This is a genomic window from Tenacibaculum sp. AWR4_210, assembly GCF_056160945.1.
Genome location: NZ_JBSWYF010000003.1, coordinates 230,687 through 345,365 on the forward strand (window position 1 = coordinate 230,687; position 114,679 = coordinate 345,365).

Consider the following 114,679-nt stretch of genomic DNA (forward strand, 5'->3'; position numbering starts at 1 on the left):
ATTAACACTCGTCAAATTGGCGTTATTACCATTTGCTATATTTAAGGAAATCAAATTATTATCTTCCACCTGAACCTGTTGTAAATTGGGATGCGCTGATAAATCCAATCGAGCTAGTTGATTATTTCCTAGCAGTAAGGACCTCAACACTGTATTTTTACTGAGATCGAGGCTGGTTAAACTATTTTCACGACACTCCAAGGTTTCCAACTTAGAAAGTGCTGAAAGATCAAGAGAACCCAAAGGGTTTTCGGCTGTTATCAATCGTATCAATCCGGTATTTTTACTCAAATCCAATGCATTGAGTTCATTATCCTGTAAACTGAGAATGGTTAATTTTAAATTCTCACTCAAATCAACCGTTTGCAATTTGGATCTTCTACAAATCAAAAATTCCAAATTTTTAAAATCTTCAATTCCCGTAAGATCAGCAATTTCTGTATCTTGAATTATTAAAGTGGTTTCGGCAGCAATCAATTCTGTATATACCTTTTGATCGTTAGCTATGCCATTTCCAAAACCTCTACTTTCCAACAAGCTTTCAAAGTGTGTATCGGGAATGTGAGTTGTTTTACAGTAATTGGCAAAACTGGCCGTGACATCTTTGTCCCAACTACTGAGGTAACTCGCAGTGCTATCATCTACTTGAATACAAGACAAGTTCGGGTTCCCTGTAAGGTATACCTCCATGTCTCTCGAATTGTTTCCATTTTTTAAGTTAACAAACTCAAACTTGGCATCCTTCCCTTCAAAATATTCAAGCAAGTTAAGTTTTGATAAATCCAATTCGGTGATTGCCGTATTATTCAAATACAATTCATCAATTTTAGTCGAATTGCTTAAATCAATGGTAGTCAACGCAGTATTGTCTGCCCCAAATTCCTCTAAATTACTATTGGTCACTAGGCTGATACTCGCTATTTGTGTTCCATTAATAAACAAAGAGGTAAGGTTGCTGAGTGCGCTAACATCGAGAGACTCCAGCGGATTGCGCTCACAACTCAAGGTAAGCAGGGCTGTATTTTTCGAAACATCCAACGTCGTTAACATGTTATCCGTAGCATACAATCGCATTAACTTGATATTTGCACTAATATCAATACTCGATAACTTATTTTGGGTAAATCGCAAATCCGTCAATTCAGTATTCTCAGAAACATCTAAAGAGGTCAATTCATTGTAATGTAATGAAGCATGTGCTAGCTTTTTATTGGTACTCAAATTGAGATTTTTCAAGGCATTATTGGTGGCAACCAATCGTGTCACTTGTTGTAGACCTTGAATATTGAGTTGTTCTAAGCCCATATCTGAACAATAAATTTCCTCCAATTTCTTGTTTGAAGAAAGATCCAAGCTCGTGACTAGATTACGAGAGCAGGTCAACCTTTGTAAGTTTTCGAATCCCTCAATTCCAGTAAAATCCGTGATTCCTTGATTGGAAATATTTAGAATCGCAATGTTTTGAATACGCTCCGTCCCGACTAAATTATCATTAGCGATACCATTTCCCATACTGGTTTTATCGCCAAAGGCAACTGGAGCTCCTCCTTCAGTATGGGTTTCTAAATACGCTTCAAAATTATCGTCCGGTACACTCGTGGTACTACAGAATGTACTGAAGCTCGTTTGCCCATCAACTTGCGTCCATCGGGCAATAGCATCCGTCGCATCATTAACAGCGATACAGGTAAGTCCTGGATTATTTCTGGCATCGAAATCCGTTAGGTTTGCCGCTTGTCCATTTCTTAAATTAAGGCTTGTTAATGCGTTGTTTTGACAGCGTACAACTTCTAGATTAGGAAAGCTGCTCAAGTCCAGTTCCGTAAACGCATTCCCATCTAAATACAACTCATAAAGGTCCGTATTACTAGTTAAATCTATGGTGGTCAACCTACAGTTGGACGCATATAAATACCACATTTCTGGATTTTGACTCAGATTTACACTCGTTATCGGAGTATCCGAGATATCCAAGTCATACAACTTAGGGTTCTTACTCACATCAATACCTGTGATAGCCGTGTTTCCGGCAAGTGATAAGGTATGAAGCTCTGGATTGTTTTGCGTATCAATACTCGACAACTGATTGCGCTGACAGGTCAACATTTTTAATTTTGATAATTGGCTAATATCTATAGCAGTTAACTCATTGTCACGAAGAATTAACTTGACAAGCGCAGTATTGGCTGACAAATCAAGGGTTGTAAGCTTATTTTCATAGGCAAAGATCTCGGTTAGCTTGGTAAGCGTCGTAAGCTCCATACTCGCGATGTTATTTCTATGAACAAATAATTTTTCGACATCGGTAAAAATCTCCAACCCGGTAACATTCACAATGGATTGGGCCGCAATGTTTAACTGACTTACTCCTGCAGCCGCCGCAGTTCGAATAAACGCGTCATTGGCAATTCCATTCCCCAAACTATTCAAGGCTCCTACAGCTACAACATTACCTGCCGCATCATGCGTTTCTAAGTAGTTTTCAAAATTAGCATCGGGCACTGTAGTTTCTCCACAGTGCAGGCAAAAAGTAGCTCTATCTACACGCCATAACACCAAACTAGACATAGTAATATCATCGACTAAAACTTCTGTCAAATCGTAATTGGCACGTGCGTCAAAAGTTCCTATTAGCTCATTTTTCCCATTGCGAACATCTAACAACTGCAGTTGATTGTCTGCAACTTGTACTTGAAACAAGTTTGTGTTCTGTTTTAAATCCAAGCGCGTTATCTTATTGGTCGTCAAATACAAATTCTTAAGGGAAGTGCTGGTCGTTAGGTCAATACTTGTCAATTGATTATTGGCCAAGCTCAACGTTTCTAAGGCATTGGTTCCTTCTAAATTTACCTCAGTAAGGGTACAATTTGAGGCATACAGCGTTTTTAGTAAGGGATTATTGCTCAGATCCAGACTCGTTAATCCGGTATCTTGAACTGTCAATTCTGTCAATTTGGTATTCTTTGAGACATCCAACGTAGTCAATGCCATATCATAGGCATAAAGGCTCTTTAGTTCGGTATTCGTTCGTACATCCAAACTCGTCAATCCCGAATTGAACACCCATAATTTCTCAAGGCTTACCAGACTCGTCAAATTCAAATTTTGCAAATTCGTCGTATTCTCAACCTGTAAGTGCTTTAACGAAGCATTGTTTAATACCAAACTCGTTAAGCTCGAATTGTCATGACAGGTTAACTTCACCAAAGATGTATTGGAACTAACATCTAAACTCGAAAAGGAATTATCTCTACAAAACAGGTTTTGCAACGCGCTAAAATCAGCGATTCCTGTCATATCTGAAATTCCTTGACTTGAAACGTCCAAACTCGTTATAGCTGCAATACTTGCTGTAGTTACATAATTGTCATTTGCAATGCCATTTCCTAAACCATTGGCTTCTAAATACGCTTCAAACTGATCATCTGGAACATAGGTTTGCTGCCCAACAACCGACAAGAAACTGAGTGACATAAGCACTGTCACAAGAATTCGTTTTTTCATCTAGTCAAAATATTATTGAAGATTCCCCTCATTTTGGGGCAAAAATATTTTTCCTAGTAGATTAGCCTTATTTTTAATGGTGGCAAAAAGTGGCAACACACACAAACACCTAACCATCAACAAATTAAAAACAACACTCTAAACTCAAATAAAAATTGATTATCGCAAATTCTGAATGAATTTCTCTAACTCTTCTCCTGTTTTGAGTCCCATTTTTTTTCGTATTCGATACCTGGTCGACTTTACAGCATCCAAGCTTGCGTTCCTCACCGTCATAATTTCCTTAATTGATAAGTTGAGACGAAGTAGTGCACAAATTTCTCTTTCGGTCTTACTCAACTTCGGATATTTTTCACGCAGTAACTTATCAAATCCCTTGTTAGCTTCCGTAATTTTATTTTGTAGCGAGGAGTGTTTTATTTCTGTGCTTATCTGTAGCTGTAATTCTGTAAGTACAGAATTCAAACTCTTTTTTAACCCTTCAACAGTATCTTGGTTTAGTTTACTTTTTAACTGCTCTACCAATTCTTGTTTGAATACCAATCGCATGGTATTATCAGCGATTAACCGATTTGCTTCTTCTTCCGTATTTCTTACTTTGGCATCGAGTAACTCCTTTTGCAATTGCTCCTGCGCCAATTTTGCTTTGTAGGCTTTGGTTTTGATTTTGTTATTCACGTATACCAAAAAGCCGATGACAATACCTCCTCCAGAAATTACCAATAGTAACACAAAATACAGCCATTTTTGTGAGGCCTCAGCAGCTGCTATAAGCTCCATTTCACGTTTTTCTTGTTCAAACTTATAATTGAGTTCCAACTCCTGCACCTTTTTCACATTTTCGATATTAAAAATAGAATCAGAATGTCGGTTAAATATACGGTACTCGTAATACGCCTTTTTGTAATTATTCAGCTTGGCGAAGAGATAGCTTCGCCTGAGATATCCCTTAGCAATCAAATCTCTAAACTGCTGATTTTTTGCAACTATTAGTGAGGAATCTATGTACTGTAAAGATTGTAAGTAGTCTTTTTTTCCTTTGTAAACGTTCGAGGCATTTCTGTAAGCAACACAGAGAGAATACAGCTTTCCATGCTGTTTGGCATGCTGCAAGTTTTCGAGGGCAATACGTTCCGCTTCATCGTAATTTTTTAGATTCAAAAACAAGGCTACTAAATTGTTATTAACCCTTCTTACATCATCATAACTCGATAGCTTCTGAAAAAGCGTTCTGGCCTTATCGTAGTATATTTTCGCGGAATCCAATTCTTTAGATTGTCGGAAAGATACTCCCATCATATTGTAACCGGCGGCAACACCGTGAAAATCCTCTAAGGGTAATTTGATAGCGATTGCCTTTCGATAGTGTTCTAAAGCTTTGACATGGTTATTTTGATAGCGGTACACCATCCCGATATTGTGCAATACATCAGAACTATTCCACGCATCGCCATTACTATCGTATATACTTTTAGCTTGCAAATAACTAGCTACTGCCTCAGGAAATTTGGCTTCTCTACGCAATACAACACCCTGAATAACTAATGCCTTGGCCAACTGCTGTTGTCCGATACTGTCTGTTGGCGTTTGTAGAAGTTGAAAAACCTTTGACAGTTGTGCTTTTGCTTTGCTAAAATTACGTTCGTATTCTATTTCTGCGGATTCCAACAACCGATGTACCTCATCAGTTATTGGCTCTGTACTAGGTAATGTTTGGTTTAAATTATCTTGAATTGGCTGTTGCCCAAAAGTACTCAGACTACAGCACACAAAAAAGGTGGCAAGTATCACTCGAATCATCACCACAAATGTAAGTATTAATTTCTGAAGTTATTAACCTAGGTTAAGAATGCGGTTTATGACTAGTCAAAACTATACGTCAACCCATTAGTAATTCGATACTGTTCTTTGGGGATACCAATAGCAGGAAAGGCGTCGTACAAATACTTAACACCGATGCTCAATCCTAAGTTCTTTACGATTCCTATAACGACCTTGCTATCATTACTAATTCTAAAATCACTCCATTTATTCAGGCGAGGTTGAAAATAGGTAGTACTTACGATGGAAATATTTTCCTTCGGAAACAAACTAAACGATAGGTAACTACTATTTCTGAAGTCTCTGTTACGCACATTTTCAAGTGCATTTTCGATTTTCTCATACTCAAACATCAATGCAGTTCCCAAAAAGAAATTATACATTTCTGATTTAGACACTTTAAACCGCGGTCCCGTTCCGATGAGCCCTCTAAAATCAATTGCTGATATTTCATCGAACTGACTTTGAACGAATCCCTCCCAAGCGAATGACTTTGAAAATCGATAATTATAACGAAAATGCTGAATTCCCTTGTCTACTAAATTCTTAGCGTTTACTTCCTTAAAATTAATCTCATTGATGAACAAGACCAAATGTTGTTTATACAAGTATTGTACTTGAAGGGTATTGCGTAAGTTGAATAAGGTATTCTTATTTTTAATCAAGTTGAAAGAGAGGCTCGCATTTCCACTCCACCTCGATGTATCACTCACACGTCGCAGTGATTCTACATTTACAATCTGTGCCTGCGCACTCAAAGTTCCCAAAAACAAACATCCTACTACTAGGTAAATCCAACGTGATTTTTGTGCTATTTTCATGTCTAATTTTTCCATCTTTCTCTGAATGACAACTCGGTACTCAGAGGCTATTATTCGAGGGTAAAATTAACGAGAATCCTAAGAAATCACTAACAATTTAACGTTAATGAGGCCGGGTTTAAAAGTACAAAACCAACCTGTTGATTTCAAGCAAGTTTGAAGCTAAAAGCCTGAAACAAGTAGGCGTCGAGCACCTCGAATTCCACATTTTTGGTATTTGTGATAGGCTTGTGCTGCCTGTTCTCGGAGTTCATCGTTCGACTTGTTGTTTAACCAGGCATCGATTGCGGCGACGAGCGTGTAGGCCTCAGGAGCCATTAAATTCGTTGTCCATAATACAGGAGTCACCGCCAGTTTTTGAAGATACGGTTTAAAATAACGCTTGCTAAAACAAGCCAAAATTATAGCCTCTTTTTTTGTAGCTGTCCCCTTCCTAACTGGTGGACTCACTGTAAACTCCATAAGCCCATCGTGTCCTATATAGGCTAAGAGCTGGGCAGCACCTCCAAACGACAGCTTCTTCCCATCGTTATGTATAGTTACTACATCCTCTGAATTTAGTGCTTTTAAATAAGCTTCTGTGCAGTTTTTTATAGCCGCACCTTTATAAGCATCCGCCAACAAATACGCATTTTTTGAACGATGCTTAAACAGCAATCGTTCCAAAACGATCTCGGAAGGTCTATGTATTTTCTTTACCAAAATCCACTGTTTAGCTTTGTATTTTAAAAAGGATTTCACACCATAAGCTGCTCCCCAATAGAGGTTTGTTTGAGGTTTTTCACCATTGCCCAAAGTTGCTGGAACGGGAACAATGCCCTGATTTACATTATCACATAGGGCCACAAAAACATGTATCGTTTTTACTTCTTGCGCATTTATGGTTAATGAGTAAAAAACCAAGAACGCTATATACCACTTTTTCATAGACTTCTTAATTGAGATTTTCTCGTAAATAACGAAAATAGCCTTGTATTATTTTGTTTTTGCCTAGTGAATGCATTTAAAAACAATATTTTACCAACACAGCACAGCAAATTTCATAGACAGCGCCTCCTATCTAAGTAATTCATATTTTGGGCACCTTGGAAGGCGCCCAAAAATCAAACATAAAAAATTCTTCCTCCTAGCAGCTATTTCTTTAGGATACCTCAACTTACTTTTCTCGCTCAAATACTACTTCAAGCTTATCCGAATTTGCTGTACTCTGGCAAGAAAGTATCCAACCTGCATTGAGCTCTTCTTCGGTAAGTACTGAATTGTTCGCCATCAACACCGCTCCTTTGACTAACTTACAGGCACAGGCCCCACAAACCCCACCTTCGCAGGAATACGGGGGGGTTGCTCCACTATTGAGCAAAGCCTTCAATATCGTATTTCCCTGTTTAAGCTTTAATTCATACACCTGCTCATCGATATACACCTTAGCTGTCGCAGCCATACCTCCTTTTGATTGTACCTCAGCACCAAGATTTCCAAAACGTTCTATGGCAATTCGATTTTCTGGTACATCCATACCTAATAATCGCGCTTTGGTATTCGCGATCATACTTCCCGGTCCACAAATAAAATACAAGGCATTTTGTGCATAAGGTGGGTATTCTTTTATAAACCAAGCTATGTTTATGGCGTCAACACGTCCCTTGCGATAAACAAAATCGGTTTTCGTTGACCATAGTTCACTCCAACTGCGAATGGGTTGACTAAGTAGGTATATAATTGTAAATCGATCCGCAAAACGTTCACTCAAAATTTCCAAATCACCTTTAAACATGATTTGTTCTTGATTTCGATTGCCGTACAGCACATAAACTCGACTGTAAGGTTCGACACTCAAAACACTTTTTACCATCGATAAAATGGGAGTAATTCCGCTACCGGCAGCAAAAAAATAATAGGATTTGTATTGGGTTGAATCGAGTTCAGCAGTGAATCTTCCCATGGGAACTTCCACTGCTAAATAATCTCCAACTTTCACTTCCTCATTGAGAAAACGGGACATCCTCCCGTTCTTCACCTTCTTTACTCCTATTTGCACATAGGAATTGTCAGTTATATCATTACAAATAGAATAGGAACGGCGCAGAGATTCTCCCTCCAAAGTATGAATAATTGTGAGAAATTGCCCTGGCTTAAAATGAAAGGCTTTTTTTTCAGCCAATGGAATTTTAAAGAAGAGGGATACTGCCTCTGCGCTTACTTGTTCCTTTTTCAGAACTTCTAATTTGAAGACTTTCTTTTTCATAAAATCATATTTCCGCTCCGTGAGCTACCATCCATTTTTTCACTTCTTCCTGAAATCGAACTATTGCATACTCACCGCGTACAGCTCTTGCTCCCACACTAAACCTAGGAGAGTACAAAGACTTTTGTTGCTGCTCACATGCAAAAACATCTTCTGCCATAAAATCACCAGAAGCCATAGGGTCATTGCTATCCCCTTCGTATTTCCCCTGCCCTCCGTAACGTTGCCATAGCTTATTTGCTGAGGACTTTGCATACTGTTTGGTAAACTCCCATTCTGACTTATTGGCTACTTTCGTTCTTATAACTACCAATGTTCGATCAGCAGCGAGTGGAATTGCATGAAACGTATTCCATTGAGCTTCCCCTTCTGTGATTCCTATATTTGGGAATAACCAAGGTACATAAGCCCCTATTCGCTCTCTGGGCACACTCTCTATCAAAGGAAATTGTGCCGCATTATCCACGTCTGCCAAATAATCTGGCATCAAGGGTTCGTAAAACCAATAATGAGGACCTTTCCATCCGAATTCAGCCTTTTCGTGATCGTACATATTGAGGGTTCCTGCATGCAAATGGGCCAAGTGATAATGATCGATGTAATTTTCGACCACAATTTTCCAATTGGCTTTTATTTCTTTGGTATAGAAAGGTTCAGGTCCTTTTTCTCTATACTCTACTAGTTCTTCAACTTTGTGAGGACCTAAACAAGGGGCTACTTCCCCAAAAAAATCCATGATATTCGGAGCGTCCTTATCGGGGTGGACAAAGAGCATTCCTTTAAAAATATCTACCGAAGCTTTGTGTAAATTAAGCCCGCAATCTTTTAATTTACCCTCGCACAATTCAGGGAATTCACGCTCTTTTTTGGGAACGCTTAGCAGCTCTCCTTCTAGGCTATACGTCCAGTCGTGATAAGGACAAGTAATTGCCTTCTGCCCTTTCCCTACTGCTCTGAGTAGCTGAGTCCCTCGATGCCTGCACATGTTGTGAAATGCCCGCAATCGATAATCACGACCTTTAATAATAAAAATATTATTTAAACCGGCCTGCACGGAGATATAATCTCCCGGCTCTTGAATATCTTCAACGAGCCCTGCAAATTGCCAAGTTGTACTAAACAACGTTCTCATTTCTAAATCAAACCACTGTTTACTGGTATAAGCCTCTACCGGCAAGACATGCATCTTATTTCCCATTGCTTTTCTCTTCTTCTTTTACACGGTTCCAAATTTCTGTATATGGTTTTCCTTGATAGGTCATTTTAACTTCCAACAAATCTTCTTGTTTTAGCACTGCATTAATTTCGTAATACTTCCCATCAATGCCATACAACTTTCCTTTGCTGTACCCATTCTTACCAGGAACTAAATCGGTCAACACATAACTCGGTTTTTTCTTTTGTTCCCTGAGTTCCTGTTCGCCATCGTTATAATACTTAAGCTTTCCAAAGATTTTTCCTTTAAATGAGATCAACTCATAGGTGGCCTGGTAAAATTCACTTTTCACCTTCCACGTGCCTTCAATAGGATCTTGTCCTTTTGCACAGGAAACTGTTAACACAAGGCAGGCCAGTATTGCTATAAAATTTTTCATCTATTTCTTATTTATCTTTTACTACAGGTAGCCAATCTGGGGGTTTTACAAACACCAGTAATTTATTTTTCATTCCCTTGACTTCACTTACTTTTTTAGCCAATCGAGTCAGTCCATGGAAAAACACTTTAAAAGGATTTACACTTTCTAAAGGTTCTGATATACCATAAACTACAGTTTCTTTTTCCGGTTCGAAAGTCCCAAACAAGCGATCCCAAATAATTAAAATCCCTCCATAATTCTTATCCCAATACTGCCTATTTGAACCGTGGTGTACCCGGTGATGGGAAGGAGTATTAAAAATAAACTCCAAAGGTTTTGGTAATTTCCCTATAATTTCCGTGTGCAAAATGGCCTGAAATGTTTGCACAAACAGCTCGGAAGCCAACAACAGAAACGGATTAAAGCCCAATAAAACAGTAGGAAGTGAAAACAATAATGGAAAAACACTATCCAGAGGACCAAATCGATACGCCACCGACATATTGAAATAAGGAGAACTGTGATGTACGGTATGAGTGGCCCAACCAATTCCGATGCGATGCATTAAACGATGTTCCCAGTAATACAAAAAATCAGCCATTAGTATACAACACCCCACAGTAATCCAATTCAATGGCAATTCAGGAAGTATACTGTAATACGAAGCGTACATGTACAATTTTGTCACTAACAGCAGTCCTAATCCATATTCTATTAGCATAAACGCACCGAGGGTTATACCGTTTGTTAAGGCATCGAGCACAATATTCAACTTCAGGCGTTTTAACACCAAATACCTAAGCAGTTCTACGACAAAAAATGGAATAATCACATAGACTATGCTAAGGTCATTTACCAAGTAAAAAAGATATTCCACATACTCACTATTGAGTTCGGTAATCTGCCAATTCAGGTTTGCCCAATGTGCTCCTCCAACAATGGATACTATGCAAATCAAAGCGTAAACCAGTAATCTAACTACATTCATAATTTGACTATTTTAGTTACTACAAAAATCTATCAATTCCTCAACATTTTCTTTGACCTAGGTCAAAATCGAAAGGTGTTGCGCTATGGTGTATACACCGATCGTCATCCAAATAACTAACAAGCTCCAGTAGAGTTTTGGGTGTTCTTTTTTGGTTACTGTTTCTACAAAGTGAATTTCCTCGGCACTCAACATGTGCCATAGGGTCATTCCTACAATGAACCCCCAAAACCAATTCCATTCAAAAATTACGGCTCCTATTAGCATTCCTACGGCCAAGACCGTTTTCCATTTATCCATAGTAGTAATCTTTAGCAGTGAATACCGTTGCTATAGACAGTCCTGCAAAGAATAACCAAGTGCATACAATAATCCAAAACAACCAGGGGTGTTCACGTTTCGTGATAGGTTCAATAAAGTAGGTTACACCTGTGAAAATATCGGGGATTACCCAAAACAAAAACAAGCAACCCCATGCCCACTCCCAATTCATGAGGACTGATAGGTACATTACAATTAATGCTATAACCGTTCTCCAAGGTTTCTTAGCCATGCTTCTTAAAGATACTAAATTTTAAGACCAAATCGACGTAACATCTTCTTTTCCATCGTCCAAAAAAATGCAAATTGACCAAACAACCAACCGTAGGTTACTAATAATAACTGGTAACACACAAAGCTGGTGATGACAAACACGGGATAGTACAACCAAGGACTCATGATTTCATTATTGATCCCTATCCACTTCAAAAACGGACGTCCCACTGCAATAGATGAAGATCCTGTGATGGAGAATACAAAAAGTATGATCAACACTTGTCTTGGGCTCTCTAACTGCCACTTATTCATTAATTTTTTCATGTAAATGTAGGTTTGCTACAAAAGTAAATTCCTTTCATCACACAGACTTTGACCTATATCAAAATACACGCAGCGGAAGGATTTTGATATAAGTCAAAATTTATTTTCATCAAGCTTAGCAACTTTGCCACGTAACAAAGAAACTCTCAGATGAACAAAACGTACTTAATTCTTATCACAGTATTTTTCTCATCCTGTCAAAAATCACCTGATGAACGCATTTTTGGTGACTGGAAAGTAGCTAATAACTACTATACAGCTGATTACAAAATTGAACGTACCGAGCGCGGAATCACCGCCAAAGTCATGTATTACGACGATGGCACTACGATTTTAAAAGCCACCCATAGTGATCAAGACATCTACATTCCGTCACTGCACTATAAAGATGGCGAATACGTCGATGCTGTATCAGGTGCAACGCAACAAACACCGAGTATTCGTATTAAAATACGCAATACGGATAGTTTAGACGTCACCAAATACGTGATGCACAAACCCATCAAAGAATATTGGACCAGAAAAATAGATTAATATGAAACTTTTAAAACACACCCTAATTATTGCTTTACTCACCTTAACGAGTTGCGATAATACTGTTAGGGATATTACGGGAGGAGCGAACAATCAATCTCCTACACCAACACCAGAAGTGAAACCTTTTAATATCAATACTGATGGATTTGATTTTTTAGCAAAAATGCAAGGACATTGGGTAGGTACCAATCGCGTTATCGCCGATGACTACGCTTGGTTTGGTTGGGACTATCGCGCAATTTCACCATCTCATCTACACGGCATTCACGAGGGAGGAAGTTTGGGGAACTTATTGACCTCATTTTTTGTAACCAACTACAAAAACACGAGAACATTAATGGCTCGAAATGGCGGTTTATTAAACGGCATTTACCGTACCAGCTATTTCGTACTCGACAAAGTAGAAGACAGAAATCAAGATGGTAAATACTATCGTTTTGTCGATGCTGTGGGGGGTACTGGTATTATGTATTTTGAGTTACGATTTAAAGATAACGAACTGTTTTTTAACTCGTATACCAGTAACTTAGGAAATAGGGTTCCTACGCGTCACATGACCTTTAAAGGTACCAAGAAACACCCTGAATTAGCAGCCGCTGCTGCACAAGCCACAGGTTTTCCTAAAAATGAAATTGATACTGGTTTAGATTTTGCCAATGGTTTTAATGAAAACAATCTGTATGTAGAAAAAACAGGAGACAAACCAAAATCTGCGACGTTCTTGTCACAAAATTCGGCAAACGACGTGTATGAACTAGCTCCTTTATCAGGTGATCCGTACACTATTATCAACCACCCCTACCTCGGAACCTTAACCGTTCAACTTACTCGCGGAACTGCTATCAAAGACAGCAATCTATTAGTTTACCTGTCGAGAGATCCTTTAACAGATAACTCTGGATACTTTTCAAGTGTCGCTGGAGCCTTTGATACCTTGTTACACTTTCCGGAATTGGAAAATAAAGAAAATTCCCTGTTATTCACCTACCTGCATCCCGGTACTTACTATGTAACGGTCATTGCGGATATGAATAAAGATGGATCGCCCAACACCGGTGATATTTCGAGTATTTCACAACGCATAACCATTGGAGCAGAAGAAAACAAAACCGTAACTGTCAACACCATTAATGTACAAAACTAACATGAAAAAATACCACACCATCGTTGCATTGGTACTGCTATCCTATAGCTGTACTACTGCAGAAATTCCAGAAGCAGCAAGCATTACTATCGACAGGAAAGTGACCTACGAGCGAGATATTAAACCCATAATGTATACCAATTGCCTCACCTGTCACAGTGCTGTCAACCCCAGAAATGGACTTATTTTGGAAACCTACCAACAGGTAAAAGCATCAGCAAGTACCGGTACTTTAATTCAACGCATGAATGATGCTGCGAACCCTATGCCTCAAGGAGGCTTATTAACGCCAGACAAGAGGGCTTTGGTAGACAAATGGAAATCGGATGGTTATTTAGAAAACTAACACCTACATGAAAAAATATATTTTACTTTTCGCTTTAGGGCTTATCGGACAATTGATGTACGCCCAAAAATACTACACGCGAACAGGGAGTACACATTTTAACTCATCTGTTGCAACTTTTGAACCCGTCGAGGCAATCAACAACAGCACAACTGTAATTCTCGACAGTAACTCGGGAAAAATGGCGGCTCAGCTTTTTGTCAACGCCTTTCAATTTAAAGTGGCTCTTATGCAAGAACATTTTAATGAAAATTATATGGACAGTGATCAATACCCAAAAGCGAGTTTTACTGGCCAACTCGATAACTTTGATACTACAGTGCAAGCGACTCCTAAAAGCTATACACTTTCTGGAGTATTAAAAATTCGAGGCGTTGCAAAAAACATCGCGACTATCGCCAAAATCCAACGAGAAGGTGATACCCTCATCCTAAGGGCTAATTTCTCAGTTAAACCTGAAGATTTCAAGATTAAAATCCCAAGTATCGTTCGAAAAAAAATAGCCAAAGAAATCAAAATCACTCTGAAGTATGAACTGGTCAAAAAGAACTAGAAGTTATGGTCTGATACTAAGTATTACCCTTCTTATTGGGGTATACTGTAGCTATGTATTCCTGTTTAGTCCTCCGCAAGCTATCGAAAATGCAGCTGTAGACTACAGCGGACCTAGTGAAGCCCTCCTACAAAAAGTATCGAACAACCATAGTAATTGGAAGACTCAAGTTGTAGCTATAAGCGGTACTATTAGCAGTATCGAGCAACAAGGAATCATATTAGATCACAGTATTTTTTGTCAATTCAAAAACAGTGATGACCTAAGAACTATTAAAACAAATCAACGGATCCAAGTAAAAGGTCAAATTGTGGGCTACGATGACCTCCTCGGAGAATTAAAAATTAAACAATGCATAGTATTATAAAAAATATCACCATCGCAGCTGGGCTATTCATGAGCTTTCCGCTGTGTGCTCAAGAAGATTTACTTTCTGAAATTGATCGTGAATCGAGTAGCACTCCCCTATTTAGTTCACCAGCATTCAAAGCGCAACAAATAGGAAATTTACAATCTACAAAACTAGCGGACAAAGGAGACCTATACTTAATTGTTTCGCATAGGTTTGGCTCTTTTAAAGATGGTATCGATGAATTTTTCGGTTTGGATCAGGCCAATACGAAAATACAATTGACCTATAGCTTTTGGGAAGGAATCCAAACGAGTTTAAGTAGGGATAGTTTTGAAAAAACCTATTCGGGAAGTTTAAAAGTTCGCCTTTTTCAACAATCTACACAAATGCCAGTAAATCTCGTTGGATATGCCAGTGTGGATATCAATTCTGAATTAAAAAAGGCCAACTATCCTTTGTTAAAATTTGCTGACCGTATGAGTTTTACGTATCAACTACTCGCTTCGCGAAGATTTAGTAAAAAACTATCGGTACAAGTCGCACCAATTTTTATGCGACACAACCTACAGGATTTAAATGCGACAAAGGCGCGTACCCACAATCAATTTTTATTAGGACTTGGGGGCCGTTTAAAAATTAGCAAGCGCATGAGTCTCAATCTGGATTACGCTTATAATTTTAATAAGTCGCGTAGTTCCATTTATAACAATCCATTGACTTTGGGGCTAGATATCGAAACTGGAGGTCATGTATTCCAGTTGTTGTTTAGTAATGCTAGGGGTAGCAATGACAGTGCTTTTTTAACCAAAGCACAGGGAGATTGGGCCAAGGGAGACATTTCTTTTGGGTTTAATGTTGTACGTGTTTTTTAACCCGATTTCCTTTTCATTTGAATGTCAAGACTTTCTCTTCACAGAGAAAGTCTTTTTTTATTTTCCTCGAATTCGACTTAGTGTCTCTTGACTAATACCCAACATAGAGGCAATATGTCCTAGGTTCGCAATCTGAAGGATTTTAGGATAGAATTCTACAAGTAGTTCGTACTTTTCTTTAGCTGTTAAAAAATAATAGCCTTTGTAAAAGTCATCAATCGTTGCAATTTGTTCTTCGATCATCAATCTTCCAAAACGTTCTAGTTCTGGATATTTTTCATATAGCTCTTGCCAATCGTCATAAGAAATAGCAATAACAACAGTATCACTAGTGGTCTCAATATATTCGTTTGCCGGCTTTCTAAAAATATAACTGTGCCAAGATGTTACCACCGACATTTCAGGATAGATCCAATGCGTAATATCTTTTCCTTTTTGAAAAAAATACGTCCTCACCGTTCCTTCCTTTAAAAAGTACAAATGTCTACAGGTTCTCCCTTCCTCTACCAGCAATTCATTTTTAGCATAACTAATTTGCACGGCAACTTCTTCTAACGCTCTTTTTAATTCTTCATTTAATGGGATGTATCCCTCTATATAGGCTATAAACTCTTGCATAGTGCTAAATTACAAATTTCATTGATTTGCATAAAAAAAACAGCAATGAGAATTGCTGCTTTTCCATACTAACTCCTTTTGTTTATCAGCTATTAATGGCTGTGTATCTTTTTGATTTTCGCATTCCGTCATTGACCGCTAACTCCACATTTTCTGGTAAATCAACAACATCTGCATTTTTAGTTCCTTTATTGGTTAATTTATAAGTAAAAGCTATTTGCCCCAATTGAAATACAATTTTTATAGAATCTTTCATTGACAATTTGGAACCATCCATATGTACCCAGCGTTTTAGTGGCTGTTCACAAACCAATTCCTTGGCTCTTTGCAAACCAAATTTCTTTTGCATACGCATAAAAATTTCCACGTCGAACAACCATTTTGTAATGAACTTTTGTCCAAACAAGATTTCAACAACATCTCTCTCAAATATTTTAGCACCGCATTGAGTGTCTTTAAAATTCATAGAAAGTATTTTCCTGATGATAAAGTTAATCGTCATACTGATAATGGCACGCGCCGAGTCTTTGGCAATCTTAGCCCCCATTCTTTGAATTCTTGAACCGCTAACAATTTTAAAATCTTCGCTTTCTATGGTGGCAACCAAATCTTCAAAATCAGCAAAATCTGTTGACAAATCTGCATCTAAAAACCCAATATAATCCAGCTTTTTATGAGTGGCCATGTAGAGCATTCCCTGACGAACGGCCTCCGCCTTTCCTCCATTTTGGGCACAATTATACACCGTGATATATTCCTCTCTTCCTTCTCTCAAACTGTTTAGTACTTCAAGCGTCTTGTCTTTACTTCCGTCGTTAACAAAACACAAATTGTATCCGGAATACTCATCAATAAAGCTTAAAAATTGACTTCCCGACAAGCGTTCTTCTTCGTTGTAACACGGAATAACTACGCCAACGCTACGCTTCTGGATAAGTACACGGTCTGTTAGTTTCGCCGACTTCGCAGTAGCCTCATTACCCTGTGGCACACCTATTAAGCGTTTTGTTCGTGCACATATCTCATTCAGACTGATGGGTTTTTTCATATAATCATCAATCCCCAAATCAAATCCTCGTAAAATGGTTTCATCATCAACACTTCCTGACAACACCATTATTCTGGCATCTGACTTTTGTTCTTCTCGAATGAACTTTACAATTTCCAAACCGGATATGGTAGGCATGTGTACATCCACTATGACCAAATCGGGCTGAAAAGAAACAAACAAATTTTTACCAATTACCGGACTCGTCTCTATCTTTACAGTATAGCCGAGTGCCGTTAATCGTTTTTCAATGGGTAGTAGCACTAATTGCTCGTCATCTATGACTAATATTTTCATTGTATGTTAAATTTCGGGGTTAGCTCTTTAAATATAGTTTTTTCCAACTGAATTACCAAACCCACACAATTGATTTTCAAGCTTTTTTAGTTCAACAACCCTATTGTATAGATGAATGGTATCACGCTTTTTTAATCCCATTAAAAACGCATAGCAAATTGAAAAGCATTATTTTTGCCTCCTTAATAGAAAATAAACTATGACCGCAGAAGATATTGTCGGAAGCTACCACATAATTGGGACCAATCAAAATGATAGTCCCGAAGAATATCGAGGTACGCTATCACTAACGCTTGATCAACATAAGCGCATTGTAGCTGAATGGTGCATTCACGACAATCAATTACAATTCGGTTATGGATTTTTTAAAGACAACATTCTGGTGATAAATTTTTATTACTACGGTAGTGAAAACGACAAATACAAAGGTGTTGTCGTATACCGTTGCTTAACCTCTAACATTTTAGATGGTTTTTGGTCAGAAAAACACGGCGATTTGGACTTTCTTGGAGAGGAACGCTGCTTTAAAATTGATACCACTAACCAACAAAACCCTACCTGCTAATGAAGTGTCCTTGCTCACCAAACAAAACCTACGAATCCTGCTGTGCCCCTATCCATCGCGATGTACACAATGCTACCACTGCAGAGTTACTTATGCGTTCGCGTTACAGCGCATTTGTTTTAGCAAATGGTCATTACCTATCCTTGAGTCATCATCACACAGAGCGTTTATCTAAACGCGAAATGAAAGAATTAATTCATTGGACCACTTCTGTACAATGGTTAGGCTTGCAAGTAATGAACACCCAATCCGGAGGCCCCAATGACGACACAGGTATCGTAGAATTCAAGGCCCACTTTATTGAACACGGGAAAATGAATTTCATTCACGAGCGCTCAAAATTTGTTCGAGAAAATGGACATTGGGTCTATTTAAACGGTGCGCATCAATAATTTGATAACCACACCTTTTTCCTATAAAATAAAATAGTATCTTGCGCACCTTAAAAATTTGCTATTATGTTCAAAAACATTTTTTCATTTGAAGGTCGCATTCGTCGATCAGAACACAATTTCACCTTATTAATTTATTTGGTTTTAGTTCAAATCATTGAATTCTTAATGGAGTCGTTGAATATGCCGTTGCTTGCCATTTTGATATTCCCTTTGCTCTATATTTTGATAGCGCAGAGCGCTAAACGTTGCCATGATTTAGGCAACTCAGGTTGGTATCAACTCATTCCATTTTATGTATTGGTTCTTATCTTTTCAGATAGTAAGTTTGGGCCTAACAAATACGGTGACAATCCAAAAGGAGAAGGTAATGGAGCTGAAATCAATCAAATAGGAACAGAATAATTTCTTTTTTTTGAAATACGAAGGCTCGTTACTTTAGTCGCTTTTGTGGTATAACTTTATCATTTTTCCTTACTTAAAGTAAGGGAATTACACGCAATTTTGGGTAATTTATAACTAAGTTTCCAGTACTAAATTACCAATCAATGTTAAACTATATTACCACTTTAGGAAAAAAATTAAATTCAGAACAACAGCGTAACATCCAAGGAGGAATTTCGGTTATTTGCCCAAGTGTAGGCATGCAATGTAATGCCCAATATCCAAGCCTCATAAATTGTATCAGTGATGTGGACTACTGTTGTGTTGATGGAAAGTTCAAAGTATGTTAAAAAAAGCGAGTTTTCTCGCTTTTTTTATTTTACCATCTTATTAACAAGTCCTCACTAGCAGCTAAGACTTCAAAATATCCGGGACTCTTACATAAGTAGCGAAAACAATTGCCACTACTATTAAAGCTACTACTTCATGAGGTTTTCCTTTATACATATGAATACCTGTAATTAATACGTAATAGCCTATTAAAAAGCTCGCCCCGTAGTAAACTGTTTTCTGATATAAAAATAAACCGGTTGCTACCAGCAAGAATATTCCGGTTCCTACAATTACCACTGGATTACTTACAACCTTGTTCAATTGTTCTGCTGAACTTATTTTTTCCAGGGCATTGGGTATAAAAATTAAACTCAACATCAATGAAGGGAGCCATATCAAGAATGGCTTTAATAATTTTTTCATAACTCTTTTTTCTTAGTCATCTGCGATTTGATTTATACAGCGTATTAATAGTCCTAAAGTTAGTATTTTTTCTCTAACTTTCAGCATTACTCACGTTCAGTGCGTACGCGTTCATCAATCCACTGCATGAGCGCTAGTTTATCAACTGAAATCCACGTTCCCTCCACGTTTTTCTTTTCCGATTTGCTATCTTTTGGATAAATAATGGTTAGACTAGCGTCTTTATTTCCTGCCATTTGTAATTCAGCTACCAATCCCACCATATCAGGGCCGTTATTATCGAAGGGAGTTTTCTTTTTTTCCTTTAACCAATATTGAATGGCTTCTTGCATGTACGTGCGAAAAGGAATATTTTTAAAAACAGCAATATTTCTACTGCTAGTATCTGAATAACTATAGATTGAAAAATTCAAATAATTTTCCATGACCTCTGCTGGTGTTCCTCCAAGATTACTCGCTAGTAAATAGGTTGTTAATTTCCCTTCCCATACGGCACCCTTATTCTGGTTAATACGTACATCCCGAGCTCCTTCATTGTACTGGCGTACCCAGTCTAATGCAGAATCGCAAACAACGACCCCTCGAATATTCAATCGTGGCTTAGGTTTCTCTTCCGCAATGTATTTTAGGTAACTCAATGCTCGATGACCGGATAGTCCTACACCTAAAAAAAACACATTATTCGTTGGTAGCTCATACTTCGTAACTGCCTTTTTCAGCTGTTCCTGCGCCTGGTGTAACGATGACTTTTTAAAGAAAAAGTCCAGAGGAATTTCGGTGGAAATAGAAAGGACCGCAAACCCTTTTTGATTGGCTTGATCATATAACAAACGAGCCATTTTGTTCTTTTTCTCAAAGCCAGCATCTTCAAAAAACACGAGTGTTCCGCGAATATTTTTTGCTGCTGGTAGGTACAAAGTATAGCCTTTTGAAATATACGGTAGTACCGACTTAGTCTCTTTGCCTATGCGCTGTACTTTGTTCAGTGGTGCAGGTTGATACTCTTGCACCAAACGTTGACTGTAAAGCAACTGCCCACCTACCAATAGGACAAGCGTGATTCCTGTAACAATAGCTTTCATCTCATTCTTAATTTCTATTCTACCGACGAAAGATACACCAACGTTGTTTTGGCGATTGTTAAGAGACTGCCAAAAATACATGAACAGCCCCTTATAATAGTAAAATTCTAAATAGAAGTATATGTTAAATACATCCAATAGGATTTCCATTTCTTTTTTTGACTACGTTCCTCAAACACTTGCTGAGACGCCTTTGGGCTCTTTCGGATCTGTAGACTAAAAAGATCTCTAAATCCATACGGGGCCAGAAATTCCAAATCATCACTCTCGGTTACCCTTACCGCTATCGCTGTCGCCGTTTCAGGCCAAAACGAAATAGCATCAATGCAATTTTCATAAGGAGAGTGCCCATTTCTGACATGCATACGTGCTTGGTTTTTAACAGACCACTTACCTTCGGGCATCCTGTTTTTTAAACGTGCTATTTGCTCGTGCTCCTCTACTTCACTCCCACCTTCTTCGAAATAAATCACATCAATATCGAACAAAGAGCGATACTGAGAATTATGTAATTCGTCCCAAACTTTATTTCTCAAAAAACCCGCTCCTATCCAACAATCTGGTAATTCTAAATCCCGCACCGCTCGTAATACACCCATCATCGAATCGTCAGCAAAAAGCCACTCTTTTATTTGTAATTCATAATTCATACTATCAGTAGCATTACTAATTTCTACTTACTTTTTATAGCGTTTTCATTTTTTGTTTCTATTCAAAAAAGTCTCGAATCCATTGACTTCTTTGAACAGCTAAACTACCGAATTGAAAATCAAACTTCTTTGAACAGTATTGAAATCGAATACTAAATTCAGCAAATTTTAACAGTACACCTCTTTGATATTAATCCTATCTTTGCGCCAAAAAAGTTGTGAATAATATTCTTACCTACCTCATTCGAGGTTTATTGATTGTAGGTATTATGTTGTGTATTGACCGCATTATTGACCTATTAAAATCCGACAAAAAACAAAACCAATGGCAACAATTGAGCTCGAAAGGAATTCGTATTCTACTATTGTTGATCATCTTGATATCTCTGTTGTACTTGCTCTTCGTGAGCTATACTTCATAAACTAATGGTGTACCTAATAGGTACAAAAAAAGGTCGTCTGTACAGACGACCTTTAGTAACTTTTATAATTGAGATTAGATTACCTCAACATTAACGGCGTTAATACCTTTTTTTCCTTGTTCAGTATTGTAACGAACGCGGTCATTTTCTCTAATTTCGTCGATTAATCCAGAAACGTGTACAAATACATCTTTACCTGTATCCGCATCTGTGATAAATCCAAAACCTTTTGATTCGTTAAAAAACTTTACTGTGCCTTCTTGCATTTTAATTAATTTTAAATGATTATTTATACTTCGCTCCCTCAGATGCCTTTGATTATCTTTTAACTCATTTTTTGAACTAAATAGAAAAGCTAACCATTTTAAAAGTACTGATAAAATAAATAAAGGCAAGAAGAGTTGTTACTCAAAAAACTAATTACTAAATAAGACCTTATAAATGAAAAGCATTCCTTAGGAACGTCCCAAAGGTACATTAATTTAGGTTAGTATTTCACTACCTAATCATTATTTTTTCCACGATTTTATAAACAAAATTCTCAAGTCAAGAGTACCCCGAGCATATCTTTAGTAAAAAGTATAGTTTATCCTTACTTTTTTTATGGTTTTTTTTCTTCACAACAGATTGCAAGTTGCTAATTTTAAGAAATTTAAATAACCAAACCATGCTAAAAAACATTTCAAACTTAGGTACAGCGCTAAACAAAAAGGAACAAAAATCTATTAACGGAGGAAATCGTTGGAGACAATGTGGGACTCGTTGGTGTTGTTTAACCTTACCAAACGGACACGAATTAAGAGAGCCTTGCTTTTGTAACCGTTGGGGAAGCTGTATCCTATTATAAGAAAATTACAAACTACCGCATTGGAATGCGGTAGTTTTTTTTAAACTTCCGTCGATCTACGGGATAAAAAAAGCGGTAGTATTAACCACCGCTCGTATTTTATTTTTCATTCATTTTCTTTTCCAATTGTTGCACTCTTATGAGCAACGATTTTAGAAGTTTATTTTCTTCCTCTAAGGTTTTGATTTTTTTCTGCTGAGCTCTTAGCGTTTCTATTTCCTTTTGTTGCTTGATGGTATACAAGGTTAGTTGTTCGATCTTCTCCAATAATCTCGCGTCCATATCGGCCAAGTAAAAACCTTCTTTTGCCACTATTTCAGCACTAGGAATGTTTGCCAGATGTCCTTTTTGACGTATGTGCTCTTCTACCTCCGTTAAACTTGGTAAATCATAAGTTGGTTGAAAAACGTAGTCCGGCCAGTTGCTCTTTGCTGCTACTTTAACTTCTAAAGCAGCTACCTTTCCATTAACTCCCAATTTAAATCCACTTGTATCAACAGTACCAACACCTATATTCCCGGTATTTAAGTCTACCGCGAATACCTCACTTTCCGTCATTTTTTGTCCAGACTTCTTACCGATAAAGAATTTGCCGTTATTGGCAAAAGCCACCGCTGAACTCGAACTAGGAGTCGCATCTGAAAACTCGATACTAGGCACAAACTCTTTAATCGTTAAAGATGACTTTCCGTTTACATCTAGTTGATTTTCGGGATTTAACAAAACCGTTCTATTCGTGTCTTGAAAAACTTCAAACTTGGCATTTGGTGTTGTAGTACCGACTCCTACACTACCGTTTGAGTTGATGTAAAACTTTGCGTACTGTAATTGTCCAATAGCATCAGGACTACTCGTCTTTGGTGCTACACCAATCATATAGGAATTCGCGTGATCTCTGTATGGATTTCCTGCATACCAATAGTTCGTTTGCCCCATACTTACTATTCCTGCACCTCTGTAGTCATTATGACTTTCTAAATACAATCGAGATGACAAATACCCAGTACCATTATCAGGATTAAGATACATGTGCCCCTGCCCAATGATATTTCCATTTACCGTAAGCTTTCCCTTAGGATTGTCGGTTCCAATCCCCACGTTATTATTACTCCCTAGGATGACCATTGCATTCCCAGTTCGCGTATCCCAACGATGACCATAATAACCAAAATTTAGATACCGGGCCTCCGAAAGTGAACTGTTATACGCAGAATAGGCATGCGTGTAATTGTTAGGGTCAAAAGTAAGTTTAGCACCACTTGCTAAAGTTATCCCCCCATTCACCTGTAATTTTTTATTAGTATCCGGACTTGCGAAAGACCCCAAACTCGTTTGACCAATCGCCACAATTCCACTTTGATAAATAAAGTCGGACTTCCCTCCTGACTCGGTAGTTACTTTTTCCTGACCATACGCACTTGTAAACGCAGTCAACATAGCAATAGATGCAATTTTTAATGTAGTTTTCATAAAAAAATAATATTTCAGTGAATTACAACAAGACAACACCGAAGGCTCACCTTTAGTCAGTTTAATATCGATAGTGTTGTTGTAAATGCAATTTATTCGGGGCAAAAATAAAAAAACTAGCCAATTCAAGCTAGTTTTTTTTATAATATCCTATTAAAACCTCTTCCAAGTCAGTTTTCTGAATTTTAATTACATTCCTTTATAATCCCGATTCAAAAATTACGGCTTCGCTAGTACTCACTCCTTGCCTCCATTTTTTTAAAGGTTGGTATGCTGGATCGTTATAAAACCCTAAGGCCTTCTGCTTCGAGTCAAATTCAATAAGTACCAATCGACCTGCAGGTAGTACTCCCTCAATGTACTCTGGAGTATCATCTACAGCAAGGGTGATCCCTCCATACCGTTTTACAATTGGTACCGCTTTACTTAGGTAAGAATGTGCGAACTCCTCGTAGTTATTGACACTAACAAATGCTAACATATATGCTTTCATATTTAAAAATTTTAATTGAAATCAAAATTAGCTGCTGGCAATACCCCCTGCATTAATATATATTAAGAGTTGGAACGCAATGCATCGTGCTTTGCCTTGCTAAGAGCCTCGGGGGTCATTCCTAAATAGGAAGCGATCATTTTTTGTGATACTCGTTGCACTAATGACGGATAAGTTTGTAAAAAATGTTCGTAACGTTCTAATCCCGTATAACTCATTAACATGATTACTCGTTGTTGTAATACCCACATACGTTTCGATATGGCTTGCAATTGTGATTCAGTACCTATCAATTCCTTTTTTCTAATACGAACTTCGGTGTCTTCTAACGCCTCAATATACAATTCCGCTGGTAGTACACTCGGTGTTGCATCTGCAACAATCCACCCTTCAGGAGCGAACATAAAAGTGTACTCTTTTCCTTTTTTATCAATGGTATAACAGCGTAATAAGCCTGAAACGACTTCATAAACACAGGTATTATACACTCCACTACGTTGTAAACACGTTCCTTTCTTTATTTTCATTACTTCCATAAACATCAATTTAAATCATGTAAAGGATACATCTTTCTTTCAATACTTGATCAACAATACCATCCAATGATATACAACACCCAATACCTGCGACAATTGCTGATTGTTGTCTACTTTTTCATGTGCCCCTTCCATCAACCCAATTGTGATTTGAATGCCCGTGTCGCACCGTAATTATTTCACTAATAATGAGTGTATAAGCCTAAAAAACGCAAGAATTAACAAGCAACGAATTTCCCTATTCCCGAGTCTCCCAAATAGTTGTTGAACTACCTATAGGATATTGTTCCGCTAACTCTTTCCTACCTTGTTCAAAATTATGGATGAGTGCTGGTTCAGTTAGTACCCCTTTCTGAAACTCTTCTTCTAAAGAAAACAATAACGAAAGTTCCTTTAAAGTCCTTTTGTATATGGGCAGTGATCCATAGCTCGATATCTTTTGTAAATTGATCAGTTCTGTAAATATCCTATTGTGTGTATAGTCCGATAAATTCTTAGCAATGATTTCATTGGACACAATCTTCTCCATCAATTGAGGATATGGAACGGGATTGTTTTTTTTAATCTCAATTAGACGTTCCTCGGATATTTTAAGACTATCTTTTTCCAACGACTGTATGTACGTTTCCAAACCAATGACATATACGTGCGTTCTATCCAGTATATTCGATGCCGATTTTAAAAGTTTAATGGTATCAGAAACTTCTTTAGTTTTATTTGACCTGTCAGACAACGTTATAGCCAATAATACCCCAAACAATGTCGCAATCATCGTTGACAAAAAAGACAAGGCCTCTGCCTTATTGCCCTTTCTTCTGATGATCCATAAAAACACAAGACTAGCGATACTCAATACTATCAGGACAATCAAATTACTCATAAAAACAAGGTTTCAAGTTAGGTTTAGAGTCAAATGTAATTTCTTTTTTTCAAATGCGATGGGGTCCCAGTATTTTTATGACGTAAAAAGCGGAATTCGACATCTATATCCCGTAAAACAACTGGCCTTTTCGAGCCAAATACAAGCACATTAAGAATTTTAAGTTCTTTAGATGTTATAGTAAGTAAACATCATTACTTAGCCTAGTACTATAATGCGCTTCTATTAGTCAATTTTCTTTAAGCCTTGCAATACCGATAAGGCACGATGGCCATCTTTTTCAGCAACAAACACATGATCGTGATAGTAAGCTGCCACAACATTACAGCTAATCCCTTCGGCTGCCAGTGCATTTGAAAATGCTGCCGTCAAACCAACAGCTTCTAATGATGAGTGTATTTGTAGTGTAATCCAGGCCGCCGTATACTCATAGGTATATCCCAAAGAATCAGCTAGTGATTTTTCAAGAATAATTGTTGTCGCTTCTTCTTCTTTAAACACTCCTATGAGTTCATCCCAAGGAAGACCTTGCAATGAACTGACTTTACAAAACACGTACACTCCTTCTTGTAGTTTAGGAGTCATATTTTCCAAAAGCTTTACCAATTTTGTTTCTCCCGACAATTCCTCTTGTTTATGTTATTATACAAATATTGAATTCTTTACTACAGGGCTCGGCTCTTGGTCTGCTTACTTAGCAAGTCTTTATAAGCACTTCGTTGAACACTACAGCAAAGCTCCATAGCCATCAATGTCTTAGCTTCTCGAGCCAACTCGTTAATTAATACCCTGAATTTTAAAAATACAACTAAAGTTCGAAGAAATAAATTTATAGTGAAATCTTTATGATAGCAATTTGCTCCTCAGCTCCGTTATTGACTAAAACGCTTCGCGTAACAACTTTATACAGTATAAAAACAAAAAAACCTCAGTATTTCTACTGAGGTTTAACTTTGGGTGGAAGATCGGTCTCGAACCGACGACCTCCGGAACCACAATCCGGCGCTCTAACCAACTGAGCTACAACCACCATTTGTTTTGCGAGTGCAAATATACAAAATAATTGAGAATTACACTCAAGTTTAAACTATAAATCAGGGTTAATTTCCACAAAAAAATGCTATTAGCTGTCTTCCAGAATGATACGTTAAAACGATCCCTACGCTAGCCTATATACGCATACGAGGAGGCCTGTTGGTTAAAATAAAAGTTATAAAAAAGCCTTAGTATTTCTACTAAGGCTTTACTATTGGGTGGAAGATCGGTCTCGAACCGACGACCTCCGGAACCACAATCCGGCGCTCTAACCAACTGAGCTACAACCACCAGGTATTTTGCGGGTGCAAACATACAAAATAATCAGAAATTACAACAAAAATATTTAGATAAAATATAAGTTTCCACAACTATAAAGTTGATTTAGGAACAGTCCCCATTTAGGCCTACTCATAAAATAATCAGAGCGCGGTGTTGGGAGTGAATTTTACAACAATTTCAAGAGATGACTACTCTACCGTTGGTCTGACTAAAAATTTTGAACAACAAAAAAGCCTTAGTATTTCTACTAAGGCTTGGCATTTGGGTGGAAGATCGGTCTCGAACCGACGACCTCCGGAACCACAATCCGGCGCTCTAACCAACTGAGCTACAACCACCATTTGTCTTGCGGGTGCAAATATACAAGCTTTTCGCAATTCCGCCAAACTTTTATCTAAAAAATTTCGCTTAAACTTTTAACTCCTACGTAACGTTCTGAATTAAAACCCTCTGCAAAATCAACTCCTACAAGCCTTCCTAAATCTTTTGCCCGATATTCAATACTATCAGTAAAATTCTTACTCGTTATTGGAGTTTCCGGTTCCTCACTATTGGGATCGTAGAACTGAGAGGCATAGGCCATCACAGAGGCTATTTTCTTGTCCATATACCCAGTCACATCGACAACGAAATCAGGTTCAATATTTTTCCATTGAATATAGTGATATACTTGTTTCGGGCGCCATTTCTCTTGAGCTACCCCATCAATGCTCGTTGCTATCTTTAGTAGTCCACTCAAAAAGCAGGCATCGGAAACGAGTTTACTCCCCTTGGGGTGATCGATATGACGATCATCAACAGCATTACAAAGCACGATATCGGGTTGGTACTTTCGAATCATTCTAATTACTGCTAGTTGATGTTCTTTGTCATTTTTAAAGAACCCATCTGAGAAACCGAGATTTTCACGTACTGATACTCCCAATATTTCGGCCGCTTTCGCCGCTTCTTGATCTCTTAATTCCGCCGAACCTCTCGTTCCTAATTCTCCTCTCGTAAGATCAACTATTCCCACCTTTTTTCCAAGGGCTATTTCTTTCGCAATTGTTGCACTGCAACCTAATTCTACGTCGTCCGGATGTGCTCCGAAAGCAAGTATGTCTAATTTCATAAATTACTCTTCTGTACTTCTTTTTTTGTACTTTTTTTAATTTTGCTCCGCTCTATGGCTTGGTTAATATCTTCAATTAAATCACTCGTATCTTCAATTCCAACAGAAAATCGGAGAAGTCTATCGGAGATTCCTTGTCGCGCTCGTTCTTCTTCGGAAAGCAAGGCGTGCGAAGTCTGTGACGGACTTAACACTGTACTCTCTACTCCGGCCAAACTCATAGATGATTTTATCAATTCTAAATTACGTTGGAATTCCATCGCTCCATACCCTTCCTTTAATTCGAAAGACAACATACCTCCAAAAGCACTCATTTGCTTTTGTGCTACCTGATACTGAGGGTGTGAAAGTAACCCAGGGTAATGTACTTTATCCACTGCCTTGTGCTGTTCCAAATACATGGCCAATTCCATCGCATTTTCACATTGTTTTTGAACCCGCAAATTAAGTGTTTTTAAACTTCGTTCCAACATCCAAACCGTAAATTCACTAAGGCTTCCTCCTAAATTTTTGGCGAGATCCCAAATTCGATGAATGTCTCTTGCCGTACCAACCACTGCTCCAGCCAAAATATCGGAATGTCCTCCTAGATATTTTGTTGCTGAATGCACTACTACATCAATTCCAAGTGCAATCGGATTTTGATTGATCGGTGTTGCAAACGTATTGTCGATCATCGAACGAATTTCATAGCTCTTTGCCAATGCTGCAACTGCTTCAATATCGACTAATTTCAAGAGTGGATTCGAGGGTGTTTCAATAAAAATAAGTCTCGTATTTGCCTGAATGGCTTCTTCAAAATCAGCCACATCCATTCCTTTAGTTAGCGTATAGGTAATTCCGAACTTCTCTAATTCTTCTTTTACGAAATTGTAGGTACCGCCATAGAGGGTTTCTTGGAGTACAACATGATCTCCTCGCTCCAAAAAGGCCAACATGCTCGTGCTAATTGCCGCCATTCCTGAGGCCAATAGCAAGGCTGCCTCTGCCCCTTCGAGGGCTGCAATTTTTTCACTTACTCCCAATTGATTTGGCGTATTAAAGTACCTCGGATATCGCTTCACATCAACTCCATCAAAAGCATAAGAAGTAGCCATATACAAAGGAGATATAGATCCTTTAAACTGTTCATCTTTTAGTTCGCCTACATGTGTACATATGGTATTTTTACCAAAATTTGTGTTTTTTTTCATTTTAAAAGCTGGTTAAACGTTTCGTAATATGTAAGTTACGAAAAACATTTTAAACTTTCACCTGCTTCCAATTCCCTTTCCTAAACCACAAAACACCAATAATAGCAATGAGTACCTCTGCCAAGGTTATAGACCAAAATACTCCTTTTGGACCGTAATCGAAATAAATGGCAACGGCATAGGCAAAAGGTAATTGAAACAACCAAAAACAAACAAAATTGATAATGGTTGGTGTTATGGTATCCCCCGCTCCGTTAAACGATTGAATTGTTACCATACCATAAGCATAGGCGATATAACCTATAGCCATAACTCGCAAACACAGCGCTCCGTTTTCAATTACCGTTGCATTTGAAGAAAACAGGGCTAAAAATTCCGTAGCTCCTACCAAATAAACTAATGATACCAACCCCATAAACCACGCGCAATACTTACTTGTAATCCATACCGATTGTTCCGCACGCTCAGGTTGTTTAGCTCCTAAATTTTGTCCTACTAAAGTAGCAGCGGCATTGCTCATTCCCCAAGCGGGCATTAAAGTAAACAGCATAATACGAATGGCAATCGTGTATCCCGCCAATACTTCGCTTCCAAATTCAGATATCATGCGCATTAAAAATACCCAACTAGAAGTCCCTATTAAAAATTGTCCGATTCCTCCAATAGAAACGCGCAGTAATTGAAGCATTAGAGCGAGTTGCAATTGCAGTGCTCTTAGACTCAGTTTTATTTTACCTGATCCAAAAAACAAAATCCCTAATTGGAGTACTACCGCAACCCCTCTACCGGTGGTTGTGGCAATAGCAGCCCCTTCAAGGCCGTAAGCTGGAATGGGGCCCCAACCAAAAATCAACAGGGGATCCAAAATCATGTTGAGCACGTTAGATACTATAAGCGTCCACATGGCTATGGAGGCATTTCCTGCCCCTCGGAACACGGCATTTATTAAGAATAACAACATTACGGTAATGTTTCCTCCTAGTACTATTTGCGTGTAACCGTATCCTTCTGCAATCAATTCGGGAGATCCTCCCATCAGTTCCAATAACTCTTTGGGATAAACGATCCCCACAGCACTGATGAGTGCTGCCAATACGACGCCCAAGAAAATTACCTGTACCGCAGTTTCATTGGCTTTTTCGGGCTCATTTTCACCGATACGACGGGCCACCATTGCCGTGGCTGACATACTCAATCCAATGGCTACAGCGTACACCAAGGTCAGTACTGACTCGGTTAATCCCACGGTTGCAATAGCATTAACGCTTACCCTCGATACAAAAAACGCATCGACCAAAGCAAATACCGATTCAAAAAGCATTTCCAAAATCATTGGAATTGACAGCATAAAAACTGCTCTTTTCAAATTTCCTTGGGTAAAGTCGTGCTCTTTCCCTAAGATAGCTTGTTTAAATAAAGAAAAAATAGAATATATATAAGTTGAAGTATGATTGTATTTTGTCATTTTAAAAAGTTTTCACATAAACAATGAACCTTTAACACAAAGGTTTTTAAATAATTATATGTCGATGGGTAAACTTAAACAATCATAATGATACAAATATGCAAAAAAAATCGCAAATCCTCTTAAATAAAATCAATATCTTCGCTTATATGATTCGAATAGCTATTATAGGAGGAGGCAATATCGCCCATCATTTGATTCGTGCTTTTTTACCCGTTCCAGAAGTTGAAATTGTGGAACTTTATGCGAGGAAACCCGAGCAATTAAGCGAATTCAATACCCTTCCTATCGCCCATTCACTTAATGAAATGAAAGCAGTAGACGTGGCAATTGTCGCAGTCTCTGACGACGCCATCTCAATTGTTTCACAGCAACTTAACAATGCCCGATTGGTAGTCCACACCTCGGGAAGCGCTGATCTACAAAGCTTGGAGAATTCACAGAGAAAAGGAGTATTTTACCTATTACAGAGTTTTAGCAAGGCAAAAGAAGTCGACTTCTCTGATGTTCCTTTTTGTTTAGAAGCCCCAAACCCAGATGATTTTGCGCTGTTGAAAACATTGGCTGAATGTATCGGCTCTAAAATTTATGCAATAAATTCTGAGCAACGTCGCTATTTACATGTGGCAGCTGTCTTCGTCAACAATTTCACCAATCACCTATATAAAATTGGGTATGATATTTGTAATCGCTATGCTGTACCTTTTGAAGTATTGCATCCGCTAATCGGTGAAACAGCAGCTAAAATTCAAAACTTAGCTCCTGAATCGGCACAAACCGGACCAGCCAAGCGCAACGACGAAAAGACCATACAAAAACACCTGAATCTTTTGACTCAGGAACAACAAGAAATTTATCAATTATTAACCGATTCAATACGAAATGGAAAAAAGTTATAAAGAGTTACTTCCACAAATTGACACTCTAATCTTTGATGTTGATGGGGTATTAACTAACGGAATGGTAACCATCATGCCTAGTGGTGAACTCATACGACATATGAATATCAAGGATGGCTACGCGCTCAAAGCTGCGGTAAAAGCTGGATATCGCGTGTGTATCATCTCGGGGGGTAAAAACGAAGGTGTGCGAACGCGTCTTGCCAACCTCGGTATTCAAGACATCTACTTGGGTGCACACAATAAAATGGAACAGTACACTGAACTCGTTGAAAAGTATCAATTAAACCCAGCCAACGTGATGTATATGGGCGATGATATTCCGGACTACCCAGTAATGGCCAAAGTAGGAATGCCTTGTAGCCCTAATGACGGTGTACGAGAAATAAAACAGGTATCGAAGTACATCTCAGATAAAAAAGGAGGCGAAGGCTGTGTCCGTGACATCATTGAGCAGGTACTCCGTGTACAAGGTAAGTGGGACGACAATTTTGACGCCCAATACGACTAACAATTTTAACTAGTAAATTCATTAAATCAAAACAGGATACTATGAAGCAATTATTTTTTACATTCATGCTATTAGCTACTTTAGGTATGCAGGCGCAAACGATTTTTGGAAAATGGGAAAACCGAGATGAGAAAACAAATCGCGTAGACAGCGTTATCGAAGTGTACGAAAAAGACGGTAAAGCCTATGCTAAAATTATTGAAATCACTGATAAAAACAGACAAAATGCTGTTTGTGATAAGTGTAGCGGTAAAAATAAAAACAAGCCTATTTTAGGAATGAATATTTTAACTGGACTAAAAAAAGACGGTGACGAATGGAGTGGTGGAAAAATCTTAGACCCTAAAAAAGGAAAAGAATACAAGTGTTTCATCAAACTAGAAAATGCAAATAAATTAAAAATTCGCGGATATATCGGATTCTCTCTTTTAGGAAGAACCGCATATTGGTATCGAAAAGACAGTTAACAAAAAAGGCACTTTACAGTGCCTTTTTTTATTACTTTAAAAGTTGTGGAAACTTTCTTTTAAACTTGTTTAACCTCGGTATCGATACATTTTTCACATAAGGATTGTCTGGATGCAAGCGTTCGTAATTTTGATGATACTCCTCCGCTTTATAAAATTTCTTAAAAGGTAGGACCTCTGTGGCTATTTTCCTTTTATACACCTTTGACAAGCCTGCTATATACTTCTCTAATACCTGCTTTTCTCGCTTGTTTTGATAAAAAGCTATAGAGCGGTATTGTGTCCCGTAATCCGGATGCTGTCCGTTTACGGTAGTTGGGTCATGAGAACCAAAAAATACGGTCACTAAGGTTTTATAACTTACCTTTTGAGGATCGTAATACACAGCAACGGTTTCAGCATGTCCCGTTCGCCCTGTACCTATGCGCTGATACGTCGGGTTAGTCGTATGTCCTCCGGCATATCCTGATACCGCCTCCTCTACGCCGCGTACGCTTTCAAAAACAGCTTCGACACACCAAAAACATCCACTGGCAAAATAAGCCACCTTGGTATCCTTTTGATGCCCCATAGGTCTTACTTCTGAGTTTCTCTTTTCAGGGCCTTTTGCAAAGCTCCAAACTACTAAACTTACAATAACTAAACTTACAATTCTAACTACTCTCATAAATGATTAAATTATTCTAATAATTTAGCCATAGCAGTTTTGATAATTTCGATATTTTTATGCTTGTTTGACGGATTCGCATTTTTTTGCTTTTGAACCATTTGGCGCAATAAATTAATACCTACCTTGTCAAAATTATACTGCTTGTATTGAATACCCTTGGCAACAATATCATTGGCTAAATTTCTAATGGCTTCCGAATTGTTACTCTCGGCAATCTTATCGTAGGCCTTTTTATACAATGATTGAATTTGTTTATTTGGACTCAAAAACATGCCCGACATTACATTACTTGCAATAAAATTTAATTCTTCCGCATCATTTTCTTCTAAATAGATACGTGTTAAAGGGGTGGCAATGATCTTTTTCACCTCTACTGGTAAGGTTTTCGACTTCTTGATAGCCAAGTCTTTGTCTACGTAATACATGGCTACAAGAGCTTTCCCCAATACAGCGTAGGATTTACTTTCAAGCGCCTTTTCAAAAACCGGTTTTAATTCCGGATCTGTCAACTTTCCTAAGGTTTCGATAGCCGCTGCCTGTACCAAGGTTTTCGGATCGTTCATCGCCAATTGCTTGATTTTTTCAATAACAGCCTTCTTTGAATTCTTATAAATTAAGTTGATATTATTCAAGGCTAATATTCGAACTTTAAAAAACGGATCGTTCATGGCCTGACTAATTGCCTTAAAAACTCGTTTTTCATCCTGTTTGTTGCGCAATGCCAGCAAGGCTTCCCTTTTGTGAATAAAACTCACGGCATTTTTTAATTGGAATATATAATCATCCGTCAGCTTATTTTCGATAACATCACACAACAAGACAGCATCAGCATTTATTTGAATATACTCCGGTTGCTTCGTAAATGGGAAAGAAAACGAGCGTTCACGTCCATCGACAAAAACTGTATGTCTCGTTCGCTTACCTCCTTCGAAAATATCGATTGCTAGTGGAAATTGAAATACCTTATCTTGAGTTTGATTGATATTTACCGCAACGGTTTTTAATAGCTTATTGTAGTCATAGCTTATATCTAAAGTAGGGTGTCCATTGCTAAAATACCATTGGTTAAAAAACCAATTTAAATCTTTCCCGCTGACCTTTTCAAAAGCCAAACGCAATTGATGTGCTTCACCCGTACCGTACTTATGAGCCTCTAAATAGGTTTTCATTCCTGCAAAAAAGGCCTCATCTCCTAAGTAATTGCGAAGCATATGTAAAATTGCCCCTCCTTTATTATAACTAACCGCATCAAACATATCTTCCTTATCCGCGTAATTAAAACGAACAAGGTGCTTGTTAAAATTCTGACCTTCCTTGTAGGCTTTGATTTCCTCAAACATATGTGCATCGGCAAAATCTTTTCCGTATTTGTGTTCAAACCACAAATATTCGCTGTAATTAGCAAAACTCTCGTTAACCGTTAAATTACTCCAGCTTTCTGCCGTTACTAAATCACCAAACCAATGGTGAAAAGCCTCGTGCGCAATCGTTTTTTCATGACTGTTTTGATCGATGAGCTGACCCGGAACTTGATAGGCGTGTTCACCGTGGATTACTGCAGTTGTATTTTCCATTGCACCGCTAACATAATCGCGACCAACTAACTGCGCATACTTGTTCCACGGGTATTCAACTCCCGTTATCTTAGAGAAAAAAGCGAGCATTGCAGGTGTATCTCCAAATATCTCCTTTGCATAAGGTGCGTATTTCTTTTCGACGTAATAATCAACGGGAATCTCTTTGTATTTGTCACGAATGATCTCGAACTCCCCTACTCCCATAAAAAACAAATAAGGTGCGTGCTTTTGGTTAAAATTCCAATAATCCGTGCGCGTCCCGTCTGGATTATTAGTTTGTTTTTCGAGCTTCCCATTAGATAAAGTCACATATTTACTAGGTACGGTGATGTAAATTTCTTGTGATGTCTTTTGGTTGGGAGCATCGATGGTAGGAAACCAACAACTACTAGCTTCCGTTTCTCCTTGAGTCCACACCTGAGTTGGTTTATCAGGATCGAGACCATTTGGATTGATAAAATACAACCCTTTGGCACTGGTGATCGCGGCACTCCCTTGCTGCTTGACTCTTTCAGGTCTTGCTGTATATTTGATATACAGTTCAAAGGCTTCGTCTTTTTTATAGACCCTTGGAAGATCAATTCTCAATTTAAAATCATCGTAATTATACGGTAGCGTTTTCCCGTTTAACTTCAGCTCGTGAATGAGCATGGCTTTGGCATCCAGTACTACTTTATCAGTTGCGTAAAAATGGGGACGGAGACGAACCCATTCTTCTCCTTTTAATTCTTTTGCTTTAAAATCAAAAGCGACTTTTAATTTGGTGTGAATTAAATCGTGTGTTTTTTCTCGTTCCGGGTGGTACACATCTTGGGCCTGAACCCAAGAAAAATTAACTACTAAAATTACGAGGATGATCCTATTAAATAACTTCATACGTTGTATCTAACTCTTTAAATTAAGGTTTTTTAGCTCAGTATTTACAAGCTTTGGCTTCAAAAATACTAAAATTAGTTGGCCTCTCTGTTAATGGGCAGTTAAAAGGAGCAGTGTGTTGACTATCAAGACTGCGCTAAATTTCTCACAACTACCCTCTTAATTCTTTTTAGAGAATCTGTGATTAAATGGGTGCAGAATGCTATTTTTGCAAGCATGAAAAGTATCACAAGCCCACAAAATTCATTTATAAAAGATTTGTTAAAACTACAAGACAAAGCACGAGAGAGAAAAAAGAAAGGTGTTTTTATTGTAGAAGGACAACGTGAGCTAAAACTAGCTCTCGCGGGAAGCTATGAAATTACCCACCTGCTGTTTGACCCTAGTTTGTGCGATACTACTACACTTACTTCTTTTGATACTGACACGAATAAATACGTAGAAATTTCAAGAGAAGTCTATAAAAAATTGGCTTATCGAGAATCTACTGAAGGGATTATCGCAGTTCTAAAATCAAAAGATTTCTCTTTGGATGCTGTTAAATTCAATACTGAAACACCTTTAGTGCTAGTAATGGAAAGTATTGAAAAACCAGGCAACGTCGGAGCCATGCTTCGCACAGCTGATGCGGCAAATGTCGATGCTGTTTTTATTGCCGATCCGAAAGCTGACTTGTACAATCCAAATATTATTCGATCGAGTGTCGGGTGTTTATTCACCAATCAAATCGCTATTGGAAGCTCAGAAGAAATTTGTGAATACCTCGAAGCACAACAGATAAACATATACAGCGCAACATTGCAAAACTCTAATGCTTACCACCTCAACGATTACACACAGCCCTCGGCATTAGTTGTCGGTACAGAAGCCACAGGCTTAACAGAAATTTGGAGAGAACGCGCCACTCAAAATATCAACATCCCCATGCAAGGTACCATCGATTCAATGAATGTATCCGTGGCCGCTGCTATTTTGACTTTTGAAGCGAAAAGACAGCGAGATTTCCAGTAAGTCATGCGCTCATTAATTCACTATTTTCTGCATTTTGGAGCCCCTTTGCTCATTGCTGTATTTCTGTTTAAAGAGCAATGGAAAAAGGTGTATCTCATCTTTTTGGCCAGCATGCTCATCGATTTAGATCATTTGTTGGCAACCCCTATATTTCAATCGGACCGGTGTAGTATTAATTTCCATCCTCTCCACAGCTACCTAGCCATAGGTGTATATCTATTGGGACTGTTTTTGAAGCGCCCCATTCGTCTGTTCGCAGCAGCCTGTCTTTTTCATATCTTTACAGACAGTATCGATTGTTGGTTACAACAGGTACTCCCATAATAACAGATGAATAACAAGATATATCCAGCCACTGAAAACCTATACGACGAATTTCTAGACATTTGGGAAGCGTCGGTACGAGCAACCCATCATTTTTTAAAAGAAGAAGACCTTCGTTATTACAAACCGCGTATTCGAAATGAGTATTTCTATGCGGTAGCATTGTTTTATACCAAAGATACAGAAGGAAAGCCCAACGGATTTCTCGGCATTCATAAAAATAGTATTGAAATGCTTTTCATTCATCCTGATGTCCGAAGAGCTGGACTGGGGAGTTCCTTGGTAAACTTCGCAATTACTCAAAAAAACTGTGCTCTCGTCGAAGTAAATGAGGCGAATGAACAGGCTTTGAATTTTTATACAAAAATGGGATTTAAAGTCATCGGAAGATCGCCGCTAGACGGCAGTGGTAAACCCTATCCTATTGTAAGCATGTCATTGTAATTCCGCATTATGATAAAGGACTTCGCACACATAAAATTCAATAATCAACAGTTACCTGGAGCCGAATTTGACATCATAACATTGGAAAACTTATTTCAAATGACAGGTCTTGAGCACGAGCTCAATGAACTCCAAGTAGTAGATTTTTTCATGTTGGTTATTATTAGAGAAGGAAAAGGAAAGCACCGCATAGACTTTACGGACTATCCTTATCAAGCCGGAAGTGTACTGAGCATACGAAAACAACAATTGCACAAGTTTTATCTAAACCCTGAGGCTAAGGGAGATTTACTATTATTTACAGACAACTTTCTGGTTAGTTACCTCGAAGCTTCTGCTAATGAAATAGCCATGCAGCTCTTTAACGAACTCCTAGGCCCTCCTGTATTTCAACTCGAGGAGCAGCAAGCCGAAGCAAGCCTGAGTATCATTGCGCAAATAAAGCGCGAATATTTCGAACAACGCGATCAATTTTCTCTAGGAATTATTCGCAGTCAGCTTCACATACTCTTAACCACCTTGTATCGAATTAAATCAAAGCAGGGTCTCACCATCAGCAATATAAAATACTTGAAAGAATTTTTAGAGTTTCAAGCCTTGGTAGAAAAACACATTTGCTCCTCTTCAAAAGTAAGTTACTATGCAGCTCGCCTAAACATCTCTTCAAAAACCCTGAATACGATTACCCAAAGTATCATACACCAATCGGCTAAAGTATTTATCGACGCTACCTACATCAAAGTCATCAAACGCCATTTACTTAATACCAACCTCCCCATAAAAGAAATTGCTTTTGAAACTGGTTTCGAAGAAACGAGTAACTTTTATAAGTACTTTAAGAAAAACACCGGACTAACGCCTGAAGAATTTAGGAGCACAACCAGGTAATTTCCCATTTTTACACTAGATAGTACCATTAGGATACTCGAATAACTGGTAGCTTTCTTGAACTTTGCACAGAGATTTAACTCGTTAATTTATGAAGCTAAACAAATCAATTGCTCTTGGCATGGCTATAGCCCTACTAGGGACTTCTTACAAGAGCTCACAGCAAAACAATCAACAAAACACCATGAAAACGACCACACATTCAACCGATTTAAAGTCATTAGCGACACGTGCTCAAGATGCTTTTTTTAACCGCTACAATGCAGAAGAGGTACAACAGTACTTTTCCGAAAATTACATTCAACACAATCCCCATGTACCAACGGGAATTGCTCCCGTATTGGGTTTTTTACCGGTACTCGAGAAAGCCCAAACAAAAAGTACCACACATCGTATGTTACAAGACGGTAACTTTATAGTTATGCATAATAGCTACATCAATGCCGATGCTTTTGGCGCTCCAGAAGTAGTAACTTTTGATGTTTGGCGTATGGAAAACGGGCGCGTCGCGGAGCATTGGGATGCCATCACGCCTAAAGTACAAACCACCAAAAGCGGCCGCTCGCAAGTTGATGGACCAACCGCAATTACAGACTTGGACAAAACGGAAGAAAACAAAACACTGGTTAGCAATTTTGTCAAAGATGTTTTATTTGGCAAACACCCTGAACGCATTACTCAATACCTGAGCACTACCCAATACGATCAACACAACCCTATGGTAGCTGATGGATTACAAGGATTGTCCGAAGCAATAGACTACCTCACAGCGCAAGGAGATATGTTTGTTTACAAAAAAACTCACAAAATTTTGGGAGAAGGTAACTTCGTTTTGACGATCAGCGAAGGGAGTTGGCACCAGCGCCCTCATGCCTTTTATGATTTATTTCGAGTTGCTGATGGAAAAATTGTAGAACACTGGGATGTTATCCAAGAAATCCCATCCGAAATGGCACATACTAACGGTATGTTCTAAATGCTAATAGCTATCGTTCGCGATAGCTATTTGTTTTTTGCAAAGGTTGAAAAAACCACTTAAAACCCGTTGTTACTCGGATGCCAGTTATTCAAAAAAACCGCTAAGACTTTGGTCATTTTAATGTAAGTTTGTCTCGTACTAATACGAACAACACATGACAACTTTATTTACTAACATTAAAGAGTTATTACAGATACGTGACGCAGCTACTACCAAAGTAAGTGGTAAAGACATGGCGACACTCCCGAGCATTAAAAACGCTTTTTTATTCATAAAAGACGATCGCATAGAAGACTTTGGTCCTATGGATCAAGCTCCACAAACTGCAGATACTACTGTAGATTGCACGGGCCAGATTGTTTTACCTACCTGGTGTGATTCTCATACCCATATCGTTTATGCTGGTAATAGAGAACAAGAATTTGTAGACCGTATCAACGGACTTTCGTACGAAGAAATAGCCAACAATGGTGGAGGAATACTCAACTCTGCAAAAAAACTCCAAGAAACCTCTGAAGAGGCCCTTTATGAACAAGCCTCAAAACGCTTGGACGAAGTTATTTCTTTAGGTACCGGAGCTATCGAAATTAAATCGGGATACGGTTTAACCGTTGAAGCAGAACTCAAGATGCTTCGCGTGATAAAAAAACTGAAAGAAAACTACGCGCTGCCCATAAAGGCTACCTTTTTAGGAGCCCATGCATTTCCTACAGAGTTTAAAAATAACAAAGAAGCCTATATTCAGCAAATCATTGAAGAAATGCTACCCAAAGTTGCCTCTGAAAAACTCGCTGAGTTTGTAGATGCTTTTTGTGAAACAGGATATTTTTCTGTGGAAGATACAGATAGAATTTTGATCGCTGCTCAAAAATACGGACTTACACCTAAAGTACACGTCAACCAGTTTACCACGATCGGTGGCGTTGCTATGAGTGTCAAAAACAATGCTTTGTCAGTAGATCATTTAGAGGTGATGAATGCAGACGATATTACTGCCTTACAAGGTAGTACTACCATGCCAGTAGCACTCCCCTCTTGTTCTTACTTTTTAAGCATTCCTTATACGCCTGCAAGAGACTTAATGAATGCAGGTTTACCTGTAGCCCTTGCTACCGACTACAACCCAGGGTCAACACCTTCAGGAAATATGAATTTCGTAGTGGCTACCGCCTGTATAAAAATGAAAATGACTCCGGAAGAAGCGATTAACGCGGCAACACTTAACGGAGCTTATGCCATGAATCTCGCCGAAGAAGTAGGAAGTATCACCAAAGGAAAAAAGGCGAATATTATAGTGACAAAGGAAATCCCTTCTTATGGGTTTTTACCGTACAGTTTCGGATCTAACCACATCGATAGTGTTTATATCGACGGTAAGAAAATTTAATTCACCCTATAACACATTGCTTTTATGCTTACTTTTTTTACTAGAGAACACATAGATCAATTCGTTAACAAACGACCTGGTGAAACCAAACTCGGAGAAACCGTAGCGGTATTCAACCAACGGGTATCCTTTGAAGAGGCTCTGCAAGAACTCGATGCTCAGTATATTTTATTAGGAGTCCCTGAAGATATTGGCGTAAAAATGAACGGAGGTAATGGCGGTGCACATACCGGATTCATTCCCGGTTTAAAAGCCTTCCTCAACACCCAACAAAATCAGTTTATCCAAGGTAGTGACATCGCTGTTCTGGGCTATCTCGACTGTTTGGATGATGTCTTAAAATTCGATCCTAAAGACCGCGCATTAGGCGATCGTTTGGTGAAAAAAATTGACGATGCCTTAGCTGATATTATCCGTCAAATTATTGAAGCCGATAAAACTCCTATTATTATTGGAGGTGGACACAATAACGCATTTGGAAATATCAAAGGACTCGCATCGGCAAAAGGAAATGCTGTGAATGTGATTAACATGGATGCTCATACCGATTTAAGACGCCTGGAAGAGCGCCATAGTGGCAACGGGTTTTCTTATGCCTTAGACCAGGGATATTTGCAAAAGTACTTTATGTTTGGGCTTCATGAAAACTACACGCCTCAGTATATATTTGAAGAAATACACAACAATCCTAATTTAGAATACAACACCTATGAAGAATTGGCGATTACACAGCTAGCCTCCTTTACAAATGAACTGCAACGAGCTGTGGATTTTATCACCAATACGCATTACGGTATAGAGTTAGATCTGGATTGCATTGAACACTTCCCGAGTAGTGCTATGACGCCTAGTGGCTTTTCTGCTCGTGAAGCACGACAGTTTGTTTACAACTTAGGAAAACACGCTAATGCGAGCTACTTACACATTTGCGAAGGAGCACCGGCCGTAAAAAACGAACCTACCACAGCTGGACAAGTTGGAAAATTCATCAGTTATTTAGTGTCTGATTTTATCAAAGCAAGGACGCGAATGAATTAAATAACACAGTATTCAACATAATAAAAACCTGCATAATTTGCAGGTTTTTTTATGCCCACCAACTTAAATATTTGTCGTAAATTCCGACGCAATTATTGACTATAACTCATGATGAAGAAATTACTATTCGCTCTTTTATTTAGCGCTTCTTTTATGCTCGTTGCTCAAGAGTCCGTTTTTTATACCAAGGATACACTAAGCAATACTCCGATTGACAAGTTTGGACTGCACGTGTACAATCACAACTTTATAAAGAACAACGAATATTTTAATTTCATCGCTGACGGTTATACCTTACTCGCTACACAACTCCACCCACAGTTTGTTTATCAAAACAGTACTGAACTACAATTTAAAGCGGGAGTTTTTGTACAGAAAAACTTCGGTGAGTCAACCATTGCACATGTCTTGCCAACATTTAGTGTACACTACAGAAATAAAGCACATCAGCTAACATTTGGAAACACTGTTGCAAGTAACAACCACGGAATGATTGAACCCTTGCTAGCCAGTGAAAAAATACTTAGCCGAGAACTCATCGAAACGGGTATTCGCTACCAATACACTAAATCAAAATGGCAGTTAGACCTCTGGCTCGACTGGGAGCACTATATACGCCCCAACGATGATTTCAAAGAGGTATTCACATTGGGATTTCAGACAGCATTGCCCCTACTCCCCAACTTAAGCTTACCGGTACAATGGTTAACCAGACATAGAGGTGGCCAAATCAATAAAAAGTTCAGGGACCCGAGAAACATCACAGACATCTACGACCTGCACAACGCGGCTATCGGATTGCAGTACAAATTCCACACCTCAGACTACGACATTTGGAATCTGAGTAGTTTTTGGCTGTGGCACGGCACGGATGCCCCGAATGCGGTGTATCCTTTTAAACGAGGAAATGCCTTTTACGCTACTTTAGCATATCGCAATCGAAACTTTAATGCTGTCTTGGCCTATTTTAGAGGAAGTAACTTTATCCCCGCTCGTGGAAATGAGATGTTTTATTCCTATTCACTTAAAGCGAATGTCAATTACTGGAACGGCGCTTTAGACAATCGATACGTAGCACATCAAGAAGCTGATAGAAGTCTGCTTTTCACCAAAATTTACTACCAAAAGACACTCAGTAAAAATGTAGTCTTAGGTGCACAATTAGAAGGCTTTTTACAACTCAATCCAGCAATTGATTCTGTGGTTACCCAAGAGAATAAAGAATTTAACTTTGACTATTCGTACGGTGTGTATTTACGCTTTAACGAGGTCTTTAATTTTTAGGCGAATTCCTCTAGGTCTAACCAATTTTTAAACGCTTTAACACGATCACGACTGACGATAATCTCAAATTCTGAAAAACCCCTCAGCTTGATTAACAACCTCGTCACCGAGTACTTATCAACGCTTATAAGAGCATGGCGGGCTATGATTACTTTTCTATTTACACGAAAAAAATCGTGAGGATCGAGCTGATTTGACAAATGAGTCAAAGAAGTATTCAACAGCGCATTTCGTCCTGATGCATTTAAATACGTAGCATTGTCTGCACTGAAAAAACAACAGACAGCTGTCGCTTCAAAAATTCTTATGCTAGCGCCAATTTTAGTTGTAAACCTGTGTTTGTACGCGCCTTGTATTCGTCGGGCTGTCCCAAGAGTATTTCGGAACTCCTGAAAACTTACTACTTGTAGACTCTCAATTTTCTCAAGTGCTTTTACGAGTTTGTCTTCATTAATAGGTTTTAGCAAATATGCGACACTGTTGTAATCAAAAGCCTGAATACTGTATTCTGGGTAGGCCGTGGTGCATACAATTTTTGTTCGTAGTTGTGGAAGCTGATCTAGCAAATAAAATCCCAATCCATCCGACAACTTCATATCTAAAAACAACACCTCAGGACTTTCGTGCTTACCAAACCACTGAAGTGCATCAGCAATAGAACTCAGTTGCGCCATCACCTCAACCCCTTGCTTATGCAATAAACGCTGTAGCTTTCGGCTAGCCGCCAATTCGTCTTCTATAATAACTGCTTTAATCATCGATTTCTAATAATGGAATTGCAACTTCAAAAGTGGTTTCCGTATCCGTTATCTTCACTGCTTTATCGGTAAAGAATCGATAGCGTTCTTCAATATTTTTGAGTCCTGTACCGTTTTGATGCTTTTCATCGTAGGCCTTCTCTTGTTTTGAATTCCTCACCACCAAGTACCCCTCCGCAATCTCAAGAGTTACCTGTATCGGAAGAGTTCTGTTCAAGCTGTTGTGTTTACAAATATTTTCAGTAATCTGCTGTAAAGCCAAACTTACCACATAATAGTTATCGAAAGATGCATCCAGTTTATTATCCAATACAAAACAAGCTTCAAACCGCTGTTCTAACAATGAAAAATACTGGTAAAAAAAAGCTACTTCTTCCTTTACAGTCATCAAATCGTTGTTTTCTAAAAGAAGGTAATAGCGGTACACAGCTGCCAACTGATCTGAAAACGCCACCGCTTTCCCTGGATCCTCCTCAATGAGCCCTGTCAATACATTTAAATTATTAAATAAAAAGTGAGGACTCAACTGTTGTTTTAACTCGTCATACCCCTCTTTGTAGTCGGCTCGGTCTTTGGCTAATAATACTTGTTGCCTCGATCGAACCAATAAAACAAAATAACCATGTGTCCCTAAAAACACCAAGGTGAGATACACTGCGTAATACAAGGTGGTAGGCAAAATAAAAGCCTTTGCCAAAGCTCCTCCGAGACCTCCTTTCACTATTGCAAAACTACTTCGGGTGATGATCAGCATCGTCACAATGGCAAAAGTAACAACCAAGTAGTAGCCGCCCAGAACTAAGGGACGCTTCCAGCCAGAAAATCGCACATAACTATAGGTCAATACGTGAATGGTAGCGAAGCTCAATGTGAACCCTAAAGGAAACAGCTCGTACCAGATTGGTAGTAGTAACACACTGCTCTCAGCAAATACTAAAGTAAACAAAGAATAGAGTCCACTCACAGCAATGGCAATTGCCAATACGTATTTTACTCGATATTTCACCGCTCCTATCTCTCGCAATTCAATACTATCAGAACCCTGCGAAATCCACTGACTAGCGTACACCATCAATGCTAATAACAGCGCTCCAAGCCCCGTTCCTAGATGCACCGATTCAAAGACAAATGAATCGGCATCGATACCGTTGAAAAGAACACTGAGCAACAGTCCAAACGCAAAACTTCCAATCCCGATTTTCAATCCTAAAAGCTGACTAAAAGGATGCTTAAAACTCAGGTATAACACGACAAATGGTATGCCTACAAACATTAAAATACTCGCTGGAAGAAGCGCGAGTACCTCGCGATAATCAAAATCAGCAATACTTCCTACAGAATAAACTAAAATATGGAGAAATACTCCCAAAGTAATGGCGCGTTTAAACGCCGCAACAAATAACTTCATACTTATAAATTTTAGTCCAATATGAGCTTGTTATCTTTCAGCAACAAAAAAATAGTAGTGAACGGTAGTACTTCGAACAGTGAACTGCTATTGAATCCACATTTTGAAATCCTTTACACGCTCTCTACTGACAATAATTTCTGTGTCATCGTAGTTGTGAAGTTTTAATTGCAATCGAGAGTTGGTATACGACACGATGTCTTTAATAGCATTGATATGAACTATATAAGTACGGTTTACTCTGTAAAATTGTTCCGGATCCAATTGCTCTTGCCAATGTTCCAAGGAATGATCAATCAAATAATTTCTATTGCCATTGGTATGAATATAACTCGCTTTGTTTTCAGAATACAAGCATTCAATTTCATCAGTATGCACGATTTTTATGTGCTGACCTACCTTGATGGTAAAACGCTTTTTATATTTTCTGTCGATAGGATTGATGAGTAATTTTCTGATATCGTCAATATTCACCTGTAAGTCGGTTTGTTTGGGCTGCTGTTCCTGAAATTTTTGAACAGCTGCTTCCAGCTCTTCGTCATCAATAGGCTTTAACAAGTAATCAATAGAATTCAACTTAAACGCTTTCAGGGCGTATTCATCATAAGCTGTGGTAAATATAATCGCCGATTTCACTGTAACTTCTTCAAAAATCTCAAAAGACAATCCATCAGACAATTGAATATCTAAAAAAATCAAATCGGGATGTGTATTCGTTTGAAACCAATTAATGGCCTCTTCAACGGAGTGCAGCAGTTGGTTTACTTCTAATCCTAAGGCGTTTAACATACGCTGCAATCGACGTGCTGCAGGTTTTTCATCTTCAATAATTACTATGTTCATAAGTGCGAACTTTCTAAGATTAACATGGTGGTTCTAGTTGACAAGATAAGGAGTCTTGCCTAATCCTCATCGGAAATTTACTCTTTCATATACTCTTTGATCTTCTTCTCTTCCCATTCCTTGCCCAACAACCACTGTGTTCCGAACATTTTAAACGTATGCCCTAGCATCCCTATTCCCCAAAAAAACCATAGGTAGTAGGTTGAAAAGCTCGTCAATACCTCTTCTAAATTGCCTCCTGCTTCCCAAACTCGGTAAATTTTTCTTCCAGACAAAAAGCAATTCACTGCCAGGAAAACAACTAAATGAGTGTAGTATTCTTTTAATTTTTTTACGCGTTCCTTCGCTCTTAAGTAATCGTGTTCTCGTTGGTTATTTACTGAAGTCATGTTATTCTTTATTACGTTCGTCTAAATACTCTTTTATCTTTCGTTCCTCCCAGTCTTTACTAAAAAACCATTGTGAACCATATACTCCCAGCCAGTGAAAAAATAAGCCGATTCCCCAAAACAACCAAGTTGCCCATACTCCAAAATTGCCAAAGGCCGCCTTCAAACTAGCTCCTTCTGAGGTCATTCCTACAATGATAATTGCTGAAATAAATATATTTACAATCACATAGGAAACGGCATGCCAGAAAAACCCTTTAATATTATCCACCCGCTTTTTTGCATAAATGTATCGCGGGTTATTTTTGTAATCACCTTCTAAATTATTTCTCATTTTCTAAAAATTCTTTAATTTTTTTTTCTTCCCAATCTTTACCGAAGCCTAATTTTTCGGCTCCAAATACACCAAACCAATGGAACAACAATCCTATCGACATTCCTAAAGAAGGATACCAAAACCAGTGGTATTGCGGTACAAACTTTAAATTAATGACCACGAGTACTGGAATGATTAATACGGTTACCAAAGCATGTGCATACAATCCTTTAATTCGCTCTACGCGTTTCTTTGCTCTTGCGTAGCGGTACTCTTGTGTAAATCGCTCTTCCATACTAGTTATTGTTTTTTTCGTCTTCTTCCATAATTTCACGAATCTTTCGCTCTTCCCAGTCCTTTCCTAGGAACACCTTGTAATTGTTGACATCTAAAAAGTGAAAGACCACCCCTATTCCCCAACCTATCATCGGAAACCAAAACCATTGGAACTGCGGAGAGAATCGCAAATTGATAAAGATTAAAAAAGGGATTACTAACACATACGACGCTAAGTTCTGATAGAATTCTTTTAACTTCTCGACGCGTTCAACGGCTCTTACGTACTTATTATTTTCAAATGTATTGGTATCTAGTCTCATTTCTTTTGTTTTTAATAACAGTGGTAAACTCACTGTAAAGGTTTTGTTATTGTTGGTGATTTGCACCGTTTGATCCGTGATCAACCCATAGCGATCTGCAATATTTCTCAATCCTACTTTCGTACTCTTACCTATCGCCTCTTTAGGATTAATATTATTGCTCACTTGTAGGTAATCGCCTTCCTCATAAATGCGAATATCCAAGGGGCGCTGTGTGGACACTACATTGTGCTTTACCGCATTCTCGAGTAATAATTGCAGCGATAAGGGTACAATTTTTAAGTCTGGATTGCTCAAACTCGTCGGTATTGAAAACTTAACGGCATCTTCAAAGCGCATTTGTAAAAGCTCCATATACGTTTTAGCGAAACGCAATTCCTCTGCAATGGGCACCAATTCCTTATTCCGCTGTTCGAGTACGTAGCGATATACTTTAGATAGCTTCGTAGTAAACTTCTCAGCTAAATAAGGATTCTCACCGATCAGAGAAGTCAAAACATTCAAGCTGTTGAACAAAAAATGCGGATCAATTTGGCTTTTTAATGTTTCAAACTTTGCTGATTCTGTTTTGGCTACAATTTGCTGCTGCGTAGTTTCTTGGGATGCTGCTTTTTTCCATTCCACCATAAACCCTCTCGCATGTAAAAAGGAGGCTACTCCCAGAGATAAAATGATGGCAAACATGTGGACCCAAATCAAACGACCGCTAAAAAAATTGCTCGCATCGTAATTCAATATTAGTACGTATTGTATATAATGGATACACAAAACAGCAATTACGGTGTAAAATACGGTACTGACTATAGCCGCAGTAACACGTTGATTGGTTTGAGTTACCCAACTCAATCGCTCACTGAGTAGGTCGTTAATCATTCCGTTCCCCACTCCTAAAACAAATGAATACATGCCTGAGAACAAAAAGGTAAGTCCCATTCCCTTGAGCGTAAACTCCCTGTTTATCAAGGTAAAAACCGTACCAAAAATGACTGTCATTTTTAGACAGACCCACAGGTCTGATTTGAAGCGTTCCACGGCTGTTTTAGGTGTAGTATTCATACTGTTTATTGTTAAAATCTGATTTCTAAAGATACATTTTTATCAGTAACTGTAAACTTGGCATCTGTAAACTGTGGTGGCCCCATTCGAAGCACATTGTTAGAGGCTCCATAATCTTCTTCCGGCATCCCATTCGGTGAAAAATCCATTTTTTTGTTGTCGTTTTTATCGTGGTAGCAAACAATTGCATAGGTTCCTGGCGCAAGGTCTTCAAAGGTAAAACTGCTCTTCCCCTCCGCAATGATGGCTCCCCCTGATTTTAATGGCTTTTTCATAAAACTCGCTTGGTTGTACAGCGAAAAATATACTTTTCCCGAATCAGAAGTCGCATTGGTTACCGTTGCGGTAACCGCCGTGTTTTGCGCGTTCATTTGCTGAACTGTAGCAAAAAATGTAAAGGCAATTAAAGTTGTTAATAGTTTCATGGTTTTTAGTTTTATTGATTAATTACACCACAAATATCTCGGCTATTACACGACTTTCAAATTGTAATCTACCCAACTGTCAAATTTCATGACCGAACTGTAAGAAACCCCTTATCCTTTACTTTACAACTCCTATTTCTACGAAAAAAACCAGTTTCATTTCGGTCTTTACATATACATTGTCCTTCTTATCACCTCTGTTCTTTTTAAGAAACATTTCTACTAATTTTCCATCGTATGGTCACCGGTTCTTAAAAGCCACAACAATAAAAAGAAGGGGCAAAATCAATATTGACCGGGAAACTTGCATTGATAAAAAGAAATTTAACTGTGAAACGGGCTTTATATGTTGAATGCTCTCCTGACTTACAGGAGTATCTGCTTAACACTTTATGGGTATCCCTTTTACAGTTCCAACCCAAAAAAACAAAAAACTATGAAAACCAAACACACGAACGAATTGCGTATATCCAGAAAACAAGCCTTAAAAAAACTCACAGCATACTCAAAATACACCGCCTTGACGGCCCTTGGCACCTATTTAATTTTAAATCCAAGAAATGCTCAGGCACAAAGCCCTGACGATCCAGGTGATGGCTTTACGAATGCTACCACTTTTAACTTAAATAGTACAAGCCTTTCATAAACAGGATGTCTTGCAACTTCCAAACCACCACTTTCCAAAACGAGCTCATATCACAAGGCATTGAACTAACTGGTGTTCAATGACAACATGACTGTTTGGAAGTGCTACTTTATAGTCTTGGTATGACTTTTGTAATAAATTTTCAAAAAAAACGACGGTATATGTAACGTTTTGTACATTTGAGCTTCTAATACTCTAAATACAGGAAACTAGTAGCTAAACTAAGTGCAAAAAGAACTCGAAAATAAATTTTTAACGGATTTCGAATCCAATCAGAACATCGTTCATAAGGTATGTAGAATTTACACTACCAATTCGGATGCTCACAATGATTTGTTTCAAGAAATTACGATTCAACTCTGGAAAAATTACCACAAATTTCGAGGAGATGCCAAGTTTAGTACCTGGATGTATCGAGTTGCCCTCAATACCGCAATCTCGTTATACCGAAAATCAACTAGGTCTGTAAAAACTCAAGATATTAGTGAGGTAGTATACAAAGTACAATCAACAGAGTACGACGATACCGAAGAACAGCAGCTCAAATCACTATATCAAGCTATTCATAAGTTGAACGACATTGATAAGGCACTGATTTTTTTATACTTGGAAGACAAACCATATAAAGAAATTTCAGACACCTTAGGGATTACCGAAGTCAATGCTCGTGTAAAAATGAATAGAGCAAAAGATAAATTAAAAAAAATACTGAACCCATAAATTATATGGACGCATTAGAAAGATATAAAAAAGCTTGGGACAACCAGCCTGATGAGACCTTGAAGGTTTCCAAGCTTGACATTTACAGGATGGCACATTCCAAGTCGTCATCCATCGTAAAATGGATTTTTATTATTGGAATTTTAGAATTACTGTTTTGGGGAGGATTGAATATCTTCTTTGCAGGGTCGTCGTACTCGGATCTTTATGAGAGTTTACATTTACAGAAGCTCGTCAATGCCACTATCTACATACATTACTTTGTCATTGTACTTTTCTTAGTTGGTTTTTACAAAAATTACAAATCGATATCCATTTCAGAAAACACAAAAGGGCTCATCAAAAAAATCTTGAACACGCGAAGAGTGGTAAAGTACTACGTATATTTTAACCTGGTGTATGCTATTTTGACAAACATTATCGTGGTGCTACTCATCTTTAGTGATCTGGATACCCTTATTGATTATTACAATACCCACGGTATCACAGTAAACCAAAGTAAAGACCAATTGCTTATCTCACTGATCATATCCATGGTAGTCGTATTGACCTTATTGTTTTTCACCATGTGGTTATTTTATAAGTTGCTATACGGAAGCCTCCTTAAAAAGTTAAATAAAAACTACGAAGAACTCATTAAAATAAATGATGAGGAATAATATAAAAGGCACTCCAATGGAGTGCCTTTCTTTTTAAAATTCTTTTAATTGTTGGATGAGTAGGGATAGCATAGATTCGTTGATATCCAAATGAGTCACCATCCTCAACTTTCCTTGTCCCATAGAAATAAAGAGAATTCCTTTCGACTGCATGCGGCTCATAAAAGCTTCAATATCTACGTCGTCACTAACATTAAAAATGATGATATTGGTATCTACTGGTTCTACCTTTGACACATACGTACAGGAAGCTAAAACTTCTGCGATACGCTTCGCTTTCTCGTGATCTTCAGCCAAACGAGTAACCTGATGTTCCAAGGCGTAAATTCCAGCAGCCGCCAAAAAACCAGCCTGTCGCATTCCACCTCCAAACAACTTTCGAATGCGGAGTGCTTTTTGCATATCCTCTTCTGACCCGAGTAAAATGGATCCTACAGGAGCTCCCAGTCCTTTGGATAAGCATATTGAAATGGTATCAAATAATTTTCCGTATTGTGCTGCTGTTTCATTTTTCTCTACGAGGGCATTAAAAAGACGTGCCCCATCGAGGTGATAAGCCAGTTTCTCCTGATCAGCAACTTCTCTAATAGCTTCCAATTCTTTAAAATTCCAACAAGCTCCTCCCCCTTTATTCGTAGTATTTTCGATACAGACTAAACGATTAAACGGCGAATGAATATCGATATTCCCAGCGGCAGCAGCGCGCAATTGATCGGCTGTAAACATCCCGCGATGTCCGTCAATGAGTTGTGAGGTTACCCCCGCATTAAAAGCCGCTCCTCCTCCTTCATAATTATACACATGCGCCCATTTATCACAAAACATGCGATCACCGGGTTGGGTATGCAATTTAATTGCCGTTTGATTGGCCATCGTTCCAGAAGGAAAAAACAAGGCTGCCTCCATACCAAAACGCTCTGCAGCCAAGGTCTGCAACTTATTAACAGTTGGATCTGTTTTAAACACGTCATCTCCAACCTCCGCAGCCATCATGGCGGCTAACATCCCTTTTGTCGGTTTGGTAACGGTATCACTAATCAAATTAATTTCCATAAAGATCTAAATATTTCTTTTTTTATTCACCCAGAACTGCCCAGCCCAAAAAGCACTGCTTAGCTCTAGTGGTTAAAAATACTAAATTCACCCTCGAAATTAAACCGGAACCTACGCCAATCTTAAATTTTAACTTATTTTTGTTTTGATTATGATTACGTACGAGCACTTAAAAGATATCGGTAGTCGAGTTGCCAAACTCAAAGACTACCTAGAAATAGATAAAAAACAAATTGAAATCAGCAACGAAGAAGAGCAAACAGCAAATCCTGATTTTTGGAATGACCCCAAACAAGCAGAGGTTTTGATGAAATCACTTCGTATGAAAAAGAAATGGGTAAGCGATTATCAGGAAATAAATACCTTATACGACGATTTACTCGTGTTATACGACTTTTATAAGGAAGGTGATGTTGAGGAAGCCGAACTTCAAGAGCACTTCGATAAAACAAAAATATTACTTGAAGACATCGAATTTAAGAACATGCTTTCAGAAGAAGGAGATAACCTCAGTGCTGTGATTCAAATTACAGCGGGTGCAGGGGGTACTGAAAGCTGTGATTGGACCGAAATGCTGATGCGCATGTACAGCATGTGGGCAGAAAAGCACGGCATTTCTATCAAAACACTCAACTATCAAGAAGGTGATGTAGCCGGTGTAAAAACGGTTACCTTACAATTTGACGGTGACTATGCCTTTGGTTGGCTTAAAGGGGAAAACGGTGTACACAGGTTGGTACGTATCTCTCCATTTGACAGCAACGCCAAACGCCACACCTCTTTTTCTTCGGTATATGTATATCCTGTTGCCGATGATTCTATTGAAATTGAAATCAATCCGGCCGATATCGAAATCACTACTGCCCGATCTAGCGGTGCTGGTGGACAGAATGTAAATAAGGTAGAAACTAAGGTACAACTGGTACACAAGCCAACAGGTATTCAAATTCAATGCTCAAATTCCCGTTCTCAACACGACAACAGAGCAACTGCCTTACAGATGTTAAAATCACAGCTCTACGAAATTGAGCTACAAAAGCGTCAAGCAGCTCGAGCGGATATCGAGGCTAACAAACTTAAAAATGAATGGGGAAGTCAAATACGCAATTACGTAATGCACCCCTATAAATTAGTAAAGGATGTGAGAACGGCTCATGAAACTGGAAATGTTGATGCCGTAATGAACGGTGATATCAATGCCTTTTTAAAAGCCTATCTGATGATGATGGGACAAAAAGAAACCGACGAATAACTAATAAATCAACCAACAATGATAAAAATTTACCACAACCCTCGTTGCAGTAAATCTAGAAACGGCGTTGCCATTCTAGAAAATTCTGGAAAGGAGTTCGAAATTGTCAAATACTTGGATAGCGTTCCACAAAAAGAAGAGCTCAAAGAACTTTTGACACTACTCGACATGACTCCTATGCAATTGATTAGAACCAATGAAAAAATTTGGAAAGAAGAATTCAAAGGAAAGGAACTTTCCGATGAAGAACTCATCGACGCCATGCTAAGCCACCCTAAGCTCATTGAGCGTCCTATTGTGGTAAATGGAAACAAAGCTGTTGTCGGAAGACCTCCAGAAAACATAGAAAACATACTGTAAATCAAAACTCTACGTTACGTAGAGTTTTTTTTTTAACAACATTTTACAACTAACAACATAGTTATTAAATCCATAAAGTGTACCTTTAGCCTACAAAACAAATATTTACGCACTATGAAAAAAGTACTGTATTCCATTACACTTGCGGCGCTCATGATAAGCCCTGCTATCGCGCAAACCAGCGGTAGTAAGCAACGAAAAATTGTGAAGTTAAGTGAAATGAAAATTCCAGTCGACCCTTCTGTCAAAATTGGAAAACTAGCCAATGGACTCACCTATTACATCAAGCAAAACCCAAAACCAGCCGATAAGGTTGAATTGCGATTAGTAGTGAATGCAGGGTCTATTTTGGAAGATGACGATCAGAGAGGTCTTGCTCACTTTATGGAGCATATGAACTTCAATGGAACCAAACATTTTAAGAAAAATGAACTCGTGGATTACCTTCAATCTATCGGAGTTAAATTTGGTGCCCATCTCAATGCCTACACAGGCTTTAATGAAACGGTATATATTTTACCAATCCCAAGTGACGATCCAAAAAAACTTGAAAAAGGATTTCAAATTCTAGAAGACTGGGCACATGGTGCCTTGCTTACAGGAAAGGATATCGACGAGGAACGCGGTGTCGTTTTGGAAGAATACCGCTCTGGAAAAGGTGCCGATAGTAGAATGTTACAAAACTACCTACCTATTGTTATGCACGGTTCTAAGTATGCCGAACGCTTACCTATTGGAACAAAGAAAAATTTAGAGACGTTCAAGCACGAAAGTCTTCGTCGCTTCTACAACGATTGGTATCGCCCAGATTTAATGGCCGTCGTAGCTGTTGGTGATGTTGATGTCGCAACCCTAGAAGCCAAAATCAAATCACATTTTTCTGGAATTAAACCAGTAACATCTCCTCGTCCGAGAAAAGTAGCTGCACCGAAAAACCACAAGGAAACATTTATCGCTATTGAAGCGGATAAAGAAGCTGCTTTTTCACGCGTGCAATTGATGTACAAAGACAGCGATCAAGCAACAGCAGTAAACTCTATAGAAGATTACCGCAACACCATGGTAGAATCTATTTTCGCTCAAATGTTGAACAATAGATTAACCGATTTACAAAACAGTGAAAAGCCGCCTTTTGTATACGGATACAGCTATCACGGAGGAACATGGGCCCGTGGAAAAGAAGCCTACCAGTCTTTTGCTATGACCAGTGCCGAAGGTCAGTTAAAAGGATTAGAAGCCTTACTCGATGAAAACGAACGCGTAAAGCGCTTTGGTTTCCAGCAAGGAGAATTTGACCGTGCTAAAGCCAATGTACTTTCTCGCTGGGAAAAAATGTACAAGGATAGAAACAAACAAGAGTCTCGTCGAATTATTGGACAATACGTAAACAATTATTTAGAACAAGAACCTATTCCTAGTATCGAATGGGAATACGATGCTCAAAAGCGTTTGATGCCTACCATTACCCTTCTTGACGTTAACAATTTAATAGGAAGTTACTTGCATGACGACAACCGTGTGGTAGTGATTACTGGACCTAAAAAATTGGTTACCGAAAAGCAAGTGATGGACTTGTTAAACAAGTCAAAAACTAAAAAGTTAACTCCTTACCAAGATAAGAAAGTAGCGAGTTCACTCATCACCAAACTTCCTAAGCCAGGAGCTATCGTGAAGAGCAGTGAAGACAAGCTTTTAGGAACAAAGACATTGCATTTGAGCAACGGAGCAACAGTAACTTATAAGCAAACTGACTTTAAAAACGACGAAGTTCTTTTCGAAGCCTTTAGTTACGGTGGAACTTCATTGTACTCTGACGCTGACTTGAAAGCGACCAACTACGCAAATCAAGGACTTTCTGAAGCTGGGGTAAACGGTTTTACTAAAACCGACCTCCGTAAAATGATGGCTGGAAAAATCGTTCGTGTCAATCCGTACATCGGAAGGTATAGTGAAGGATTTAGAGGAATGGCAGCTCCTAAATACCTAGAAGAACTCTTTCAAATGGTTCACTTGTATTTTACAGCCCTCAATAAGGATCAAAAAGCATTCAACTCGTTTACAAATAAACAAAAGAGCTTTTTAGGTAACTTGTTAGCGAATCCTAACTTCTACTTCCAAAAAGAAATGGGAGATTTCTTAAACGAAGGAAACCCTAGGTACTACGGATTCCCAACACCTGCTGCTTATGACACTGCGGATTATTATTTAGCGTATAAAAAATACTTTGAGCGCTTTGCCAATGCGGGAGATTTCCATTTCTATTTTGTCGGAAATATCGACGAGGCTAAACTGATGAAGTACGCTAGTCAATACCTTGCAAATTTACCGAGTTCTAAAGATCGTGAAATGTATAAAATCAGTGACTTTAGACCAAAACACGGTAGTCATACCAAGGAATTCAAGAAAGGGAAAGAAGCGAAAAGCTCCGTGAGAATTAACTATCAAGGACCGGCTAAATATTCAAAAGAAGACGCTTTGGCCTTCAAAATGTTAGGTGATGTATTGGCTATCAAACTCACAGAAAAGTTACGCGAAAAAGAAGGAGGAGTGTATTCTTCTAGAACACGTGCTTATATGTCGAAAATGCCATACGATTGGTATAATTTAAGCGTATCGTTCCCATGTGCCCCTGAAAATGTGGCGAAACTACAAAAAATTGTTGTGGACGAAGTAGCACACTTAGTGAAAAACGGTCCCTTACAATCTGATGTTGAAAAAGCTCAGAAAGGAATGATTAACGACTTTAAGGAAGATTTAAAGAAAAACCGTTATTGGTTGCGTACGATTAAGAATATCGATTATTTAAAGAACGATAAGGAATCGGCAATAGACTTAGAAAAACGCGTTACTAAGGTAACTGCTAAAGACATTCAGAAAGTAGCTAAAAAGTATTTAAAAAACGGTTATATATCAGCCGTACTAAATCCAGAAAAATAATGCAACAAAAAACCAGAGCTAAGCTCTGGTTTTTTATTTTTTATGTCTTTTCTAATTACTCTTTTAGTAGATTTCCTAGCCCTCAGCAAGTACTTCTTTAAAATAAGCAATTACCTTTAACAGCCCCTGCTCCAGTTCAATGGTAGGCTCCCAATTGTTTAAAATTTCTCTTGCCAAACGAATATCCGGTTTGCGCTGCATAGGGTCGTCTTCGGGCAACTCTTTAAAGATGATGATAGAACTTGAACCTGTCAATCGAATAATTTCGCGAGCCAGTTCCACAATAGAATACTCCCCTGGGTTTCCGATATTCACTGGGCCAGTCACTGTATCATCGGTATTCATCATCCTGATCATTCCTTCTACCAAATCGTCTACATACTGAAAACTTCGCGTCTGAGATCCGTCACCGTAAATAGTAATATCTTCTCCTTTTAATGCTTGCACTATAAAGTTAGAAATTACCCTTCCGTCATTAATATTCATACGAGTCCCGTAGGTATTAAAAATTCGGATAATTTTTATGCGAACATCCTTCTGCTTATGATAGTTTACAAATAGTGACTCAGCACAGCGTTTTCCTTCGTCATAACACGAACGCAACCCTATTGGGTTTACATTTCCCCAATACGTTTCTGGTTGTGGATGAATTTTCGGATCACCGTACACCTCACTTGTCGATGCTTGTAAAATCTTAGCATTAACACGCTTGGCTAAACCCAACATATTCGTAGCCCCTACTACTGAAGTATTAATCGTTTTGATAGGATCGTACTGATAATGAATGGGAGATGCCGGACATGCCAAATTGTAAATCTCATCTACTTCTGCAAAATAAGGTTCCGTAATGTCGTGCCGTATTAATTCAAAATACGGATTGTCCATTAAATGCAATATATTTCGTTTGCTTCCTGTGAAATAGTTGTCTAAACACAGTACTTCATTACCTTCTTTTAACAATCGTTCGCAGAGGTGAGATCCTATAAAACCTGCTCCACCCGTAACTAAAATTTTCTTCACGCGTAAAATTTAAATTTTCTCAAAAATAAGAACTTAATCTTATTATTTTTCCTTAAAAAAGAGTTGAGGGAATTGTTTTTCGGGATTCTTCTTTAATAGGCGTATAAAGAAACTCGATTTCACAAAAGCTAGTCCATAACCAAAAAACTGAACAAGTACCGCAAACACGCTTAAAACGCCTACAACGATGCTTTTGTTCAACACGGTAGAATGTATAGCAATGAATCCGAGGTATCCCAACAATACCGACAGGTATACCGGATTCTGCGTTGCAATCGCTGCAGTGACAGATATCAAAACAAACCCGACAAACAAACTGGGCAACCAAAAAGTAAGCTTGGCCGTTTCTGGATGCCAACTAGAGAGTATTGGACGTACCATTCCAAACTTCTTTACCTGGGTATGAAACTTTTTCCAAGAAATTCTCCGCTTGTGAAACACCGCGGCACCGGGTAAAAAATTAGTTCTGAAACCGGCCTTTTCAATTCTCCTTGACAAATCCGGATCTTCACCAGGGTGAATTCTCGCAAATCCTTGGGTCGCTTCAAAAGCTTCCTTAGAAATCCCCATATTAAAACTTCTCGGTTCAAACTTTTGAATTTTAAGTTTGGAACCACGAATTCCTCCTGTTGTCAAAAAGGAGGTCATTACATAGTTAATAGCTTTCTGGAGGTTGCTAAAACTCTCGTGAGCAGCATCACTTCCTCCAAAGCAATCTACGTATTGCTCTTTGAGAAACTTATGAATGGTACTCAAGTAAGTCGGTGGTAAAATCACATCGGAATCCAATACGATAAAATAGTTTCCCGCTGCCTTTTGCATCCCGTAATTTCTGGAATCACCTGGACCAGAGTTTTCTTTGTAAAAATAAGTAAGTGGTAAGCGAGAACGGTAATTATGGACGATAGTTTCAGACGACTCACTAGAGCCGTCTTCCACTATGACAATCTCGTACTTCTCATTGTAATCTTGTTGGGTAAAACTCTCAAGGAGTTCTTCTATTTCATTAGGCCTGTTATACACAGGCACAATCACTGAGAAAAATAAATTCATTCAGAGTTTTCGTATTAATAAGCTACAGCTTTTTGCTTATTCGATTCGATTTTTTTGTGAATTCCACTCCACAATTCGATTCTCTTTTCTAAAGCTGCTTTCGCGTAGTACAACACATCTTGCCATTTCTGATCATCGTTACCACAGAGTTCCGCGATCATTTGTAAGGCCAATGGTCCGTGTTCATCACCATCCAATTCAATATGGCGGTTCAGATAGTACTTTAACTTCCCGTAATCAACGCGTTCTTCCTCTTCTGTACGCTTTACAATTTCCAAAAACATATCAGGAATCACATCTTCTCTACCAAAGGTAAAGCTAGCCGCAATGATATGCGGTTCATTCGTGCGGATTACTTCGAAGGTAAAGTCGACAAAAGCCTTTGTTTCCTCTGACAAGCCACTGTTCTCTAAAATTTCTTTGATGTCTTTTCCGTCAATTACTTCGGAAATAAACGCGGAAATTTTAGTCAAATCAGCCTTCGTTTCTTTCATGGCATCGATATACATTTCAAAATGACTCCTCGGTTCACCAAGCTCGTTGATATCGCTTTCCTCCTCAAGGACAATTTCATTAATAAATCGCGCCGTTTTAGGGTTTACTACCGGTACCCAAGGTGTTTGAATACAGGTTAACCGCTGTTGCAATGCCTTTAATAAAGACATAAAGTCCCAAACTGCATAAACATGCTCTTCCATAAAAAAACGAACATCATTGATATCGTTTAATGAGGAATACAACTCGTGCTCTCTTAATCTTTTTCTAAGAGGGTTAAGCTCTTTTTCTATTACTATAATTCGATCCATGTTCATAAAGTTACAATAAAAAATGCAAATCTAACGACCTGCATTTCATCTTTTTATGTGTTTTATTTTGTCCTTATTCTTCTGTAAATTCAGTCATCACAGCATCACTTACTCCGACATTCGAGAAACCTCCGTCATGGAATAAATTCTGTAAGGTTACTTTCTTGGTCAAATCAGAGAATAGTGAAATCGTGTAGTCCGCACACTCTAATGCTGTTGCATTTCCTAAAGGAGACATTTTTTCGGCGTAGTTGATAAATCCGTCAAATCCTTTTACACCACTTCCAGCAGTAGTTGGAGTTGGCGACTGAGAAATCGTATTAACACGTACCTTGTGATCACGTCCGAAGAAATATCCAAAACTTCTAGCAATAGACTCTAAATAAGCTTTGTTATCTGCCATATCATTGTAGTCTGGGAATACGCGCTGTGCTGCCATATACGTTAAGGCAACAATACTACCCCACTCATTCATGGCTTGTTTGTTGTACAATACATTCATCAACTTATGGAAAGACAATGCTGAAACATCAAATCCTTTCATGGTGAAATCGTACTTAGAATCTGTATAGTGACGTCCTTTACGAACATTAACTGACATTCCAATAGAGTGTAAAACAAAATCAATTTTACCACCCAAAATCTCCATAGATTGCTCTATTAAATTTGTTAAGTCTTCTACCGAAGTAGCATCAGCAGGAATCACTTGAGAACCTGTCTTTTCAGCGAGTGCATTTAACTCTCCCATTCTCATAGCGATTGGTGCGTTCGTCAATACAAACTCAGCTCCCTCTTCATGAGCTCTTTCTGCAACTTTCCAAGCGATAGAGTGCTCGTTCAACGCTCCAAAAATAATTCCTTTTTTACCTTTTAATAAATTATACATAGTTAAATTATTTTGTCCATTTAGTTATTTGTAGCAGCAAATATAGTACTTAAACCCATTTACTACCTCTTTAAATCTTGGAGAAATTACAATTCTAATAACTCCTTTGCGTGGGTCAACGCACTTTCTGAATAGTCTTTTCCACTGAGCATTTCTGCGATTTCCGCAATGCGCTCTTCGGTATTCAACTGTTTCAAGTTGGAAGTCGTTACGCCATCTACATCACCCTTATACACCTTGTAATGCTGCTGTCCTTTAGCCGCTATTTGAGGTAAGTGTGTAATCGTAATTACCTGCATGTGTTTCGCCATATCATCCATAATCGCCGCAATCTTATTCGATACTTCTCCAGAAACTCCGGTATCAATCTCATCGAAAATAATGGTCGGTAATTTGATGTTTTTAGATAGTATATTCTTTATTGAAAGCATGATCCTAGACAATTCACCTCCGGATGCCACTTTTTTCAACTCTCCGAAACTACCTCCCTTATTCGCGGCAAATAGGAAACTCAATTGGTCCTTACCATTGGCCAAATACGAAGTACTCGGTGCCAATTCAATTTGAAAATTAGCATTGGGCATTCCAAGCGAATTTAGTAGTTTTTTGAGTTCTTTTATCAATTTAGGGATCACTTTAGTACGGGCTTCTGTGATTCGACCCGCAACGTCATCGAGTTTTTCAGCAATTTTTGCCTGCTCAGCTAACAAGCCGGCTAAGGCTTCATCTGCTCCTTCTACCTGTGCAACCTTTACCGCCAATTGATCGAAAATCACAAGCAGCTCTTCAACAGTGGCCACTTGGTGCTTCTTCTGTAAATTATACATCAACTGCAGTCGATCATTAAGTTGCTCTAATTCCGAAGGATTGTACTCGACATCTTCATTTGCCTGTTCTAATTCGCTCACCACATCATCCAATTCAATTTTTACGCTCGCCACGCGATTGGCAAGTTCTTCATAGCTCGCAGCAAAACCACTAATTCGTTGCAGTTTAGACTCTAAGCTATGCAATTGATTTTGGATACCAATCTCCTCACTAGCTGCCAACTGATAGCTCTCTGACAACTGTAATTTAATCTCTTCAATATTGTTGAGCTTTTCGAGTTTTTGCTCCAATTCTTCTTGCTCACCGGCACGGAGTTCCGCCTCTTCCAGTTCTTTGTACAGGTGTAAATTGTATTCGTATTGCTCTTTTGACTGACTTGCTTCCAATTGCTTTAAACGCAACTCGCGTTCTACTTTTTGGTACTTTGACAAACCTCTGCGGTACGAAGCCAGTTTTACCTGATTCTTGGCAAGGGCATCCAAAATTGAAAATTGAAAGTCCGTATCTGATAAAGATAACGTTTGGTGCTGCGAATGAATATCGACCAGCTGTCCAGACAATTCATTGAGCGCAGATAAATTTACAGGCGTATCATTGACAAAAGCACGCGATTTCCCCGAAGGTAAAATTTCGCGTCGAATAATGGTCTCTTCTTCGTAGTCCATATCCAAATCGTCAAAAAGCTCTTCCAATTGGTAATTGGCCAGATTAAACTGGGCTTCAATAATACACTTTTTATCATCGTATTTTAACGACGATAAGTCTGCTCTCTTTCCCATTACCAAGCCCAAAGCTCCTAATAAGATCGATTTTCCTGCACCCGTTTCACCAGTGATAATTGATAATCCCTGGGTAAAATCAATCGATAATTGATTGATGAGTGCGTAATTTTGTATGGTTAAATGTGTCAGCAAATCCTAAACTTTCAAAGCTATAAAAGTAAGAATTTTTAGGCGAAACTTAAGCAGTAATTTTCAGCGAAATTTTACTTTATCTTTTTCCACTTATCCTCGTAAGTAGGTGCGATTTTATCGAGCATGGTACGCAGCTTTTGCTGATTAGAAGAAGGTCGTCCATCCGAAAACACACTGACAATTTCATCTGACTTTGCATCTAAAAAGATGCGAATCATGTAATTTCCGATGGTAATATTATGCAATTGCTCCAGTTGTAACACCGCTGTTTCAATCACCTGTTTTGCTCGGTCCTTATCCTCTGCGAAAGTATCAAACCCATTGCGGTGGTATTCGTAATATATTGCGCGTAAGGCCGCGAATTTCTCAGAGAGTAAACTATCGATTAATGCGTAACGATTTTGTTTTCCTATCTGATTTTGCCATCCACTCTCACCGTTACTCTGTGCCTGCAGCATCGCATTCTCCGCTTGCTTTAAATACTTTTGACCTCCTTTGGCAGCAAAGGTATCTGCATCTACCCCAAGAATTACATAGGTGTAAAACGCAATTACCGAAACCAAATTTGAATCGTAGGTCGTTGGATTGTACAGGAGCGGATCGAATTCGTTGTATTTAAAATTGAAATTCGTATCGTTGATGTTCAACAAAGGAGTTGCATAAGACGAGTTGTACACCGGGCGTGTTGCCTGAATTTGCAAGCTCGCAGAAAAGTTATTTCCGTTTTGTTCATTGATGATAATCGTATAAGCACAATTAATTCGTTCCTGAACTTTATAGGTCTTATTGGTCCATTGCTTTTGATTGATAAACTCAGTCAAAGCGGTTTGTAACGTTTGATAAACTTGCTTGTTCGAACTCTGAATTTTATCCGAATTAATGGTTACCAAGGCATTCAGCTCTTGAGCTTTCACCGTTAGCATTCCAAGAAAAACAAAGGCAATAAGTACTATTTTACGCATCTAATTTTTGAATTATTTCATTAACAATATCCACAGAGACTTCTCTTTTTGATTTCAACTCGAAGCTAGTCTGTTCAAAATCAGCATCAATAATAGTAATTTTATTTGTATCTGTGGCAAAGCCAGCGCCTTTATCTCGTAATGAATTTAACACAATCAGGTCTAAATTCTTCTTTCGGATCTTGGCCTCAGCATTGGCAATTTCATTATTGGTTTCCAGTGCAAACCCTACTAATAACTGATGTTCTTTTGCTTCTCCGAGCGACTTCAAAATATCTTTTGTAGGCTCTAACTCAATAGTTAACGAAACATCCTTCTTTTTTATTTTCTGATCAGCAACATTTTTTGGTCGGTAATCAGCCACTGCTGCCGATAAAATAGCGACATCTACAGAAGCGTAATACTCATGACAAGCCTGATACATCTCTTCGGCCGAGCGTACATCAATACGCTCAATAGCACTGTGTTGCACTTTCTGAGCAGAGGGTCCTGCTACCAAAAATACTTTTGCTCCTAAAGTAGCAGCGGTATGCGCCAGCTCGAAGCCCATTTTTCCTGACGAGTGATTTCCAATAAATCGAACCGGATCTATGGCTTCATAGGTCGGACCCGCTGTTATCAAAATTCGTTTAGATCTCAAGGGTAGTTTATCGTAGATATCCTTTTCAATAAAACTCAAGATATCTTCAGGTTCGGCCATGCGTCCTTGTCCTACCAATCCGCTAGCCAGTTCACCTGACGTCGCTGGTATCATGATATTTCCGAATTCTTGAAGTTTGTTCAAACTATCCAATGTCGATGGGTGTTTGTACATATCTAAATCCATGGCTGGTGCGAAATACACAGGGCATTTTGCCGACAAATAGGTTGCTAGTAATAAATTATCACAGGCCCCATTAGTCATCTTTGACAAGGTATTGGCAGTTGCTGGAGCGATGAGCATAAAATCGGCCCACAATCCCAGTTCCACATGATTGTTCCAGAGTTCGTTTTCATCTTCCTGATCGTAGAATGTAGAATGAACAGGATTTTTAGACAAGGTAGATAATGTAAGAGGTGTTACAAAATCTTTAGACGCAGGAGTCATAATAACTTGAACTTCTGCGCCTGATTTTATAAATAAACGTACCAGATTTGCCGTTTTGTAAGCGGCAATTCCTGCGGTAACGCCTATTAAGACTTTTTTACCGTGAAATACAGACATAGATTATTCCGCGTCTGGAGTTCTGTAGTATACTTTTTCACTTAACCACTCATCCACTGCTATAGCATGTGGCTTAGGTAAGCGCTCATAGAATTTAGAAACTTCTATTTGCTCTTTATTTTCAAAAACTTCTTCTAAACTATCGTTGTAAGTAGCGAACTCATCTAATTTATCAACCAATTCCTTCTTTAAATCAGAGTTAATTTGAGTAGCTCTTTTCGCGATAATTGAGATGGCCTCATAGATGTTATCTGTTGGAGCCTCGATAGCTTCTTTATCATAAGTAATAGTACTTACAGGTGCTTTCGTTTCTTTATAATCCATTTATTAACTTTTTACTAAATTCTTCTTTTCGTTTACTAATGCTGTGTGCATTGCTTCAATTTCCTTGTCAAACTTTGATTCCGGAAAACTTCTTTTTAATTTATCATACGCTTTTATGGCGTTCTCAATTCGCTCAACTTTTCTACGTTGTGTACTCTTCATTGCGAAATCATGAGCTGCCTTTAAGCGGTAGTACAATGCCTCTTCTTTAAAACTAGTCCCCAAGTAATCTGACAATAAATTGTCAAAAGCTACAATGGCAGCAGTGTAATTACGAGCGTCATAATCTGCTGTACGGTAATAGGTCTTTCCTATTTCAAAGGCCTTTTTCTCCAACTTATAACGGAGTTCACCATAGTACTTGTTCGCTTCGTCTAAACGTTCTGACTTTGGATAGGTATCGATAAAGCGCTGAAAAGACTCCAAAGCTTTGTTCGTATCCGTAGGGTCCAAACTAAAAACAGGAGCGGCTTTGTAATAACTCAATGCCGACATAAAAGAAGCCTCTTCTACTTTTGAACTCTTAGGGTAATTTCGAGCAAAACGATTAAAATAATACCCAGCTAAACTGTAGTTTTTCTCATTAAAATTTGATTGTGACACCATGTATTGTATACGTTCCATTTGTGGCTTTCCACGATATGAAGGTGTTATTTTCTCAAATAAACGAAGTGCTTTTGCGTACTTTTGAGCCTCGTACATTTTGACGGCCATTTTGTACTGCTCTTCTACAGTTCCTTTGTTTAATACTTTTTGATATTGACCACATGAGGTTAATAAGACAAAAACTACTACAATGAGGGCTAAATTTTTACTTTTTTGCATCTGGCAAAATTAATGATTAATTATGGATTATTAAAACTATTTTTTCTAACTAGTTTCGAAGTGCAAGAAACCTAAAATAGTGTTACAAAAAATCCAACAAACTCCTAAATCTTTGTTAATCTTAAACTTCGGCACCAGCATCGGGTCCTACTAATTGTTTTACGTCATTGTCAAATAAGTACAATCCTCCTTTATCGTCTCCAATCAAGTTGATTTTATCGAGAATATTTCGCGCCAAGGCTTCTTCTTCAATTTGTTCAGACACGTACCACTGTAAGAAGTTATGTGTTGCGTAGTCGCGTTCTTCTAAGGTAATATGTACCAAATCGTTAATCGATTTTGACACCATTACTTCGTGATTAAAAAGCGTCTCAAACATTTCTTTAAAAGATCCAAATTCAAGAGGTGGCTCTGCCAACGCCGATACCTTTGCATGTCCTCCGCGTTCATTCACGAACTTCACCAATTTTAACATGTGCATGCGTTCCTCATCAGAATGAGCGTACATAAATTGTGCTACTCCTTCAAATCCTTGAGTTTCTGCCCAGCAGGCCATAGATAAATACACCTGTGACGACTCTGCTTCTATCTTGATTTGGTTATTTAACGCTTCTTCTATTTTTTTTGATAACATAGTTGATTTTTAATTTCTAATACAAAGATGCTAAAAAAAGTGGAATTCATAAAGCTATCGCCCACGTGAAAACCGCCTTTTTTCGCCTTCGTAAAAAGTATATGCGCTGTTTTTTTTTTACAGCTAACGAGCCAAGACTTGCTTACTATTGCAACTCTTGGCTCGTTTAAAAATATCGATCTGCTCGTTTCTTAAAATGCTTTTACAAAAGCACCTATTCTCGCTTGTAATTCTTCAGTAGCGGGTACCAATGGCAAACGCACTTTGTCAGTAGTGATATCCAAATGCTTCAGTACCGACTTAATACCGGCAGGATTGTTTTCTTCAAAAATCATGCTTACGATATCCATCAAACGGTAATGCAATTCAAATGCTTCTTTATTTTTCCCCTCACGTCCTAAACGAATCATCGTTGAGAACTCTTTAGGAAAACCTTGTCCGATCACAGAAATCACTCCTGCTCCCCCGCCGAGCACCGCTCCTAATGCCAAATCATCATCTCCAGAAATAATCAAGAAATCTTCAGGTGCATCTTTGAGCAATGCGTAATATTGTTGCTGGTTATTTCCAGCCTCTTTCACTCCTACGATATTATCGAAATCCGCAGCTAAACGCAAGGTCGTTTGTGGCTCCATATTTTTAGCAGTTCTTCCAGGTACATTATATACGATCACCGGCTTTGGACTCGCTTCCGACACTGCTTTAAAATGTTGGTAAAAACCTTCTTGTGTAGGCTTGCTGTAATAAGGAGCAACGGATAAAATTCCATCAATGGCAGACAAATCTAATCGCTTTAATTCTGCAACTACTTGCTGAGTATTATTTCCACCTACTCCTAAAACCAACGGCAATCGTCCGTTGTTTTCTTCGGCAATAACAGCAATGATCTGTTCTTTTTCTTCCGCAGTGATCGTAGCACTCTCCGCTGTTGTCCCGTTAATCACAAGGTAATCCGTACCGTTGTCAATATTGTAACTCACCAACTTTCTCAACGCGGCATAATCTACCTGTAAATCTTCTGTAAAAGGCGTTACCAAAGCAACTCCCATACCCACAAACTTTTGCATTATATTTTATTTAAAATCGTTAAATATTTCTTTAGTTCCTGATTTAAGACGGCCTCGTTAAAAGTAGTATCAGTCACGATCAAATCAAAAAGTTGATCTTCCACCTCCGCAAATCCCGCCTTAAAACGTGCATTCGACTGCAAAGTTATTACATTCGTATATAAATTGAAGCTCTTTGTATAATTTATAAGTAAATCATAGTCATTTTTAACGAAGTTTAGCAAATTGTCTGATTTCAAACTCGCTTTATAGCCCATTTCATTCTCTGTAAAAAACAGCTCCGATGCTTCTTGACCTTTTTCGAATTTTCGATAAACTAAAAACCGAATATCGCTCGCTTTAAACGGAAACTTATTAGTGAGGTTCGCCGTAATCACATTGACTAACGACTCGTTATCCAACACCACTGCTACCTTTTTAATCTTTGTAGTCAACGAGTTAGCAGACACTTTATTTACTAGCAACTCGCGGTATTTTTTTTCTATCGAACGTTCTTTTAAGGAGTTTAAAATCATTTCTTAAGTTAGTATCTTTACCAAACAAAAATACTTAAAAAGTTATCTATAAATGAAAAAAATCGCAACGGGGCTATCCTTGTTCTTTTTATTGGCTTCTTGCAACAGCAAGACCTTTAAAAACAACAAAATAACCGCCAAAACAACTACTATTGACAGCAGCATAACTACAACACCCGCCATCGATAGTACCATTGCCCCCTACAAAAAAAAGCTCTTAAGCGAAATTAATAAAGTACTTACTACCTCGAGTAAAAAACTGGTTAGAACCGATGGAGAACTACAGAGCTCCTTAGGAAATTTAATGGCCGATATGTGCTACGATATTGCCAATCCAATTTTTAGAGAGAAGACGGGGAAAAACATTGATTTTGCCATGTTTAATTACGGAGGAATTCGCGCTGGTTTGCCGGAAGGGAACATAACCAATCGTCATGCCTTCGAATTAATGCCCTTCGAAAACTCTTTAGTAGTTGCCGAATTATCCGGTAAAAAAATAGAAGAACTCGTCAGCTATTTCATTGCAGGAGCTAAAGCACATCCGCTATCAAAAAACATTCAGCTAGAACTCCAGGGGAGCGCATACACACTTCACATTCAAGGAAAACCATTTGACCCAAATAAAACCTATACTGTACTGACTTCTGACTATTTGCAGGGCGGTGGTGACCGTATGGATTTCTTTAAAAATCCTGTACAGCTCACCCTACTCGACTACAAGGTACGCGATGCTATTATCAAGTATTTCAAAAGTGTAACAACATTAACCCCACAACTCGATCAGCGTGTGGTTGTAAAAAACTAATCCTATGAACAGAAGAAAATTCATTAAACAATCCGTTGCCGCTTCTGCCCTCACAGCAGTTGGAGGACTCACACTTCAGTCGTTTAACAGTAAGGCTCAAAAGCGCATTACGATTTTACATACCAACGATACACACAGTCATATAGAACCTTTTGAGGCGAGCCATTATCGCTATGCTAATAAAGGAGGTGTTTCCAGAAGAGCTGCTTTAGTTGAGGCCGTACGCAAAGAAAATCCGCACACCTTACTATTAGATGCCGGAGATATTTTTCAAGGAACTCCCTACTTTAACTATTTCGGCGGTGAACTCGAATTCAAATTAATGAGCATGCTCAAATACGATGCTGCAACTCTAGGAAATCACGACTTTGACAATTCAATCACTGGACTTCACAAGCAATTACCTCACGCTAAGTTTGATTTTTTGGTTGCCAACTACGATTTTAAGAACACAGTACTTGACACCTTAGTGAAACCCTATAAGGTATTTGTTAAAGACGGTATTAAAATCGGAGTTTTTGGTTTAGGAATAGAACTCGACGGTCTGGTTGACAAAAAAATGTACAAAGAAACAACCTACCTCCCTCCTTATGAAATCGCCAATGACATGTCGAGAATACTCAAAGAAGAAGAGCGTTGTGATCTCGTTATTTGCCTGTCACATTTAGGGTATTATTACAAGAGAAATCCAGAAGCCATTTGCGATTTAAACTTAGCTAAACAATCAAAAAACATCGACCTCATTATCGGGGGGCATACACACACCTTTTTGCCCAAACCTACGGTCGTACGAAATGCTGATGACCAAAACATGCTAGTTAATCAAGTGGGAGCCTACGGAGTGAATTTAGGGCGCGTAGATTTCTATTTTGACGAATGGAATGAAAAATCGAGCAAAGGAAGAAGTATTATAGTGTAAGGTTGGATTTTTATTGCGTCTAAGCTAATAAACCCAACCCAAATGAAGAGATATATACCATTACTCTTGAAATTCATCGCTGCAATTATCATGTTGCAAACCCTATTTTTCAAATTTTCGGGCGCCCAAGAAAGTATCGATTTATTTACGAAACTCGCCGGTGATCAAGAAGCTTTGATGCGAATAGGAACGGGCGTATTAGAACTGATTGCCGCAATACTATTGTTCATCCCAAACAAAACATGGCTTGGTTCGTTTTTAACCATTGGTTTAATGGGCGGAGCTATCATGGGACACCTTACCGTTCTCGGTATTGAACACAACAATGACGGAGGTTTGTTGTTTGCCTTAGCTGTCACCACACTGATTTCAGCTACTGCCTTATTATACCTCAACAAAAAAGACATTCCCCTGCTTAATTTAAGCTAAAAATACATTGTTTGATTTATTATTTTACCCCACTGCACTAGCCTACACTATGCAGTGGGGTAATTTTTTAAACCGCAATACCAATCGCTACGACTTGGCGGTTCGCCACCGTTACATCAGCGGCGTAACATTCGAAATCTGTGGTGTATTTACGCGGATAGTCGGCAGCCCAAATTGCTTGCCATTGTTCAATTACTGCCGTATTATTTAAGGGCCCCTGAATGGAATACAAAGCGTATTCACCCGTCTCAATAACACAACTAACCATCCCTTCAGGAACAGGTGTTTCTTCCGGTACTTCGCAACCTAAAACCGTATCGTAGTCACCTGTAAAATCACTCTCGTAATTAGTGTATACACAATACACTTTATCATCGCGTTTTTCCTGAATTTTTTCGGCTATTGCTTCCTTTACAAATCGTTCCCAAAGCGCTGTAATATCGATTAACGCACGATTGTCCGCATTACTCGTTCTTACCTTTATTCCAATAATTCGCGTTTTGTGTTCTTTACTGATCGTTTTCATGATGTATCTTTTTAGTTTTTCAAAAATACACCCGGCCGATGACAGCCCTATGTCAGAGGTCTAAGAATATTTGCTTTTGCATTCCGCAATGTATTGTTCCAAGGTCATGTTATGAGGTTCAAAAGCTGTTTCTAACAGCTCCAATTCATCTATTTTATCGAGTCGAAAGGCTCTAAACGCCCCGCGAAGGCGACAGTGAGCAATAAGCACCCAATTTTCGAACGTACTGTACAAGGCAAAAGGCTCGATCAAGCGTTCTGTAGTTTCATTTTGTAGTGACGTATAGCGCAGGTGAACCAGTTTAAAATTAGTAATGGCCGTTTGTAGTTGTATCAAAACAGCACTGGTACTCTTCGTTGCAAGTGCTGGTCTGAATTGTAATCGCTGTTCTAAGAGGTCTGCTTTCCCCTTCTGACTGTACTTTAGCACAGCCTTTATTTTCTGTAGTGCTTTTTCGTAATTCGCTACCAAGGAAGCCTCTTGATATTGCGCTAGTATTTGCCCCGCAGTTATCAAAGCATTGGCTTCCGCCTCGTCGAACATTACGGGTGGTAAGTTATAGCCTGGCATCAAAGAATAACCTTTACCCTCTTCAGTAATTATCGGTACTCCTGCCTCCTCAAGCGCGCGAATATCGCGGTATATTGTGCGAACACTCACCCCAAACTTCCCTGCCAGTTCACTGGCGTTCACCATGGATTTGCTTTGAAGTAATAAATGAATTTCTGTCAGTCGCGTCAGACGTTTCTTTTCCATAATTAACGCTTTGCAATCATTGCTCTCGTAATATAATACTGTGCGATGATGTACAAAACAATGATAGCGATATCAAACAAGTGTTTTGGACTGTAAAAATTATTTAACGCTATCAAACTATCCGAAGCTATAAAAATAACTGCTCCTAAAAACAGCCAAGTATGTTCCTTTGAAGGCTGTTGTCGATACAACAAAAAGGCGCAAGAACCAAACGTTGCTATGGTTAAACCATACACGATTACCGGTACCAGCATTTCTCCTAAATTATCGTAAATCAACAAAAGTAAGCCTGCAAATAACAGTACAAAAGGAATTGACGAACTGATCATCTTACTCGTCAATTCCTTTTCCAAAAAGGATACTGTAATTTTTATATAGATAAAATGAGCTAGTAAAAAAGACCCGAGTCCAAACACAAAAAACTGTTCTTTATCGAGCAAAAATACATCGCCCCAAAATGAAAAAAACAAGCCGCTGACAAACCAAAAATTAGGCTTGTTGACTGCTGTTAAATACACCGTAACCAGTGTAGTCATCAACAGTGGTTTACACAACATTTCTACCGATTTATTTGCTGTAATAACTGCATACACATCAGCGATTGCTACCAGCATAAAAAATACGGTCGCTATCCAATACCATCTCGTTTTTTTCATTTGTTTTTCTTTTATAAATTATTGATTAATCATATCGATAAAATCTTGTTCCGAAATAATAGGAATACCAAGCCCTTCTGCTTTGGTGAGCTTACTAGGCCCCATATTGTCACCCGCCACAACATACGTGGTTTTTTTAGAAATAGAACTACTCACTTTACCTCCGTTATCTTCAATTGCCTTTTTCAGCTCGTTTCGACTCATTTGATGAAACACTCCCGAAACTACAAAAACACTCCCGGCAAGTTTATCTGTCTGATTCGCTAAGCTTTCCTCAGACACCTGAAGTTGTAGTCCGTAACTTTTCAAACGCGTTATCAAAGCAGTATTTGAAGGCTCCTCAGCAAAGGCTCGAATACTCTGCGCAATTCGCTCTCCAATTTCATCCACAGCTACGAGCGTTTCTATATCTGCTGCTAGTAATGCATCAATGGATTTAAAATGTTTAGCCAATTTCTTAGCAACCGTTTCACCAACAAAACGTATGCCTAAAGCAAACAATACTTTTTCAAAGGGGATTTCCTTGGATTTCTCAATCCCAGCAATCATGTTTTGTGCCGACTTTTCAGCCATTCGATCCAATGGAATAATTTGCTCCTTGGTTAACTCGTACAAATCAGCATAACTCGTCACCAATCCTTCTTTTCGCAACAGATCTACAGTTTCACCTCCTAAACCATCAATATCCATTGCCTTTCTGCTGATAAAATGTTGAATACGCCCTGTAATTTGCGGAGCACAGCCAAATTCATTAGGACAATAATGCTTGGCGTCTCCATCGGTTCGTACCAATTCCGTATCGCATTCAGGACAGTGGGTCGCATATGCGGTGGCCTTTGAATCTAAAGGGCGTTTCGCCAATTCTACTTTGATAATCTTCGGAATAATTTCACCTCCCTTTTCTACGTACACCGTATCACCAACACGAATATCTAACTTTTCAATTTGGTCTGCATTGTGCAAGGAAGCTCTTTTTACTACCGTACCGGCCAGGTGAACAGGTGCTAAATTAGCCACTGGCGTTATCGCCCCAGTACGTCCAACTTGATAGCTGATACTTTCGAGTACCGTTGTTACTTGTTCGGCTTTAAACTTATAGGCTATAGCCCAACGTGGGGCCTTAGAAGTAAACCCTAATTCCTCTTGTAATTGAATACTGTTGACTTTGATCACCACCCCATCTGTTTCATAAGGTAGGTCATGCCTTTTCTCATCCCAAGCTTCGACAAAAGCAATCACTTCTTCAATGGAATTCGCCAAGGTAATCGTATCAGGCACCTTAAATCCTACTTTTTGTGCAGCCAATAAGCTGTCGTAATGGGTATCGTATTTTCGTTCGTCAGTAACAACTTGGTACAGCAAACAATCCAAAGGTCGTTTTGCTACCTCTGCACTGTCTTGTAATTTTAAACTTCCACTTGCCGTATTTCTCGGATTTCGGTAGGGCTCCTCCCCGTTTGCCACGCGCTCTTCGTTCATTTTTTCAAAGCCGGCAATTGGTAAAATAATTTCACCTCGCATCTCAAAATCCTTAACAAAATCCTCTGCAATTACTAAGGGGAGCGATTTAATAGTTCTAATATTCGACGTAACTTCATCACCTTGAACGCCATCACCACGAGTCACTGCCTTCACAAAACGTCCATTTTCATAGGTTAAATTTATAGAGGCTCCATCGTATTTTAACTCGCAGGTATAGCTAATCCCAGCTGTCCCCACAATCTTTTGAATTCGCTTCTCCCAATCTAACAAATCTTCTTTCGAATAGGAATTGTCCAACGAATACATTCTGTTCTTGTGAACACTCGTCACAAAATTTTTCGTCACTCCGCCTCCTACTCGTTGCGTTGGAGAGTTCGGATCAAACAACTCCGGATTCGCTTCTTCCAATCGGATAAGCTCACTGAGTTTGGTATCAAACTCAAAATCGTCAATGCTTGGGTTGTCTAAAACATAATAGCGGTAGTTGTGCTGTCGTAACTCTTCTCTCAGCCCTTCAATCTTCTCTTTTATTGTCATTATAAGTTCTCTAAACTATTTTTTTACAGTTCCTGTTAATAAGCTCACTCCTTTAGGAAAGGGATTTCCCGACATTCTTCGAAACGAAACCACCTGTCCCACATGCCATAAGGCATCGGCAATAGGACCGTTTAATTGATTCCAAAACGGAAGTGTCGTCACTCCTTCTTTTCTTTGTATCTTTAAAGGATAAGCACTTAAATCATCCGTATTTACTAAAATATTACTCGCCTTGTAAAAATTTTCTAGGGTGAGCTTCCTCAATTCTTTAAAGGAAAGGCCATTCACCTGCTGTGGTTTCATCACCCGTTGTTCAGCAGCGCTTAAAGTCATTTCTGAAAGCGTATAAATATGCTCTAGGGTCTCTCGTACATTCCTGGATGCTTCTGTACTTCTAAATGCGAGGTCTTCCTTGCGGAGCCCTTCTGTTGCCCAGTAATATCTAAATCCCAATCCGTCGATAAGTCTGCTCACCACAGCTCCTGCTTTGTAAGAATTTGGAGCCTCAGGTAATTCGTAATAAGGTAATTGTGCTTGCATGGTTAAGGAAACTAATATACAGCCTAAAAATAAGGAAACTTTCATATCGTAAAAATATCTGAATTAAATTTTGAAATGTCTCGCAATACGCTGTGCTATTCCTGCGCTTGTGAGGAGGCTAAGTTACGTAAAAGTTTGTGGTTAGCCCCTTGCCTTAAAAACAAAAAACGCCTCAAGTTAGACTTCAGGCGTTGTTCATTTTTAAAAAGTTGTTTTTTAGCGCTCCAAAACCATGGTGTACTCTACTGCATTTTCAACTGTAGTAAATTCCAGGGCACTTTGGGTCAATTTTCTGATGTTAAAATCGTCTTTCGAACCTTCGTTTTTAAACATTAGCACCTTTCCTTGTCGTTCTAATTCCCATTTTCCAGACTTCTTATTAGCATTCATGACCATAATATAAGTTCCGTTTTTTTCAAATTGCAACCAACTTTCAGTATTCGAGGAAAAAGTTTCTTTTTCCGCACCGATACGCAACGACGCAATGCGCCATTTCCCTGAGGTTAGTACTGTACTTGCTTTTGAATTTTCTTGAGAATACGACTTACCGCATAGCAGTAAAAAAAAGGCAACTAGAGCGATTGCTTTTTTCATTATAGGGGATTATTTTGGGGATTAATGTCTCAAATATACTAAAAAAACCGAAACGTAAAATCGCTTCGGTTTTTTATAATTATTCTAAGTAATACTACTGTTAATAGTAGGTAAAACGACGCACTTTAGCGATGTGTTTTGCCAAACGCATTACTTGGTGTGAGTATCCGTATTCGTTATCATACCAAACGTAAATTACGATAGTATCCCCATCAGCAATCGTCGCTTTACTATCAAAAATAGAAGGCGCTGTAGTTCCAACGATATCCGATGACACTAATTCGTTGCTCAATGAGTACTGAATTTGCTCTACTAAGTCTCCTTCTAAAGCGTATTGTTTCATGATCGCATTAACCGCTTCTACGGTTGTCGATGAGTTCAACTGTAAGTTTAAAATCGCCAATGACCCATTAGGTACTGGTACGCGAATAGCACTAGAAGTCAGTTTACCCTCCAAGGCTGGCAAGGCTTTAGACACAGCTTTACCCGCACCTGTTTCCGTGATAACCATGTTTAACGCAGCAGCTCTACCACGACGGTATTTCTTGTGCATATTGTCTACTAAATTCTGGTCATTCGTATAAGCGTGAATCGTTTCTAAGTGTCCTTTTTTGATACCAAAATTATCTTCTAAAACTTTCAATACAGGAGTAATTGCATTCGTTGTACATGAAGCTGCAGAGAAAATATCGATCGTATCTGGATTGTTTTCTAAGTGATTCACACCGTGTACGATGTTAGGAATCCCCTTACCTGGAGCTGTTAATAAAACTTTGCTTGCTCCTTTTGGTACTAAGTGACGCTTTAAAGCCTCTTCATCTCTAAAGGCTCCTGTATTATCAATAATCAGGGCATCGTTAATTCCGTAAGCCGTATAGTCAATATCTTCTGGCTGAGCCGCAGAAATCATGTATACAGTTGTACCGTTGATGATCAATGCATTGTTTTCAGCATCCACCTGAACAGTTCCTAAGAAGTCACCGTGTACAGAATCAATACTCAACAATGAAGCTCTCTTTTCTAAAACTGATTGGTCAATTTTTCCACGGGTAACCACAGCTCTCAAACGCAACTGTGAACCTTTCCCCATTTTACTACTCAACTCACGAGCCAACAAACGTCCAATACGTCCAAATCCGTATAACACTACGTCTTTAGGTTCAATATTCACTGCTTCCTTTGCCTCGCTTAGTTGATTCTTAACAAAGGCTACCTTGTCTAATGAGCTATCATCAGTTAAGTGATATTCATAAGCAAGTTTACCGATGTCCAATTTTGACGCTGGTAACTCGATTGACTGAATTGCCTTTGCAATCGACAACGCATCTTCAATAGAGATCGGTTTCGCAACAAAAGCTCCTGCGTAATCGATAAGGTTCAATACCTCACTCGCTCTTTTATCGACCAACGGGTTTCTAAAAAGCACTAATTCAATAGATTTGTCATACCATAAATCATTTACAATATTGATAAATTCTACGGTCGCTCTACGAACCTGAGCTTGGCTTGCTACTTCTTTTTCGTAATTTGTTATTGTTGACATAGTTGTGTGTTAACTAAAATTTTAAATATTGCTGCAAAAGTACATATTTCAAACGATTTCGTAACTTTTTTAAAAATAAAAAATCCCATCGCTTTTTGCCATGGGATCTTCGTTGTTATATCCTTTCTTTCATTCTTAAAAACGGTATACTTCCGTTTGCCCCGAAGGATTCATTAACTGTACTGACATGCGTTGTTTTCCAGTATAGTTTTCTAAAATTTCTGTAGCCTGACTAGCCGAAGTAATTTTTACCGCATTGATTTGTGTGATGACATAACCAGCACCAACATTGTAATATTCAAACACCTTGTTGTTACTTTTCGTAATCTTAGCTCCTCCATCAATTCCTAACTTTTTCAACTCTTTGGCTGTCATATCTTTTAATTCTAAGCCAAAGCGATACGCACGGAAAGTAACTCGTTTGGACAATTTCACTTTCTTGATCAAATTTTCACCATCACGGTTTACGGTAACCGCCACATATTCTCCCGGACGTTTTGCTGTTAGCTGCCCTTTGAGATCCGAAAACTTTGCAATCTTCACATCGTTTACCTTGACAATTACATCGCCTTCTTTTAAACCTGCACGAAGCGCCTCACTACCTTCTTCCATCGATCCAATTTTGACACCTTCCAATTCCTCATCAGAGTCATCCACTCCAATACCTAAAATTGCTTCCTGAACACTTCCAAACTCCAACAAATCGTCAATAATTTTTTTGGCAATATTAGAAGGTACTGCAAAAGAATAACCGATAAACGATCCTGTTCTCGAAGAAATAGCCGTATTAATTCCTATTAACTCACCTCGTGTATTCACCAAAGCTCCACCACTGTTCCCAGGGTTCACCGCCGCGTCAGTTTGAATAAACGATTCTATATTTCTATTTCCTTCTAAATCTCTTCCTTTGGCACTTACAATTCCCGCCGTTACCGTAGAGGTTAAGTTATACGGGTTTCCTACTGCCAACACCCATTCTCCAATTTTAATATTGTCTGAATTTCCAAAAGGAATATTCGGCAAGTCTTTCCCAGCGTCGATCTTTAATAAAGCAATGTCTCTATTTTTATCAGCTCCAATCAAAGATGCCTTGTATTTTTTTCTGTTGTTCAAGGTAATTTCAATATCCTTTGCCCCTTCAATCACGTGGTTGTTCGTTACGATATAACCATCAGGAGAGATGATCACTCCACTTCCGGTTCCTACCTGTTCGTACTGTCGTGTTCCACGCCCCCCAAAAAAGAAACTCATGGGATCTTGCTGGGTTCTAATTGCGGTATTTTTTACGTGTACCACTGCGTGCACCGTACTTTCCGCCGCCTCCGTAAAATTGGTCGGCATCGATGACGTATTCAAAATCGGATTGGTATACGAAGTACGAACAACAGGGACACTGTCTTCCTCTTGCACGCGCACAATAGTTTGGTTATCTTCTAATAACAACTTGTAGCCTCCAAGCGCCACGGCGCCTCCTAAAAACGCTACACCTAAAATTCCTAATAATTTCTTCATATGCTTTTGACTCATTATATTGATACTCAAATATACAATTTTAACATTTTAAGAAAATCTGTTTAACGACGTTTTAACGCAATTTAACCAGCGTTTAACACTTCCTGATTTCTAAACTAAATAGTATCTTTGCCTATTATGACATTAGACTTTTTCAAATACCAAGGCACCGGTAATGACTTTGTGATACTCGACAATCGCCTTGGACAGTTCCCTAAAGAAAACCAAAAACTTATCGCTCATTTATGCCATCGAAATTTTGGTATTGGGGCCGATGGTCTTATCCTCTTAGAGAACGATGACCATAGTGATTTTCGTATGGTGTATTTCAATGCCGACGGAAATGAGAGTACTATGTGTGGAAATGGCGGTCGTTGTATCGTAGCATTCGCACAGCACTTAGGCATTTTTGATCAACAAACGACCTTTAATGCCATTGACGGTTTGCATCACGCCACTATGACTGATGGCATCGTTTCGCTGCAGATGATAGATGTTGCTCAGGTGGAAATCCACACTGACAATTGGTTTGTGAATACCGGCTCTCCACATGATGTACGATTGGTTAAAGACTTGCACTCGTACGATGTATACACAGAAGGAAAGCAGATCCGTAACGGCGTTTATGGAAAGGAAGGTAGCAATGTCAATTTTGTAGAACAACTCAACGACGACACCTTTAAGGTACGAACCTATGAACGCGGAGTTGAAAACGAAACACTTGCCTGTGGTACAGGGGTTACCGCAGTAGCACTGGCGATGTATACGGGTAACTACACCCAAAGTCAAACCGTAAAACTCCCTGTTCAAGGCGGACAATTGGAAGTTAGCTTCAAAGCAACGCCGAACGGATTTACAGACATCTTCCTGACCGGACCTGCCCAACAAGTATTTCAAGGAACCATTAAAGCGGCAGACTCATGACCATTTTACAAGGAAACCGAATAGGCCTGCGCCCGTTAGAACCGGAAGACTTGGACTTCTTGTATACTGTTGAGAATACCGAGGATTTCTGGGAAGTAAGTCATACCCAAACTCCGTACTCGCGATTTGTACTGCACCAATACCTCGAAAATGCGCATCAAGACATTTACGAAGCCAAACAACTGCGTTTAATAGCATACCTTAAAAGTAGCCAAGAAGCTATTGGAGCGGTTGACCTCTTTGATTTCAACCCGCAACACAGACGCGCAGGTATTGGCATACTTATCACCAAAGAACAGCAACATCAAGGATACGCATCAGAAGCCTTGGACCTTATTATCCCCTATTGTTTTAAGCATTTACAACTACACCAGCTCTTCGCAAATATTACAGAAGACAATAAGGCCAGCTTAAATTTATTTAAAAGCAAAAATTTTCGTAAAATTGGTTCCAAGAAAGACTGGATTTTCCACGCAGGAAAATTTAAGGACGAACTACTATTTCAATTAATCAATGACTAAAAAAACACTACTTATAGCAGGAGGCGCCCTGCTTTTAATTGCCCTTATTGCCGGCGGTTTCCTCCGACAAAAAATATACAGTTCCTCAGTTACAAAAGACACAGAACTCTACGTAAAAACAGGTACTACGTTCGAAGAACTGGAACAACAGCTAGGACCACTTTTAGCCAATCCAGCTAGTTTTTCATGGGTGGCCGGCTTAAAAAAATTCAAAACTCCCAAAGCGGGAAAATACGAGCTAAAAAAAGGAATGAATAACGACGAACTCGTCAATCTATTGAGAAGCGGACGACAAACGGCTATCAAAGTCGCTTTCAACAATCAAGACACATTAGAAAAATTGGCAGGTCGAATCGCTACTCAGATTGAAGCAGACTCCACTGCCTTGATCACCGCTTTCAAAGATCCTGACTTCTTATCCAAAAACAACCTAAACAAGGCTACAGTACTCGCTATTTTTATTCCCAATAGTTATCAATTTTACTGGAACACGTCTGCCGAGGGCTTCCGTAACAAAATGCTCAAAGAATACAAACGATTTTGGAATAAAGAACGTTTACAAAAAGCAAAGGCACTTAAGTTAAGTCCGCTAGAGGTAAGTTCGTTGGCTGCGATTGTACACAAAGAAACTGCTAAAATTAGTGAGCGTCCTGTTGTTGCCGGACTCTACCTTAACAGACTTAAGAAAAATATGATGCTTCAAGCCGATCCGACCCTTATTTACTGTTTAAAGCAGTTGCACGGGCAAGATTACGTCGTGAAAAGAGTCCTATCAAAAGATCTCACGATTGCATCGCCTTACAACACCTATCAAAATACAGGGGTTCCTCCCAGTCCTATAGGCATGCCTGATATCTCAGCAATTGATGCGGTATTAAACCACACAAAGCACAACTATTACTACATGTGTGCCAGTATTGATAAACCAGGATATCACGCCTTTGCCAAAACACTCCGACAACACAACAGAAATGCCATCAAATACCATAAATGGATTAACCAACAAGGTATCAGAAGATAATCGTAAAACTTACAGCCGAGTTCTTGCTCGGCTATTTTTTTACCCCCTCACAACTCACTACATATCAGTATTTTGACTAATTTTTAACAGTTTTGTCATTTTACCCAACAAAACATACATTTATTAACATATCCTCAATACAAACACCCAAATACAGCATTTAACGCAAAAAGAAATAGCAATCCACGTAAAATCAGGATTTTACCCCTACAAACTGGAGTGTTACCCTTAGACTTAATTACAGTATTTGTCGTATCTTTGCCCCCGCTTAACAGAAAGTTATTCATTATCAAACATTTAATTGTAAGTATTTTTGGGATACTCTTGCTTTCGAGCTTTGCTAGTAAACCCGAAAAAAAAGAAAAAAAGGAAATCTTACCTCCAATTGTAGCAGTAGCTAAAAAGGAAGTATTTACCTTTCCTTTTTTAAAAAGAGACTTTATCGGCTTTAGAGAAGCTTTAGCCTTTAAGGAATCACAGGGGAACTATACTGTAATTAACAGCTTAGGATATTTGGGGAAATATCAATTTGGGAAATCTACTTTAAAACGATTCAGAATTTACAACACTCGAACTTTTTTAAAGGATCCAGAATTACAGGAACGCACATTTATAGCCTTGTGTAAGGTTAATAAATGGATATTGCGAAGAGATATTCGTCGCAGTGTTGGTAAGCGTATTAACGGTATTACCATCACCGAATCCGGAATTTTAGCAGCAGCCCATCTCAGTGGTGCTGGAAATGTAAAAAAGTTTTTAAGATCGCGCGGAAAGTACAAATTTAACGATGCCTACGGAACGTCTATTGAAGACTACTTAAAGAAATTTAGCGGATACGACGTATCGAACATAACGGCCAATAAAAAGGCCACTGTTTAACAACAAAAACTTCAGAACCGATTTACGACCTGTGGACTATAAATATACTAGGACGCTTGTGTAAATCGGTTTTAATTTTCTTCCACTCTCTTATTGTATAAGTCTTAATATACTCTGTTGGCAATGTGATATCACAAGCCACACAAACACGTGTGTCTGGTGCTAAAATAGCCCTTAAATCGTCTAACATCTTTTCATTGCGGTACGGCGTTTCAATAAATACCTGCGATTGATTTTTATCTTTTGAAAGCTTTTCTAATTCTTTTATAGCGCGTTTGCGATCACTTTTATCAATAGGTAGGTAACCGTTAAACGCAAAACTTTGACCGTTCATTCCCGAAGCCATCATTGCCATTAAAATAGAGGAAGGCCCTACTAAAGGCACCACTTGAATTCCTTTTTCGTGCGCCAATTTTACAATAGTTGCTCCTGGATCAGCAACAGCCGGCACGCCAGCTTCCGAAAGCAAACCTACTGAAACACCTTCCTGACACATATCTAAATAATGACGTGTTTCCAGTTCATCAGAATACTTATCTAACAACATTAAATTCAGGGAAGGTTGCGGCTTATTAGGAGTAATTTTTTTAATAAAACGCCTAGCAGATTTTTCGTTTTCCACGATAAAATAATCGAGGTGTTCGATCACCTTTTTCACCGAGATTGGCATTACTTCTAGAGGTTCAGTATCTCCTAAGGTAGTCGGAATTAAATAAAGCTTAGCGTTCGTCATAAGGTTACATTTTAGAGGAAATTACATCACAAGCATCGTCGAGCATCGCATATACATTTTCAAAGCCATCAGTCCCTCCGTAATACGGATCTGGGACATTGGCAGTACTGCCCAATTCACTGAGAATCATTTTTACTTTCAAAGCATCTTCGTCATTTCTGGCCAATGAAAGCACGTTGTGATAGTTGCTGTCATCCATCACATAAATAAGGTCAAAATAATCAAAATCAGCGACCGTAAACTTTCGCGATCGCTGATTTGTAATATCTATTCCGTATTTCTTTGCTACTGCTATAGAGCGTGTATCGGGCAATTCCCCTTCGTGATACCCAGCCGTTCCGGCTGAATCTACCTCTACTTCAGAAGATACTTTAGACTTTAAAATACCTTCGGCTAACGGAGAACGACAAATGTTCCCCAAACACACCATTAGTATTTTCATAATATATCGTTTAAAGAGTTAACTTCTTTGTCAAGTCTTCCACGTATTTTTTAAACTGTTTATCGGTCTCTGTCAAGTTATCAACAGTTTTGCATGCGTGCAATACTGTAGCGTGATCGCGTTGTCCGATTTGGCTACCGATACTCGCAAGTGACGATTTTGTCATTCTCTTGGCAAAGTACATTGCCAACTGTCTCGCTTGTACGATATGACGCTTACGTGTTTTTGACTGTAAAGTAGCCACGTCCATATCAAAGTATTTCGATACTACTTTTTGTATATAATCAATAGATAATTCCTTTTTGGTATTCTTAACGAACTTATCTACGATTTGTTTTGCCAATTCAATGGTAAACTCCTTTCGGTTAAACGAAGCTTGTGCAATCATCGAAATGATGACTCCCTCTAACTCACGTACGTTTGACTTGATATTCTTGGCGATGTATTCAACAATTTCTTCAGGCATTTCAACACCATCTCTGTACAATTTATTTTGTAAGATAGAAACACGAGTTTCGTAATCTGGTGATTGGAGTTCAGCTGACAACCCCCATTTAAAACGCGACAATAAACGCTGCTCGATATCTTGCATATCAACAGGTGCCTTATCCGAGGTCAGGATCACTTGCTTTCCATTTTGGTGTAAATGGTTAAAGATGTGGAAGAACACGTCTTGTGTACCCGCCTTTCCTGATAAGAATTGAACGTCATCAATAATGAGTACATCTATCATTTGATAGAAGTGAATAAAATCATTACGCGTGTTCGACTTTACAGAATCGATAAATTGCTGTGTAAACTTCTCAGATGAGATGTACAATACCGTTTTATCTGGGTACTTATCTTTGATCTCAACTCCTATGGCGTGTGCAAGGTGAGTTTTACCTAACCCTACTCCACCGTAAATCAACAAGGGGTTGAAAGAAGTTCCTCCAGGCTTATTGGCAACAGCCATACCTGCAGATCGCGCTAATCGGTTTGAATCACCTTCTACAAAATTCAAAAAATTGTAGTTAGGGTTCAATTGAGATTCAATTTTAACCTTTTGTAATCCTGGAATCACAAATGGATTTTTCAATTCTCTCTTCGACTCTAATGGAACAGTAACCTTTTGAGGTTTCAAAGGGTTTCTATTCGAACTTGGAATTTTTACCGTTTGTGGATTATTACTACTATACGTATTCTCCATACGTACATCATACACCAACTTGGCATCGTTTCCAAGTTGTCTTACCAAAGCGACTCTTAGTAATTTGATGTAATGCTCTTCTAACCACTCGTAAAAAAACTTACTAGGTACTTGAATAGTCAAAGCCTCCCCTGACAATTTAATGGGCTTAATCGGCTCAAACCAAGTCTTATATGCCTGTGGCTTGATATTGTCCTTAATAAAGGACAAGCATTCCATCCAAACTGAATCAGCTGTTTTAGTCATATTGGTGAAAAAGGATTAATTTGTTTAATTTTATTTAGATTATAGGGGACTCTAAACTCACTTATTTGGAGGAACAAAAGTGTGAATAATTTTCAGTAAAAAAAAACCAAATCACTATTGATTTTTATTTTTTTTTTGCGTAACGTTAATACTAAATAACAAGAAAAAAACATGTTCTATCAGCATACCAGCACCTTACGTATTCGATACGGTGAAACCGACCAAATGGGCGTGGTTTATCACGGTAATTATGCACAATTCTTTGAAGTCGGACGCACCGAATGGCTACGCCAACAAGGGGTCACTTACAAAGATATGGAAAATTCAGGCATCATTTTACCGGTAATATCCCTACAGTGTAATTTTAAAAAATCAGCTTACTACGATGAGTGTATATATATAAGGACTCGCTTAAAGAAATTGCCAACTGTCAAAATTGAATTTGACTATGAAATTGTCAACGAAGCAGGCGAGTTATTATGCACGGGAAATACGGTCCTGGCATTCATGGATCGCGCCAAACAAAAACCCATGCGCTGCCCAGAAGAACTCATCGAAAAATTCTCACTAAATACCTTGAACTAACAACACATGAAGATTTATACAAAAACAGGAGACAAAGGAACCACTGCCCTATTCGGAGGTAGCAGAGTTCCAAAACACCATTTGCGCATTGAAAGTTACGGTACTGTCGATGAGCTCAACTCACATATTGGCCTTATTCGCGACTGTGTTGCCGACGAAATACTCCGCGAACAACTCATTAAAATTCAACACGACTTGTTTACCCTGGGAGCGATGCTCGCTACCCCACCAGAGAAAGCTACCTTAAAAAACGGTAAAGACCGATTAAACATACCCAAAATCACCGAAGCCTCAGTGAGCTATTTAGAGACTGCCATGGACGAGATGAATGAAGACTTACCGCAGATGACACATTTTGTATTGCCAGGGGGTCACCCAACCGTGTCATATTGTCATATAGCTCGTTGTGTGTGCCGTCGTGCCGAGCGTTTATCAGTGGCTTTACAGGAAGAAACTGCCGTTGAAGAGACCGTTTTACAATATTTAAACCGACTTTCTGACTACCTTTTTGTGTTGGCACGGAAGTTGACACAGGATTTACAAGCAACGGAAGTTAAATGGATTCCGGAGAAGCTTAACTAAGTTCTTTAATTTACGAAATTAGATTTTATAAAAAAAACTTGACTTTTTAGAAAAAAAAATTATTTTTGCGAAAATCAAAAAAACCGATAAAGAAATGTATTGGACACTTGAATTAGCATCGTATTTAGCAGATGCACCATGGCCAGCCACAAAAGACGAATTAATTGATTATGCAATTCGTACAGGAGCCCCTCTTGAAGTAGTAGAAAATTTACAGGATATTGAAGATGAAGGTGAAGCATACGATTCAATTATAGAGATTTGGCCTGATTACCCATCAGAAGAAGATTATCTTTGGAATGAAGATGAATATTAGAAAATAACACCCTAAAAAGTCTCTTTACGAGGCTTTTTTTTTGCTTATTTTTAAGCACTTATACTATATCATAAAATATATGTTGGTCACCAATAGGTAACTAACTATAAACCAATAAATTAAAATGAGTATCTTAAATTCGATCATAAAGATGTTTGTTGGAGACAAACAACAAAAAGACCTGAAATTACTTCAACCTATCGTTGAAAAAGTAAAGATGTATGAAGACCAGCTTGCGAGTTTGTCTCACGATGAGCTGCGTGCTAAAACTGTCGAATTTAAGCAAAAAATTCAGGAGGCTACTGCGCCTTTTGACAATCAAATTGCTGAATTAGAAACCAAAATTATCGATGCAGACATCGATATGCAAGAAGAATTGTACACTCAAATTGACAAGTTAAAAGACGAAGCCTACGAAGCTTCAGAACTTGTTTTACAAGATATCATGCCAGAGGCTTTTGCCGTTGTTAAGGAAACGGGAAAGCGCTTTGCTTCTAATCCAGAAGTAGAGGTTACCGCTACTCCATTTGACAGAGAGCTTTCAGGTACCCACGAACACATTCGCCTCGAAGGAGACAAGGCATTTTGGGCCAATTCATGGGATGCTGCCGGAAAAGCAGTGACCTGGGATATGGTGCACTACGACGTACAGTTAATTGGTGGATCTGTTTTACATCAAGGTAAAATTGCTGAGATGATGACGGGAGAAGGGAAAACCTTAGTGTCTACCCTACCTGTATATTTAAATGCCCTTTCAGGTAAAGGAGTTCACGTAGTAACCGTAAATGATTACTTAGCAAAACGTGACCGCGCTTGGATGGCTCCAATTTTTGAATTCCACGGATTAAGTACGGATTGTATTGATTTCCACCAACCGAATTCAGAAGCTCGTAGAAAAGCCTATAATGCGGACATTACCTACGGAACCAACAATGAATTTGGTTTTGACTACCTCCGTGACAATATGGCCAACTCAAAAGAAGATTTAGTGCAACGCGCACCGAACTACGCTATTATTGACGAGGTCGATTCTGTATTGATTGACGATGCGAGAACACCGTTGATTATTTCAGGAGCTGTGCCACTAGGAGATCGTCACGAATTTAATGAGTTAAAGCCTTTAGTAGCCGACTTGGTAACCCTGCAAAACAAATATTTAGTAGGAGTATTAGCAGAAGCTAAAAAATTACTCAAGGAAGGAGATACTAAAGAAGGAGGTTTCTTACTGTATCGCGTATACCGCGGTTTGCCTAAAAACAAAGCTTTAATTAAGTTCTTATCACAAGAGGGAATTAAGCAAATTCTGCAAAAAACTGAAAACTACTACATGCAAGACAACAACAAGCTCATGCCTGAAGTGGATGCAGAATTGTGGTTTACCGTAGAAGAGAAGAACAGTCAAATTGATTTAACTGACAAAGGTATTGCTCACCTATCAGCTGTCACCAATAACAATACGTTCTTCGTATTACCAGATATCAGTGTAAAAGTTGGTGAAATTGAATCAAGCGATAACAGCCCAGAACAAAAGGCTGAACTAAAAGAAGAATTGTACCGCGACTTTAGTGTAAAAAGTGAGCGTATCCATACGATGAACCAATTATTGAAAGCTTATACTGTTTTCGAGAAAGATATTCAATACGTAGTTATGGATAACAAGGTAATGATCGTTGACGAGCAAACTGGACGTATCATGGATGGACGCCGTTACTCAGATGGTCTTCACCAAGCAATTGAAGCTAAAGAAAGCGTAAAAATTGAAGATGCTACGCAAACCTTTGCTACAGTAACCTTACAAAATTACTTCAGAATGTACCGCAAATTATCAGGAATGACGGGTACCGCAATTACAGAAGCTGGGGAATTTTGGGAAATTTACAAATTGGATGTAGTAGAAATTCCTACCAACCGTCCAATTGCCAGAGATGACAAGCAAGATTTAGTGTATAAAACTACCCGTGAAAAATACAATGCCGTTATTGACGATGTTGTGAAATTAGTAAACGAAGGTCGTCCTGTATTAGTAGGTACTACTTCTGTTGAAATTTCGGAATTACTTGGACGTATGTTACAAATGCGTAAAATTCCTCACAATATCTTAAATGCGAAACTACACAAAAAAGAAGCGGACGTCGTTGCAGAAGCAGGAAAGCCTGGACAGGTAACTATCGCGACAAACATGGCGGGACGTGGAACGGATATTAAACTTTCTGACGAGGTTAAAGCCGCAGGTGGTTTAGCTATTATCGGTACAGAGCGTCACGATTCACGTCGTGTTGACCGTCAGTTAAGAGGTCGTGCAGGACGTCAGGGAGACGTAGGTTCTTCTCAGTTCTACGTAGCCTTAGACGATCACCTAATGCGTTTGTTTGGTTCGGAAAGAATCGCAAAAATGATGGACCGCATGGGATTACAAGAAGGTGAAGTTATCCAGCACTCAATGATTTCTAAATCGATTGAACGCGCTCAGAAAAAAGTTGAGGAAAACAACTTCGGTATTCGTAAACGCTTATTAGAATACGATGACGTGATGAACGCTCAACGTGAATTTGTTTACAAACGCCGTAGACACGCCTTAGATGGACAACGCTTACAAATCGATATCGCAAACATGATTTACGATACCTGTGATGTGATTGTTAGAGCCAACAAAGGAACCAACAACTTCCAAAATTTCGAATTTGAGTTGATTCGTTTCTCATCGATGACTTCTCCTTTCTCAGAAGAAGAATTCAAAACTGGAGATGAACAAGCCTTAATTGACAAGTTGTATAAAATTGTTTCTGAACACTACCAAAACGATGCAGAGCGCAATGCAACTCAGGCATTCCCAGTGATCAAAAACGTTTTTGAAACAGAAGGTGACCGCTATGTAAACATTTTAGTTCCTTTTACCGATGGTACCAAAACACTCCAAGTAGTGACCAACTTAAAGGAAGCCTATGAGACAGAAGGTAAATCGCTCGTTCGAGATTTTGAGAAAAACATCACACTTGCGATCATCGATGAAAACTGGAAAGATCACTTGCGTAAGATGGACGAGTTAAAACACACCTCTCAAAACGCTTCGTACGAGCAAAAAGATCCTTTATTGGTATACAAGTTTGAAGCATTTGAATTGTTCCAAACAACGATTGATAAAATCAACAAAGAGGTGCTTTCTTTCCTTTTCAAAGGGAAATTACCAACTTATGATGAGTCACAGATTTCAGAGGCTGAAGAGCAACAACAAGAAGCCTTAGAGTTGCATAAAGACGAAGTTCAGAATTCAACGCAGCAGGCAATTAGCCAAGCTCGTCAACAACAAACGCAGCAAGAACAACCCGTTATTGAAACTGTAATTCGCGAGCAACCAAAAATTGGAAGAAACGAACGCGTTACGATCAAAAACATCAGAACAGGTGAAGAGAAAGAAGTTAAATTCAAACAAGCAATCCCTCTTTTAGAAGAAGGTACTTGGGTACTTTACAACCACTAGTCACCAATTCACATACGATACAAAGCCCGGTTTTTACCGGGCTTTTTACTTTTATATAACACTGAACTTACAGTAGGGTAATTATTTGATTACCAATTATTGATAATTACATTTCACAGTCAAAACATAGGCCAACTACCTTTGTTAAGGTATCCATACTGAATATTTTCATTCCTTAAACAGTACCTATGACCAACCTTAGAAAGCGAAAATTAGAGATAGCTGTAATATCAGATGTACATTTAGGTACCTTCGGGTGCAGAGCAACTGAGCTCAACAATTACCTCAAAACCATCGATCCCGAAATTCTAATTCTGAACGGAGATATCATTGATATATGGCAATTTAACAAACGTTACTTTCCCAAACCACATTTAAAGGTTATTAAACAATTAATGAGTTTTATAACCTCTGGGACCAAAGTCTATTACATTACGGGGAATCACGATGAAACACTCCGAAAATTCAAAGGATTTCGATTGGGGAGCTTTGAAATTGTCAATAAAGTAGTTTTGAATATCGATGGTAAAAAAGCATGGTTTTTTCACGGGGACGTTTTCGATGTCACCATGCAGCATTCTAAGTGGTTGGCCAAACTAGGAGGCGTGGGTTACGACACCCTCATCATGATTAACACCGCCGTCAACTGGATTAGTGAAAAGCTAGGCTACGGACGTCTGTCCTTTTCAAAAAAAATTAAAAATAGCGTAAAAAGCGCTGTAAAGTTTATCAATGACTTCGAGACCACGGCGTCTGATATTGCCATTGAGGAAGGCTATGATTACGTAGTATGCGGCCACATTCATCAGCCCGAAATGAAACGCATTGAACGCGAAAATGGAACGACCATGTACCTCAACTCCGGTGACTGGATAGAGAATTTGACAGCCTTAGAGTACCAGCATCAACGCTGGAGTCTCTACGAGTACGAAAAGGACGAACTCGCTCAAAAACCTCACCTCAACCAACAGGTAAACGACCTTGAACTCGTCAGTGTAGAAAGTAACAACGCTCAACTATTTGCAGCGTTACTCGCCGAATTTAACATTACAAAACACCATAAATAAACGCCCTTATGAAGATTTTATACGCCATTCAAGGTACGGGAAATGGGCACGCTAGTAGAGCCATCGAAATCATCCCCTACCTCCAACAAAAAGCAGACGTTGATGTATTGATTAGCGGATATCAATGTGAACTTGATTTTCCTTTTGACATCAACTATAAAATGTATGGTTTAAGTTTTATTTTTGGAAAAAAGGGAGGCATCGATTTTTCTCAAACGCTGAAAAAACTTCGGCTTAAAACACTCTATCAAGAAATAAAATCACTCCCCGTAAAAGAGTACGATTTGGTGATCAATGATTTTGAACCCGTTTCAGCTTGGGCTGCAAAAATCAACAATGTTCCCATTATTTCTCTAAGTCATCAAAATGCTGTACTCGATGAGAACGCACCAAAATTTGGGGTTTATAAAATTGAGCGCTTACTATTAAAGTACTACGCTCCTGCCCGTATCAAATTCGGTTTTCATTTCAAACCCTATTCTTCGGCAATATTCACACCGATTATTCGAAAGCAAATCCGCTATCGAAACAGCACCAACAAAGGACATTACACCGTTTACTTGCCCGCCTACAGCGATAAAAAAATCATCAAGGTCCTCTCCGAATTTAGCCAAGTTAAATGGGAAGTATTTTCCAAGCATACAGACAAACACAAATACAAAAACAATATTACCATACGTCCGATTAACGGATCTGATTTTATAAAGAGTATTGCTACCTCTGCAGGAGTGCTCTGCGGCGCAGGTTTTGAAACCCCAGCGGAAGCTCTTTTTTTAGGAAAGAAGCTGTTAGTTATCCCAATGAAAAATCAATACGAACAGCAATGCAATGCCTTGAGTTTACAAGAAATGGGAGTTCCCGTACTTAAAAAATTCAATAAAAAACAGTATCAAAAAATCGCACAGTGGATTAAATCAACGGAAACTGTCTCAGTACACTACCCAGACTGTACCGAAGATATATTAGCAGCCATCACCCTTCCGTTTTACAACCAAACTATATTACCTACCATTGTATAGGGGAAAGATTGCGCTGTTCGAGCGCTCTATTGGCCGATGAAAAGTGTTTATTACCAAACCAAAACCCGCGATTTGCACTCAAGGGAGAAGGATGTCCTGCTTCAAGTACCGTATGTTTTGAAGTCGCAATCTTTCTTCCTTTCTTCTTTGCATACCCTCCCCACAACATAAATACCAGTCCTTCCTTTTCTTCTGAAAGCTTAGCAATCACAGCATCGGTAAACTGTTCCCAGCCTTTGCGCTGATGACTTCCGGCCTCACCTTCTCTCACTGTAAGTGTAGCATTTAGCAACAGTACTCCTTGTGAAGCCCAAGACGATAAATCACCCGAAGCTGGATACAACTGATTCGTATCGACGGTCAATTCTTTAAAAATATTTACGAGTGATGGTGGATGCTTAATTCCATCATGCACAGAAAAACACAGACCGTTTGCTTGTCCTTGACCGTGGTAAGGGTCTTGCCCTAAAATAACGACCTTTACTTCTGAGAAAGAGCAATGCTGAAATGCCGCAAAAATCTCCTCTTCTGGAGGAAAACAACGCTGATGTTCGTATTCGTGTGCTACAAATTGACGCAGTTCCTCAAAATACGGCTTTTCGAACTCCTCTTTTAAAACATTTTTCCAGCTATCCTCTATTTTTAGCTCCATAGTTTGTTATTTTTGTGCACCCTAGCAAATGTAGACGTCAAACGTCGGTTAGGCCTTAATTTTAATCAAAAATAAACATTGAAAACTGTAATTACCGATAAAACTTTACAAGATTTAGAATTCACGACTGTTCTCGAACAAATTGCTACCTATTGCCTTTCGGGCTTGGGAAAAGAACGCGTACTTCAAATTCGACCGTTTACGGATTATAAGCAGCTTTTTTTTGAGCTCGCTCTCGTAAACGAATATTTGAGTTCGTTTGTCAATGAAAACAGAATACCGAATCACGGGTTTGATAACATTACAGAACATATCAAAAGATTAGCTATAGAAAACAGCTTTTTAGAAGCTGAAGCATTTTTACAACTCGCTACTACCAGTAGCACAGTAAACGAGCACATCAAATTTTTTGACAAGTTCAAAGAATACTATCCAAAATTAGCCGAATTAACAGGGGAAATCCCCTTGACTAACGATATTATTACTGCAATTCAACGCGTGGTCACTTCTTATGGTGAAATTCACGACAACGCCTCTCCTGCCCTAAAACAAATTAGAAGGGATATTAAAGGGGTTCGAGGTAAAATATCAGAGAGCTTTTCTAGAGCCCTCAGCCGAAGTCACAGCAATGGATACTTAGATGATATCAAAGAAACCATTGTCGACAATCAACGTGTATTGGCCGTACTCGCCATGCACAGACGAAAGGTTCAAGGAAGCCTCATGGGGTCGTCCAAATCAGGAAATATCGTTTATATAGCTCCACAGGCTACGTTGAGTTTTAGCCGAGAGTTACAAAATCTCCTCTACGAAGAAAAGCAAGAAATTGTGAGAGTACTGAGGAGCTTAGCAGAAGAAATACGTCCTTATACGGCACTGCTCGACGAATACCTAAAATACCTTGTCCACATCGATAGCATTCGTGCAAAAGCGACTTATGCACATGAAATAAACGGGTTATTACCCACCATTCGCAAAGACAAAAAACTGTTGTTACGCGATGCCTACCACCCTATTTTGTGGAAGAAGAACAAAGCTCAGGGAATTACCACCATTCCGCAGACCATTACACTGCATCCAAAGCAACAGATCATCGTTATATCTGGTCCTAATGCCGGCGGTAAAAGTATTACGCTAAAAACCATTGGGCTCTTGCAATTAATGTTGCAAAGTGGGATGCTCATACCGGTTCACGAACGCAGTGAAACAACGTTGTTTTCAAATATCCTAACAGATATCGGAGACAATCAGAGTATCGAAAACCAGTTGAGTACCTATAGCTACCGATTAAAGAACATGCGTTCATTTTTAAAAAAATGCAACGACCGAACACTTTTCTTAATCGATGAATTTGGAACCGGATCTGATCCGGAATTAGGAGGTGCCTTGGCTGAAATTTTCTTGGAAGAATTCTATGAGAAAAAAGCATATGGAATCATTACAACACATTACGCGAATTTAAAAGTATTAGCTAATGAATTAGAGAATGTGACCAATGCGAATATGCAATTCGACGAACGCAGCTTAGAACCTCTTTACAAATTGTTTATCGGGCAGGCTGGAAGTTCCTTCACCTTTGAAGTAGCTCAGAAAAATGGAATTCCATTTAGTTTAATCAACAGAGCGAAAAAACGTGTTGAAAACGAAAAAATTAGACTGGATAAAACCATTTCTAAACTTCAAAAAGAACGCAATCGCTTACAAAAGACCTCTGATAATTTGGAAAAACAACAATCCAAAGAGCAGGAACAATTGGAGAGCTTGCAACAAAAAGAACTCAAAATCCGAGAAAAACTCGAAGGATTCCAAGAGCTTTACGATAATAATCAACGCATGTTGAGCCTAGGAAGAACCATTAACGAGTTGCTAAACAAGTATTTTCAGACCAACAACAAAAAAGAGTTGTCTACTGGTTTCTTTAAATGGGTAGCTGCGGAAAAAACAAAATACACCAAAAAAAATCCGCCTAAAAAGAAAACCAAAACCGAAAAGAAACAAGACAAAATTGCCGAACAAAAACAACAGGCAACGATCAAGCAAGTAGAAAAAGAAGTACTGCAAAAAGTTGTTAAGGTTCGTGAGGAAAAGAAAAAAGAGGCTGCCATAGAAGCACAAAAACGAGCTGCCTATGTGTATAAGATTAACGACAGAGTTCGATTAATCGATGGTAATGCAGTGGGAACTATTGATAAAATTGAAAAGAATACCGTATTTATCAACTACGGTTTGTTTACCACCAAAGCCAAAATAGAACAATTAGAACTCGTTCAAAAAGCAAAATAACGAGCTCCTTATAAAACCCAATAGCTTGCCAGTAAAATTCATCGTATATTGAACTTTGTATGAAGCATTTTAAATCTATCGATGACTACTGTCAAGCTATTTGCATTCCCGCTCCCAAGCATCCCTACTTCGATATACGAAGTTTTGAAGAAAACATGCCAACGGTTGTTGCTCAAATGCCTTCTTTTAAGCATGAATTTTATGCCATAGCCATCAAAATTGAAGGTGGAGGAACCGTTACTTCAGGTGTACACCAGCAACTTCCTAAGGGCGCCAGTGTTTTTTTTAACACTCCTTTCCAAGTACTTTCTTGGGATATTATCCCCGATTGGCAAGGATACTACCTCATGTTTACCAAAGAGTTTATCGCTCAATCTCAATACCTACAATCGCTGTTACACGAGTTTCCCTTTTTAAAGATTGACACCTCTCAACCCTTTAAGGTCTTTCCTCACGAAATTCAGCGATTGCTTCATATTTACGAAGGCATACACAGAGAATACCAGCACCTACAACCCGACTCTCTCCGTATTATAGAAAGCCAGGTGCTCGTATTGCTAAATTATGTAAAACGGTATTTTACGCGACAATTCGATGCCCGTGAAGCCCAAAATGCGATTAGAAAAGCTGACATTAACCTGCTTTCTCGTTTCCAACACCTACTCGAAGCGGCTTTTTACAAGGAAAGTCTTAGCGATCAAAAAACACACTCTCCCAGTTTTTATGCCGATCAGCTCGCAGTGCACACCAACCACTTGAATGCCATACTTAAACAAATAACAGGCAAAACGACAAAAAATCACATACACCTACACCTACTCGGTTTAGCCAAGTCAAAACTAATTCACAGTAATTTGAGTATTAAGGAAATTGCTTACGAATTGCACTTCGAATCTCCGAATAGATTTAGTAGTTTTTTCAAAAAAATGACCGATACTACCCCAAACAAATACAGAAAACAACAGGTTCTTTGATTTCTGTACTTTTCACTTTGATTCTGTAAATTAAGACTTCTGGAGTTATGAGACCTTTGTATTGTTCAACAAAGACAATATGAAACAGCTCTTAATTTTATTCATAGGACTGAATTGCCTCACGGCAAAACATCCGGAAACACCAGAAGAAAACATGTATCCATTAAGCAACCCTGTACAAACCGTTACCGACCTTTTTATCGCAACTGACCGAGGAGACTGGAATACACTCCACCAATTATTCGCTCCAGAGGTACGCCTTGATTATTCATCTATGAACGGGCAACCAGCGCAAATACTCACTCCAAAAGCCATCAGTTCGGCTTGGAAATCTATTTTACCCGGTTTTGAATACACGCACCATCAAATCGGAAACTTTAATTCCAAAAGTACCGAAACCACTGCCAAGGTGTTTTGTTATGGAACAGCACAGCACTACCTATCAGACCCACAGGGCTCAGTGTGGACTGTGGTTGGAAGCTACGATTTCGAATTACAATTGATCCATAAAGAATGGCGCATTACGGCCATGACCTTCCATTACAAATTTCAAACGGGAAACAGTTCATTAATTAAAAAAGCACAAGAACATGCAAAAACTCACTAAGTTATCACTGGTAGCGTCAGTCCTACTCTGGTGCTACTCTTGTCAGACTCCACAGTCCAGTAGTACGCCTCCCCACAAAGCTACCTCAGCTGCGATGAAAATTGCTACCCGTAATAAAACGACTGTGACGAATTTTTTTACAGCACTCGAAACTAAGAATCTCGAGAAACTCGTTTCGCTATTCGCCGACGATGCGCAGCACATTAATCCGTATCATTCGGATATATTTCCCAGAGGGGCCATCGGTAAAGAGGAAATAGCATCTTACTGGAAACCTGTCTTTCCTGCAATTAACTCTATGCGTTTCGTCATTGAAGAAATGTATACGCTGGAATCACCAACCAGCCTTTTTGTCAAGTTTAAAGGCGCCATTGATTTTCTGAATACTACAGATGTGTATACCAATCAATACTATGCGACTTTTACTTTTAACAGTCGTGGAGAAATATTAGAATACGTTGAAATTTTTAACCCCATACCTGCGGCTAAAGCTTTTGGCTTGTCCGTAGCTACCAAAACCTCAAACACTATGAAACAACAAATAATCCCAGTCCAATTTAACAGTGAAGGACTACGTATCAAAGGAAATTTATTTTTACCTAAGAACTATGAAAAAGGAAAAAAATACCCAACCATTATTTCAGTTGGAAGTTGGACAACGGTAAAAGAGCAAATGGCCGGATTGTATGCCAAGCGTTTTGCTGAGCAAGGATTTATCAGCTTGGCCTTTGACTTTAGAAATTTTGGTGAAAGTGAAGGATTACCAAGAGCATGGGAAAATCCAACCATGAAAATCAAAGACATACAAAACGCTGTAAGCTTCTTGCAAACACTACCCGAAGTAGCTGCTGACAACATTGGAATCTTTGGTGTTTGTGCAGGGTCTATGTACGCCTTAATGGCAACCGCTGAAACCCCTAGCATTAAAGCGGTAGCAACAACGGCTTCTTGGTTACACGACGCCGAGGCTGTCACCCTATTTTACGGAGGTGAAGCCGGAGTTCAAGAAAAGATTAAAGCTGCACAACGAGCGAAAAAACACTACGCCGAAACAGGTGACATTGCGTATATCAAGGCCATCTCAACTACCGATTCCACGGCTGCCATGTACGGAGAGTTTGACTACTACCTCAACCCTTCACGAGGAGCCGTCAAGCAATGGGATCCCAATCAGTTTGCGCTAGCGAGTTGGGAAGACTGGCTTACTTTGGACCCCTTTCCATCGGCAGCTCAAATACAGCAACCCGTTTTAATGATTCATTCTGATGGTTGTGTACTACCAGACTATACCAAAAAGTATTTTGAAGAGCTACAAAGTAGTGACAAAGAACTGTTATGGGTACCTACAACACTAGCATCCCCTATGCATCAATTCAACTTTTATGATCAAGAACCAGAAGTGAGCTTGGCCGTAGAAAAAACCAGTAAATTTTTTCATCAAAAACTGCGTTAAAATAACAGCAACTCGTCGAGTTGCTGTTTTTGTATTCATTTATAATCTCTATTTTTACAGCAAAGAAAATCACCTGATGAACACCCCTAAAAAAATTGACATTAGCACATGGAACCGTCGTGAAATTTTTAATTTCTTCAAAGATTTTGACGAACCCTTTTACGGTCTTACAGTCAATGTTACCTGTACCAAAGCATTTGAATATTGCAAAGCCACTACCTGCTCTTTCTTCTTGTACTATTTACACGCCTCATTGAAAGCTATCAACGAAACAACGGCCTTTAAATACCGTATCAAAGAAGATGCTGTATATCTTTACGAACAAATAAATGCCTCTCCAACCATAGACAAACCCGATGGAACTTTTGGTTTTTCCTATATGAATTACCATCCCGATTTCGAAGAATTTCAGAAAATTGCTAATCTGGAAATAGACCGCGTTCGAGGTGGAGCCCCATTAATCCCTGCTGTGGGTGGTGAAAATGTAGTCCATTTCTCTTCTTTGCCATGGATAAAATTTACGTCCTTATCACATGCGCGACACTATGCTTACAAAGACAGTTGCCCGAAAATATCCTTTGGAAAAGTATTTGAAACTAATGGCCAATTAGAAATGCCCGTGTCTATTCACGTACATCACGCCCTGGTTGACGGTAAAGAAGTTAGTCAGTTTATTGATCTATTTCAAAAACTGCTAGAAACTCCACCTTACTAAATAATTAGGCATACTATTTGATGCCTATTTGACAATAAAAAAAATAACACTATGAAAAAACTACTACTGCTTTTAGTACTCATGAGCAGCAACATCTCAATGGCTCAAGAACAAGGCTTTACCAAACCCGACTATAACGGTATTCGCAAAGCAATTCAACAACCAAACACTCCCCTATTCTATAAAAGACTCATGGAGCGCTTTCACCAGGGAGACAGCAGTATGACCTTGCAACAAAAAAGACATTTGTATTACGGATTTATTCATCAAACCCATTATCGACCTTACCACCGTTCTGAATACGGGGACAGTCTTCGACAAGCAGTGAAAACTATCAAAGAATTGATACCTCTACAAAACAAAATCCTCAAATACACCGACGCTATGCTCCAAGAGAATCCATTTGACTTACGGGCAATCACCTACCAGATGAATTTGCTAGACGTACTCGGTAAAACACAGACTTTAAACAAAAGGCGAGCGCAAATGCACATTATTTTCGATGCCATCGTTAGTACAGGAGACGGGAAATCTAAAGAAACTGCTTATTACGTAATCTTTACGGCACATGAATACGCGCTCCTATCCGCTCTGGGCTATGACTTCGGAGGTTTACAAAGACTTACTCGTCCCTGCGATTATTTACAACTAGCCGAAAACGACGAAGGGATTACGGGGCTCTATTTCAACATCGCTCCTTGCTTAGATCATTTGAGAGCCATGTTCAAAAAGGATTAAGCTCATGATAAAAAAACGAGTCATCCTAGGCTGTCTTCTATTATCACTGAGTTCTTGCCGTCTCTTTTTCGAATCACAGGTAAGCATGCGACGTTTTAATAATGACTTAACCAACACCCATAGAAAGTTAGAAAAACCTGTACTAATCTCTTTGATATACGAACCCAAAATAAATATCCATATCGATCGAGAACAGGGAGAGTTTCTCCAAAAAGTGGATAGTAGCTTTATTAAAGCCTTCCCGAGTAAACTCATGAATGCGTTGAAAGATGTAAATATCATTCCATCTGAAACTGGAAAACCTCAACACACCATTTATATAAGCGAGCTAATACTCAGCGAAGCTACCTTTGAGGGTACTGATTCTAACCATGAAACAACCACTGAGTTAGCTGTTGAGCTGTTACTTTCGGGCTATATACACGATGTAAAAACTGGGCAAAACCAACCGGTAAAAGCCTACCTACACACGCAAACTCATTCAGGAAGTTCTTTAATGATGGAGGCACTTTTTAACGACACCACCAATTATCGTAAAAACGACAGCTATACCGCGGGTACTGCTGAAAATAATCTCATAAAACTCTTTGCTAGAAAATGCGCTTCAAAACTATCCTCATCACCTTCATACTGACACAGCTATTCGTCGCTTGCTGCGGCCAAAAGAACTTGATGTTAAGTAACGGACCTCACGATTATAAAATTGTGCGAAGTTATCGCATAAAGCGGATTGCACATAAAGATACGCTGGCTAATACGTCGTATATATATCGACAAGTACCCCTTAGTAAAAGTCATTTTATATACCAGAATTTTCAGACGTATTACCGTTTTCAAAACGATAAGGAAGTACTGCGTTTTGAAGTACTAGATGGTGAAACTGTAAATCTAGATCTGCTAAAACCTGTGGCCATTGGTGAAAATGGCTCCTGTCGACTCAGTTTTGTATCGGAACAACGCTATTTCAAAGTACTCCGTGAGCATCCCGACAGTCTAACACTCCACAATACAGATAAAAATACTTGGCACGTGCTGAGTAAAATCCATTAAAAAAGCCCTGGCTATTACCGGGGCTTATTGAAGTTGTATCTAAAAAGTATTACTGCACGTATTTCGTTTTCTTCAAAGTACTCAAAACTATAAATGAAGCTAAGAAAAACAATGCCAAACACAATACTGACCACTGCATAGAATCCGTTTTAGAATACAAAAATCCATAAACGAAGGTTCCTAGTACAATGGCTATCTTTTCTGTTACATCGTAAAAACTAAAATAGGTAGCATGGTCTTCTGTTTCCGGTAATAACTTAGAATAAGTTGAACGTGTTAACGACTGAATAGCACCTTGTACCAAACCGAGTAAACCTCCCAATCCATAAAAATATACAGCGACATTTTCTTGACTTTTATCTAATAAAAAGGCACAAAAACACACCAAAGTCCAAATACCTAAGGTAATTTTTAACGCAGAAATATTACCGTATCGCTCTGACAATCTCGAAAATATAAAAGCACCAACAATGGCCACAATTTGTACCAACAGTATGGTGACAATCAGATTCATTTTTCCCAATCCTAACTCCGATGAACCAAAAATGGCAGCCATCAAAATAATCGTTTGTACCCCTACGCTCAAGAAAAAGAAAGACAATAAAAACTTAGATAAGGATGGATATCCTGCAAGTTCTTTCAATACTTTACGCAATTCTATATATCCCTTCCAGATATAATCAGCATCGGGCTTTCTATTGTAAATATCATCGGGTAATCGCTTGAAAGTAATCTGAGCAAAGCCCAGCCACCAAAGACCGACCATTACGAATGAAATTCGTGAGGCCATCCCCGTGGTTATCCCAAAAACGTCGGGAAACTGTATCATTACCAAATTGATAATCAACAAAATTACGGATCCTATATAACCGTAGATAAATCCACGTGCACTGGCCCTATCCTGTTGTTCTGGGTGTGCTACTTCGGGTAAAAAAGCATTGTAAAACACCAAACTGGACCAAAATCCAATACTTGCCAATATGGTGAATACAATTCCTACCCAAACGGTATCTAATCCATCAAAAAAGTACAAACTCATCACGGACAACGATCCCATCCAGCAAAAAAACTTCATGAATTTTTTCTTGCTTCCCGTGTAATCTGCAATTCCCGACAATACTGGAGACATCAAGGCTACAACCAAAAAAGAGAAGGAAAGTGAATAGCTGTATAAGCTATCGGGATGTTCCCAATCAATACCCAAGAACTGTACGACGCTCTTATCTGTTACTGCGTCGTAATACAGCGGAAAAACTGCCGTGCTGATCACTAGTGAATATACCGAATTGGCCCAATCGTAAAACGCCCATCCGTTGATTAATTTTTTGCTTCCAATTTTATACATAAACTAAAAAAACCGTTCGAATTGACGAACGGCTTGCAATATAGTATAAAATACTAGTTATTTTATTTTTTAGCTGGGACATTGTATTTCGCCGCTAACTGTCGTGCTTCGGGTAAAAATGCACGCAGTGTTTTAATTCTCGTTTCATTAGAAGGGTGGGTACTTAAAAACTCAGGTGTACCTCCTTTACCACCTCTTTTGCTCATACGAACCCAAACCTCAGCGGCTTCTTCGCCCTTATATCCGGCCATGAGCATAAACACCAATCCGAGTTTATCGGCTTCTGTTTCGTGATTACGACTAAACTTTAGCATCCCTACCTGTGAACCAATACCGTAGGCCATGTTCCAAAGTTGTGAATTTTTATTATTACGGGTACCGTAGGCAACTCCAACAGCAAGTCCTTGCTGAATCATGGCGTTTGACATACGTTCTTGTCCGTGTTTGGCAAAGGCATGTGCTACTTCGTGTCCCATTACTGCCGCTACTCCATCTTCATTTGCACAAATAGGCATAATTCCAGTATAAAACACCACCTTACCACCTGGCAAACACCAAGCATTTACGGTTTTATCATCTACTAGATTAAACTCCCACTTATAAGAATTTGCTTCAGCAACCATTCCATTGGCACGCATAAAACGGTCAACTGCAGCAGAAATTCGCTTTCCTACACGTTTAATCTGGTTTGTTTTAGCCTTGTCTTTTGATAATTTGTTTTTCTCCAGAAATCCTTTGTACTGTGCAAAACTCGCAGGTAAGACCTTCGAATCGCTCACCATATTTAATCGTTTTCTTCCGGTAATTGGCACCGTGCTACACTGAACCAAAAAAGCACTGGCACATGCGAAAGCAATTAATTTTTTCATGCTGTATATTGTTTGGGTTATATTCATCTGACACAAAATTTAGACTTGCGTCACACCTAATACCAAAATTAAGTTTATAAATTTACAAATCCTATTTTAGCATTAAATCTATTTGAATGGACTTTATTAACGAACGAAAAAACCCAAAAAGTATACTCATTCCAACATTTATAAAAATTAGCGCACAAGTACTGCAGTTTTTTTCCAAATCACTGGCAACGAAATTCGCTACCAAACTCTTTATCACTCCTGTAAATTTCCCGATTCCTAAACGGGAAAAAGCACTCTACAAAAGTGCGCAAAAGAAGCGATTACAAATTCCTGCTATCGACAAGGAAATTGACTTGATATCGTATGGGTACTCTAAAAAGAAAGTTCTTTTTGTACACGGATGGGCAGGTCGTGGCACCCAACTGTTCTTAACCGCTGACAAGTTGTTGGAAAAAGGCTATATGATGATTGCCTTCGACGGCCCAGCACATGGGAAATCGACTGGTAAAACCACTTCACTACCCGAATTTGTCGCGACCATTCAAGAGGTGAACGCTCAATACGGTCCTTTTGATATAGCCATTGGGCATTCTTTTGGAGGGCTCTGCCTATACAATGCAGTCAATGAAGGTTTTGAGGTACAAAAATTAATTACCATTGGGGCGGCTGATAAAATAGAAGACGTCCTTTTAAATTTCGCAGCAAGCCTAGATATAAAACCCGTAATTGGTAAAAAAATCAAACAAGCCTTTGATAAACAATGGAATAAAAACATCGATGAACACGCTGCTAGTGAGATGGCTAAGAGCATTGACATCCCTACCCTTGTCATTCACGACAGTTGTGATGGTGATGTCGATGTAAGTTGTGCATTGAATATACGTCAAAACTTAAAGAACGGAGAACTTTACATTACCAATGGTCTTGGTCATACCAAGATTTTGAGGTCACCTGAAGTTTCCAGAAAGATTATTGACTTTATTGTAAGTGACGTATGAAAAAATTAATGTACTGCCTGGTATTGCTGTTCGCTATAAGCACAGCGACCACAGCGCAAACCAAGAGAAAAAAAATTAACAAAACGGAACGAGAGTGGAAACAACTCCTAAGTCCTGAACAGTTTCGAATTTTGAGAAAAGCAGGAACAGAAGCGCGCTTTTCTAGCCCGTTAAACAAAAACTACAAAAAAGGGATTTACGTCTGTGCTGCATGTAAAACTCCCTTGTACAAATCAGAGCACAAGTACGACTCGCGTTCTGGCTGGCCTTCTTTTGACCGAGAAATCAAAGGAAACGTAAGTTTTGACGTCGATTACAAAATTGGTTATGCACGTACAGAATTAAAATGTGCTACCTGCGATGGGCATTTAGGACATTCTTTTTCTGATGGTCCGAGAGAAACCACCGGAAAGCGCCATTGTATTAATGGAGTTGCCTTAAAATTCATACCCAGAAAATAAACTATTTATTTTTAGTATTTTAGAGCTGATAACCAATCAGCTCTTTTTTTATGTCCAAATCCTATCTTAACAGCGCGCTTAAACAAGCCAACTACTACAAATCGTTGGGCGATAAAACGCTCGAAAGATTAACGACCGCCCAACTTTTCTACACGGTCAATTCGAACAGTAACTCGATTGCTGTACTTGTAAAGCACCTCGCTGGTAATATGTGTTCACGATGGACCCGGATTTTTACAGAAGACGGAGAAAAGCCTGACAGAAATAGAGATGATGAATTCGTAAACACCTTTGCTGACAAAGAAGAAATGCTCGCCTATTGGGAACGCGGTTGGCATTGTTTTATCCATACTCTTGAGCATTTAGAAACGGAAGATTTAGAACGCATTATCTATATCAGAAATCACGGTCATACCGTAGTTGAAGCTATTAACAGACAATTGAGTCATTATCCATATCACATTGGTCAAATGGTTTTTATTGCCAAACTTTTACTAGACGATGAGTGGCAATCACTTTCCATAGCTAAAAACGCTTCTGAGACGTACAACCGCGAAAAGTTTCAAAAAGAAAAAAGTAGAAAGCACTTTACTGACGACCTGTAATCCGTTACTTTTGTGCAATGCAATCTTATGAATTTACCAGCGAACGACTAGGCTTTAGAACTTGGAAAACTAGTGATTTCCCCAAGCTCCTAGAAATGAATACCCATCAGGAAGTGATGCGTTACTTCCCTACTATTCAAACAGCTATTCAATGTCGAGAATTTATAGAACGCATGAAAATGCACTACCTACAACACGGGTACTGTTATTTTGCTGTAGAAGAATTAGCTACCGAGGAATTTATTGGTTTTATTGGACTCTCGCTACAAACCTACGACATCGACTTTAATCCTTCGACAGATATTGGATGGCGTTTACTCCCTAACTATTGGGGTAAAGGATACGCCACCGAAGGTGCAAAGGCATGCCTAAATTACGGTTTTAAAGAGCTCTACTTAAAAGAAATTGTTTCGGTGGCTCCGACCGTGAACCTCCCTTCTCTAGCGGTAATGAAAAAAATTGGGATGGTCAAAGTCAAAGATTTTAAACATCCCTTGCTCACTGCATATCCTGAACTTGAAACCTGTAGCCTCTTTGCAATACAGGCCTAAGACTCACGTTACAAAACTTCCTGTGGGTCGTCTTGCACTTAGAAACCTAATCTTAAGTTCGAGTTTATGCGCACACTACCTTCAGGATATTTTTTTGGATCTCACTATTCGGAAAATCAATTTGAGCAACTCAAAATAACCGATACCGTTTACACGCATGAACGGGTAGATTGGCATCGACACGAACACCCTTATTTTACTTTTTTACTCCGAGGAAAACTCTATGAGGAAAACAAGAAAGAAGCGTACTATTTACAGCCAGGAAATTTGGTATTCCACTATTGGCAGGATGCGCATTACAACAAAAAACCCCCTGAATATACCCGAGGCTTTCACATAGAAATCAATACGGAATGGCTCGATAAATACGAATTGAACCTCTGGCATTTGGAAGGGAGTCATCAGCTCGACCATCCTGCAATTATCCGAGAGATCCAGCAACTATTTCTCGCTACAAAACGCAACACTTCAGATACTAAACTCATTGTTGAAAGTGCACTTATCAACGCATTATGCCACTCCAATTCGCCTGTTGGCACTCAACGGAAGCCAGCGCCAAACTGGGTTGCACAACTCAAAGACCTTCTTCACAGCGATCCAACAGCTCAGCTTGACCTGAGCTATATTAGCAATATCCTCGGTGTGCATCCCGTACATATTTCAAGGGCATTTCCGAAATACTTTGGTCAAAGTTTCACCGATTACCTCCGCACCTTGCGCATTAACCAAGCCTTTACCCTTATGAGTAATCCTGAATACAACCTAACAAACATCAGTCATACCTGTGGATTTTTTGACCAGAGTCATTTTATAAAAACTATTCAAAAACATCATACCCTCACTCCAAAACAATTGGTAAAACTTCTTCACAGTGTTAAGCAGGTACAATTTTAACTGCTCAGGATACTCCAACTTTGACATCTAAATACATTACCAATGAAAAACATTTTACTTCTTTGTTTATTAGTGAGTTTTCACACACTTATAGCACAACAACACAGCATGAATTCGTACCGAGGTCAATGGGAAGGTGAATTTGACAATGCCCAACCTCTCAACTTTACCATCGACCTTGAAAAAATCAGTGATCGCGTGTACAATTTTACCATTAACGCGCACCATATCCGTTATACCCAACGCATTGAAAGTTCAACCTCCACTCCTGACAAATACCCCATAGGCAACGAGCAATACCTCCTACTGGATACTGCGAACACCAACCAATTACGCGGTTTTATTAGCAGTGGTATTTACTTTTATCAGCTATCATTTACCCAAATTGATGAGACGCACTTTCAAAGCCGTTGGGATCTCTTTCAAGTTCGAAGGCTTCTCAATAAAAAGGTATTTTTAAGTATTGAGAATGTCAGTGCCTCCTCCTTTGATGCCTATCCTTTTTTTGGGGAACGTCGATTTCCAGGAACTTGGTGTTTTGGTGCCAAGCAGCGAGCAAGCACTATAAATTTCCAAGATTTCCGCACCGGCTTACAGTTCGAAGCTGATTTAAAAGAGAAAGCAATACTCCTTAAGTTCAAACTTTTCGACACCGTTTTCGCAAGTGTATTACTCCGTCGCAGTACCACTGAATGGGACCTATCAGACTCCAAACTCACCGACAAAAACGAGGATTTACCCAACCCCATTCATCATCCATCACTTAGAGAAATGGAGCAAAAAATCATTGCTGGAAGCTATCCTAAAATCCACAGTATACTTCTTATGAAGGAAGGGAAAATAGGCTATGAGCACTATTTTAATGGGTTTAATGCAACAGCGCTACACGATCAACGTTCTGCCTCAAAAAGTATTAGCTCAACCTTGATTGGCATCGCTCTGGATCGTAAGGAATTGGCCTCTGTTAACCAGCCATTAGCACACTACCTTCCTACCTCTTACCAACAGAACCTCAGCGTACAGCAAAAACAAATTACACTCAAACACTTACTAACGATGAGCTCCGGTATGGACGCCATCGATTTCGGAACGTCCACTCCGTCAAAGGCCTCTGAACAAGTCTATCAAAACACCCCCAATTGGACGCAAACTATTCTAGACGCTCCAATGCGCTCTGCTCCGGGAACCAAGGCAAACTACGGAACGGCCAATCCGTACCTCTTGAAATATCCTTTAGAGCACAACAACAAACTTCCATTACCTTTGTTTATAGACCGATATTTGTTTGCTCCCCTAAAGATTAACCAGTACGCAATTCAAAAAGATAGGGATGGAAAGGTATATCTCGGAGGTGGGATGCTACTCAGTTCTCAACACATGTTGCGCTTTGGGCAGCTGGTACTTCAAAACGGACAATTTAACCAAGAACAGGTGGTTTCTAAAAAATGGATTCAAGAAGCCACTCAAGCCTCCGTTCGACTAGAAAATACAGTCTCAAAAAATGCCTATGGATATCTGTGGTGGACACAGAAGTACCGTCATGCCGATAAATCAATTACTACGATAGAAGCCCGTGGCAATGGAGGTCAATACATTATCATCATTCCCAAATTAAAAGCCGTTTGTGTAATCACTGCAGGCAACTACAACAGCAGTCAAACCAAACTTCCTGAAACCCTGTTTCAAAAGTATCTTCTACCCGCTTTGCTAGAATGATAATTTTTTCTGTCCACATAGGTTAAATTCTGCCTAGTAAATAGTATATTTGTGCCTCTAAAAATGAAGTCGATACATGTTTAATAATTTAAGCGAAAAATTAGATAAGGCCTTTCACACGCTTAAAGGTCATGGAAAAATTACCGAAGTTAATGTAGCTGAAACCTTAAAAGAAGTTCGACGTGCATTACTCGATGCCGATGTTAACTTTAAGATTGCCAAGGAATTTACCAAGCGCGTAAAAGAAAAGGCAATAGGTCAAGACGTATTGACAACCTTAAATCCAGGGCAGTTAATGGTTAAGCTCGTGAAAGATGAGCTTACGCAATTAATGGGAGGAGATACTGTTGGAATTACACTTTCAGGAGCACCATCTGTTATTTTAATGTCTGGTTTACAAGGGTCAGGTAAAACTACTTTTTCGGGAAAACTAGCGAACTATTTAAAAACTAAAAAAACCAAACAGGTTTTATTAGTAGGATGTGACGTTTACAGACCTGCGGCAATCAATCAGTTGCGCGTGGTTGGTGAGCAAATCGGTGTGGAAGTTTACGCTGAGGAAGGCAACCAAAACCCTGTAGAGATTTCATTAAACGCGATCAAACACGCAAAAGCTAATGGAAAAAATGTAGTAATCATCGATACCGCGGGACGTTTAGCTGTCGACGAGGAGATGATGACAGAAATTTCTAACATCCACAAAGCCGTTACTCCACAAGAAACGCTTTTCGTCGTAGACTCCATGACAGGGCAAGATGCTGTAAACACCGCAAAAGCCTTTAACGATGTCTTGAACTTCGACGGAGTTGTATTGACCAAGTTAGATGGTGATACACGTGGTGGAGCTGCACTATCGATCAAGTCTGTTGTTGACAAACCGATTAAATTCATCGGAACTGGAGAAAAAATGGACGCCATTGATGTTTTCCACCCTGATCGTATGGCCGATCGTATTTTAGGAATGGGAGACGTTATCTCGTTAGTAGAACGTGCACAAGAACAATACGACGAAAAAGAAGCCCGCAAGCTTCAGAAGAAAATTGCAAAGAATCAGTTTGGATTTGACGACTTTTTAAATCAAATTCAGCAAATCAAAAAGATGGGTAGCATGAAAGACCTTATCGGAATGATTCCAGGTGCTGGAAAAGCGTTAAAAGACATCGATATTGACGATGATGCTTTTAAAGGAATTGAGGCGATTATCTTTTCAATGACACCATCGGAGCGAAGCACACCATCCATGATTAATGCCAGTAGAAAAAGGCGTATTGCAAAGGGGTCAGGAACTACGGTTCAAGAAGTAAACCAACTTATGAAGCAGTTTGACCAGATGAGCAAAATGATGAAAATGATGCAAGGTGGAGGCGGAAGAAAAATGATGCAAATGATGCGCGGTATGCGCTAAAAAATACAAAAAGAGAAGATTCGTCTTCTCTTTTTACTTTTACACAACACACAATCACAACAACACAACACCTAAACACATGATCTTACTTGACGGTAAAAAAACTTCTGCGGATATCAAAGAAGAAATTGCTCTAGAAGTAGCTTCCTTAAAACAACAGGAAAAAAAATCCCCACATCTCGCGGCTATCATAGTCGGTAATGACGGAGCGAGTTTAACCTATGTAAACGCTAAGGTAAAAGCCTGTGAGCGCGTTGGATTTGAATCGACGCTCATCCGTTTACCAGAGACTACGACAGAAGAGGAATTGCTCAACGAAATCGCGGTACTCAATGTCGATAAAGACATTAACGGGTTTATCGTACAGCTTCCACTTCCCGACCATATCGATGAACAAAAAATACTAATGGCTATTGCTCCTGAGAAGGACGTTGATGGGTTCCATCCGATGAATGTTGGAAAATTAGCCTTGAACTTACCTACCTTTATCTCTGCTACGCCTTATGGTATTTTAGAATTACTCGAGCGCTACCAGATTGAAACTTCAGGTAAAAACGTAGTGGTTATAGGACGTAGTCATATTGTAGGAAGCCCTATGAGTATTTTATTGGCTCAAAAGAGAACCGTTGGTAACGCTACTGTTACTTTGACCCACAGTCGCACGAAAAATTTAGCAGAAATCACCAAAAAAGCAGATATTATTGTCGCAGCACTTGGAATTCCTGAGTTTTTAAAGGGTGCTATGGTCAAAGATGATGTAGTGATTATTGACGTAGGAATTACACGCGTTGCAGATGCTTCAAAGAAACGCGGTTTCCGTTTGGTAGGTGATGTTGCTTTTGACGAAGTTAAAGACAAAGCCTCGCATATTACTCCCGTGCCTGGAGGTGTAGGACCTATGACCATTGCAATGCTATTAAAAAACACCTTATTGGCCTATTACCGCCAAAATGAACACTAAGTAACACCAATTACCATATATCAAAAAAGACTGCCTTAAAAGCAGTCTTTTTTAGTATTATTCCATTCAGGGACCTGAGGTACTTCATGCATCTCGATCTAGAGTACACACCCGTTCCGCCCCTTGACATCAATCCATAAAAAAAGACCGTAAAAAACGGTCTTCTTTATTGTATATGATTCTGTCAGATTTAAGCGTTTAAACTCGCTAAACTGTTCTTAATCGTTTCGATCTTTGCCAACGCATCTGCCTCCTTCTTTTTCTCCATAGCTACTACTTGCTCAGGAGCATTGTTAACAAAGCGCTCATTAGCTAACTTCTTCTGAACTGATTTCAAGAAACCTTCCGTGTATTTCAACTCTTCCGATAACTTTTCGATCTCCTCTTCTACATTGATACTGTCTGCTGAAATTGGCACAAAATATTCATTAGACTTCACACGGAAACTCATAGCTCCATCAACTTTTGAATCGGTATAACTCAAGTTCTCTACATTGGTCAGCTTCTTAATTACCTCATCAAAATTTGTCGTTGCTTGCTCATTGTTAAGCACACATAAGTCAATACTGTCTTTAAAAGCAATATTTTTATCCTTACGAATGGTACGAATTCCAGACACTACATCGGCAGCGAAATCAAATTCAGCAATCAACTTTTCTTCAGTTGCAGTCATTTTAGGATACTTTGCAATAATTAAAGCTTCTTCTGGAGAACGCTCTGCAATCGTTTGCCAAATTTCCTCAGTAATAAACGGCATAAAAGGATGTAATATCTTCAAGTTATCTTCAAACAATTGCATTACTTCTCTATAAGTAACGGCATCAATCGGTTGTTGATACGCAGGCTTTACAATTTCTAACAACCATCCACAGAAATCGTCGTAAATCAACTTGTAAATAGCCATGATCACATCACTTAAACGATACTTACTGTAGTGATCTTCGATTTCCGCTAGGGTTTGTTGAAACTTCGCTTTGTACCACTCAATAGCGATTTTACTCGATGCTGGTTGTGCCACCGCTTCTGAAACTTCCCATAAGTTGGTTAAATAAAATGCACTCCACACTTTATTCCCCAATCCTTTTCCTTGTTGGCACAATCCTTCGTCAAACAACAAATCATTTCCTGCTGCCGAACTCAACAACAATCCTACACGTACACCATCGGCACCGTAATCTTCAATCAATTTCAAAGCGTCTGGCGAATTTCCGAGTGACTTTGACATTTTACGACGTTGCTTGTCACGCACTAATCCTGTCAAATACACATTTTCAAATGGACGTTGGTCTTTGTACTCATATCCTGCAATAATCATACGGGCCACCCAGAAGAACAAGATGTCTGGTCCGGTAACCAAGTCATTGGTAGGATAGTAATATTTTATTTCTTCATTTTCAGGATTTCTAATTCCGTCAAACACACTCATTGGCCATAACCACGATGAGAACCACGTATCCAAAGCATCAGGATCCTGGGTTAAGTCAGCTTCTGTTAAGTTGGCATTCCCTGTTTTCTCAATGGCCAAGGTCAATGCATCTGCGCTATTTTCAGCGACTACAAAGTCGTCCTTACCATCTCCGAAATAGTAAGCAGGAATTTGTTGACCCCACCAAAGTTGACGTGAAATATTCCAATCACGAATATTTTCCATCCAGTGACGATAGGTATTTTCAAACTTTTTCGGGAAAAGCTTTACTTCTCGCTCTTCTCCTAATACAGCTTCCAATGCTGGCTTAACCAACTCTTCCATTTTCAAAAACCACTGATCCGAAAGTCTAGGTTCAATAACTGCTTTGGTTCTTTCAGAAGTTCCTACCTTGTGGGTGTGCTGTTCTGTTTTCAACAAGAAGCCTTTTTCTTCCAACTCTTTGGCAATCTCCTTGCGAACTACGAAACGATCTTTCCCTTCGTAATGCAAACCAAATGAATTTAGACTGGCATCTTCATTGAAAATATCGATTACCTCAAGCTGGTGCTTATCACCTAACACCTTATCATTCTCGTCATGAGCTGGAGTAACTTTTAAACATCCTGTTCCGAACTCTACATCTACGTATTCATCTTCAATAATCGGAATTTCTCTACCACACAATGGAACGATTGCTTTTTTCCCTTTGAGGTGGGTATAACGATCATCATTTGGATTGATACAAATAGCAGTATCCCCCAAAATGGTTTCCGGACGCGTAGTTGCAATAATCACTTTCTCGTCAGAATCAACGATGTTGTATTGTAAATAGTACAAGTTCCCTTGGCGCTCTTCGTAATGTACCTCTTCATCAGACAAGGTAGTTTTTGCCTCAGGATCCCAGTTAACCATGCGGTATCCTCGGTAAATCATCCCTTTGTTATACAGGTCTACAAATACTTTGATTACAGATTCTGACAACGCAGGATCCATCGTAAATGCAGTACGTTCCCAATCACAAGACGCTCCTAACTTCTTTAATTGCTCTAAGATTATTCCTCCGTACTCCTCTTTCCATTGCCAAGCGTGCTTTAAGAACTCCTCACGTGTTAAATCACTTTTCTCAATTCCTTGTTCTTTTAACTTTGCGACCACCTTCGCTTCAGTGGCAATAGAGGCGTGATCGGTACCTGGTACCCAACAAGCATTTTTACCTTGTAATCGCGCTCTTCTAATTAAAACATCTTGAATGGTATTATTCAACATGTGCCCCATATGTAAAACTCCCGTAACGTTTGGTGGTGGAATTACAATCGTATAAGGCTCTCTTTCATCTACTTCCGAATGAAAATAATTGTGTTTCATCCAGTAATCGTACCATTTCCCTTCTACTTCTTGTGCGTTGTATTTTGATGGAATTTTCATGTAATTAACTATATTAAGTCCAAAATATTTTTTGGCATTATTTTTGAAATCTGATTAGCAAAAATACAACTATCTATGAGGTACAGAAAAATAGTTGTCATTTTTTAATCCAAAAAATAATTATAAATTTGTGTAACGGTTATAATAATAACCCCCTAATTAAAATTAACATTATGAAAACAATTTTATCATTAGTAGCTATTTTCTTAGTCACCTTAACAGTAAGTGCGCAAGAATTTAAGTTTGAGAAGGAAGTTATTGACTACGGAAAAGTAGCAGTAGGTTCAGAAGGTAAGCGCGTATTTGAGTTTACCAATGTTGGTGATGCTCCACTTATTATTAAAGATGTAAGATCTACTTGTGGATGTACTGTACCTAAAAAACCTGAAAAGCCAATTATGCCAGGTCAAAAAGGACAGATTGAAGTTTCTTACGATACTAAGAGACCTGGAGGATTCTCTAAATCAATCACGATCATCTCTAATGCTAAATCTGCGAGAAAAGTAGTTAAAATCAAAGGATTTATCGACCAAAATGCAACTCCATCGAAAGAGAAAAGCATGATGTCAACTGGTGGTACTAACTAAGAGAAAAACACTAATTACAACATAAAAAAACCTGCAGCCCTAGCTGCAGGTTTTTTTAGTTTAGAATACCTCGTGTCGTAGTTTCTCTTATCCCACTCCTCTTTCCTCAATGTTTTTTTTGTTACCGTACATCCTAAATAGGTATGAAATTCCGTAAAAAAGCTTTCTTTACCGCTAAGGATTGGCAATCACAAATGTTAAATTAATCACAAAAAAAACACCGAGTACAACTCGGTGTTTCTGATACATGTAATGAAAATTATAGTTCTCCATCGTCATTACTAGACTTTTGCTTGTCGACTTTGTTCCAAATTTTGATTTCATCTTCCGGACCTACCCCTTCCAATACCTCAACATTGACACCGTCAGACAATCCAAGTTTTACTTTGCGCTTCTCGAATTCTTGCTCTCCAATTAGCACCTCTACAAAAGGCTTTTCTGTTTTTCTGTCAAATTGTAACAACGATTCTTTTATCGACAATACGCTATCTCTTTTATCCAATACAATTTCTGCATTGGCACTGTATCCTGCTCTGATAAAGTACTTATCGTCTAATGATACATCTGCTTTAATTTTAAATTGAACAGCACCTCCATTATCCGTTCCTTTAGGAGCGATAAAATTCAATACTGCTGGAAACTTCTTTTCTTCAATTGCACCAATGGCAACATCGATATTGGTTCCTTTAATTAACTTCCCTACTTCCGATTCATCTACATTTCCTTCAAAAATCATCTTTGTCATATCTGCAATTCTCGCAATCGTCGTCCCCGCATTAAAGTTGTTACTCTGAATAACTTGGTATCCTTTTTTCACAGGAATCTCTACCACCATTCCTGTAGCCGTAGCACGGATATTGGTATTTGCTGTTTTTCCTAAACCTGCAGTAGTACCTCTCTTAATGATATCCAAATCCGATTTTGCATTGTACAAGCTTTGCTTGGCATTGTTGTAACTCAATTCTGAATTCTCATAAGCTTGACGTGCGATCACTCCTTTATCAAAAAGCTTCTTATTTCTTTCAAATTGAACCTTCGCATTATCAAAGGCCAATTGCGCATTTTTAACCTGACCATTTGCCGCATTTAACGATTGGATATTAGGTACCACACGAACCGTTGCAATGAGATCTCCAGCTTTAACTAAGGCTCCTTCTTCTAAATAAATTTTATCGATGATTCCTGAAATTTGTGGTTTAATTTCCACTTCTTCTAAAGGAACTACTTTTCCTGTGGCAGTACTTTTCTTTACAATAGATGTTTTGAATGCTTTTTCCGTGTCATAACTAATTGGAGAAGCGCTATTCTTTTTACCAAACCAAAGTAGAACTACTATGAGTAATAATCCTATACCTCCAAAAATGATTACTTTTTTCATTGTTTTTATATCTAATTTATCTCGTTATTATTGTTAATTGACTGTTTTATTCTTCTCTTAATGCTTCAATTGGTTGTACCACAGTAGCCATGTAGGCAGGTATGAATCCAATCATCGTTCCCAATACAATGAGTACAGTATAGGCGATGAGTACGATAGGGATATCAACCGTTGGGTTGGTTAACAAATCCGCTTTATCGATCATCATCAATATTAACCCACCTGCAATGATCCCTAAAGAACCCGCTAATAAGGTTAAAAATACGGACTCAAGGATGATTTGTTGCTTTATTTTACCTGGCGTAGCTCCAAGTGCTCTACGGATACCTATTTCTTTCGTTCGCTCTTTTA

The 114,679-nt window shown here is 38.8% G+C and carries 124 protein-coding genes and 3 tRNA genes (2 of these 127 cut by a window edge); 59 read left to right on the forward strand and 68 right to left on the reverse strand.

The annotated features are described in order from the left end of the window. The 11 genes from ACXAG7_RS06910 to ACXAG7_RS06960 form a co-directional block, all read right to left on the reverse strand. Positions 1–3,504, reverse strand: the 5' portion of a protein-coding gene (locus ACXAG7_RS06910; RefSeq protein ID WP_476666429.1) for an immunoglobulin-like domain-containing protein. It extends 1,944 nt beyond the left edge of the window; only the first 3,504 of its 5,448 coding nucleotides appear in the window; it begins with the start codon at positions 3,502–3,504; its stop codon lies off the left edge, out of view. Positions 3,505–3,663: 159 nt separating this feature from the next. Further along, a complete protein-coding gene (locus ACXAG7_RS06915) occupies positions 3,664–5,304 on the reverse strand; it encodes a tetratricopeptide repeat protein (RefSeq protein ID WP_476666430.1) in 1,641 nt (546 codons plus the stop codon). A 62-nt stretch (positions 5,305–5,366) separates the two neighbouring features. Further along, a complete protein-coding gene (locus ACXAG7_RS06920) occupies positions 5,367–6,146 on the reverse strand; it encodes a DUF481 domain-containing protein (RefSeq protein ID WP_408043335.1) in 780 nt (259 codons plus the stop codon). Between the two features lie 162 nt (positions 6,147–6,308). Then, positions 6,309–7,073 carry a hypothetical protein gene (locus tag ACXAG7_RS06925; protein ID WP_476666431.1) on the reverse strand — a complete coding sequence of 255 codons (765 nt, stop codon included), beginning with the start codon at positions 7,071–7,073 and terminating at the stop codon, positions 6,309–6,311. A 229-nt stretch (positions 7,074–7,302) separates the two neighbouring features. Beyond that, positions 7,303–8,391 carry an FAD-binding oxidoreductase gene (locus tag ACXAG7_RS06930; protein ID WP_476666432.1) on the reverse strand — a complete coding sequence of 363 codons (1,089 nt, stop codon included), beginning with the start codon at positions 8,389–8,391 and terminating at the stop codon, positions 7,303–7,305. Between the two features lie 4 nt (positions 8,392–8,395). Beyond that, on the reverse strand, positions 8,396–9,589 hold the full coding sequence (locus ACXAG7_RS06935; protein WP_476666433.1) for an aromatic ring-hydroxylating oxygenase subunit alpha: 1,194 nt from the start codon (positions 9,587–9,589) through the stop codon (positions 8,396–8,398). Beyond that, a complete protein-coding gene (locus ACXAG7_RS06940) occupies positions 9,579–9,986 on the reverse strand; it encodes a DUF2147 domain-containing protein (protein ID WP_408043329.1) in 408 nt (135 codons plus the stop codon). The genes ACXAG7_RS06935 and ACXAG7_RS06940 overlap by 11 nt, the downstream gene beginning before the upstream one ends. Positions 9,987–9,993: 7 nt before the next feature. Further along, a complete protein-coding gene (locus ACXAG7_RS06945; protein WP_476666434.1) occupies positions 9,994–10,956 on the reverse strand; it encodes a sterol desaturase family protein in 963 nt (320 codons plus the stop codon). Between the two features lie 57 nt (positions 10,957–11,013). Continuing rightward, on the reverse strand, positions 11,014–11,256 hold the full coding sequence (locus ACXAG7_RS06950) for a hypothetical protein (protein WP_408043327.1): 243 nt from the start codon (positions 11,254–11,256) through the stop codon (positions 11,014–11,016). Then, a complete protein-coding gene (locus tag ACXAG7_RS06955; RefSeq protein WP_408043326.1) occupies positions 11,249–11,509 on the reverse strand; it encodes a hypothetical protein in 261 nt (86 codons plus the stop codon). The genes ACXAG7_RS06950 and ACXAG7_RS06955 overlap by 8 nt, the downstream gene beginning before the upstream one ends. 14 nt (positions 11,510–11,523) lie before the next feature. After that, positions 11,524–11,817, reverse strand: coding sequence for a DUF6787 family protein (locus ACXAG7_RS06960; protein WP_408043325.1), 294 nt, complete (start codon positions 11,815–11,817; stop codon positions 11,524–11,526). A gap of 150 nt (positions 11,818–11,967) precedes the next feature. Between ACXAG7_RS06960 and ACXAG7_RS06965 the strand changes: the two genes are divergently transcribed. The 6 genes from ACXAG7_RS06965 to ACXAG7_RS06990 are packed head-to-tail and all read left to right on the forward strand — an operon-like array spanning position 11,968 to position 15,621. Then, entirely contained in the window at positions 11,968–12,351 is a 384-nt protein-coding gene (locus ACXAG7_RS06965; RefSeq protein ID WP_408043324.1) for a hypothetical protein, read from the forward strand. A 1-nt stretch (position 12,352) separates the two neighbouring features. Next, positions 12,353–13,498 carry a hypothetical protein gene (locus tag ACXAG7_RS06970; protein ID WP_476666435.1) on the forward strand — a complete coding sequence of 382 codons (1,146 nt, stop codon included), beginning with the start codon at positions 12,353–12,355 and terminating at the stop codon, positions 13,496–13,498. A 1-nt stretch (position 13,499) separates the two neighbouring features. Beyond that, positions 13,500–13,844, forward strand: a complete 345-nt coding sequence (locus ACXAG7_RS06975; protein ID WP_408043322.1) for a hypothetical protein — start codon at positions 13,500–13,502, stop codon at positions 13,842–13,844. A gap of 7 nt (positions 13,845–13,851) precedes the next feature. Then, positions 13,852–14,397: a YceI family protein gene (locus ACXAG7_RS06980; RefSeq protein ID WP_476666436.1), complete on the forward strand. Its 546-nt coding sequence runs from the start codon at positions 13,852–13,854 to the stop codon at positions 14,395–14,397. Beyond that, on the forward strand, positions 14,375–14,764 hold the full coding sequence (locus ACXAG7_RS06985) for a hypothetical protein (RefSeq protein ID WP_408043320.1): 390 nt from the start codon (positions 14,375–14,377) through the stop codon (positions 14,762–14,764). The genes ACXAG7_RS06980 and ACXAG7_RS06985 overlap by 23 nt, the downstream gene beginning before the upstream one ends. Then, positions 14,749–15,621, forward strand: coding sequence for a DUF5777 family beta-barrel protein (locus ACXAG7_RS06990; RefSeq protein WP_476666437.1), 873 nt, complete (start codon positions 14,749–14,751; stop codon positions 15,619–15,621). The genes ACXAG7_RS06985 and ACXAG7_RS06990 overlap by 16 nt, the downstream gene beginning before the upstream one ends. 57 nt (positions 15,622–15,678) lie before the next feature. On the opposite strand, the gene ACXAG7_RS06995 is transcribed toward ACXAG7_RS06990, so the two are convergent. Continuing rightward, complete coding sequence (locus ACXAG7_RS06995) at positions 15,679–16,239, reverse strand: Crp/Fnr family transcriptional regulator (RefSeq protein ID WP_408043318.1); 561 nt, start codon at positions 16,237–16,239, stop codon at positions 15,679–15,681. An 85-nt stretch (positions 16,240–16,324) separates the two neighbouring features. Further along, positions 16,325–17,584, reverse strand: a complete 1,260-nt coding sequence (locus tag ACXAG7_RS07000) for a glycosyltransferase (protein WP_408043317.1) — start codon at positions 17,582–17,584, stop codon at positions 16,325–16,327. Positions 17,585–17,783: 199 nt separating this feature from the next. Between ACXAG7_RS07000 and ACXAG7_RS07005 the strand changes: the two genes are divergently transcribed. From ACXAG7_RS07005 to ACXAG7_RS07020, 4 genes are all read left to right on the forward strand, one after another. Then, the gene (locus ACXAG7_RS07005) at positions 17,784–18,149 is read left to right on the forward strand and encodes a hypothetical protein (protein ID WP_408043316.1); all 366 of its coding nucleotides are present in this window, start codon (positions 17,784–17,786) and stop codon (positions 18,147–18,149) included. Next, complete coding sequence (locus ACXAG7_RS07010) at positions 18,149–18,541, forward strand: YchJ family protein (RefSeq protein WP_476666438.1); 393 nt, start codon at positions 18,149–18,151, stop codon at positions 18,539–18,541. The genes ACXAG7_RS07005 and ACXAG7_RS07010 overlap by 1 nt, the downstream gene beginning before the upstream one ends. 66 nt (positions 18,542–18,607) lie before the next feature. Then, on the forward strand, positions 18,608–18,946 hold the full coding sequence (locus ACXAG7_RS07015; protein WP_476666439.1) for a DUF805 domain-containing protein: 339 nt from the start codon (positions 18,608–18,610) through the stop codon (positions 18,944–18,946). Positions 18,947–19,089: 143 nt separating this feature from the next. After that, positions 19,090–19,275 carry a hypothetical protein gene (locus ACXAG7_RS07020; RefSeq protein WP_476666440.1) on the forward strand — a complete coding sequence of 62 codons (186 nt, stop codon included), beginning with the start codon at positions 19,090–19,092 and terminating at the stop codon, positions 19,273–19,275. A 61-nt stretch (positions 19,276–19,336) separates the two neighbouring features. Here the strand turns inward: ACXAG7_RS07020 and ACXAG7_RS07025 are convergent, their stop codons facing one another. The 3 genes from ACXAG7_RS07025 to ACXAG7_RS07035 all read right to left on the reverse strand — a co-directional run bounded on the left by ACXAG7_RS07025 (position 19,337) and on the right by ACXAG7_RS07035 (position 21,413). Beyond that, on the reverse strand, positions 19,337–19,681 hold the full coding sequence (locus ACXAG7_RS07025; protein WP_408043312.1) for a hypothetical protein: 345 nt from the start codon (positions 19,679–19,681) through the stop codon (positions 19,337–19,339). Between the two features lie 86 nt (positions 19,682–19,767). Further along, complete coding sequence (locus tag ACXAG7_RS07030; RefSeq protein ID WP_476666441.1) at positions 19,768–20,763, reverse strand: hypothetical protein; 996 nt, start codon at positions 20,761–20,763, stop codon at positions 19,768–19,770. Between the two features lie 107 nt (positions 20,764–20,870). Next, positions 20,871–21,413 carry a nucleotidyltransferase family protein gene (locus ACXAG7_RS07035; protein WP_476666442.1) on the reverse strand — a complete coding sequence of 181 codons (543 nt, stop codon included), beginning with the start codon at positions 21,411–21,413 and terminating at the stop codon, positions 20,871–20,873. A 218-nt stretch (positions 21,414–21,631) separates the two neighbouring features. Between ACXAG7_RS07035 and ACXAG7_RS07040 the strand changes: the two genes are divergently transcribed. After that, a complete protein-coding gene (locus ACXAG7_RS07040; RefSeq protein ID WP_408043309.1) occupies positions 21,632–21,835 on the forward strand; it encodes a hypothetical protein in 204 nt (67 codons plus the stop codon). Between the two features lie 74 nt (positions 21,836–21,909). On the opposite strand, the gene ACXAG7_RS07045 is transcribed toward ACXAG7_RS07040, so the two are convergent. Beyond that, positions 21,910–22,101, reverse strand: a complete 192-nt coding sequence (locus tag ACXAG7_RS07045; protein ID WP_408043308.1) for a cold-shock protein — start codon at positions 22,099–22,101, stop codon at positions 21,910–21,912. A gap of 401 nt (positions 22,102–22,502) precedes the next feature. Here ACXAG7_RS07045 and ACXAG7_RS07050 point away from each other — a divergent pair, with 401 nt between their 5' ends. Beyond that, complete coding sequence (locus tag ACXAG7_RS07050; protein WP_408043307.1) at positions 22,503–22,682, forward strand: hypothetical protein; 180 nt, start codon at positions 22,503–22,505, stop codon at positions 22,680–22,682. Between the two features lie 99 nt (positions 22,683–22,781). On the opposite strand, the gene ACXAG7_RS07055 is transcribed toward ACXAG7_RS07050, so the two are convergent. From ACXAG7_RS07055 to ACXAG7_RS07105, 11 genes are all read right to left on the reverse strand, one after another. Further along, a complete protein-coding gene (locus tag ACXAG7_RS07055) occupies positions 22,782–24,152 on the reverse strand; it encodes a hypothetical protein (protein WP_476666443.1) in 1,371 nt (456 codons plus the stop codon). Between the two features lie 199 nt (positions 24,153–24,351). Then, entirely contained in the window at positions 24,352–24,645 is a 294-nt protein-coding gene (locus tag ACXAG7_RS07060) for a DUF1330 domain-containing protein (RefSeq protein WP_408043305.1), read from the reverse strand. Between the two features lie 62 nt (positions 24,646–24,707). Beyond that, positions 24,708–25,181, reverse strand: coding sequence for a Crp/Fnr family transcriptional regulator (locus tag ACXAG7_RS07065; protein WP_476666444.1), 474 nt, complete (start codon positions 25,179–25,181; stop codon positions 24,708–24,710). 238 nt (positions 25,182–25,419) lie between these two features. After that, positions 25,420–26,061, reverse strand: a complete 642-nt coding sequence (locus ACXAG7_RS07070; RefSeq protein WP_476666445.1) for a hypothetical protein — start codon at positions 26,059–26,061, stop codon at positions 25,420–25,422. 225 nt (positions 26,062–26,286) lie between these two features. Further along, entirely contained in the window at positions 26,287–26,685 is a 399-nt protein-coding gene (locus ACXAG7_RS07075; RefSeq protein WP_408043302.1) for an ACT domain-containing protein, read from the reverse strand. A 331-nt stretch (positions 26,686–27,016) separates the two neighbouring features. Further along, positions 27,017–27,092 (reverse strand) — tRNA-His (locus ACXAG7_RS07080). 220 nt (positions 27,093–27,312) lie between these two features. Continuing rightward, a tRNA-His gene (locus tag ACXAG7_RS07085) sits at positions 27,313–27,388 on the reverse strand. A 253-nt stretch (positions 27,389–27,641) separates the two neighbouring features. After that, positions 27,642–27,717: transfer RNA gene (locus tag ACXAG7_RS07090), tRNA-His, on the reverse strand. Between the two features lie 55 nt (positions 27,718–27,772). Continuing rightward, the gene (gene bshB1 / locus ACXAG7_RS07095; protein ID WP_408043301.1) at positions 27,773–28,489 is read right to left on the reverse strand and encodes a bacillithiol biosynthesis deacetylase BshB1; all 717 of its coding nucleotides are present in this window, start codon (positions 28,487–28,489) and stop codon (positions 27,773–27,775) included. Next, positions 28,486–29,682 carry a trans-sulfuration enzyme family protein gene (locus ACXAG7_RS07100; RefSeq protein ID WP_408043300.1) on the reverse strand — a complete coding sequence of 399 codons (1,197 nt, stop codon included), beginning with the start codon at positions 29,680–29,682 and terminating at the stop codon, positions 28,486–28,488. The genes bshB1 and ACXAG7_RS07100 overlap by 4 nt, the downstream gene beginning before the upstream one ends. Before the next feature lie 49 nt (positions 29,683–29,731). Next, positions 29,732–31,147, reverse strand: a complete 1,416-nt coding sequence (locus ACXAG7_RS07105) for an MATE family efflux transporter (protein WP_476666446.1) — start codon at positions 31,145–31,147, stop codon at positions 29,732–29,734. Between the two features lie 98 nt (positions 31,148–31,245). Between ACXAG7_RS07105 and ACXAG7_RS07110 the strand changes: the two genes are divergently transcribed. From ACXAG7_RS07110 to ACXAG7_RS07120, 3 genes are read left to right on the forward strand one after another with little or no spacing between them, the layout of a single operon-like run. Then, on the forward strand, positions 31,246–32,046 hold the full coding sequence (locus tag ACXAG7_RS07110) for a Rossmann-like and DUF2520 domain-containing protein (RefSeq protein ID WP_476666447.1): 801 nt from the start codon (positions 31,246–31,248) through the stop codon (positions 32,044–32,046). Continuing rightward, positions 32,030–32,557, forward strand: coding sequence for a KdsC family phosphatase (locus ACXAG7_RS07115; protein WP_408043297.1), 528 nt, complete (start codon positions 32,030–32,032; stop codon positions 32,555–32,557). Before ACXAG7_RS07110 ends, ACXAG7_RS07115 begins: the two co-directional genes overlap by 17 nt. A gap of 41 nt (positions 32,558–32,598) precedes the next feature. Continuing rightward, entirely contained in the window at positions 32,599–33,024 is a 426-nt protein-coding gene (locus tag ACXAG7_RS07120) for a DUF2147 domain-containing protein (RefSeq protein WP_476666448.1), read from the forward strand. A gap of 31 nt (positions 33,025–33,055) precedes the next feature. On the opposite strand, the gene msrA is transcribed toward ACXAG7_RS07120, so the two are convergent. After that, positions 33,056–33,691 (reverse strand): peptide-methionine (S)-S-oxide reductase MsrA, encoded by a 636-nt coding sequence (msrA, locus tag ACXAG7_RS07125; protein ID WP_476666449.1) that lies wholly within the window; start codon positions 33,689–33,691, stop codon positions 33,056–33,058. Positions 33,692–33,702: 11 nt separating this feature from the next. Next, positions 33,703–36,147 carry a M1 family aminopeptidase gene (locus ACXAG7_RS07130; RefSeq protein WP_408043294.1) on the reverse strand — a complete coding sequence of 815 codons (2,445 nt, stop codon included), beginning with the start codon at positions 36,145–36,147 and terminating at the stop codon, positions 33,703–33,705. Between the two features lie 216 nt (positions 36,148–36,363). Here ACXAG7_RS07130 and ACXAG7_RS07135 point away from each other — a divergent pair, with 216 nt between their 5' ends. The 8 genes from ACXAG7_RS07135 to ACXAG7_RS07170 all read left to right on the forward strand — a co-directional run bounded on the left by ACXAG7_RS07135 (position 36,364) and on the right by ACXAG7_RS07170 (position 43,502). After that, the gene (locus ACXAG7_RS07135; RefSeq protein ID WP_476666450.1) at positions 36,364–37,158 is read left to right on the forward strand and encodes a TrmH family RNA methyltransferase; all 795 of its coding nucleotides are present in this window, start codon (positions 36,364–36,366) and stop codon (positions 37,156–37,158) included. 3 nt (positions 37,159–37,161) lie between these two features. Next, positions 37,162–37,482 carry a DUF6122 family protein gene (locus tag ACXAG7_RS07140; RefSeq protein ID WP_476666451.1) on the forward strand — a complete coding sequence of 107 codons (321 nt, stop codon included), beginning with the start codon at positions 37,162–37,164 and terminating at the stop codon, positions 37,480–37,482. 6 nt (positions 37,483–37,488) lie between these two features. After that, a complete protein-coding gene (locus ACXAG7_RS07145; RefSeq protein ID WP_476666452.1) occupies positions 37,489–37,926 on the forward strand; it encodes a GNAT family N-acetyltransferase in 438 nt (145 codons plus the stop codon). Positions 37,927–37,935: 9 nt separating this feature from the next. Further along, positions 37,936–38,814 carry an AraC family transcriptional regulator gene (locus ACXAG7_RS07150; protein ID WP_476666453.1) on the forward strand — a complete coding sequence of 293 codons (879 nt, stop codon included), beginning with the start codon at positions 37,936–37,938 and terminating at the stop codon, positions 38,812–38,814. A 91-nt stretch (positions 38,815–38,905) separates the two neighbouring features. After that, positions 38,906–39,790: a nuclear transport factor 2 family protein gene (locus tag ACXAG7_RS07155; protein WP_476666454.1), complete on the forward strand. Its 885-nt coding sequence runs from the start codon at positions 38,906–38,908 to the stop codon at positions 39,788–39,790. A 157-nt stretch (positions 39,791–39,947) separates the two neighbouring features. Beyond that, the gene (hutI, locus tag ACXAG7_RS07160) at positions 39,948–41,180 is read left to right on the forward strand and encodes an imidazolonepropionase (protein WP_408043289.1); all 1,233 of its coding nucleotides are present in this window, start codon (positions 39,948–39,950) and stop codon (positions 41,178–41,180) included. Positions 41,181–41,204: 24 nt separating this feature from the next. Then, complete coding sequence (locus tag ACXAG7_RS07165; RefSeq protein ID WP_408043288.1) at positions 41,205–42,218, forward strand: formimidoylglutamase; 1,014 nt, start codon at positions 41,205–41,207, stop codon at positions 42,216–42,218. A 108-nt stretch (positions 42,219–42,326) separates the two neighbouring features. After that, on the forward strand, positions 42,327–43,502 hold the full coding sequence (locus ACXAG7_RS07170; RefSeq protein WP_476666455.1) for a hypothetical protein: 1,176 nt from the start codon (positions 42,327–42,329) through the stop codon (positions 43,500–43,502). Here the strand turns inward: ACXAG7_RS07170 and ACXAG7_RS07175 are convergent. From ACXAG7_RS07175 to ACXAG7_RS07210, 8 genes are all read right to left on the reverse strand, one after another. Next, on the reverse strand, positions 43,499–44,260 hold the full coding sequence (locus ACXAG7_RS07175) for a LytR/AlgR family response regulator transcription factor (protein WP_476666456.1): 762 nt from the start codon (positions 44,258–44,260) through the stop codon (positions 43,499–43,501). The two genes, ACXAG7_RS07170 and ACXAG7_RS07175, sit on opposite strands and share 4 nt — an antisense overlap. Next, positions 44,253–45,668: a sensor histidine kinase gene (locus ACXAG7_RS07180; protein WP_476666457.1), complete on the reverse strand. Its 1,416-nt coding sequence runs from the start codon at positions 45,666–45,668 to the stop codon at positions 44,253–44,255. Before ACXAG7_RS07180 ends, ACXAG7_RS07175 begins: the two co-directional genes overlap by 8 nt. Before the next feature lie 87 nt (positions 45,669–45,755). After that, complete coding sequence (locus ACXAG7_RS07185; RefSeq protein ID WP_408043284.1) at positions 45,756–46,511, reverse strand: LytR/AlgR family response regulator transcription factor; 756 nt, start codon at positions 46,509–46,511, stop codon at positions 45,756–45,758. Between the two features lie 77 nt (positions 46,512–46,588). Then, entirely contained in the window at positions 46,589–46,900 is a 312-nt protein-coding gene (locus ACXAG7_RS07190) for a 2TM domain-containing protein (protein ID WP_476666458.1), read from the reverse strand. 1 nt (position 46,901) lies between these two features. Further along, positions 46,902–47,234, reverse strand: coding sequence for a 2TM domain-containing protein (locus ACXAG7_RS07195; RefSeq protein ID WP_476666459.1), 333 nt, complete (start codon positions 47,232–47,234; stop codon positions 46,902–46,904). Continuing rightward, positions 47,224–47,511 (reverse strand): 2TM domain-containing protein, encoded by a 288-nt coding sequence (locus tag ACXAG7_RS07200; RefSeq protein ID WP_476666460.1) that lies wholly within the window; start codon positions 47,509–47,511, stop codon positions 47,224–47,226. Before ACXAG7_RS07200 ends, ACXAG7_RS07195 begins: the two co-directional genes overlap by 11 nt. A 1-nt stretch (position 47,512) precedes the next feature. Further along, positions 47,513–48,871, reverse strand: coding sequence for a 2TM domain-containing protein (locus tag ACXAG7_RS07205; RefSeq protein ID WP_476666461.1), 1,359 nt, complete (start codon positions 48,869–48,871; stop codon positions 47,513–47,515). 11 nt (positions 48,872–48,882) lie between these two features. Beyond that, the gene (locus ACXAG7_RS07210) at positions 48,883–49,296 is read right to left on the reverse strand and encodes a DUF2141 domain-containing protein (protein ID WP_408043279.1); all 414 of its coding nucleotides are present in this window, start codon (positions 49,294–49,296) and stop codon (positions 48,883–48,885) included. Positions 49,297–49,732: 436 nt separating this feature from the next. On the opposite strand from ACXAG7_RS07210, the gene ACXAG7_RS07215 reads away from it, so the two are divergent. The 3 genes from ACXAG7_RS07215 (at position 49,733) to ACXAG7_RS07225 (ending at position 51,321) form a co-directional block, all read left to right on the forward strand. Then, the gene (locus ACXAG7_RS07215; RefSeq protein ID WP_476666462.1) at positions 49,733–49,942 is read left to right on the forward strand and encodes a hypothetical protein; all 210 of its coding nucleotides are present in this window, start codon (positions 49,733–49,735) and stop codon (positions 49,940–49,942) included. A gap of 225 nt (positions 49,943–50,167) precedes the next feature. Continuing rightward, complete coding sequence (locus ACXAG7_RS07220) at positions 50,168–50,662, forward strand: RNA polymerase sigma factor (RefSeq protein WP_408043277.1); 495 nt, start codon at positions 50,168–50,170, stop codon at positions 50,660–50,662. Between the two features lie 5 nt (positions 50,663–50,667). Further along, positions 50,668–51,321, forward strand: coding sequence for a hypothetical protein (locus tag ACXAG7_RS07225; protein ID WP_408043276.1), 654 nt, complete (start codon positions 50,668–50,670; stop codon positions 51,319–51,321). A gap of 33 nt (positions 51,322–51,354) precedes the next feature. Here the strand turns inward: ACXAG7_RS07225 and ACXAG7_RS07230 are convergent, their stop codons facing one another. Then, positions 51,355–52,374 (reverse strand): threonine aldolase family protein, encoded by a 1,020-nt coding sequence (locus ACXAG7_RS07230; RefSeq protein WP_476666463.1) that lies wholly within the window; start codon positions 52,372–52,374, stop codon positions 51,355–51,357. A gap of 151 nt (positions 52,375–52,525) precedes the next feature. Between ACXAG7_RS07230 and prfB the strand changes: the two genes are divergently transcribed. The 3 genes from prfB to ACXAG7_RS07245 all read left to right on the forward strand — a co-directional run bounded on the left by prfB (position 52,526) and on the right by ACXAG7_RS07245 (position 56,923). Then, a complete protein-coding gene (prfB, locus tag ACXAG7_RS07235; RefSeq protein ID WP_408043274.1) occupies positions 52,526–53,626 on the forward strand; it encodes a peptide chain release factor 2 in 1,101 nt (366 codons plus the stop codon). 18 nt (positions 53,627–53,644) lie between these two features. Next, positions 53,645–53,986 carry an arsenate reductase (glutaredoxin) gene (gene arsC, locus ACXAG7_RS07240; protein ID WP_408043273.1) on the forward strand — a complete coding sequence of 114 codons (342 nt, stop codon included), beginning with the start codon at positions 53,645–53,647 and terminating at the stop codon, positions 53,984–53,986. Positions 53,987–54,100: 114 nt separating this feature from the next. Further along, a complete protein-coding gene (locus ACXAG7_RS07245; protein WP_476666464.1) occupies positions 54,101–56,923 on the forward strand; it encodes a M16 family metallopeptidase in 2,823 nt (940 codons plus the stop codon). Between the two features lie 75 nt (positions 56,924–56,998). Here ACXAG7_RS07245 and ACXAG7_RS07250 read toward each other — a convergent pair whose 3' ends face one another. The 12 genes from ACXAG7_RS07250 to ACXAG7_RS07305 all read right to left on the reverse strand — a co-directional run bounded on the left by ACXAG7_RS07250 (position 56,999) and on the right by ACXAG7_RS07305 (position 67,961). Then, entirely contained in the window at positions 56,999–57,943 is a 945-nt protein-coding gene (locus ACXAG7_RS07250; protein WP_476666465.1) for a UDP-glucuronic acid decarboxylase family protein, read from the reverse strand. Between the two features lie 42 nt (positions 57,944–57,985). Continuing rightward, positions 57,986–58,996, reverse strand: coding sequence for a glycosyltransferase family 2 protein (locus ACXAG7_RS07255; RefSeq protein ID WP_476666466.1), 1,011 nt, complete (start codon positions 58,994–58,996; stop codon positions 57,986–57,988). Positions 58,997–59,010: 14 nt separating this feature from the next. Next, positions 59,011–59,802 carry a DUF3050 domain-containing protein gene (locus tag ACXAG7_RS07260; RefSeq protein WP_408043269.1) on the reverse strand — a complete coding sequence of 264 codons (792 nt, stop codon included), beginning with the start codon at positions 59,800–59,802 and terminating at the stop codon, positions 59,011–59,013. 73 nt (positions 59,803–59,875) lie between these two features. Further along, positions 59,876–60,688, reverse strand: coding sequence for an enoyl-ACP reductase FabI (locus ACXAG7_RS07265; protein ID WP_408043268.1), 813 nt, complete (start codon positions 60,686–60,688; stop codon positions 59,876–59,878). 86 nt (positions 60,689–60,774) lie between these two features. Next, on the reverse strand, positions 60,775–62,430 hold the full coding sequence (gene recN / locus ACXAG7_RS07270; protein ID WP_408043267.1) for a DNA repair protein RecN: 1,656 nt from the start codon (positions 62,428–62,430) through the stop codon (positions 60,775–60,777). A gap of 71 nt (positions 62,431–62,501) precedes the next feature. Beyond that, positions 62,502–63,392, reverse strand: a complete 891-nt coding sequence (gene porD / locus ACXAG7_RS07275) for a type IX secretion system protein PorD (RefSeq protein WP_476666467.1) — start codon at positions 63,390–63,392, stop codon at positions 62,502–62,504. Beyond that, the gene (coaBC, locus tag ACXAG7_RS07280) at positions 63,385–64,596 is read right to left on the reverse strand and encodes a bifunctional phosphopantothenoylcysteine decarboxylase/phosphopantothenate--cysteine ligase CoaBC (RefSeq protein WP_476666468.1); all 1,212 of its coding nucleotides are present in this window, start codon (positions 64,594–64,596) and stop codon (positions 63,385–63,387) included. The genes porD and coaBC overlap by 8 nt, the downstream gene beginning before the upstream one ends. A 3-nt stretch (positions 64,597–64,599) precedes the next feature. Next, positions 64,600–64,920 (reverse strand): DNA-directed RNA polymerase subunit omega, encoded by a 321-nt coding sequence (locus ACXAG7_RS07285; protein WP_408043264.1) that lies wholly within the window; start codon positions 64,918–64,920, stop codon positions 64,600–64,602. 3 nt (positions 64,921–64,923) lie between these two features. Next, the gene (locus tag ACXAG7_RS07290; protein ID WP_408043263.1) at positions 64,924–65,745 is read right to left on the reverse strand and encodes an outer membrane protein assembly factor BamD; all 822 of its coding nucleotides are present in this window, start codon (positions 65,743–65,745) and stop codon (positions 64,924–64,926) included. A 121-nt stretch (positions 65,746–65,866) separates the two neighbouring features. Further along, positions 65,867–66,379 (reverse strand): ferritin, encoded by a 513-nt coding sequence (locus ACXAG7_RS07295; RefSeq protein WP_408043262.1) that lies wholly within the window; start codon positions 66,377–66,379, stop codon positions 65,867–65,869. A 191-nt stretch (positions 66,380–66,570) separates the two neighbouring features. Beyond that, complete coding sequence (dapA, locus tag ACXAG7_RS07300; protein ID WP_408043261.1) at positions 66,571–67,446, reverse strand: 4-hydroxy-tetrahydrodipicolinate synthase; 876 nt, start codon at positions 67,444–67,446, stop codon at positions 66,571–66,573. Beyond that, the gene (locus tag ACXAG7_RS07305) at positions 67,446–67,961 is read right to left on the reverse strand and encodes a DUF6913 domain-containing protein (protein WP_408043260.1); all 516 of its coding nucleotides are present in this window, start codon (positions 67,959–67,961) and stop codon (positions 67,446–67,448) included. Before ACXAG7_RS07305 ends, dapA begins: the two co-directional genes overlap by 1 nt. Positions 67,962–68,013: 52 nt before the next feature. Between ACXAG7_RS07305 and ACXAG7_RS07310 the strand changes: the two genes are divergently transcribed. From ACXAG7_RS07310 to ACXAG7_RS07320, 3 genes are read left to right on the forward strand one after another with little or no spacing between them, the layout of a single operon-like run. Beyond that, positions 68,014–68,766 (forward strand): 5'-nucleotidase C-terminal domain-containing protein, encoded by a 753-nt coding sequence (locus tag ACXAG7_RS07310; RefSeq protein WP_408043259.1) that lies wholly within the window; start codon positions 68,014–68,016, stop codon positions 68,764–68,766. A gap of 4 nt (positions 68,767–68,770) precedes the next feature. Further along, positions 68,771–69,685, forward strand: a complete 915-nt coding sequence (locus ACXAG7_RS07315; RefSeq protein ID WP_476666469.1) for a bifunctional metallophosphatase/5'-nucleotidase — start codon at positions 68,771–68,773, stop codon at positions 69,683–69,685. A 42-nt stretch (positions 69,686–69,727) separates the two neighbouring features. After that, positions 69,728–70,114: a DoxX family protein gene (locus ACXAG7_RS07320; RefSeq protein WP_408043257.1), complete on the forward strand. Its 387-nt coding sequence runs from the start codon at positions 69,728–69,730 to the stop codon at positions 70,112–70,114. Positions 70,115–70,181: 67 nt separating this feature from the next. Here the strand turns inward: ACXAG7_RS07320 and ACXAG7_RS07325 are convergent, their stop codons facing one another. From ACXAG7_RS07325 to ACXAG7_RS07360, 8 genes are all read right to left on the reverse strand, one after another. Then, positions 70,182–70,640 (reverse strand): GyrI-like domain-containing protein, encoded by a 459-nt coding sequence (locus ACXAG7_RS07325; RefSeq protein WP_408043256.1) that lies wholly within the window; start codon positions 70,638–70,640, stop codon positions 70,182–70,184. Positions 70,641–70,700: 60 nt separating this feature from the next. Next, the gene (locus ACXAG7_RS07330) at positions 70,701–71,396 is read right to left on the reverse strand and encodes a helix-turn-helix transcriptional regulator (RefSeq protein WP_476666470.1); all 696 of its coding nucleotides are present in this window, start codon (positions 71,394–71,396) and stop codon (positions 70,701–70,703) included. A 2-nt stretch (positions 71,397–71,398) separates the two neighbouring features. After that, entirely contained in the window at positions 71,399–72,052 is a 654-nt protein-coding gene (locus ACXAG7_RS07335) for a lysoplasmalogenase (protein ID WP_408043254.1), read from the reverse strand. 18 nt (positions 72,053–72,070) lie between these two features. Next, a complete protein-coding gene (gene ligA / locus ACXAG7_RS07340; RefSeq protein ID WP_476666471.1) occupies positions 72,071–74,071 on the reverse strand; it encodes an NAD-dependent DNA ligase LigA in 2,001 nt (666 codons plus the stop codon). 15 nt (positions 74,072–74,086) lie between these two features. After that, positions 74,087–74,656 carry a hypothetical protein gene (locus ACXAG7_RS07345; RefSeq protein WP_408043252.1) on the reverse strand — a complete coding sequence of 190 codons (570 nt, stop codon included), beginning with the start codon at positions 74,654–74,656 and terminating at the stop codon, positions 74,087–74,089. Positions 74,657–74,827: 171 nt separating this feature from the next. Continuing rightward, the gene (locus ACXAG7_RS07350) at positions 74,828–75,205 is read right to left on the reverse strand and encodes a hypothetical protein (RefSeq protein WP_476666472.1); all 378 of its coding nucleotides are present in this window, start codon (positions 75,203–75,205) and stop codon (positions 74,828–74,830) included. Between the two features lie 100 nt (positions 75,206–75,305). Continuing rightward, positions 75,306–76,748 carry a glyceraldehyde-3-phosphate dehydrogenase gene (locus ACXAG7_RS07355; RefSeq protein WP_408043250.1) on the reverse strand — a complete coding sequence of 481 codons (1,443 nt, stop codon included), beginning with the start codon at positions 76,746–76,748 and terminating at the stop codon, positions 75,306–75,308. A gap of 135 nt (positions 76,749–76,883) precedes the next feature. Further along, positions 76,884–78,260 carry a trypsin-like peptidase domain-containing protein gene (locus ACXAG7_RS07360; RefSeq protein ID WP_476666473.1) on the reverse strand — a complete coding sequence of 459 codons (1,377 nt, stop codon included), beginning with the start codon at positions 78,258–78,260 and terminating at the stop codon, positions 76,884–76,886. A 138-nt stretch (positions 78,261–78,398) separates the two neighbouring features. Here ACXAG7_RS07360 and dapF point away from each other — a divergent pair, with 138 nt between their 5' ends. The 4 genes from dapF to ACXAG7_RS07380 all read left to right on the forward strand — a co-directional run bounded on the left by dapF (position 78,399) and on the right by ACXAG7_RS07380 (position 81,605). After that, the gene (gene dapF / locus ACXAG7_RS07365) at positions 78,399–79,184 is read left to right on the forward strand and encodes a diaminopimelate epimerase (protein ID WP_476666474.1); all 786 of its coding nucleotides are present in this window, start codon (positions 78,399–78,401) and stop codon (positions 79,182–79,184) included. Further along, positions 79,181–79,705, forward strand: coding sequence for a GNAT family N-acetyltransferase (locus ACXAG7_RS07370; RefSeq protein WP_408043247.1), 525 nt, complete (start codon positions 79,181–79,183; stop codon positions 79,703–79,705). Before dapF ends, ACXAG7_RS07370 begins: the two co-directional genes overlap by 4 nt. Then, the gene (gene mltG, locus ACXAG7_RS07375) at positions 79,698–80,726 is read left to right on the forward strand and encodes an endolytic transglycosylase MltG (protein ID WP_408043246.1); all 1,029 of its coding nucleotides are present in this window, start codon (positions 79,698–79,700) and stop codon (positions 80,724–80,726) included. Before ACXAG7_RS07370 ends, mltG begins: the two co-directional genes overlap by 8 nt. Before the next feature lie 219 nt (positions 80,727–80,945). Then, complete coding sequence (locus tag ACXAG7_RS07380; RefSeq protein WP_476666475.1) at positions 80,946–81,605, forward strand: lysozyme family protein; 660 nt, start codon at positions 80,946–80,948, stop codon at positions 81,603–81,605. A gap of 22 nt (positions 81,606–81,627) precedes the next feature. Here the strand turns inward: ACXAG7_RS07380 and ACXAG7_RS07385 are convergent, their stop codons facing one another. From ACXAG7_RS07385 to dnaA, 3 genes are read right to left on the reverse strand one after another with little or no spacing between them, the layout of a single operon-like run. Further along, positions 81,628–82,338, reverse strand: coding sequence for an SAM-dependent methyltransferase (locus tag ACXAG7_RS07385; RefSeq protein ID WP_408043244.1), 711 nt, complete (start codon positions 82,336–82,338; stop codon positions 81,628–81,630). Between the two features lie 4 nt (positions 82,339–82,342). Further along, positions 82,343–82,780, reverse strand: a complete 438-nt coding sequence (locus tag ACXAG7_RS07390; RefSeq protein ID WP_408043243.1) for a low molecular weight protein-tyrosine-phosphatase — start codon at positions 82,778–82,780, stop codon at positions 82,343–82,345. A 10-nt stretch (positions 82,781–82,790) separates the two neighbouring features. Then, entirely contained in the window at positions 82,791–84,215 is a 1,425-nt protein-coding gene (dnaA, locus tag ACXAG7_RS07395; protein WP_408043242.1) for a chromosomal replication initiator protein DnaA, read from the reverse strand. Between the two features lie 171 nt (positions 84,216–84,386). Here dnaA and ACXAG7_RS07400 point away from each other — a divergent pair, with 171 nt between their 5' ends. The 6 genes from ACXAG7_RS07400 to ACXAG7_RS07425 all read left to right on the forward strand — a co-directional run bounded on the left by ACXAG7_RS07400 (position 84,387) and on the right by ACXAG7_RS07425 (position 91,262). Beyond that, positions 84,387–84,800 (forward strand): acyl-CoA thioesterase, encoded by a 414-nt coding sequence (locus tag ACXAG7_RS07400; protein WP_476666476.1) that lies wholly within the window; start codon positions 84,387–84,389, stop codon positions 84,798–84,800. Between the two features lie 6 nt (positions 84,801–84,806). Next, positions 84,807–85,382: a cob(I)yrinic acid a,c-diamide adenosyltransferase gene (locus tag ACXAG7_RS07405; protein ID WP_408043240.1), complete on the forward strand. Its 576-nt coding sequence runs from the start codon at positions 84,807–84,809 to the stop codon at positions 85,380–85,382. 94 nt (positions 85,383–85,476) lie between these two features. Beyond that, complete coding sequence (locus ACXAG7_RS07410) at positions 85,477–85,698, forward strand: DUF2795 domain-containing protein (protein ID WP_408043239.1); 222 nt, start codon at positions 85,477–85,479, stop codon at positions 85,696–85,698. 124 nt (positions 85,699–85,822) lie between these two features. Further along, positions 85,823–89,176 carry a preprotein translocase subunit SecA gene (gene secA / locus ACXAG7_RS07415; protein ID WP_408043238.1) on the forward strand — a complete coding sequence of 1,118 codons (3,354 nt, stop codon included), beginning with the start codon at positions 85,823–85,825 and terminating at the stop codon, positions 89,174–89,176. Between the two features lie 188 nt (positions 89,177–89,364). Continuing rightward, entirely contained in the window at positions 89,365–90,243 is an 879-nt protein-coding gene (locus ACXAG7_RS07420) for a UDP-2,3-diacylglucosamine diphosphatase (RefSeq protein ID WP_408043237.1), read from the forward strand. Between the two features lie 8 nt (positions 90,244–90,251). Then, positions 90,252–91,262, forward strand: coding sequence for a glycosyltransferase family protein (locus tag ACXAG7_RS07425; protein ID WP_476666477.1), 1,011 nt, complete (start codon positions 90,252–90,254; stop codon positions 91,260–91,262). On the opposite strand, the gene ung is transcribed toward ACXAG7_RS07425, so the two are convergent. After that, positions 91,249–91,914: a uracil-DNA glycosylase gene (ung, locus tag ACXAG7_RS07430; protein WP_408043235.1), complete on the reverse strand. Its 666-nt coding sequence runs from the start codon at positions 91,912–91,914 to the stop codon at positions 91,249–91,251. The two genes, ACXAG7_RS07425 and ung, sit on opposite strands and share 14 nt — an antisense overlap. Positions 91,915–91,992: 78 nt before the next feature. On the opposite strand from ung, the gene ACXAG7_RS07435 reads away from it, so the two are divergent. The 8 genes from ACXAG7_RS07435 to ACXAG7_RS07470 all read left to right on the forward strand — a co-directional run bounded on the left by ACXAG7_RS07435 (position 91,993) and on the right by ACXAG7_RS07470 (position 99,734). Further along, positions 91,993–94,197 carry an endonuclease MutS2 gene (locus tag ACXAG7_RS07435; protein WP_408043234.1) on the forward strand — a complete coding sequence of 735 codons (2,205 nt, stop codon included), beginning with the start codon at positions 91,993–91,995 and terminating at the stop codon, positions 94,195–94,197. Between the two features lie 59 nt (positions 94,198–94,256). Next, entirely contained in the window at positions 94,257–95,171 is a 915-nt protein-coding gene (locus tag ACXAG7_RS07440; protein ID WP_408043233.1) for a helix-turn-helix domain-containing protein, read from the forward strand. Positions 95,172–95,250: 79 nt separating this feature from the next. Next, a complete protein-coding gene (locus ACXAG7_RS07445) occupies positions 95,251–95,778 on the forward strand; it encodes a nuclear transport factor 2 family protein (RefSeq protein WP_408043232.1) in 528 nt (175 codons plus the stop codon). Beyond that, complete coding sequence (locus tag ACXAG7_RS07450; RefSeq protein WP_476666478.1) at positions 95,762–97,231, forward strand: alpha/beta fold hydrolase; 1,470 nt, start codon at positions 95,762–95,764, stop codon at positions 97,229–97,231. The genes ACXAG7_RS07445 and ACXAG7_RS07450 overlap by 17 nt, the downstream gene beginning before the upstream one ends. A gap of 76 nt (positions 97,232–97,307) precedes the next feature. Continuing rightward, the gene (locus tag ACXAG7_RS07455; RefSeq protein WP_476666479.1) at positions 97,308–97,946 is read left to right on the forward strand and encodes a CatA-like O-acetyltransferase; all 639 of its coding nucleotides are present in this window, start codon (positions 97,308–97,310) and stop codon (positions 97,944–97,946) included. 51 nt (positions 97,947–97,997) lie between these two features. Further along, positions 97,998–98,684, forward strand: coding sequence for a DUF4919 domain-containing protein (locus ACXAG7_RS07460; protein ID WP_476666480.1), 687 nt, complete (start codon positions 97,998–98,000; stop codon positions 98,682–98,684). 4 nt (positions 98,685–98,688) lie between these two features. After that, entirely contained in the window at positions 98,689–99,318 is a 630-nt protein-coding gene (locus tag ACXAG7_RS07465) for a hypothetical protein (RefSeq protein ID WP_408043228.1), read from the forward strand. Positions 99,319–99,356: 38 nt separating this feature from the next. Then, on the forward strand, positions 99,357–99,734 hold the full coding sequence (locus ACXAG7_RS07470; RefSeq protein WP_476666481.1) for a hypothetical protein: 378 nt from the start codon (positions 99,357–99,359) through the stop codon (positions 99,732–99,734). A gap of 49 nt (positions 99,735–99,783) precedes the next feature. Here ACXAG7_RS07470 and ACXAG7_RS07475 read toward each other — a convergent pair whose 3' ends face one another. Together ACXAG7_RS07475 and ACXAG7_RS07480 are read right to left on the reverse strand one after the other, a co-directional pair. Further along, positions 99,784–101,079, reverse strand: a complete 1,296-nt coding sequence (locus ACXAG7_RS07475) for an MFS transporter (protein ID WP_476666482.1) — start codon at positions 101,077–101,079, stop codon at positions 99,784–99,786. 62 nt (positions 101,080–101,141) lie between these two features. Further along, entirely contained in the window at positions 101,142–101,948 is an 807-nt protein-coding gene (locus ACXAG7_RS07480; protein ID WP_408043225.1) for a M48 family metallopeptidase, read from the reverse strand. A 116-nt stretch (positions 101,949–102,064) separates the two neighbouring features. Here ACXAG7_RS07480 and ACXAG7_RS07485 point away from each other — a divergent pair, with 116 nt between their 5' ends. The 8 genes from ACXAG7_RS07485 (at position 102,065) to folD (ending at position 109,530) form a co-directional block, all read left to right on the forward strand. After that, positions 102,065–102,937 carry an alpha/beta hydrolase gene (locus ACXAG7_RS07485; protein WP_408043224.1) on the forward strand — a complete coding sequence of 291 codons (873 nt, stop codon included), beginning with the start codon at positions 102,065–102,067 and terminating at the stop codon, positions 102,935–102,937. Next, complete coding sequence (gene msrB / locus ACXAG7_RS07490; protein ID WP_408043223.1) at positions 102,934–103,398, forward strand: peptide-methionine (R)-S-oxide reductase MsrB; 465 nt, start codon at positions 102,934–102,936, stop codon at positions 103,396–103,398. Before ACXAG7_RS07485 ends, msrB begins: the two co-directional genes overlap by 4 nt. Before the next feature lie 50 nt (positions 103,399–103,448). Next, positions 103,449–104,003, forward strand: coding sequence for a DUF1572 family protein (locus tag ACXAG7_RS07495; RefSeq protein WP_476666483.1), 555 nt, complete (start codon positions 103,449–103,451; stop codon positions 104,001–104,003). 17 nt (positions 104,004–104,020) lie between these two features. Then, positions 104,021–104,554 carry a GNAT family N-acetyltransferase gene (locus tag ACXAG7_RS07500; RefSeq protein ID WP_476666484.1) on the forward strand — a complete coding sequence of 178 codons (534 nt, stop codon included), beginning with the start codon at positions 104,021–104,023 and terminating at the stop codon, positions 104,552–104,554. A 66-nt stretch (positions 104,555–104,620) separates the two neighbouring features. After that, positions 104,621–105,448, forward strand: a complete 828-nt coding sequence (locus ACXAG7_RS07505) for a helix-turn-helix transcriptional regulator (protein ID WP_408043220.1) — start codon at positions 104,621–104,623, stop codon at positions 105,446–105,448. A 42-nt stretch (positions 105,449–105,490) separates the two neighbouring features. Beyond that, entirely contained in the window at positions 105,491–107,164 is a 1,674-nt protein-coding gene (locus ACXAG7_RS07510) for a serine hydrolase domain-containing protein (RefSeq protein WP_476666485.1), read from the forward strand. Between the two features lie 76 nt (positions 107,165–107,240). Further along, entirely contained in the window at positions 107,241–108,569 is a 1,329-nt protein-coding gene (gene ffh, locus ACXAG7_RS07515) for a signal recognition particle protein (RefSeq protein ID WP_408043218.1), read from the forward strand. Between the two features lie 79 nt (positions 108,570–108,648). Next, the gene (folD, locus tag ACXAG7_RS07520; protein ID WP_476666486.1) at positions 108,649–109,530 is read left to right on the forward strand and encodes a bifunctional methylenetetrahydrofolate dehydrogenase/methenyltetrahydrofolate cyclohydrolase FolD; all 882 of its coding nucleotides are present in this window, start codon (positions 108,649–108,651) and stop codon (positions 109,528–109,530) included. A gap of 190 nt (positions 109,531–109,720) precedes the next feature. Here folD and ACXAG7_RS07525 read toward each other — a convergent pair whose 3' ends face one another. Then, a complete protein-coding gene (locus ACXAG7_RS07525) occupies positions 109,721–112,363 on the reverse strand; it encodes a valine--tRNA ligase (protein ID WP_476666487.1) in 2,643 nt (880 codons plus the stop codon). 173 nt (positions 112,364–112,536) lie between these two features. On the opposite strand from ACXAG7_RS07525, the gene ACXAG7_RS07530 reads away from it, so the two are divergent. Continuing rightward, on the forward strand, positions 112,537–112,950 hold the full coding sequence (locus ACXAG7_RS07530) for a DUF1573 domain-containing protein (protein WP_476666488.1): 414 nt from the start codon (positions 112,537–112,539) through the stop codon (positions 112,948–112,950). A 259-nt stretch (positions 112,951–113,209) separates the two neighbouring features. Here ACXAG7_RS07530 and ACXAG7_RS07535 read toward each other — a convergent pair whose 3' ends face one another. Next, the gene (locus tag ACXAG7_RS07535; RefSeq protein WP_408043214.1) at positions 113,210–114,328 is read right to left on the reverse strand and encodes an efflux RND transporter periplasmic adaptor subunit; all 1,119 of its coding nucleotides are present in this window, start codon (positions 114,326–114,328) and stop codon (positions 113,210–113,212) included. A gap of 46 nt (positions 114,329–114,374) precedes the next feature. Then, positions 114,375–114,679, reverse strand: partial view of an ABC transporter permease gene (locus tag ACXAG7_RS07540; protein WP_408043213.1) — the final stretch only. It continues 913 nt past the right edge of the window; only the last 305 of its 1,218 coding nucleotides appear in the window; the start codon falls outside the window, past its right edge; it ends in the stop codon at positions 114,375–114,377.

Bases quoted from the DNA above. Each gene is read 5' to 3' on its own strand.
- ACXAG7_RS06915 (WP_476666430.1), bottom strand. From the start codon at position 5,304: ATGATTCGAGTGATACTTGCCACCTTTTTTGTGTGCTGTAGTCTGAGT.
- ACXAG7_RS06920 (WP_408043335.1), bottom strand. From the start codon at position 6,146: ATGAAAATAGCACAAAAATCACGTTGGATTTACCTAGTAGTAGGATGT.
- ACXAG7_RS06925 (WP_476666431.1), bottom strand. From the start codon at position 7,073: ATGAAAAAGTGGTATATAGCGTTCTTGGTTTTTTACTCATTAACCATA.
- ACXAG7_RS06930 (WP_476666432.1), bottom strand. From the start codon at position 8,391: ATGAAAAAGAAAGTCTTCAAATTAGAAGTTCTGAAAAAGGAACAAGTA.
- ACXAG7_RS06935 (WP_476666433.1), bottom strand. From the start codon at position 9,589: ATGGGAAATAAGATGCATGTCTTGCCGGTAGAGGCTTATACCAGTAAA.
- ACXAG7_RS06940 (WP_408043329.1), bottom strand. From the start codon at position 9,986: ATGAAAAATTTTATAGCAATACTGGCCTGCCTTGTGTTAACAGTTTCC.
- ACXAG7_RS06945 (WP_476666434.1), bottom strand. From the start codon at position 10,956: ATGAATGTAGTTAGATTACTGGTTTACGCTTTGATTTGCATAGTATCC.
- ACXAG7_RS06950 (WP_408043327.1), bottom strand. From the start codon at position 11,256: ATGGATAAATGGAAAACGGTCTTGGCCGTAGGAATGCTAATAGGAGCC.
- ACXAG7_RS06955 (WP_408043326.1), bottom strand. From the start codon at position 11,509: ATGGCTAAGAAACCTTGGAGAACGGTTATAGCATTAATTGTAATGTAC.
- ACXAG7_RS06960 (WP_408043325.1), bottom strand. From the start codon at position 11,817: ATGAAAAAATTAATGAATAAGTGGCAGTTAGAGAGCCCAAGACAAGTG.
- ACXAG7_RS06965 (WP_408043324.1), top strand. From the start codon at position 11,968: ATGAACAAAACGTACTTAATTCTTATCACAGTATTTTTCTCATCCTGT.
- ACXAG7_RS06970 (WP_476666435.1), top strand. From the start codon at position 12,353: ATGAAACTTTTAAAACACACCCTAATTATTGCTTTACTCACCTTAACG.
- ACXAG7_RS06975 (WP_408043322.1), top strand. From the start codon at position 13,500: ATGAAAAAATACCACACCATCGTTGCATTGGTACTGCTATCCTATAGC.
- ACXAG7_RS06980 (WP_476666436.1), top strand. From the start codon at position 13,852: ATGAAAAAATATATTTTACTTTTCGCTTTAGGGCTTATCGGACAATTG.
- ACXAG7_RS06985 (WP_408043320.1), top strand. From the start codon at position 14,375: ATGAACTGGTCAAAAAGAACTAGAAGTTATGGTCTGATACTAAGTATT.
- ACXAG7_RS06990 (WP_476666437.1), top strand. From the start codon at position 14,749: ATGCATAGTATTATAAAAAATATCACCATCGCAGCTGGGCTATTCATG.
- ACXAG7_RS06995 (WP_408043318.1), bottom strand. From the start codon at position 16,239: ATGCAAGAGTTTATAGCCTATATAGAGGGATACATCCCATTAAATGAA.
- ACXAG7_RS07000 (WP_408043317.1), bottom strand. From the start codon at position 17,584: ATGAAAATATTAGTCATAGATGACGAGCAATTAGTGCTACTACCCATT.
- ACXAG7_RS07005 (WP_408043316.1), top strand. From the start codon at position 17,784: ATGACCGCAGAAGATATTGTCGGAAGCTACCACATAATTGGGACCAAT.
- ACXAG7_RS07010 (WP_476666438.1), top strand. From the start codon at position 18,149: ATGAAGTGTCCTTGCTCACCAAACAAAACCTACGAATCCTGCTGTGCC.
- ACXAG7_RS07015 (WP_476666439.1), top strand. From the start codon at position 18,608: ATGTTCAAAAACATTTTTTCATTTGAAGGTCGCATTCGTCGATCAGAA.
- ACXAG7_RS07020 (WP_476666440.1), top strand. From the start codon at position 19,090: ATGTTAAACTATATTACCACTTTAGGAAAAAAATTAAATTCAGAACAA.
- ACXAG7_RS07025 (WP_408043312.1), bottom strand. From the start codon at position 19,681: ATGAAAAAATTATTAAAGCCATTCTTGATATGGCTCCCTTCATTGATG.
- ACXAG7_RS07030 (WP_476666441.1), bottom strand. From the start codon at position 20,763: ATGAAAGCTATTGTTACAGGAATCACGCTTGTCCTATTGGTAGGTGGG.
- ACXAG7_RS07035 (WP_476666442.1), bottom strand. From the start codon at position 21,413: ATGAATTATGAATTACAAATAAAAGAGTGGCTTTTTGCTGACGATTCG.
- ACXAG7_RS07045 (WP_408043308.1), bottom strand. From the start codon at position 22,101: ATGCAAGAAGGCACAGTAAAGTTTTTTAACGAATCAAAAGGTTTTGGA.
- ACXAG7_RS07050 (WP_408043307.1), top strand. From the start codon at position 22,503: ATGCTAAAAAACATTTCAAACTTAGGTACAGCGCTAAACAAAAAGGAA.
- ACXAG7_RS07055 (WP_476666443.1), bottom strand. From the start codon at position 24,152: ATGAAAACTACATTAAAAATTGCATCTATTGCTATGTTGACTGCGTTT.
- ACXAG7_RS07060 (WP_408043305.1), bottom strand. From the start codon at position 24,645: ATGAAAGCATATATGTTAGCATTTGTTAGTGTCAATAACTACGAGGAG.
- ACXAG7_RS07065 (WP_476666444.1), bottom strand. From the start codon at position 25,181: ATGGAAGTAATGAAAATAAAGAAAGGAACGTGTTTACAACGTAGTGGA.
- ACXAG7_RS07070 (WP_476666445.1), bottom strand. From the start codon at position 26,061: ATGAGTAATTTGATTGTCCTGATAGTATTGAGTATCGCTAGTCTTGTG.
- bshB1 (WP_408043301.1), bottom strand. From the start codon at position 28,489: ATGAAATTAGACATACTTGCTTTCGGAGCACATCCGGACGACGTAGAA.
- ACXAG7_RS07100 (WP_408043300.1), bottom strand. From the start codon at position 29,682: ATGAAAAAAAACACAAATTTTGGTAAAAATACCATATGTACACATGTA.
- ACXAG7_RS07105 (WP_476666446.1), bottom strand. From the start codon at position 31,147: ATGACAAAATACAATCATACTTCAACTTATATATATTCTATTTTTTCT.
- ACXAG7_RS07110 (WP_476666447.1), top strand. From the start codon at position 31,246: ATGCAAAAAAAATCGCAAATCCTCTTAAATAAAATCAATATCTTCGCT.
- ACXAG7_RS07115 (WP_408043297.1), top strand. From the start codon at position 32,030: ATGGAAAAAAGTTATAAAGAGTTACTTCCACAAATTGACACTCTAATC.
- ACXAG7_RS07120 (WP_476666448.1), top strand. From the start codon at position 32,599: ATGAAGCAATTATTTTTTACATTCATGCTATTAGCTACTTTAGGTATG.
- msrA (WP_476666449.1), bottom strand. From the start codon at position 33,691: ATGAGAGTAGTTAGAATTGTAAGTTTAGTTATTGTAAGTTTAGTAGTT.
- ACXAG7_RS07130 (WP_408043294.1), bottom strand. From the start codon at position 36,147: ATGAAGTTATTTAATAGGATCATCCTCGTAATTTTAGTAGTTAATTTT.
- ACXAG7_RS07135 (WP_476666450.1), top strand. From the start codon at position 36,364: ATGAAAAGTATCACAAGCCCACAAAATTCATTTATAAAAGATTTGTTA.
- ACXAG7_RS07140 (WP_476666451.1), top strand. From the start codon at position 37,162: ATGCGCTCATTAATTCACTATTTTCTGCATTTTGGAGCCCCTTTGCTC.
- ACXAG7_RS07145 (WP_476666452.1), top strand. From the start codon at position 37,489: ATGAATAACAAGATATATCCAGCCACTGAAAACCTATACGACGAATTT.
- ACXAG7_RS07150 (WP_476666453.1), top strand. From the start codon at position 37,936: ATGATAAAGGACTTCGCACACATAAAATTCAATAATCAACAGTTACCT.
- ACXAG7_RS07155 (WP_476666454.1), top strand. From the start codon at position 38,906: ATGAAGCTAAACAAATCAATTGCTCTTGGCATGGCTATAGCCCTACTA.
- hutI (WP_408043289.1), top strand. From the start codon at position 39,948: ATGACAACTTTATTTACTAACATTAAAGAGTTATTACAGATACGTGAC.
- ACXAG7_RS07165 (WP_408043288.1), top strand. From the start codon at position 41,205: ATGCTTACTTTTTTTACTAGAGAACACATAGATCAATTCGTTAACAAA.
- ACXAG7_RS07170 (WP_476666455.1), top strand. From the start codon at position 42,327: ATGATGAAGAAATTACTATTCGCTCTTTTATTTAGCGCTTCTTTTATG.
- ACXAG7_RS07175 (WP_476666456.1), bottom strand. From the start codon at position 44,260: ATGATTAAAGCAGTTATTATAGAAGACGAATTGGCGGCTAGCCGAAAG.
- ACXAG7_RS07180 (WP_476666457.1), bottom strand. From the start codon at position 45,668: ATGAAGTTATTTGTTGCGGCGTTTAAACGCGCCATTACTTTGGGAGTA.
- ACXAG7_RS07185 (WP_408043284.1), bottom strand. From the start codon at position 46,511: ATGAACATAGTAATTATTGAAGATGAAAAACCTGCAGCACGTCGATTG.
- ACXAG7_RS07190 (WP_476666458.1), bottom strand. From the start codon at position 46,900: ATGACTTCAGTAAATAACCAACGAGAACACGATTACTTAAGAGCGAAG.
- ACXAG7_RS07195 (WP_476666459.1), bottom strand. From the start codon at position 47,234: ATGAGAAATAATTTAGAAGGTGATTACAAAAATAACCCGCGATACATT.
- ACXAG7_RS07200 (WP_476666460.1), bottom strand. From the start codon at position 47,511: ATGGAAGAGCGATTTACACAAGAGTACCGCTACGCAAGAGCAAAGAAA.
- ACXAG7_RS07205 (WP_476666461.1), bottom strand. From the start codon at position 48,871: ATGAATACTACACCTAAAACAGCCGTGGAACGCTTCAAATCAGACCTG.
- ACXAG7_RS07210 (WP_408043279.1), bottom strand. From the start codon at position 49,296: ATGAAACTATTAACAACTTTAATTGCCTTTACATTTTTTGCTACAGTT.
- ACXAG7_RS07215 (WP_476666462.1), top strand. From the start codon at position 49,733: ATGAAAACCAAACACACGAACGAATTGCGTATATCCAGAAAACAAGCC.
- ACXAG7_RS07225 (WP_408043276.1), top strand. From the start codon at position 50,668: ATGGACGCATTAGAAAGATATAAAAAAGCTTGGGACAACCAGCCTGAT.
- ACXAG7_RS07230 (WP_476666463.1), bottom strand. From the start codon at position 52,374: ATGGAAATTAATTTGATTAGTGATACCGTTACCAAACCGACAAAAGGG.
- prfB (WP_408043274.1), top strand. From the start codon at position 52,526: ATGATTACGTACGAGCACTTAAAAGATATCGGTAGTCGAGTTGCCAAA.
- arsC (WP_408043273.1), top strand. From the start codon at position 53,645: ATGATAAAAATTTACCACAACCCTCGTTGCAGTAAATCTAGAAACGGC.
- ACXAG7_RS07245 (WP_476666464.1), top strand. From the start codon at position 54,101: ATGAAAAAAGTACTGTATTCCATTACACTTGCGGCGCTCATGATAAGC.
- ACXAG7_RS07255 (WP_476666466.1), bottom strand. From the start codon at position 58,996: ATGAATTTATTTTTCTCAGTGATTGTGCCTGTGTATAACAGGCCTAAT.
- ACXAG7_RS07260 (WP_408043269.1), bottom strand. From the start codon at position 59,802: ATGGATCGAATTATAGTAATAGAAAAAGAGCTTAACCCTCTTAGAAAA.
- ACXAG7_RS07265 (WP_408043268.1), bottom strand. From the start codon at position 60,688: ATGTATAATTTATTAAAAGGTAAAAAAGGAATTATTTTTGGAGCGTTG.
- porD (WP_476666467.1), bottom strand. From the start codon at position 63,392: ATGCGTAAAATAGTACTTATTGCCTTTGTTTTTCTTGGAATGCTAACG.
- coaBC (WP_476666468.1), bottom strand. From the start codon at position 64,596: ATGTCTGTATTTCACGGTAAAAAAGTCTTAATAGGCGTTACCGCAGGA.
- ACXAG7_RS07285 (WP_408043264.1), bottom strand. From the start codon at position 64,920: ATGGATTATAAAGAAACGAAAGCACCTGTAAGTACTATTACTTATGAT.
- ACXAG7_RS07290 (WP_408043263.1), bottom strand. From the start codon at position 65,745: ATGCAAAAAAGTAAAAATTTAGCCCTCATTGTAGTAGTTTTTGTCTTA.
- ACXAG7_RS07295 (WP_408043262.1), bottom strand. From the start codon at position 66,379: ATGTTATCAAAAAAAATAGAAGAAGCGTTAAATAACCAAATCAAGATA.
- dapA (WP_408043261.1), bottom strand. From the start codon at position 67,446: ATGCAAAAGTTTGTGGGTATGGGAGTTGCTTTGGTAACGCCTTTTACA.
- ACXAG7_RS07305 (WP_408043260.1), bottom strand. From the start codon at position 67,961: ATGATTTTAAACTCCTTAAAAGAACGTTCGATAGAAAAAAAATACCGC.
- ACXAG7_RS07310 (WP_408043259.1), top strand. From the start codon at position 68,014: ATGAAAAAAATCGCAACGGGGCTATCCTTGTTCTTTTTATTGGCTTCT.
- ACXAG7_RS07315 (WP_476666469.1), top strand. From the start codon at position 68,771: ATGAACAGAAGAAAATTCATTAAACAATCCGTTGCCGCTTCTGCCCTC.
- ACXAG7_RS07320 (WP_408043257.1), top strand. From the start codon at position 69,728: ATGAAGAGATATATACCATTACTCTTGAAATTCATCGCTGCAATTATC.
- ACXAG7_RS07325 (WP_408043256.1), bottom strand. From the start codon at position 70,640: ATGAAAACGATCAGTAAAGAACACAAAACGCGAATTATTGGAATAAAG.
- ACXAG7_RS07330 (WP_476666470.1), bottom strand. From the start codon at position 71,396: ATGGAAAAGAAACGTCTGACGCGACTGACAGAAATTCATTTATTACTT.
- ACXAG7_RS07335 (WP_408043254.1), bottom strand. From the start codon at position 72,052: ATGAAAAAAACGAGATGGTATTGGATAGCGACCGTATTTTTTATGCTG.
- ligA (WP_476666471.1), bottom strand. From the start codon at position 74,071: ATGACAATAAAAGAGAAGATTGAAGGGCTGAGAGAAGAGTTACGACAG.
- ACXAG7_RS07345 (WP_408043252.1), bottom strand. From the start codon at position 74,656: ATGAAAGTTTCCTTATTTTTAGGCTGTATATTAGTTTCCTTAACCATG.
- ACXAG7_RS07350 (WP_476666472.1), bottom strand. From the start codon at position 75,205: ATGAAAAAAGCAATCGCTCTAGTTGCCTTTTTTTTACTGCTATGCGGT.
- ACXAG7_RS07355 (WP_408043250.1), bottom strand. From the start codon at position 76,748: ATGTCAACAATAACAAATTACGAAAAAGAAGTAGCAAGCCAAGCTCAG.
- ACXAG7_RS07360 (WP_476666473.1), bottom strand. From the start codon at position 78,260: ATGAAGAAATTATTAGGAATTTTAGGTGTAGCGTTTTTAGGAGGCGCC.
- dapF (WP_476666474.1), top strand. From the start codon at position 78,399: ATGACATTAGACTTTTTCAAATACCAAGGCACCGGTAATGACTTTGTG.
- ACXAG7_RS07370 (WP_408043247.1), top strand. From the start codon at position 79,181: ATGACCATTTTACAAGGAAACCGAATAGGCCTGCGCCCGTTAGAACCG.
- mltG (WP_408043246.1), top strand. From the start codon at position 79,698: ATGACTAAAAAAACACTACTTATAGCAGGAGGCGCCCTGCTTTTAATT.
- ACXAG7_RS07385 (WP_408043244.1), bottom strand. From the start codon at position 82,338: ATGACGAACGCTAAGCTTTATTTAATTCCGACTACCTTAGGAGATACT.
- ACXAG7_RS07390 (WP_408043243.1), bottom strand. From the start codon at position 82,780: ATGAAAATACTAATGGTGTGTTTGGGGAACATTTGTCGTTCTCCGTTA.
- dnaA (WP_408043242.1), bottom strand. From the start codon at position 84,215: ATGACTAAAACAGCTGATTCAGTTTGGATGGAATGCTTGTCCTTTATT.
- ACXAG7_RS07400 (WP_476666476.1), top strand. From the start codon at position 84,387: ATGTTCTATCAGCATACCAGCACCTTACGTATTCGATACGGTGAAACC.
- ACXAG7_RS07405 (WP_408043240.1), top strand. From the start codon at position 84,807: ATGAAGATTTATACAAAAACAGGAGACAAAGGAACCACTGCCCTATTC.
- ACXAG7_RS07410 (WP_408043239.1), top strand. From the start codon at position 85,477: ATGTATTGGACACTTGAATTAGCATCGTATTTAGCAGATGCACCATGG.
- secA (WP_408043238.1), top strand. From the start codon at position 85,823: ATGAGTATCTTAAATTCGATCATAAAGATGTTTGTTGGAGACAAACAA.
- ACXAG7_RS07420 (WP_408043237.1), top strand. From the start codon at position 89,365: ATGACCAACCTTAGAAAGCGAAAATTAGAGATAGCTGTAATATCAGAT.
- ACXAG7_RS07425 (WP_476666477.1), top strand. From the start codon at position 90,252: ATGAAGATTTTATACGCCATTCAAGGTACGGGAAATGGGCACGCTAGT.
- ung (WP_408043235.1), bottom strand. From the start codon at position 91,914: ATGGAGCTAAAAATAGAGGATAGCTGGAAAAATGTTTTAAAAGAGGAG.
- ACXAG7_RS07440 (WP_408043233.1), top strand. From the start codon at position 94,257: ATGAAGCATTTTAAATCTATCGATGACTACTGTCAAGCTATTTGCATT.
- ACXAG7_RS07445 (WP_408043232.1), top strand. From the start codon at position 95,251: ATGAAACAGCTCTTAATTTTATTCATAGGACTGAATTGCCTCACGGCA.
- ACXAG7_RS07450 (WP_476666478.1), top strand. From the start codon at position 95,762: ATGCAAAAACTCACTAAGTTATCACTGGTAGCGTCAGTCCTACTCTGG.
- ACXAG7_RS07455 (WP_476666479.1), top strand. From the start codon at position 97,308: ATGAACACCCCTAAAAAAATTGACATTAGCACATGGAACCGTCGTGAA.
- ACXAG7_RS07460 (WP_476666480.1), top strand. From the start codon at position 97,998: ATGAAAAAACTACTACTGCTTTTAGTACTCATGAGCAGCAACATCTCA.
- ACXAG7_RS07465 (WP_408043228.1), top strand. From the start codon at position 98,689: ATGATAAAAAAACGAGTCATCCTAGGCTGTCTTCTATTATCACTGAGT.
- ACXAG7_RS07470 (WP_476666481.1), top strand. From the start codon at position 99,357: ATGTTAAGTAACGGACCTCACGATTATAAAATTGTGCGAAGTTATCGC.
- ACXAG7_RS07475 (WP_476666482.1), bottom strand. From the start codon at position 101,079: ATGTATAAAATTGGAAGCAAAAAATTAATCAACGGATGGGCGTTTTAC.
- ACXAG7_RS07480 (WP_408043225.1), bottom strand. From the start codon at position 101,948: ATGAAAAAATTAATTGCTTTCGCATGTGCCAGTGCTTTTTTGGTTCAG.
- ACXAG7_RS07485 (WP_408043224.1), top strand. From the start codon at position 102,065: ATGGACTTTATTAACGAACGAAAAAACCCAAAAAGTATACTCATTCCA.
- msrB (WP_408043223.1), top strand. From the start codon at position 102,934: ATGAAAAAATTAATGTACTGCCTGGTATTGCTGTTCGCTATAAGCACA.
- ACXAG7_RS07495 (WP_476666483.1), top strand. From the start codon at position 103,449: ATGTCCAAATCCTATCTTAACAGCGCGCTTAAACAAGCCAACTACTAC.
- ACXAG7_RS07500 (WP_476666484.1), top strand. From the start codon at position 104,021: ATGCAATCTTATGAATTTACCAGCGAACGACTAGGCTTTAGAACTTGG.
- ACXAG7_RS07505 (WP_408043220.1), top strand. From the start codon at position 104,621: ATGCGCACACTACCTTCAGGATATTTTTTTGGATCTCACTATTCGGAA.
- ACXAG7_RS07510 (WP_476666485.1), top strand. From the start codon at position 105,491: ATGAAAAACATTTTACTTCTTTGTTTATTAGTGAGTTTTCACACACTT.
- ffh (WP_408043218.1), top strand. From the start codon at position 107,241: ATGTTTAATAATTTAAGCGAAAAATTAGATAAGGCCTTTCACACGCTT.
- folD (WP_476666486.1), top strand. From the start codon at position 108,649: ATGATCTTACTTGACGGTAAAAAAACTTCTGCGGATATCAAAGAAGAA.
- ACXAG7_RS07525 (WP_476666487.1), bottom strand. From the start codon at position 112,363: ATGAAAATTCCATCAAAATACAACGCACAAGAAGTAGAAGGGAAATGG.
- ACXAG7_RS07530 (WP_476666488.1), top strand. From the start codon at position 112,537: ATGAAAACAATTTTATCATTAGTAGCTATTTTCTTAGTCACCTTAACA.
- ACXAG7_RS07535 (WP_408043214.1), bottom strand. From the start codon at position 114,328: ATGAAAAAAGTAATCATTTTTGGAGGTATAGGATTATTACTCATAGTA.